Source organism: Pseudoalteromonas sp. NS-SX12, from assembly GCF_057367955.1.
Genome location: NZ_CM170634.1, coordinates 2,900,447 through 3,015,789 on the forward strand (window position 1 = coordinate 2,900,447; position 115,343 = coordinate 3,015,789).

Annotated in this window: 107 protein-coding genes (2 of these 107 running past the window's edge); 38 read left to right on the forward strand and 69 right to left on the reverse strand. The window is 41.9% G+C overall.

Features of this window, described 5'->3' with window-relative positions; translation table 11 throughout:
• From AC2IOM_RS13505 to AC2IOM_RS13520, 4 genes are all read left to right on the forward strand, one after another.
• Positions 1-103, forward strand: partial view of a cation:proton antiporter family protein gene (locus AC2IOM_RS13505; RefSeq protein WP_105170636.1) — the final stretch only. Its footprint begins 1,478 nt before the window's first position; the window shows 103 of its 1,581 coding nt (coding positions 1,479-1,581); the start codon falls outside the window, past its left edge; its stop codon occupies positions 101-103.
• A 101-nt stretch (positions 104-204) separates the two neighbouring features.
• Complete coding sequence (locus tag AC2IOM_RS13510) at positions 205-456, forward strand: hypothetical protein (protein WP_010560495.1); 252 nt, start codon at positions 205-207, stop codon at positions 454-456.
• 38 nt (positions 457-494) lie between these two features.
• Entirely contained in the window at positions 495-710 is a 216-nt protein-coding gene (locus AC2IOM_RS13515) for a DUF3820 family protein (RefSeq protein WP_010560496.1), read from the forward strand.
• Between the two features lie 17 nt (positions 711-727).
• Positions 728-2,182 (forward strand): aminoacyl-histidine dipeptidase, encoded by a 1,455-nt coding sequence (locus AC2IOM_RS13520; RefSeq protein ID WP_486358645.1) that lies wholly within the window; start codon positions 728-730, stop codon positions 2,180-2,182.
• A 31-nt stretch (positions 2,183-2,213) separates the two neighbouring features.
• Here AC2IOM_RS13520 and AC2IOM_RS13525 read toward each other — a convergent pair whose 3' ends face one another.
• From AC2IOM_RS13525 to ilvY, 9 genes are all read right to left on the reverse strand, one after another.
• The gene (locus AC2IOM_RS13525) at positions 2,214-3,230 is read right to left on the reverse strand and encodes a sterol desaturase family protein (protein ID WP_486358646.1); all 1,017 of its coding nucleotides are present in this window, start codon (positions 3,228-3,230) and stop codon (positions 2,214-2,216) included.
• Between the two features lie 52 nt (positions 3,231-3,282).
• Positions 3,283-5,463, reverse strand: a complete 2,181-nt coding sequence (locus tag AC2IOM_RS13530; RefSeq protein WP_486358647.1) for a TonB-dependent receptor family protein — start codon at positions 5,461-5,463, stop codon at positions 3,283-3,285.
• Between the two features lie 9 nt (positions 5,464-5,472).
• Positions 5,473-6,756: an imelysin family protein gene (locus AC2IOM_RS13535; RefSeq protein ID WP_486358648.1), complete on the reverse strand. Its 1,284-nt coding sequence runs from the start codon at positions 6,754-6,756 to the stop codon at positions 5,473-5,475.
• A 93-nt stretch (positions 6,757-6,849) separates the two neighbouring features.
• A complete protein-coding gene (locus tag AC2IOM_RS13540) occupies positions 6,850-8,643 on the reverse strand; it encodes a DUF4856 domain-containing protein (protein ID WP_486358649.1) in 1,794 nt (597 codons plus the stop codon).
• 165 nt (positions 8,644-8,808) lie between these two features.
• Positions 8,809-10,050, reverse strand: coding sequence for an ATP-binding protein (locus AC2IOM_RS13545; protein ID WP_486358650.1), 1,242 nt, complete (start codon positions 10,048-10,050; stop codon positions 8,809-8,811).
• A gap of 22 nt (positions 10,051-10,072) precedes the next feature.
• Positions 10,073-10,759 carry a response regulator gene (locus tag AC2IOM_RS13550; protein ID WP_054978376.1) on the reverse strand — a complete coding sequence of 229 codons (687 nt, stop codon included), beginning with the start codon at positions 10,757-10,759 and terminating at the stop codon, positions 10,073-10,075.
• Positions 10,760-10,768: 9 nt separating this feature from the next.
• Positions 10,769-11,155, reverse strand: coding sequence for a DUF3019 domain-containing protein (locus tag AC2IOM_RS13555; RefSeq protein WP_486358651.1), 387 nt, complete (start codon positions 11,153-11,155; stop codon positions 10,769-10,771).
• On the reverse strand, positions 11,145-11,927 hold the full coding sequence (locus AC2IOM_RS13560) for a MipA/OmpV family protein (RefSeq protein ID WP_486358652.1): 783 nt from the start codon (positions 11,925-11,927) through the stop codon (positions 11,145-11,147). The genes AC2IOM_RS13555 and AC2IOM_RS13560 overlap by 11 nt, the downstream gene beginning before the upstream one ends.
• A gap of 196 nt (positions 11,928-12,123) precedes the next feature.
• Positions 12,124-13,014 (reverse strand): HTH-type transcriptional activator IlvY, encoded by an 891-nt coding sequence (gene ilvY, locus AC2IOM_RS13565; protein ID WP_105170643.1) that lies wholly within the window; start codon positions 13,012-13,014, stop codon positions 12,124-12,126.
• Between the two features lie 127 nt (positions 13,015-13,141).
• Between ilvY and ilvC the strand changes: the two genes are divergently transcribed.
• From ilvC to AC2IOM_RS13585, 4 genes are all read left to right on the forward strand, one after another.
• Positions 13,142-14,617 carry a ketol-acid reductoisomerase gene (ilvC, locus tag AC2IOM_RS13570; protein WP_105170644.1) on the forward strand — a complete coding sequence of 492 codons (1,476 nt, stop codon included), beginning with the start codon at positions 13,142-13,144 and terminating at the stop codon, positions 14,615-14,617.
• A gap of 92 nt (positions 14,618-14,709) precedes the next feature.
• Positions 14,710-15,612, forward strand: a complete 903-nt coding sequence (locus tag AC2IOM_RS13575; RefSeq protein WP_486358653.1) for a Dyp-type peroxidase — start codon at positions 14,710-14,712, stop codon at positions 15,610-15,612.
• Positions 15,613-15,691: 79 nt separating this feature from the next.
• A complete protein-coding gene (locus tag AC2IOM_RS13580) occupies positions 15,692-16,855 on the forward strand; it encodes a tetratricopeptide repeat protein (protein ID WP_486358654.1) in 1,164 nt (387 codons plus the stop codon).
• A complete protein-coding gene (locus AC2IOM_RS13585; protein WP_486358655.1) occupies positions 16,852-17,763 on the forward strand; it encodes a M28 family peptidase in 912 nt (303 codons plus the stop codon). Before AC2IOM_RS13580 ends, AC2IOM_RS13585 begins: the two co-directional genes overlap by 4 nt.
• On the opposite strand, the gene AC2IOM_RS13590 is transcribed toward AC2IOM_RS13585, so the two are convergent.
• Positions 17,717-18,037, reverse strand: a complete 321-nt coding sequence (locus AC2IOM_RS13590; RefSeq protein WP_105170648.1) for a GIY-YIG nuclease family protein — start codon at positions 18,035-18,037, stop codon at positions 17,717-17,719. The genes AC2IOM_RS13585 and AC2IOM_RS13590 overlap by 47 nt on opposite strands.
• 110 nt (positions 18,038-18,147) lie before the next feature.
• Here AC2IOM_RS13590 and AC2IOM_RS13595 point away from each other — a divergent pair, with 110 nt between their 5' ends.
• Complete coding sequence (locus tag AC2IOM_RS13595; protein WP_010560512.1) at positions 18,148-18,495, forward strand: outer membrane protein assembly factor BamE; 348 nt, start codon at positions 18,148-18,150, stop codon at positions 18,493-18,495.
• A gap of 64 nt (positions 18,496-18,559) precedes the next feature.
• On the opposite strand, the gene AC2IOM_RS13600 is transcribed toward AC2IOM_RS13595, so the two are convergent.
• The gene (locus AC2IOM_RS13600; protein ID WP_486358656.1) at positions 18,560-18,889 is read right to left on the reverse strand and encodes an RnfH family protein; all 330 of its coding nucleotides are present in this window, start codon (positions 18,887-18,889) and stop codon (positions 18,560-18,562) included.
• On the reverse strand, positions 18,890-19,321 hold the full coding sequence (locus tag AC2IOM_RS13605) for an SRPBCC family protein (RefSeq protein ID WP_010560514.1): 432 nt from the start codon (positions 19,319-19,321) through the stop codon (positions 18,890-18,892).
• Positions 19,322-19,439: 118 nt separating this feature from the next.
• On the opposite strand from AC2IOM_RS13605, the gene smpB reads away from it, so the two are divergent.
• Positions 19,440-19,922 carry an SsrA-binding protein SmpB gene (gene smpB / locus AC2IOM_RS13610; RefSeq protein WP_010560515.1) on the forward strand — a complete coding sequence of 161 codons (483 nt, stop codon included), beginning with the start codon at positions 19,440-19,442 and terminating at the stop codon, positions 19,920-19,922.
• Positions 19,923-20,186: 264 nt separating this feature from the next.
• A complete protein-coding gene (locus AC2IOM_RS13615) occupies positions 20,187-22,841 on the forward strand; it encodes a TonB-dependent receptor (protein WP_486358657.1) in 2,655 nt (884 codons plus the stop codon).
• A 97-nt stretch (positions 22,842-22,938) separates the two neighbouring features.
• On the opposite strand, the gene AC2IOM_RS13620 is transcribed toward AC2IOM_RS13615, so the two are convergent.
• Positions 22,939-23,472, reverse strand: coding sequence for a thioesterase family protein (locus AC2IOM_RS13620; RefSeq protein WP_105170651.1), 534 nt, complete (start codon positions 23,470-23,472; stop codon positions 22,939-22,941).
• Positions 23,473-23,609: 137 nt separating this feature from the next.
• On the opposite strand from AC2IOM_RS13620, the gene AC2IOM_RS13625 reads away from it, so the two are divergent.
• The gene (locus AC2IOM_RS13625) at positions 23,610-24,044 is read left to right on the forward strand and encodes a hypothetical protein (RefSeq protein WP_486358658.1); all 435 of its coding nucleotides are present in this window, start codon (positions 23,610-23,612) and stop codon (positions 24,042-24,044) included.
• A 42-nt stretch (positions 24,045-24,086) separates the two neighbouring features.
• On the opposite strand, the gene tyrR is transcribed toward AC2IOM_RS13625, so the two are convergent.
• The 4 genes from tyrR to bcsE all read right to left on the reverse strand — a co-directional run bounded on the left by tyrR (position 24,087) and on the right by bcsE (position 29,176).
• A complete protein-coding gene (gene tyrR / locus AC2IOM_RS13630) occupies positions 24,087-25,634 on the reverse strand; it encodes a transcriptional regulator TyrR (RefSeq protein WP_486358659.1) in 1,548 nt (515 codons plus the stop codon).
• 171 nt (positions 25,635-25,805) lie between these two features.
• Complete coding sequence (gene bcsG, locus AC2IOM_RS13635) at positions 25,806-27,416, reverse strand: cellulose biosynthesis protein BcsG (RefSeq protein WP_486358660.1); 1,611 nt, start codon at positions 27,414-27,416, stop codon at positions 25,806-25,808.
• Positions 27,417-27,419: 3 nt separating this feature from the next.
• A complete protein-coding gene (locus AC2IOM_RS13640; protein ID WP_158523435.1) occupies positions 27,420-27,584 on the reverse strand; it encodes a hypothetical protein in 165 nt (54 codons plus the stop codon).
• Entirely contained in the window at positions 27,584-29,176 is a 1,593-nt protein-coding gene (bcsE, locus tag AC2IOM_RS13645) for a cellulose biosynthesis protein BcsE (protein WP_486358661.1), read from the reverse strand. Before bcsE ends, AC2IOM_RS13640 begins: the two co-directional genes overlap by 1 nt.
• Before the next feature lie 321 nt (positions 29,177-29,497).
• Here bcsE and AC2IOM_RS13650 point away from each other — a divergent pair, with 321 nt between their 5' ends.
• From AC2IOM_RS13650 to AC2IOM_RS13675, 6 genes are read left to right on the forward strand one after another with little or no spacing between them, the layout of a single operon-like run.
• A complete protein-coding gene (locus AC2IOM_RS13650; protein ID WP_158683308.1) occupies positions 29,498-29,674 on the forward strand; it encodes a hypothetical protein in 177 nt (58 codons plus the stop codon).
• A gap of 31 nt (positions 29,675-29,705) precedes the next feature.
• A complete protein-coding gene (bcsQ, locus tag AC2IOM_RS13655) occupies positions 29,706-30,410 on the forward strand; it encodes a cellulose biosynthesis protein BcsQ (RefSeq protein ID WP_105170655.1) in 705 nt (234 codons plus the stop codon).
• 5 nt (positions 30,411-30,415) lie between these two features.
• A complete protein-coding gene (gene bcsA, locus AC2IOM_RS13660) occupies positions 30,416-33,043 on the forward strand; it encodes a UDP-forming cellulose synthase catalytic subunit (RefSeq protein WP_486358662.1) in 2,628 nt (875 codons plus the stop codon).
• Positions 33,027-35,339 (forward strand): cellulose biosynthesis cyclic di-GMP-binding regulatory protein BcsB, encoded by a 2,313-nt coding sequence (gene bcsB / locus AC2IOM_RS13665; RefSeq protein ID WP_486358663.1) that lies wholly within the window; start codon positions 33,027-33,029, stop codon positions 35,337-35,339. The genes bcsA and bcsB overlap by 17 nt, the downstream gene beginning before the upstream one ends.
• A gap of 2 nt (positions 35,340-35,341) precedes the next feature.
• A complete protein-coding gene (gene bcsZ, locus AC2IOM_RS13670) occupies positions 35,342-36,460 on the forward strand; it encodes a cellulose synthase complex periplasmic endoglucanase BcsZ (RefSeq protein WP_105170658.1) in 1,119 nt (372 codons plus the stop codon).
• Positions 36,451-40,263: a cellulose synthase subunit BcsC-related outer membrane protein gene (locus tag AC2IOM_RS13675; protein WP_486358664.1), complete on the forward strand. Its 3,813-nt coding sequence runs from the start codon at positions 36,451-36,453 to the stop codon at positions 40,261-40,263. Before bcsZ ends, AC2IOM_RS13675 begins: the two co-directional genes overlap by 10 nt.
• 46 nt (positions 40,264-40,309) lie before the next feature.
• Here the strand turns inward: AC2IOM_RS13675 and AC2IOM_RS13680 are convergent, their stop codons facing one another.
• Positions 40,310-42,082 (reverse strand): ABCB family ABC transporter ATP-binding protein/permease, encoded by a 1,773-nt coding sequence (locus AC2IOM_RS13680; RefSeq protein WP_486358665.1) that lies wholly within the window; start codon positions 42,080-42,082, stop codon positions 40,310-40,312.
• A gap of 40 nt (positions 42,083-42,122) precedes the next feature.
• Here AC2IOM_RS13680 and AC2IOM_RS13685 point away from each other — a divergent pair, with 40 nt between their 5' ends.
• The 11 genes from AC2IOM_RS13685 (at position 42,123) to AC2IOM_RS13735 (ending at position 55,441) form a co-directional block, all read left to right on the forward strand.
• Positions 42,123-42,899, forward strand: coding sequence for an ATP adenylyltransferase family protein (locus AC2IOM_RS13685; RefSeq protein WP_486358666.1), 777 nt, complete (start codon positions 42,123-42,125; stop codon positions 42,897-42,899).
• Between the two features lie 256 nt (positions 42,900-43,155).
• Entirely contained in the window at positions 43,156-44,604 is a 1,449-nt protein-coding gene (locus AC2IOM_RS13690; RefSeq protein ID WP_105170663.1) for a peptide MFS transporter, read from the forward strand.
• 127 nt (positions 44,605-44,731) lie between these two features.
• Complete coding sequence (locus AC2IOM_RS13695) at positions 44,732-47,449, forward strand: metallophosphoesterase (RefSeq protein ID WP_486358667.1); 2,718 nt, start codon at positions 44,732-44,734, stop codon at positions 47,447-47,449.
• 395 nt (positions 47,450-47,844) lie between these two features.
• Entirely contained in the window at positions 47,845-48,891 is a 1,047-nt protein-coding gene (gene hppD, locus AC2IOM_RS13700; RefSeq protein WP_486358668.1) for a 4-hydroxyphenylpyruvate dioxygenase, read from the forward strand.
• Positions 48,892-49,040: 149 nt separating this feature from the next.
• Positions 49,041-50,354, forward strand: a complete 1,314-nt coding sequence (gene fahA / locus AC2IOM_RS13705) for a fumarylacetoacetase (protein WP_486358669.1) — start codon at positions 49,041-49,043, stop codon at positions 50,352-50,354.
• 171 nt (positions 50,355-50,525) lie between these two features.
• Positions 50,526-51,764 (forward strand): peptidoglycan DD-metalloendopeptidase family protein, encoded by a 1,239-nt coding sequence (locus AC2IOM_RS13710; RefSeq protein WP_486358670.1) that lies wholly within the window; start codon positions 50,526-50,528, stop codon positions 51,762-51,764.
• On the forward strand, positions 51,751-52,140 hold the full coding sequence (locus AC2IOM_RS13715; protein WP_010560534.1) for a bactofilin family protein: 390 nt from the start codon (positions 51,751-51,753) through the stop codon (positions 52,138-52,140). The genes AC2IOM_RS13710 and AC2IOM_RS13715 overlap by 14 nt, the downstream gene beginning before the upstream one ends.
• On the forward strand, positions 52,141-52,788 hold the full coding sequence (locus tag AC2IOM_RS13720) for a peptidylprolyl isomerase (RefSeq protein WP_105170668.1): 648 nt from the start codon (positions 52,141-52,143) through the stop codon (positions 52,786-52,788).
• 377 nt (positions 52,789-53,165) lie between these two features.
• A complete protein-coding gene (locus AC2IOM_RS13725; RefSeq protein ID WP_486358671.1) occupies positions 53,166-54,323 on the forward strand; it encodes a multidrug effflux MFS transporter in 1,158 nt (385 codons plus the stop codon).
• A 12-nt stretch (positions 54,324-54,335) separates the two neighbouring features.
• Complete coding sequence (locus tag AC2IOM_RS13730; RefSeq protein WP_486358672.1) at positions 54,336-54,971, forward strand: LysE family translocator; 636 nt, start codon at positions 54,336-54,338, stop codon at positions 54,969-54,971.
• Between the two features lie 11 nt (positions 54,972-54,982).
• On the forward strand, positions 54,983-55,441 hold the full coding sequence (locus AC2IOM_RS13735) for a methylglyoxal synthase (RefSeq protein ID WP_054978344.1): 459 nt from the start codon (positions 54,983-54,985) through the stop codon (positions 55,439-55,441).
• A gap of 1 nt (position 55,442) precedes the next feature.
• Here the strand turns inward: AC2IOM_RS13735 and AC2IOM_RS13740 are convergent, their stop codons facing one another.
• Genes AC2IOM_RS13740 through AC2IOM_RS13750 form a run of 3 tightly spaced genes read right to left on the reverse strand, consistent with a single transcriptional unit; the run spans position 55,443 to position 57,276 of the window.
• Complete coding sequence (locus AC2IOM_RS13740) at positions 55,443-56,267, reverse strand: DNA ligase (protein WP_486358673.1); 825 nt, start codon at positions 56,265-56,267, stop codon at positions 55,443-55,445.
• Between the two features lie 48 nt (positions 56,268-56,315).
• Positions 56,316-56,972, reverse strand: coding sequence for an HAD family hydrolase (locus AC2IOM_RS13745; protein WP_105170672.1), 657 nt, complete (start codon positions 56,970-56,972; stop codon positions 56,316-56,318).
• A 4-nt stretch (positions 56,973-56,976) separates the two neighbouring features.
• Positions 56,977-57,276, reverse strand: coding sequence for a hypothetical protein (locus AC2IOM_RS13750; RefSeq protein WP_105170673.1), 300 nt, complete (start codon positions 57,274-57,276; stop codon positions 56,977-56,979).
• 605 nt (positions 57,277-57,881) lie between these two features.
• Here AC2IOM_RS13750 and AC2IOM_RS13755 point away from each other — a divergent pair.
• Together AC2IOM_RS13755 and AC2IOM_RS13760 are read left to right on the forward strand one after the other, a co-directional pair.
• Complete coding sequence (locus tag AC2IOM_RS13755; protein ID WP_486358674.1) at positions 57,882-58,751, forward strand: hypothetical protein; 870 nt, start codon at positions 57,882-57,884, stop codon at positions 58,749-58,751.
• 188 nt (positions 58,752-58,939) lie between these two features.
• Positions 58,940-59,335 carry a hypothetical protein gene (locus AC2IOM_RS13760; RefSeq protein ID WP_486358675.1) on the forward strand — a complete coding sequence of 132 codons (396 nt, stop codon included), beginning with the start codon at positions 58,940-58,942 and terminating at the stop codon, positions 59,333-59,335.
• Between the two features lie 36 nt (positions 59,336-59,371).
• Here AC2IOM_RS13760 and AC2IOM_RS13765 read toward each other — a convergent pair whose 3' ends face one another.
• From AC2IOM_RS13765 to putP, 3 genes are all read right to left on the reverse strand, one after another.
• On the reverse strand, positions 59,372-61,651 hold the full coding sequence (locus AC2IOM_RS13765; protein WP_010560543.1) for a TonB-dependent receptor: 2,280 nt from the start codon (positions 61,649-61,651) through the stop codon (positions 59,372-59,374).
• Between the two features lie 421 nt (positions 61,652-62,072).
• A complete protein-coding gene (locus AC2IOM_RS13770) occupies positions 62,073-63,677 on the reverse strand; it encodes a mechanosensitive ion channel family protein (RefSeq protein ID WP_486358676.1) in 1,605 nt (534 codons plus the stop codon).
• Between the two features lie 40 nt (positions 63,678-63,717).
• Entirely contained in the window at positions 63,718-65,202 is a 1,485-nt protein-coding gene (gene putP, locus AC2IOM_RS13775) for a sodium/proline symporter PutP (RefSeq protein WP_105170677.1), read from the reverse strand.
• 248 nt (positions 65,203-65,450) lie between these two features.
• Here putP and AC2IOM_RS13780 point away from each other — a divergent pair, with 248 nt between their 5' ends.
• A complete protein-coding gene (locus AC2IOM_RS13780; RefSeq protein WP_010560546.1) occupies positions 65,451-66,674 on the forward strand; it encodes an EAL and HDOD domain-containing protein in 1,224 nt (407 codons plus the stop codon).
• 83 nt (positions 66,675-66,757) lie between these two features.
• Here AC2IOM_RS13780 and AC2IOM_RS13785 read toward each other — a convergent pair whose 3' ends face one another.
• The 10 genes from AC2IOM_RS13785 to ccmA are packed head-to-tail and all read right to left on the reverse strand — an operon-like array spanning position 66,758 to position 74,514.
• On the reverse strand, positions 66,758-67,522 hold the full coding sequence (locus tag AC2IOM_RS13785; protein WP_486358677.1) for an MlaA family lipoprotein: 765 nt from the start codon (positions 67,520-67,522) through the stop codon (positions 66,758-66,760).
• A gap of 19 nt (positions 67,523-67,541) precedes the next feature.
• Complete coding sequence (ccmI, locus tag AC2IOM_RS13790) at positions 67,542-68,801, reverse strand: c-type cytochrome biogenesis protein CcmI (protein WP_486358678.1); 1,260 nt, start codon at positions 68,799-68,801, stop codon at positions 67,542-67,544.
• Positions 68,798-69,256: a cytochrome c-type biogenesis protein gene (locus AC2IOM_RS13795; RefSeq protein WP_054978333.1), complete on the reverse strand. Its 459-nt coding sequence runs from the start codon at positions 69,254-69,256 to the stop codon at positions 68,798-68,800. Before AC2IOM_RS13795 ends, ccmI begins: the two co-directional genes overlap by 4 nt.
• Entirely contained in the window at positions 69,256-69,825 is a 570-nt protein-coding gene (locus tag AC2IOM_RS13800; protein WP_486358679.1) for a redoxin family protein, read from the reverse strand. Before AC2IOM_RS13800 ends, AC2IOM_RS13795 begins: the two co-directional genes overlap by 1 nt.
• On the reverse strand, positions 69,822-71,783 hold the full coding sequence (locus AC2IOM_RS13805) for a heme lyase CcmF/NrfE family subunit (protein ID WP_486358680.1): 1,962 nt from the start codon (positions 71,781-71,783) through the stop codon (positions 69,822-69,824). Before AC2IOM_RS13805 ends, AC2IOM_RS13800 begins: the two co-directional genes overlap by 4 nt.
• 2 nt (positions 71,784-71,785) lie before the next feature.
• Positions 71,786-72,268: a cytochrome c maturation protein CcmE gene (gene ccmE / locus AC2IOM_RS13810; RefSeq protein ID WP_100913031.1), complete on the reverse strand. Its 483-nt coding sequence runs from the start codon at positions 72,266-72,268 to the stop codon at positions 71,786-71,788.
• Positions 72,265-72,465, reverse strand: a complete 201-nt coding sequence (ccmD, locus tag AC2IOM_RS13815; RefSeq protein ID WP_010560553.1) for a heme exporter protein CcmD — start codon at positions 72,463-72,465, stop codon at positions 72,265-72,267. The genes ccmE and ccmD overlap by 4 nt, the downstream gene beginning before the upstream one ends.
• On the reverse strand, positions 72,455-73,204 hold the full coding sequence (locus tag AC2IOM_RS13820; protein ID WP_010560554.1) for a heme ABC transporter permease: 750 nt from the start codon (positions 73,202-73,204) through the stop codon (positions 72,455-72,457). The genes ccmD and AC2IOM_RS13820 overlap by 11 nt, the downstream gene beginning before the upstream one ends.
• Before the next feature lie 2 nt (positions 73,205-73,206).
• Positions 73,207-73,893 carry a heme exporter protein CcmB gene (gene ccmB, locus AC2IOM_RS13825; RefSeq protein WP_010560555.1) on the reverse strand — a complete coding sequence of 229 codons (687 nt, stop codon included), beginning with the start codon at positions 73,891-73,893 and terminating at the stop codon, positions 73,207-73,209.
• Positions 73,894-74,514 (reverse strand): cytochrome c biogenesis heme-transporting ATPase CcmA, encoded by a 621-nt coding sequence (ccmA, locus tag AC2IOM_RS13830; protein ID WP_010560556.1) that lies wholly within the window; start codon positions 74,512-74,514, stop codon positions 73,894-73,896.
• Between the two features lie 106 nt (positions 74,515-74,620).
• Here ccmA and AC2IOM_RS13835 point away from each other — a divergent pair, with 106 nt between their 5' ends.
• Positions 74,621-76,810 (forward strand): hypothetical protein, encoded by a 2,190-nt coding sequence (locus tag AC2IOM_RS13835; RefSeq protein ID WP_486358681.1) that lies wholly within the window; start codon positions 74,621-74,623, stop codon positions 76,808-76,810.
• 1 nt (position 76,811) lies between these two features.
• The gene (locus AC2IOM_RS13840; protein ID WP_100913029.1) at positions 76,812-77,111 is read left to right on the forward strand and encodes an EscU/YscU/HrcU family type III secretion system export apparatus switch protein; all 300 of its coding nucleotides are present in this window, start codon (positions 76,812-76,814) and stop codon (positions 77,109-77,111) included.
• A 328-nt stretch (positions 77,112-77,439) separates the two neighbouring features.
• On the opposite strand, the gene AC2IOM_RS13845 is transcribed toward AC2IOM_RS13840, so the two are convergent.
• From AC2IOM_RS13845 to AC2IOM_RS13995, 31 genes are all read right to left on the reverse strand, one after another.
• The gene (locus AC2IOM_RS13845) at positions 77,440-77,841 is read right to left on the reverse strand and encodes a DUF2802 domain-containing protein (RefSeq protein WP_010560559.1); all 402 of its coding nucleotides are present in this window, start codon (positions 77,839-77,841) and stop codon (positions 77,440-77,442) included.
• The gene (locus tag AC2IOM_RS13850; RefSeq protein WP_010560560.1) at positions 77,841-78,335 is read right to left on the reverse strand and encodes a chemotaxis protein CheW; all 495 of its coding nucleotides are present in this window, start codon (positions 78,333-78,335) and stop codon (positions 77,841-77,843) included. Before AC2IOM_RS13850 ends, AC2IOM_RS13845 begins: the two co-directional genes overlap by 1 nt.
• Before the next feature lie 59 nt (positions 78,336-78,394).
• The gene (locus AC2IOM_RS13855; protein ID WP_486358682.1) at positions 78,395-79,126 is read right to left on the reverse strand and encodes a chemotaxis protein CheW; all 732 of its coding nucleotides are present in this window, start codon (positions 79,124-79,126) and stop codon (positions 78,395-78,397) included.
• The gene (locus AC2IOM_RS13860; RefSeq protein ID WP_010560562.1) at positions 79,119-79,895 is read right to left on the reverse strand and encodes a ParA family protein; all 777 of its coding nucleotides are present in this window, start codon (positions 79,893-79,895) and stop codon (positions 79,119-79,121) included. Before AC2IOM_RS13860 ends, AC2IOM_RS13855 begins: the two co-directional genes overlap by 8 nt.
• 8 nt (positions 79,896-79,903) lie before the next feature.
• Entirely contained in the window at positions 79,904-80,872 is a 969-nt protein-coding gene (locus AC2IOM_RS13865) for a flagellar motor protein MotB (RefSeq protein WP_486358683.1), read from the reverse strand.
• A 6-nt stretch (positions 80,873-80,878) separates the two neighbouring features.
• Positions 80,879-81,646, reverse strand: a complete 768-nt coding sequence (locus tag AC2IOM_RS13870) for a flagellar motor protein (RefSeq protein WP_394226731.1) — start codon at positions 81,644-81,646, stop codon at positions 80,879-80,881.
• The gene (locus AC2IOM_RS13875) at positions 81,639-82,793 is read right to left on the reverse strand and encodes a protein-glutamate methylesterase/protein-glutamine glutaminase (RefSeq protein ID WP_486358684.1); all 1,155 of its coding nucleotides are present in this window, start codon (positions 82,791-82,793) and stop codon (positions 81,639-81,641) included. The genes AC2IOM_RS13870 and AC2IOM_RS13875 overlap by 8 nt, the downstream gene beginning before the upstream one ends.
• An 11-nt stretch (positions 82,794-82,804) precedes the next feature.
• Positions 82,805-85,018: a chemotaxis protein CheA gene (locus AC2IOM_RS13880; protein ID WP_486358685.1), complete on the reverse strand. Its 2,214-nt coding sequence runs from the start codon at positions 85,016-85,018 to the stop codon at positions 82,805-82,807.
• A gap of 14 nt (positions 85,019-85,032) precedes the next feature.
• The gene (locus AC2IOM_RS13885) at positions 85,033-85,806 is read right to left on the reverse strand and encodes a protein phosphatase CheZ (protein WP_486358686.1); all 774 of its coding nucleotides are present in this window, start codon (positions 85,804-85,806) and stop codon (positions 85,033-85,035) included.
• A gap of 16 nt (positions 85,807-85,822) precedes the next feature.
• Positions 85,823-86,206: a chemotaxis response regulator CheY gene (gene cheY, locus AC2IOM_RS13890; RefSeq protein ID WP_010560568.1), complete on the reverse strand. Its 384-nt coding sequence runs from the start codon at positions 86,204-86,206 to the stop codon at positions 85,823-85,825.
• A 50-nt stretch (positions 86,207-86,256) separates the two neighbouring features.
• Entirely contained in the window at positions 86,257-86,973 is a 717-nt protein-coding gene (locus tag AC2IOM_RS13895; protein ID WP_010560569.1) for an RNA polymerase sigma factor FliA, read from the reverse strand.
• A gap of 8 nt (positions 86,974-86,981) precedes the next feature.
• Positions 86,982-87,839: a MinD/ParA family ATP-binding protein gene (locus AC2IOM_RS13900; RefSeq protein ID WP_010560570.1), complete on the reverse strand. Its 858-nt coding sequence runs from the start codon at positions 87,837-87,839 to the stop codon at positions 86,982-86,984.
• Positions 87,832-89,214: a flagellar biosynthesis GTPase FlhF gene (gene flhF, locus AC2IOM_RS13905; protein ID WP_486358687.1), complete on the reverse strand. Its 1,383-nt coding sequence runs from the start codon at positions 89,212-89,214 to the stop codon at positions 87,832-87,834. Before flhF ends, AC2IOM_RS13900 begins: the two co-directional genes overlap by 8 nt.
• A 21-nt stretch (positions 89,215-89,235) precedes the next feature.
• Complete coding sequence (gene flhA / locus AC2IOM_RS13910; protein WP_486358688.1) at positions 89,236-91,344, reverse strand: flagellar biosynthesis protein FlhA; 2,109 nt, start codon at positions 91,342-91,344, stop codon at positions 89,236-89,238.
• A gap of 81 nt (positions 91,345-91,425) precedes the next feature.
• Positions 91,426-92,556 carry a flagellar biosynthesis protein FlhB gene (gene flhB, locus AC2IOM_RS13915; protein ID WP_486358689.1) on the reverse strand — a complete coding sequence of 377 codons (1,131 nt, stop codon included), beginning with the start codon at positions 92,554-92,556 and terminating at the stop codon, positions 91,426-91,428.
• A gap of 9 nt (positions 92,557-92,565) precedes the next feature.
• Entirely contained in the window at positions 92,566-93,345 is a 780-nt protein-coding gene (fliR, locus tag AC2IOM_RS13920) for a flagellar biosynthetic protein FliR (protein WP_105170690.1), read from the reverse strand.
• 11 nt (positions 93,346-93,356) lie between these two features.
• On the reverse strand, positions 93,357-93,626 hold the full coding sequence (gene fliQ, locus AC2IOM_RS13925; RefSeq protein ID WP_486358690.1) for a flagellar biosynthesis protein FliQ: 270 nt from the start codon (positions 93,624-93,626) through the stop codon (positions 93,357-93,359).
• A gap of 37 nt (positions 93,627-93,663) precedes the next feature.
• A complete protein-coding gene (gene fliP / locus AC2IOM_RS13930; RefSeq protein WP_100914502.1) occupies positions 93,664-94,362 on the reverse strand; it encodes a flagellar type III secretion system pore protein FliP in 699 nt (232 codons plus the stop codon).
• Between the two features lie 60 nt (positions 94,363-94,422).
• Entirely contained in the window at positions 94,423-94,809 is a 387-nt protein-coding gene (fliO, locus tag AC2IOM_RS13935) for a flagellar biosynthetic protein FliO (RefSeq protein WP_486358691.1), read from the reverse strand.
• Complete coding sequence (fliN, locus tag AC2IOM_RS13940; protein ID WP_010560578.1) at positions 94,806-95,204, reverse strand: flagellar motor switch protein FliN; 399 nt, start codon at positions 95,202-95,204, stop codon at positions 94,806-94,808. The genes fliO and fliN overlap by 4 nt, the downstream gene beginning before the upstream one ends.
• 20 nt (positions 95,205-95,224) lie before the next feature.
• Entirely contained in the window at positions 95,225-96,316 is a 1,092-nt protein-coding gene (gene fliM, locus AC2IOM_RS13945; RefSeq protein WP_010560579.1) for a flagellar motor switch protein FliM, read from the reverse strand.
• Positions 96,317-96,328: 12 nt separating this feature from the next.
• Positions 96,329-96,868 (reverse strand): flagellar basal body-associated protein FliL, encoded by a 540-nt coding sequence (fliL, locus tag AC2IOM_RS13950; protein WP_486358692.1) that lies wholly within the window; start codon positions 96,866-96,868, stop codon positions 96,329-96,331.
• 73 nt (positions 96,869-96,941) lie between these two features.
• Positions 96,942-98,876, reverse strand: coding sequence for a flagellar hook-length control protein FliK (locus tag AC2IOM_RS13955; protein ID WP_486358693.1), 1,935 nt, complete (start codon positions 98,874-98,876; stop codon positions 96,942-96,944).
• 63 nt (positions 98,877-98,939) lie between these two features.
• Positions 98,940-99,389: a flagellar export protein FliJ gene (gene fliJ, locus AC2IOM_RS13960; protein ID WP_100913017.1), complete on the reverse strand. Its 450-nt coding sequence runs from the start codon at positions 99,387-99,389 to the stop codon at positions 98,940-98,942.
• A complete protein-coding gene (gene fliI / locus AC2IOM_RS13965; RefSeq protein WP_486358694.1) occupies positions 99,389-100,714 on the reverse strand; it encodes a flagellar protein export ATPase FliI in 1,326 nt (441 codons plus the stop codon). The genes fliJ and fliI overlap by 1 nt, the downstream gene beginning before the upstream one ends.
• Positions 100,715-100,716: 2 nt before the next feature.
• Entirely contained in the window at positions 100,717-101,547 is an 831-nt protein-coding gene (gene fliH / locus AC2IOM_RS13970) for a flagellar assembly protein FliH (RefSeq protein WP_486358695.1), read from the reverse strand.
• Between the two features lie 3 nt (positions 101,548-101,550).
• Positions 101,551-102,603 carry a flagellar motor switch protein FliG gene (gene fliG / locus AC2IOM_RS13975; protein WP_010560585.1) on the reverse strand — a complete coding sequence of 351 codons (1,053 nt, stop codon included), beginning with the start codon at positions 102,601-102,603 and terminating at the stop codon, positions 101,551-101,553.
• Complete coding sequence (gene fliF, locus AC2IOM_RS13980; protein ID WP_486358696.1) at positions 102,596-104,308, reverse strand: flagellar basal-body MS-ring/collar protein FliF; 1,713 nt, start codon at positions 104,306-104,308, stop codon at positions 102,596-102,598. Before fliF ends, fliG begins: the two co-directional genes overlap by 8 nt.
• A gap of 19 nt (positions 104,309-104,327) precedes the next feature.
• On the reverse strand, positions 104,328-104,660 hold the full coding sequence (gene fliE / locus AC2IOM_RS13985; RefSeq protein WP_010560587.1) for a flagellar hook-basal body complex protein FliE: 333 nt from the start codon (positions 104,658-104,660) through the stop codon (positions 104,328-104,330).
• Between the two features lie 188 nt (positions 104,661-104,848).
• Positions 104,849-106,246, reverse strand: coding sequence for a sigma-54-dependent transcriptional regulator (locus AC2IOM_RS13990; RefSeq protein ID WP_054978304.1), 1,398 nt, complete (start codon positions 106,244-106,246; stop codon positions 104,849-104,851).
• A gap of 8 nt (positions 106,247-106,254) precedes the next feature.
• Complete coding sequence (locus tag AC2IOM_RS13995) at positions 106,255-107,349, reverse strand: sensor histidine kinase (RefSeq protein ID WP_486358697.1); 1,095 nt, start codon at positions 107,347-107,349, stop codon at positions 106,255-106,257.
• 127 nt (positions 107,350-107,476) lie between these two features.
• Here AC2IOM_RS13995 and AC2IOM_RS14000 point away from each other — a divergent pair, with 127 nt between their 5' ends.
• The 4 genes from AC2IOM_RS14000 to AC2IOM_RS14015 all read left to right on the forward strand — a co-directional run bounded on the left by AC2IOM_RS14000 (position 107,477) and on the right by AC2IOM_RS14015 (position 109,765).
• Positions 107,477-108,064, forward strand: a complete 588-nt coding sequence (locus AC2IOM_RS14000) for a DNA-3-methyladenine glycosylase I (RefSeq protein ID WP_010560590.1) — start codon at positions 107,477-107,479, stop codon at positions 108,062-108,064.
• A gap of 120 nt (positions 108,065-108,184) precedes the next feature.
• Complete coding sequence (locus AC2IOM_RS14005; RefSeq protein ID WP_486358698.1) at positions 108,185-108,724, forward strand: cytochrome b; 540 nt, start codon at positions 108,185-108,187, stop codon at positions 108,722-108,724.
• Positions 108,725-108,777: 53 nt separating this feature from the next.
• The gene (locus tag AC2IOM_RS14010) at positions 108,778-109,338 is read left to right on the forward strand and encodes a YceI family protein (protein WP_010560592.1); all 561 of its coding nucleotides are present in this window, start codon (positions 108,778-108,780) and stop codon (positions 109,336-109,338) included.
• A gap of 133 nt (positions 109,339-109,471) precedes the next feature.
• The gene (locus tag AC2IOM_RS14015; RefSeq protein ID WP_010560593.1) at positions 109,472-109,765 is read left to right on the forward strand and encodes a PAAR domain-containing protein; all 294 of its coding nucleotides are present in this window, start codon (positions 109,472-109,474) and stop codon (positions 109,763-109,765) included.
• Positions 109,766-109,791: 26 nt separating this feature from the next.
• Here the strand turns inward: AC2IOM_RS14015 and AC2IOM_RS14020 are convergent, their stop codons facing one another.
• From AC2IOM_RS14020 to AC2IOM_RS14035, 4 genes are all read right to left on the reverse strand, one after another.
• Positions 109,792-111,027, reverse strand: coding sequence for an anthrax toxin-like adenylyl cyclase domain-containing protein (locus AC2IOM_RS14020; RefSeq protein ID WP_486358699.1), 1,236 nt, complete (start codon positions 111,025-111,027; stop codon positions 109,792-109,794).
• A gap of 9 nt (positions 111,028-111,036) precedes the next feature.
• On the reverse strand, positions 111,037-113,163 hold the full coding sequence (locus AC2IOM_RS14025; protein ID WP_486358700.1) for a PDC sensor domain-containing protein: 2,127 nt from the start codon (positions 113,161-113,163) through the stop codon (positions 111,037-111,039).
• 165 nt (positions 113,164-113,328) lie between these two features.
• A complete protein-coding gene (locus AC2IOM_RS14030) occupies positions 113,329-114,573 on the reverse strand; it encodes a hypothetical protein (RefSeq protein WP_100913010.1) in 1,245 nt (414 codons plus the stop codon).
• A gap of 208 nt (positions 114,574-114,781) precedes the next feature.
• Positions 114,782-115,343, reverse strand: partial view of a hypothetical protein gene (locus tag AC2IOM_RS14035; protein WP_486358701.1) — the 3' portion only. Its footprint extends 1,052 nt past the window's final position; 562 of the gene's 1,614 nt are visible here — the last part of the coding sequence; its start codon lies off the right edge, out of view; it ends in the stop codon at positions 114,782-114,784.

The window sequence follows — 115,343 nt, forward strand, 5'->3', positions numbered from 1 at the left end:
GCTAGAAGATATGGGTGTTCATTCAACCTTTAACTTTTACTTAGAAGCTGGTAGCGGTTTTGCTGAACACGTAAAAGAAAAGGTGTTTTCTAAAGCGAGCTAGCATAAACCACTTAGCACGATTACGTTCATTTACATTTTTGTAACACTTTTATCGTTATTCAGAGTAATATTTACCTATCCATTACTCTGAATGACGTGACTATGCAGCAACATCCTAAAAAAACCGCATTATCACCCGAAATGCGTGATTTTATCAGCAATGAACTTAAACACCTTGATTCAGACTTAGCCAAGCGCACATTTTACTTTTTACTGCTTGATAAATACGCGGTGCCAAAAACCCATGCCCTGCGCCATAACCCGCAACATCATTTACCTGTAAATCAACTCGATAATTTATTGCGAGAAAAAGGGTTCACTCCCTCAAAACCAGTCAAAATTAATTGCCATTAAGGTATACTAGCTGAGACTTTCACAATCTCACTTTATTTATGCTCGCAGATAAACACGCTTTATTGGAAGCAATCAATCAGCCTATGCCGTTTGGCAAATATGCTGGCTGCCCACTGCTAAAATTACCTGAGCCTTACCTTGTTTGGTTTAAACAAAAAGGTTTCCCTGAGGGTAAGCTTGGGCAGCAACTTGCGTTAATTTATGAAGTGAAACGTAATGGCCTCGAAAAAGTGTTAATGCCATTACTTAATTAATATTCAAGGAACACACTGTGACTCAACTTTCTCAGTTATCACCACAGCCACTGTGGCAAATTTTCGAAAAAATATGCAGCATTCCACACCCGAGTAAACACGAGCAAAAAATTTCTGCGTGGATCCAACAATTCGCTACCGAGCTTGGTCTTGATGTTAAAGAAGACAAAGTAGGCAATCTAATTATTAAAAAACCTGCAACAATCGGTATGGAAAATCGCAAAGGTGTGATTTTACAAGCGCATATGGACATGGTGCCGCAAAAAAATAATGATAAAGAGCACGACTTTATCAACGACCCAATTGAAGCTTATGTAGATGGTGAATGGGTAACAGCAAATGGCACAACATTAGGTGCAGATAACGGCATTGGCCTTTCGGCAAGCCTTGCTGTTTTAGCCAGCAAAGATATCCAACATGGTCCACTTGAAGTATTAGTTACCATAGACGAAGAAGCCGGTATGACAGGTGCTTTCGGCCTTGAAGCAGGTTGGTTAGAAGGCGATATTTTACTAAACACTGACTCAGAAGATGAAGGCGAAGTTTACATGGGCTGCGCAGGCGGTATTGATGTAAACATAGAGCTGCCAATCGAATGGGAAGCGACCAATGCAGCTAAATCAGCTGTTAACGTATCACTTAACGGTTTAAAAGGCGGTCATTCGGGTGTTGATATTCACTTAGGTCGCGCAAACGCAAATAAACTATTAGTGCGCACATTAAGTTTATTAGATATCGACTTTGCCATTGCCAACTTGCAAGGCGGCTCACTGAGAAACGCAATTCCACGTGAAGCAGAAGTAACGCTAGTAATTGATGGCCAAGATAAAGACACACTAGTTAATGCTCTTAAAGATATCAATTCACTGTTTTTAGCGGAACTAAGTAAAGTTGAGCCAAATATTTTACTGTCGCTTACCGATGCACCATTACCTGAAAAACAACTTGCTAAAGTATCGCAGTCAGCGGTAATCAATAGCATAAATGGTTGTGTGAACGGCGTTATTCGCATGAGTGACACCATCGACGGCATCGTTGAAACATCGACCAATTTAGGTGTTGTTTTAACAAACGAAAACGCTGTAAGCGTAAAATGTCTAGTTCGCTCATTAATCGATTCTGCCCGCACTAATACGCAAAATATGATTGCATCAACATTTTCCCTAGCAGGTGCGAGCGTTACTTTCACAGGCGCGTACCCTGGCTGGGAGCCAAAAGACGATTCTGAGATTAAAGATATTTTACGTGAAACCTATCAAGGTATGTTTGGCACATTACCTAAAATTATGGTGATCCATGCTGGACTTGAATGTGGCTTGTTTAAGGATGCTTACCCACATTGGGATATGGTGTCGTTTGGACCGACGATTCGCTTTCCGCATTCGCCAGATGAAAAAGTGAAAATCGATACAGTTGAGCCGTTTTTCAACCTACTCGTTGAAGTACTCGGTAATATTCCGAATAAAAACTAAATTTCGTCTACGCGTTATAAAAAACCGAGCCTTAGATGCTCGGTTTTTTGTCATTGGTGACCTTGTCTTTATTCGGCACTATTTTATTTATGCCTTTTTTAGCACTTAGCTTTAATGATTTTGCAGACTCTAAAAACGGTTTACTATAAATCGCAAATAACGAATCATGGCCGCAATCATACTGACCTACACCAATGGAAATCTTGCCAACGTCTGATGCTTTAATGAGGGTACCTGTCATACGGTCCCAAATAGCCAGTGCGGAACCCAAGTTCGTATCAAAGTGTTTAGGGTTATCACTGTGGTGGATTTGATGTTGTGCAGGGCTAATAAAAACGCCTTCCAGCTTATCGCCCCACGACAACCAAATATGTGAGTGGCGTAAATTTGCGCCAAAAACGTTAAACAAAAACACAAACACATTGGCACCTAACACATCAAACATACTAATTGCATCGGCAAATAAATAGTAGCCTATACCCACTGCGGTGCCTTGTACGATTGCCATACGGCACGCGTATAAATAACTTTCCACAGGGTGAGAACGATAAATGGTAAATGGCGTGAGTACTTTTGCGCTGTGATGTACTTTATGAAATTCCCATAAAAACGGTATTTTATGCAGAGCGTAGTGCAGTAAGAAACGCGTTAAGTCATCAATAATAAAGAGTAGAAAAGTGAAAATAGTGATTACTTGCCACTTGGCCAATGCCAACGGCTCTGTGCGACCGAACAGCCATTCTAAAGCGTCACTTAGCGCAATTGCTATCGGCGCCATTGTTAATACAATAGGGCCGAACATTAAGGCTTTGATCAGTTTATTAACTACCCACAAGGCATAATCTTGCTTGGCACTTTTTGCTAACCAAACTGATTTTGGGAATAAGAATTTAAAAAAGCCTAACGTTGTACGCTGTTTTGTTGCAGCAAAATACACCGGCAGCGCTAACGCCACCGCACTTAACAAATAAAGGTAAAAAATACGTTTATTCGCATCGCTAAAATAACGCGGTAGTTCGCTTAAACTTGTTGAAAATATCTCTAACACAGCAGTTCCTACAAAAAAGGGGCCGATAGCCCCTTATTCGCAATGCCAAAGCTTAAAACTGGTATTTGTAACCAATTACAAACTGTCTTGGCTTATTTGGTCTTGCACCATACGGGCGGCGACTAATAATGTACGCTTCATCAGTTAGGTTATCAACCTTACCGTAAATGCGGCCATATTGACCAAGATCATACGATGCGGATACATCTACGATAACGCTCGACTCGGTTTTAAAGCCCGATAACGTAACATTATCACCTGCGGCTTCATCCATTTCGCTTACGTATTTAACGATTAAATTGGTTTCCCAATTATTCGCCGCTAAACCAATTTCAAAGTTCAATTGATGTTCAGGTAAATACTGTACTGAGTCGCCATCCGAAATATCACCCCACTGTTCAAAATCTGATTCAAAGCTTTCTAAAAACTCAGATTTAGTATAGGTATAAGTGAAGCTATATGGCATATCAAATTGTGTACTGATTGGATAGCTTTGACGTAACTGTGCTTCCAAGCCATACACATTCACTTCGCCACCGTTAAACTCTCGGTCAAGGTCGCCTTGTGTACCACAGCTTGATTGTGAGCAGCTTTCTTTTAAGTTGCTGTAGTCGTTAAAAAAGCTAACTAGTTCGATGTTAGTTGCGCCATCATTAAAACGACCACCAAACTCATAATTAATGCTTTTCTCAACTTTAACATCAGATGCCTGTTGCGGACTGCTTGGCACAAAACCTTGATGCACACCAAATAATACGCCTGCGTTTTCTGTCACTTGATAAAAACCGCTCACGCCAGGTAGCCAAATTTGAGTCGATTTACGTTGCCAATCGTCTCTGTCCGCAAGATCGGTGTAGTACATATCCATATCTTCGCCACGAACACCCGCCGACACCGTTAAGTTGCCAAGTTTTACCGTGTCTTCAATATAAACTGAAAGCGCTTCAGTATTTTCGATATTGGTTGTGGTGAATACTTTATCAGCAGCCGTTTTCTCAGCATAACCATCAAGCATCTGATAGTTTTCACTAAAGTGTTTACGTTCAATTTCATCTTCATGATAACGCACACCGAATGCTAACTTATGATCTAAACCACCAAGTGAAAATTCGTAGTCGGCATCAATTTGAATACCCTGTGAATAGTATTCGCGGTCATTGGTACCCATCACTAAGAACATCGATGTTTCACCATCTAGCACTGAGTTTTGCTCTCCGGTTATAACGGCATATTCTCGCTCGTGTAATTCTGGGTTTGTCATAATTGCAGACAAACTTGCATTTGAACTTGTTAAGCCGCCTAATTTTCGCCAAGCACGCTCGTAGTCATTACGGTAAATACGCGTTGTTGCAGAGAAAACATCGTTAGAGAGATTATGGGTAAACATAATTTGTGTATGCTCAGTGTCCATATTCGCAGGTTGAGAAGCCGCGTAGCGACGATACGGATTTGCATTAAAGTCCGCATCCGTTAACCCTAGATAAGTTTCATCTGAGTTTTCATCTGCATAGGAAAGCTTAAGTTCAAAACTTTGGTCAAACGCCTGTCCGTCTAACAAATATTTGGTTTTAACGAGTAAATCATTCTTTTTAAAGCCTGAATCACCACCGTTATCGATTTCTTTAAAACCATCCGCTTGTAAACGAACACCTTCAACTAGTACACCCAAATTTTTGGCTACTTCGGTACCAAAATATCCGTGCGCTTTTTGATAGCCATCGGTGCCCGTTGCTAAATCCAAACCACCGGTCATTTCAAATGGCACTTGGCGCGTTACCATATTAAGCGTACCTGCAACCGTTTGCGGGCCGTGCTTAATTGCCGCAGGGCCTTTAAACACTTCTACTGCGGTCATGCGCGTAGTGACTGGAAAATAGTATGCCGCCGGCGCTGAGTATGGCGCCGGGCCAATTAACACACCGTCTTCTAAAATAGTTACTTTTTTACTACGCTCAGGTGTAACACCGCGAAAGCCAATGTTTGGACGCAGGCCATAACCGTCTTCTTCACGAATATTTACGCCCGGTACTTTGGCTAAAATACGGTGAATATCATCGTATTCATATTTTTCGAGTTCAACTTCTGAAACAAGGGTTGCTGAACCGGATTCTGTACGCAGTTTGTCACCGTGACTAATAATGGTGATGTGCTCGATATCGTTTGCTTTGTTATCTTTTGCAACAACTGACGTTACACAGCTTGCAATTGCTAATGCTAAAAGTGTTTTTTTCATAATAAAGCTCTAATCATTATCGCCGGCTGAAGATTTAGGTAATTCAAGCGCAAGTTTGTTAATAAAGTCATGTTTTAACTGATCGGTCACATCTTTTACTTTTGCGTGTGACGTTTCTACTTTGTCTTTTTCATCAATCAGTGCTTGTTGCAGCGAACCATTAATCGCATCTAACGCGGCATTTGATTGCTCAAGGCCAGTTAACATCGCGTCTTTAACGTCAGTGCCCTCTTCTTCTACAAGAAAATCATCAAAACCCGTAGTGTTATCTTGCACTACACCATTGCCAGTAAAGAGCTTTTCAAACGCAGCAAGGTTTGCTTTGATATTAGCAAGCGATTGCGCCGCTATCGGTGATTCAACATCTTGAGGGCATGCTTCTAAACCACACGAATTACTTTCATAACCTAGCGGTAATGCTAATTTTTGATCTTTTAGTTCTTCAGTGAGATAGAAAAGTGCATCGGAAATCACATTAACCGCTGCATGCACGCTATCAAAACTGCTGCCAACTTCACCGGCATTTTTTAACGTCATTGCGTAGCCATTGTCACCATTCCATTTATCAAGTAACACTTGGCTGTTATCAACTAAATCGCTGGCAACTTCAACAGCGAACTCACAGCGCGCGATTCGACGTTCGCTATCGCTGCGGTTATTCCATGTTGCAAGTGCATCATTAGCGACTGAACAGCTATGATTTAGCTGCTCGGTGAACAGCAAATGTTCAAGGCTTACTAGACCACGACGCGTTGCGGTACGCTGTTTAATATCGTACGGGCGCGATGCATTTTGATTAATTACACCGTCTTCAAAATACACGGTATCTTGGTCTACGCCACATAAGCTTTTAGCAGGCCAAGAATAAATTAGGTTACGCAGTTCGCCTTCATTTTCTAACAGCGGCCCCATTTGCATTAGCTCTGCATGTTGCCAAAGTGCCGTTGTATCGCGCCAGCTAGTTTGCGCCGAGGCTAATGCAGCTAAACGTTGCTGTTCCGTTGCATCACCTGCCATGGCTGCTTTTTCAACTGCACAATAGCTTTCAATGTTTTGTTTGTTTGCACTCGCTTGTTGATTAAACGAGGTAAATGTTGGCGTGATTACATTATCTACTAAGTTTGCCACTAACGCTTTTTCATCAAACGTTGTGCCGCCACCATTCCCTGGCTCGCTTGTACCGCCACCAAAATTTGGTCCCTGTGTACTTGAGGTATCTTCCGAACACGCTGCCAACGTCAATACTAATGATGTTGCCAATGCTATCGGTTTAAGTTTTGCGGATATCAACATAAAAATTATCCTAAAATCTCGAATTATAAATACAGCAAAAGGTTAGTAACCGAAATTACTAACCTTTTATATCAATTTAAAATGTATTTTAAATTACCAGTTCTCTGAGTTCGCATCAGCAAAGTCATACGCGTTATCTAAGATGTCGCGAGCAGCAATTAACTTAGCTTTGTAATTTATGAACTCATCTGCACCTGCTAACACTGGCATATCACCAAATAGCTCATGCACTTCAACAAACTTAGCTTCACCTACCGTATCTTTTTTCGGGTTTAGTTCATGGTTTGCAAATGGTGAGAACGGGCTAAATTGGAAGTTCAGTGCGAAACCTTTCATTTCACCCCAATGCTTAGCGTAATCTGCGAATTCAGCTGATGTGTATTCGCCGTCTTCAATATTCTCAATATCAGCAATTACATCATTAATATAATGCACTACTGTTGCTGCGATTGCTTTTTCCCATGCTAATGCAGCTTGGAATACATGGTTGTCAAACTGTGCTTTGTCATCTGCAGAGAACTCAGCTACATTTTTGCCAACGTTGTCTGAAATCATTTTACGACCAGCAATAAAGTGCGTCATTGCCTGTGCTGTGAAATCTGTCGCTTCTTCTGCGCCAAGGTCACGTTTAGCAGCGTTAGACGAATTACCCCAAACAAACTCTGACGTTAGGTCAATTACGCCATCGATATTAATATCATTTTTACCTTGGAAGTTTTCGCGACCGCCTTTTTTAGCAATTTCGCTGTCTGAGTATTCTAGGTAGTTGCGCGCAGCACCAAAGTAACCAAAGCCTTCATCAAATTGATGTTCAAGTGCTGTGTAAGTTTTAGTACCTTTGTCAGCTACTTTGTTATCAGAAGCTAAGCCTTCACCTAGGTAATCATCAGTACCTTGTGAGAACATTAATGCGCCAAGTGTATGCTTTTGAACTAGCTGAACTAAGTCTAAGCCTTCTGGTGTGATGAAAGCTTTTGAAATTGCAACACCGTTTGCGTCTACTAGCGCTTCACCGGCATTTACTTTTTCAATTTGTGCAATAAATAAGTCGAAATAGTGGAATACTAAGCCTTCAGGTGTGCTCACTTGCTCACCAAAGTTGTTCCAACCTTTAAAGTTACCCGCAACATGCCATTCTTTATACATTTTTGTTGGATCGTTACCAGCGATTTTACCGTTTTCACCACCTAAGTTTTTATCAGAAGATGAAATATCTGAGAAAAACTTTTGTTTATACGCAGACAGGTCATCGCCTAAGTGCGAGATTGGTGAATCTGCAATCGCCGCGTAGTCACTCCAAAGAGCGTTTAGATTAGCGCGTACATCTGCTGCCATAATGTTATTGGTTTCAATGTATTCAACTGTCATTAAGCCCATGTAGTGCTTAAGTTCTGCTGAAAGTGCGTGACGCGCTGTTTGACCAGAGTACGATACTGACGAGCCAGAAAAGCCGTCTAGTTTAGTGTTAAACTCGTAAACGTTAACACCGTTTTCTGCTTCGATATCACTTACTGTTAACGTAATCGTTTTAGTAAACGTAAGGCCACCCGCGTCTGTTACTGTTACGTCAACCGCAACTTCTGCTGCTTCTTCAAAATTAAACGCTAAGCTATCTTTTACTTTAAGTTCGCCATCAACGATTTCAAAACGCGCGTCTGATACTGTGAACGTATGACCTGATGTTGCATCATCTGTTGCAGTTAACGCACCAATCGCAACACCAAGTGTATCTTCGGTAATTGAAGATGCTGAGATTTGGATATCAGTTGGAGCTTGGTTTACAGGAGTTACAGGATCTTTTTTGCTATCGCTACCACCACAGCCAGTTAAGCCAAGAGACACAGCAATTACAGCTGATGCTAACGCAGATTTACGAAAATTAATCATTATGTGACCTATAAAGTATAATTTTTATTAATGAAGATTTATAAACTAACGCTATTATAAACTTCAAAACCAATGAGAATCAATCTCATTTAGTTTATTTTAATGTTTTGTTTACAGAAAATCATCATAGCAGTTTTGTATTGCTTCAATTTAACAGAGATCAAATTAAGGTTTTTTAGGTAACGCAATTACAAAACATGCGCCTTTTAACGGGCCACTTTCAAGATAACATTCACCTTCGTGCCAGTTTATGATTTTTTGCACGATTGCCAATCCCAAGCCAAACCCTTTGATTTTTTTATTGCGGCTTTTATCTAAACGGGTAAATGGTTTAAATACGTTTTCCCACTCGGATTGTTCAATGCCAGGGCCATCGTCAGCCACTTTAATAAAAATAGTGCTTGAGGTTTGCGTCAACGTAACGATTACTTGCTGCTCTGCATATTTCAGCGCATTACCAATAAAGTTCTGAATTGCGCGGCCAATGAAATGTGGGTCGGCGTTTAACTCTATGGCTGTGTCTGCTTCAATTTTGATAGCAGCCGCGTGGTTAAAACCAAGCTTTTGCACAAAATGTTGTGTTTGCGCGACCACATCGTAAAACTCAATATTAAGTTGCGGTTTTTCTCGTTCTAATTTTGCAAACTCCAACATTTCACTCACTAGCGACTCAAGTTCTTGAATGTCGGACTGCATACCGTCAAAGTATGGCTTACTTTTATCGTCGCTTTGTGTTTGTTCCAGCATCGCAATCGCAAATTTAAGCCGTGCTAATGGCGTTCTAAACTCGTGAGATACAGACGAGGTCAGCTCGCGCTGACTATCCAATAAGTGTTTTATACGCGCTTTCATCGCCATTAACGTTTGTTTTATTGGCAATAAGGCAGACTTGTCGTCACCACTGATTTGCAAATCTTCTGGTGCGCTTATATTGTGACATGCCTTTTCTAACTGATTAAAATCACGCCATAGCCAATAACTCCAGGCCGCAACGGGTAAACCAATAACCAGCAACATAATAAAAAATGGCCATACCGAATCGTAACTATTGGCATCAAAACGATACGGACCAATTTTCAGTAATTCTTTATCATTTACCTGCAAATACCAGATTACTTGCTGCGGACCATCAAATACAGGTACTGCTAGTCCTTGCTTTAAATTAGCGCTTTGTTCTGGCAAAAATGCAACAAGATCAGACGAAATCACTTCGTTTTGATAAATGTCTTTGAGTTCAGTAAAACCATTAGCTGTTTTTGCTAATTGGGAAAGCGATTCTGTGACTTGCGGTGCAAGCGGTAGCGCATCTATGCCATTGGGTTCAGGCCATAGTTTCTCAAGCGCACCGCTAAGAACAAAAATAGAGATGATAATATAGGCGTATAAGCTAACAAATAACTTGCCCATTTAAATTCCTTGCAGCGTGTGATTATCCCCAAGCATCTGATACGAACAAGTAGCCTTGTCCCCATACGGTTTTAATGCGATAAGGTTTGTCACTATTATCGCCAAGTTTTTTACGTAGTCGAGACACACGTACATCTACCGTTCTGTCTAGGCCATCGTATTCACGGCCGATCATTTTCTCGTGCACAAAGTCACGGCTAAGCACTTCGCCTGCGCTGTTTGACAATAACCACAATAATTCAAATTCGTGCGAGGTTAAGCTCACTTCTTCACCAAGCAACTTAACAATACGGCTGTTTTTATCAATGGTAAGCGTACCAAAACGCAGTTCTTCACTGCTTTTTTCTACTGCTCCACGACGCAGTAGCGCAGAGATACGTGCTAATAAAACTCTTGGTTCAGCTGGTTTAATAACATAGTCGTCGGCACCCAGCTCAAGACCAATCACCTGATCAAAATCTTCGCCTTTTGCGGTCAACATTAAAATGGGCAACTGGTAGCGATCGCGTACTTCACGACACACGCTAAAACCGTCTTTACCTGGCAGCATTACATCCAAAATCATTAAATCAGGCATATTAGCTTCAAGTGCCGCCATTACTTCAGAACCATCACTTAACACATCAACCGTCATACCGTTGTGTTCTAAATAATCTTTGGTCAGTTGTTGTAAGGCAAGATCGTCTTCCACTAATAAAATATGCGCCATCTTTATCTCCTAGAAAAAGCTCCAAGGGGTGCGTAATCGCCTACGCTGCGACTTGGTATTGCTGCTTTGAACTTTGATTTTCGCACTGGCAATTTGTTTGCCAGTTTTCCGATTGACCAAGGAGTATACTGTGCCAAACTGAACGTCAGCTTTATAACTAAAACGCCCTTCAGTGGCATTTTGCCAACATTTTAAGGGTGTTTGATCGCGTAAAATGCAAACATCCTCTGCTTTTTTTATCTGCCATTCAAAGTTAACCTCAACCTGACACACATCATCACTGTTTTGCACCATGCACACCGCAGGAGCTAACTGAAAATGCGCTTTTTGCTGTGCAGCAACGCCCGCACTGTTAAATGCGCACAATATAAAAAACAGACAGTATCTAAAAAACATGGGTCACCCCAGTAAATACTGTCACGCTTTGATTACTCGAAAATAAAGGACTATCACTAAGCGAACCATAATAGTGGTATTTTACTTTTGCTAACAAACCAAAATGTTGATTAATTTGCCTATGCCAACTTAGTTCTACGTGAGGCAACCAGGCAGCATTTTGCTGAAACGTAATGCCAACCTGATCGTCGGCTTGAATACCATAATAATAATCTGCGAGTTTGTGAGATAAATAATCAAGCCCCAAACGCACACTCAATAATCCAGATTGTGTTTGCCAGCCTTTACTTAAGCTTAATGCAACGCGCTGACCTTTGTGTACATTAGAAATATCGTGCAAAACACTGGCTGAAAAGCGCCAAGTATCGGCAATATACTGATAATTCACACCACCATCTAATGCCCACTTAGGGCTATTTATTTCTGAAATAGAGATCCGTTCAGAATTTGCAGGTTCCGTGAATGCGTTTCGAGCAATAAATACATTGGCGGGGTGCCATGTCACAAAAAAGCGATTTTCTGGATTGAACTCGGAGATAAGATTAAATACATGCCGGTTGTGTTCAGATAAGGTAAAACCAAGTTGACCGTTATCAAAGTAAACACGTTCACCATAGTATGCAATATCGGGGATCACAATTAACGGTAAATTATCACCATCAGTGAGTGGATTTGTAATTGTGCCAAAACCTAATGCTACACCAAGTCGTAATTGACTTAGTTCGATTGCATTTTCGCTTTGCTGAGCACAACTTCCCCAACTAAAAAACAATATAATTATGCAAACTATATGCTTCAATATTCAAAATTCTCCGAGAAATTACGCGCACTTTACCAATCCGAACAAATCCTGCAACAAAAATTACAATTACTTACAAGCTTCGTCGTAAAACACACAAATATTCACCCATTTTCATTAGAGATAAAAGCGTTTTGTTTAAAAATAACTCACTAACCTTTAGAGCGTGTTACTTAAGCAGCTGCCAAATTGCATTCATAATAGGTTGCTGTAAGTGCGCCTTTTTAGTCACCAAGCCAACATCAAATGCAGGTACCGGATCCGGCATCGACAAAATCTGAACTTTATCTTTTATTGGACTATTATCGACAACAACTTTCGGAATAAGTGCCACACCAAAGCCTAAACTCACCATAGAAACGGCTGCCTCATTACCTGCTACTTTGGAGTAAATTAACGGATTAATACCATTTTTCTGCCACCAGTCGGCTAAGCGCTTACGACTTAACCCTTGGTCCGGCACAATAAAAGGTAATTTTTGCCAAGGTATATCAACTCGCTCACTAATTGCATCATTGATTACGGTGCCTAAAGGTCCATCATCATTTGGCGCTATAAATACTAATGGAGATGAGCCAAGTGAGAAAAACGCAAGGCTATCGTGCAGCTTATCGGGTCTTGCGGCAATAGCCATATCCTCAAAGCCTTTCATTACCCGCTCAATGGCTAGTGCTGGGTCACCTGTATTTAATTTTACTTCAATGTGTGGATGCGCCAGTCTCACTTTTTTGAGCAAGTCATACAAAAAACTATACGTTGCGGTAACAGAGCTGAATAACTTCACTTCACCCGATAGCGCCTCCCCTGCTTCATTGAGTGATGCGCGAAACATCTGCCATTCGCTAATCGTGGCTCTGGCATAACGGACAAATGCTTCACCTTGCTTAGTTAACGACACACTGCGCTTATTGCGATTAAAAAGAATAGCTCCAACTTCGTCTTCTAGTTGTTTTATATTGCGGCTGAGCGTTGGCGCGCTGACATTCGCCAGTTCACTCGCTTTTGCAAAGTGCAATTGCTCTGCCAGCACCAAAAATAATTGCAGACGTTTGATATCCATTGAAAAACTTATATTTCATTTTTTGTAATACAATAGTTCAAATATATCATTTTACGCAATTAAAAATTTCTTTTATGGTTAAATCAATGCTGCAAAAGGCAGCGATTTTTTTATTTAGGAATGAGACATGGCAACGAATTATTTTAACAGTTTACCGTTACGCGAGCAGCTTGCGCAGCTTGCTCAATGTGAGTTTATGGACCCATCTGAATTTGTCGATGGCGTTGATGCGTTAGTCGGTAAAAAATTGGTTGTAGTTGGCTGTGGCGCACAAGGACTTAACCAAGGCTTAAACTTACGCGATTCCGGTCTTGATGTATCTTACGCATTACGCGAATCAGCGATTGCTGAAAAACGCCAATCTTACCTTAACGCCACCGATAATGGTTTTGTTGTAGGCACATACGAAGAACTTATCCCAGATGCTGACTTAGTACTTAACTTAACGCCTGACAAACAACATACCAGCGTAGTAGAAGCAGTAATGCCACTAATGAAGCATGGTGCAACACTTGCTTATTCGCATGGCTTCAATATTGTTGAGGAAGGCATGCAAGTACGTGATGACATTACCGTAATTATGGTTGCACCTAAGTGTCCAGGTACTGAAGTACGCGAAGAATATAAGCGTGGCTTTGGTGTACCAACGCTTATCGCAGTGCACCCTGAAAATGATCCAGAAGGTAAAGGCTTAGCGCAAGCTAAAGCTTATGCTGCAGGTACCGGTGGTCATCGTGCAGGTGTGTTACTTTCGTCATTTGTTGCGGAAGTAAAATCAGATCTTATGGGCGAGCAAACTATTTTATGTGGCATGCTACAAACAGGTTCACTACTGTGTTTCGATAAAATGGTTGAGCAAGGTATTGATGCGGCATACGCTTCTAAGTTACTGCAATATGGCTGGGAAGTGATCACTGAAGCACTCAAGTACGGTGGTGTAACTAACATGTTAGACCGCCTATCAAACCCTGCAAAAATCAAAGCGTTTGACTTATCTGAAGAACTAAAAGTAATTATGCGTCCGCTTTATAACAAGCATATGGACGACATTATGAGTGGTGAATTTTCATCAGGTATGATGGCAGACTGGGCGGAAGATGACGCTAAATTACTAGGCTGGCGCAAGGAAACCGGCGAAACGGCCTTTGAAAAGCAAGCAAATACCAGTGATGAGATCACTGAGCAAGAGTTCTTTGATAAAGGCATTCTAATGGTTGCTATGGTGAAAGCAGGTGTTGAACTTGCGTTTGAAACCATGACAGCTGCAGGCATTAAAGACGAATCAGCATACTATGAGTCACTGCATGAAACACCGTTAATTGCCAATACAATTGCGCGTAAGAAACTCTATGAAATGAATGCAACCATTTCAGACACGGCAGAATACGGTTGTTACTTATATAACCATGCCTGCTTACCATTATTAAAAGACTTTATGACCACAGTTAACACAGACGTAATCGGTAAAGGACTATCTCCAACCGATAACCGCGTAGAGAATGCACGTCTGATTGAAGTAAACAAAGCGCTTCGCACACACCCAGTAGAGGTGATTGGTGAAACACTGCGTGGTTATATGTCAGCAATGAAACCAATTATTTAAGGTAAACCCTGAGTAAACTGCCCGCTTAAGCGGGCTTTTTTTTGCCTTATTTCTGGGTTAATGTAGCGCAAACAAATAAAGGGGCCAATCAAATGGAACATGCACAACCTGGTATCTTCGATGACAATAATAGGCATAGCTACTTTTTAGAATATGTCATTACTAACCGAGATGCAGACACCATTAACGCACTAAAAAATGCATTAAGAAATATTAGCGATAATCTCAATTGTAGTTCAGTTATCGCATTTGGCAGACGCCTTTGGCAACATTTAGACAACCAAGCTGAAGCGCTTGAATTTACTGATTTTGCAACGCTTTCAGGGCCGTTTGGTCACACTGCGCCCGCCACCCAACACGATTTATTAATTTGGTTGCACGGTGATGATTTGGATGGTGTGTTTGACGCGATGCAATTATGCCAATCACAGTTAAACGGCGTCGCTATCTTAGCGCTTGAGTGCCCAGGGTTTCGATACAAAGACAATCGTGATCTCACCGGCTTTGTCGATGGCAGTGCAAATCCAAAAGATTTAGCAGCAAAAGCAGACGCAGCACTACTGCCAACGTCACATTCTCATCAGCAAGGCAGCTTTGTTTTAACGCAAAAATGGGTGCATGACCTTAGTGAATTTGAAAAACTGCCCGTTACCGTCCAAGAAAAAATAGTGGGTCGCACAAAACCAGATTCCATCGAACTTGAAGGCGATGATATGCCAAAAGATTCGCATGTATCGCGTACCGACGTGAAAGTAGATAATGTGGCCATGAAACTCTATCGCCGCAGTGTGCCATTTGGAAACGCAAACGAAAAAGGCCTCTACTTTTTAGGCTTTGCCTGTGAACAACAACGCTTTCAAATTCAACTCGAACGCATGTTTGGCCTAACCCAAGATGGTATTTATGACAAACTGATCGATTACTCAAAAGCAGTTAACAGCGCATATTGGTTTGCGCCGTCACAAACACAATTAACACAGATTGTGACGACATAAGCTGTAACAATTTAAACAAGCAAATTGCGCATATTTTATCTATCTTTAACAGTAAGTATGGTGTTCAAAGAGGTTCAATATGCGCATCTTGATTTGCTTAATTTCAGTGTTAATTTTGGCGGCATGTAACAGCACACCAAAAGCCATTTCACCGCCAAATCAACTTATCAACGACACGCAATTTACGCGTATTCCTGTTGAAACCAAAAAAGACGTCTTCAGTTTATCTGACAATACCAAAGCCCTTATCGAACAAGCCGTATCACGCGATATTGATAAACGTGTTGTGACCCGCTCACTGGTTGAATACATTTTCAGCCCACAAAATCAAAGCCTGAACTACCTTTCGGGTGCAACCCTTACCGCAGAAGATACATTCAACAACAATAATGCCAACTGCCTCTCGCTGTCGATTATGGCCTACAGCATGTCTAAACACCTTGGCTTGGCGTCGCGTTTTCAGCAAGTGTATATTCCTGAATACTGGGCGAGTGAAAATGGCTACAGCTTGCTCACTGGGCACGTTAATTTACGTGTTTTGCGCCCAAGTGCCAGTGATGTTGCGCTTACCTCAACCATTTACGATACCACAGGTGATCTCATAATCGATTTCAACCCTAGTAGTTTGCGTCACAAATTTCGTTCTAAAATTATTAGCGAAGACGTAATCTTAGCGATGTTTTACAACAACAAAGGGGCTGCAGCGATGATTAATGGCGAACACCACCTCGCCTATTCCTATTTTAGTGCAGCAATCGAAAGTGCTCCCAACTACGGCTCTACCTACGGCAATTTAGGCGTGCTTTATCGCATTAATAATCAGTTTGATAAGGCAGAACTCGCCTACAACCACGCGCTTTCTCTCGATAATGATAACAATACTGCCAAGGGTAATTTAGCTCGCTTATATGAACTAACAGGACGTAGCCTTGAGGCCCAAAATATTCGGATTGCACTTGAACGCAAACGCAGCAAAAACCCCTATTATGCGATTGCTAAAGGCAACGAAGCGCTTTATCAAAATGACTACCGAACCGCCATCAGCTTTTTTAAAAGAGCAATTAAACTCGACCGCGAAATTCACGAAAGTCACTTTGGCTTAGCTAAGGCATACTTTATGATTGGCGATATCGACAAAGCGCTAAGCGAGTTACAACAAGCCGAAAAACATGCCTATTTTGACAGCGAAAAACGCCGTTATCGAGGCAAAATAATGTCATTAAGTGCGCAGTTATTGAGATGATACACGCACTTTTCTTCGCTTTATCACTGAGTGTAACAACGCAAGATACACTTAAGGCCCACAGTCATTTACAAATACTCAGCCATGACCAACTTGCGGGGCGAAAAACAGGCACGCTGCACGCCAGCATTGCAGCAGACTATATTGCAAAACAATTTCAAAATGCGGGGCTCTCCCCCGTATTTACCAATTACAAAGTGCCGTTTCGCTACAGCAGTGGCTTTTTTGGTGAAAAAGAAGCACACAATGTGCTTGCAGCCAGCGAACAAATTGCCAACAGGCCAACGGTAGTAATCTCTGCGCACTTTGACCATTTAGGTACTAAAGGAAGACACATTTATAATGGCGCCGACGACAATGCTAGCGGTGTTGCTGCGTTAATTACATTGGCGTCACTTATCGCCAAACAACCCAATAGAAAACTTAACTACCTTTTTCTCGCAACTGATGCAGAAGAGTCAGGCTTATTTGGCGCTCGCGAATTTATCAAGGCTTCACCCATCCCTCTGTCAAATGTACTAATCAATATTAACTTAGATATGCTTGGAGTGAGCAAGCGTAACAAACTACTTGGCCTTTATAATGCGCCATCTAAGGCGTTTATTGAATCACTTCGCACAAACATTTGGCATAAAGACAGCGAGGTAAAATTCACAAGAGGTAATGGCTTTTATAATCGAACAATTAAAAATCAACGCAGACGCATACTTGATGCTGGCGACCACCGCGAATTTCATCGCAAGCGCATTGCTATTTTGTATTTTGGCGTAGGTGAGCATAGCAATTATCATAGCCAACACGACACCTATGAAAATATTGATCATGCCTTTTTTGATGGCAGCTTACATAATATTGCTAAGGTCATTTCTCAATTGGATGCAAACTATCAGTTGCTAAGCAGGCGTTAACCCAGCTGATCTTTTGCTTTTTTGATAATTTTTTGACTTGATACTCTAACTTACTGGCGTCACTTTTGCTGCCCACTTGCCGCTCAAGTAGTAATTTTAACGGCCCCTTACCAATTAACGCTTTTGCTCCTTTGCCTGAGCTATGCTGGCAAAAGCGTCGTGCAACATCCGTTGTAATGCCGGTATACCAATGACCATAGCGGGTTTCAACTATGTAAATAAACCAAGTTGACTGTACATGACTTTGTTTGGTGGGACTTTCTAACTGCGACATAAAACAAACACTTGGGAACTTCATTGTAAAATTTAGGTCAAATTTACACTTTTATAACCTGATAGCAAGAGGTATCATGGTGCGATTAGTAGTAAGGATTAAAGTATTCAATGAAATGGTTTAAGTATATTTCGCTGTGCGCAGTGATCGTTTTTACCTCAGGTTGCTCATCTTGGCTATATAGAATGCCAATTCCACAAGGAAACTTTTTAGAGCAAAGCGATATTGATAAGCTACGTGTTGAAATGACACGTGAACAAGTACTCTATGTATTGGGTCAACCAATCGCAAAAGATGCATTTGATGAGAGCAATTGGTATTACTTATATCAATTTAACCCAGGCAGAGACAGCGAAGTGCGCAAAGAGCTTGTGGTTGAATTTGAAGGCGACAAACTAAAAGCGTTACGCGGTGATTATGAAACGCCAGAAACATTTAATACACCGCTAGAGCAATAAGTTAACACTTTATCTGACTTCAGATTAACGTAAAAAGTCATGCAATTGCATGACTTTTTTGTTTTTATGATTGGCGACGTCCTGAACGCCCGCCAGTAATCTTATTTGCCCTGCCCTCATCTTTCGCTTTTTCTGCACGGCGTCTGCGCGCTTCTTTCGGATCGGCAATTAATGGACGATAAATTTCGATTCGGTCACCATCTTTTACGGTTTGATGCAACTTACAGGTACGATTCCAAATACCTACCGCAAGCTTTGTTAAATCAATTTCAGGGCATTTTTCTAAAATGCCGCATTGCCCAATAACTTGTTCAACGCTTAAGTCGTCCTCAGTATTAAAGGTCACCGTTGTTGCGCTGTCAGGCAGTGCGTAAACTATTTCTATCGATTTCATTTATTTGTAAACCTGCTTCGCGCGCTGAGTAAATGCTTTTACCATATTATTTGCCACTTCATTAAATACTTTGCCAAATGCAAGTTCGACTAGCTTGTTGGTAAATTCAAAATTGAGTTCTAAGCTCACTTTACAAGCATGATCATCAAGCGCTGTAAACTTCCAACCACCCGCCAAGGTTTTAAACGGGCCATCAATCAGGCGCATATCAATCGCTTGACCCGCTTTTAATGTATTTTCTGTTGAAAACCATTTACGCATGCCAGCTTTCGAGATTTCTACTGATGCAGACATACACAACTCATTTTGGTTATGTACTTTTGCACCAGAGCAATTTGGCAAAAATTCAGGATATTTAGAAACATCATTAACTAAATCATACATTTGCTGCGCACTAAACATCACGAGCGCAGATCGACTAATTTGCGGCATATTCTCTCCAGATTTAACAACGCGAATTCTATCAAGGTTTGACGCAGAAACAAAAAATAACCCGTGTAATGGCAAAAAATAGTGTAAAACCATAGCGGATAAGTATAATGGCGGCATTATGGCAAAACACAAAAAACCAAAAGCACAAAGCAATACCATCGCGCTAAATAAAAAAGCGCGACACGAGTATTTGCTGCAAGATAAATTTGAAGCTGGTATGGAATTACAAGGCTGGGAAGTGAAAAGTATTCGCGCCGGCAAAGTAAATATTACCGAAACCTTTATTCAAGTTAAAAACGGCGAAGCTTACTTACATGCAAGCCAAATTACGCCTTTAATTCAAGCGTCTACACACGTTGTGTGCGATCCAATGCGACCGCGAAAACTGCTGCTCAATAAACGTGAAATAGATCGTTTAGTGGGTGCAGTAGAACGCGACGGTTTTTCTTTAATCGCCACTGCTATGTATTGGAAAAAATGCTGGGTTAAACTTGAATTCTGCCTTGCTAAAGGTAAGAAACTGCACGATAAACGTGCCGATAGTAAAGATAAAGATTGGGCTCGTGAAAAAGAACGTATGATGAAACATTCAGCACGTTAAACGCCCAGTAAATTATTAAAAACCACGCCTTTGCGTGGTTTTTTTATGCCAAATTTAAATCAACCTATATCGCCTCACACCTCACATACCTCTAGATAAGATTTCTCATCAAGCTATATCTTTTCACAAACAAAGTTACACTTTAGTTTTAGGGACAAAAGTAACCTTATTGTTAATTTGTGATTAACATGTTATTAATTTAAAAGGTTAATTCACGCTATGAATTTATCGTTTAATTTATAATAATCAAACAAGGAATGGTCCATGAAACGCGCTACAAAGTTTAAGCTTAACTCCTTAACCTCCGTTATTTCTGCGTCACTACTGTTTTCAACCTATACAGTTAATGCTGAACAAGAAAAGCAAGTCGAACGCATCGAGATCACCGGCTCTCATATAAAACGCACCGATCTTGAAGGCCCTTCACCTGTAACAAGTTTATCAGCTGATGATATTGCCAAAACAGGCGTTACCGACTTAATTGGCTTATTCGCGAAACTGCCAATTTCTGGCCAAGGTACATTTTCAACGCAAGCCAACAGCAGTGACGATACCGCAAATGGCGGCTCGAGTGTGTCATTACGTGGTTTAGGTGCTGACTCTACATTAATTTTAGTTAATGGCCGCCGCGTGTCGGTAAGCCCATTTGCAAAAGGCATTGATACTGCATTTGTTGATATTAACAATATCCCAATCGCCGCAATCAAACGTGTCGATATCCTAAAAGATGGCGCATCTGCTACTTATGGTTCTGATGCGATTGCTGGTGTAATTAACGTTATTTTACGTGATGACATCGACGGTGTAGAAATTAGCGCAAAATATGGCGACACCGCAGATGGCGGTGGTGAAGAAACAAACGTATCTGTGGTTTTTGGTAACACCACAGATAACAGCTCTCACACCTTTATTCTAGATTATTTTAACCGCGAAGAAGTGCTTTACGCAGACCGTAATTATAGTGCAACAGCCAATCAACGAGCACGCACGGGTGATGTGTACGCAGATGATTTTCGCTCTTCATCAGGTATTCCTGGCACTATCGCGCTAAAGTCTGATTCAACTAATCGTATGCCAGACACCTTTGGCAATGATGTGTGCGCGCCTGAGGATATAGTTACAAATTACTGTAGTTATGACTATGCGCCTTATATGACCATGTTCCCGCAAAATGAGCGCTTTAGCTTTAATTATTCAGGTCGTTACGATGTGAATGATACTTTCCGTGTTTTCACTGAGCTTAACGGTCAAAACTCAAAAACCATGATCCGCGGTGCTGGTAGCCCGAGCTTTAATGAATTGAATATGGATGCTGACAACATCAACCATCCATTTGCCAATATGCCTGATCATGAGTTTCATGGCCAAGATTTAACGATGCGTCGCCGCATGGTTGATATTGGCAACCGCGAAAAACGTGTTGATGCAGATTATTACCGTGCAATTCTAGGATTTGAAGGTGAGTGGGGCGATTGGGGCTATGAAGCTGCGTATTCTTACATTAAAAGCCAGTCGGTTGAACGCGGTGTAGACGGTTTCCCTAATAAAGTACGATTACAAGAAGCGATTGACTCTGGCGCATACAACCCATTTGAGCCGTCATCAAATGGCCAAGAGGTGTTAGATTATATTGAAACCACGACCACACGTATCGGTAAATCAACCAATAGAACATTCGACTTTAAAGTAAATGGCCCATTGGCAGAATTACCAGCAGGGGAACTGATGCTGGCTGTGGGTGCTGAATATCGTGAAGAGTCAATTAGCGATAACCCAGACGATCAATATCTACGTGGTCAAATTTTTGGTACTGAAGCGACACAGGCTAATGGCACACGCGACAATAGCTCGTTGTTTGCAGAAGTTGCCGTGCCGGTTATTGACGACTTAGAAGTACAACTGGCGGTACGTTACGAAGACTACAGTGACTTTGGTGATACCACTAATCCAAAGCTGTCGTTTTCTTGGCGCGCAATAGATAACCTTCTTTTACGCGGCTCTTGGGGTACGGCATTTAGAGCACCATCGCTACACCAACTTGGCCTTGGTCGAACGGATGAGTCCCCTACCTTGGTTGATAAGTATCGCTGTGACTTAGTTGGCCTTGGCTGTGACCCATTCGAGTACACTGCTATTTTTGAAGGTAACCCAGACTTAGGTCCTGAAGAGTCTGAAAGTTTTAACCTTGGTGTGGTGTACAATATTACCGATGATTTAAGCGTATCAGTTGATTACTACAGCTATGATATTGAAGATATTATCGACTCTGATACTCAGTTCATATTTACTACACAAGGCGGAAATCCAGACGTTGTAGAACGTATACCAACCGGCATTGCTAACGACCCGGGTGAAGTTGTTGTTATTTACGATACATTCCAAAATATTGGTGACTTAACCACATCAGGCCTTGATGTCGATGTGAAATACAATTTACCGACAGAAATTGGCGACTTTAAGTTCTCTTACGTGATGAATTATATGTTGGAGTATGAAGATAAGCGCCCTGATGGAAATGGTGGTCAGCGTATCGATACGGAAGCCGGTGACTTTGAACAACCTGAACTACGCTTCACTTTGAGTGCTGATTACGCAATAAATGATTTTACAACATCACTTGCGCTTAACTTTGTTGATTCATTTAAGCAAGATGATTCAGTCCGCGTGCAAGCAGCAAAAGATGCACAAGGTAACGAAATTGAAAATCAAACGGTTACGTTGTCTGATGTCGATGAATTTATTACGGTTGATGCAACCTTTAACTACCATGGTATCGAAAATACAACGCTCACATTAGGTATTACCAACCTGTTTAATGAAGAGCCGCCATTTACTTATAACGAGTTTATGGGTTTTGCGACCAATGTGCACAGTGGCCAAGGCCGCTTTATGTACTTACAAGCAAATTACAAGTTCTAAACACTAAAGCAAAAAAGCCCCGCAAGGGGCTTTTTATTGTTTGGCTTAGTTAATACATTAAATTAGAATGCAATCATCATCAAACTTGTGTTTGATACTAAACATGGTCACGTTGTTTTTTACACTCAAGCATTTCTTTCCAGTGCACAATTTCTTCATGTAGCTTTGGCGTTTCGCCATCAAAACCTGCTGCATCAAGCATTTCTTCAACGCTTACAATACCACCTTTTTTCTTAAATACACCTCGGACATAAGCAACGGCATGTAAGCCACGCTCTGATTTAAACGTTTGCTTAATATAAAAATACTTATGATCCCAGCCAACTAATTGTGTTGCCACAGTGAAAGTTTGCAGAGGTTTAATATCTTTAATGTAGGTAATTGCTGTGGCATTAACAATTGGAAACCAACGGCGCTTCATTACCACTGAAAATAACCCCAAACGCTCAGTCATCCAAGTACGCGCCAAATCCATAAAGGCAAGATAACGCGAATTAGTGAGGTGAAGGTTAATATCACAGTCGCTTGGTAGTGCTCGAAAATCAATTTCAACTTCATCTAACAAAGGTTGATAAAGTTTATTACGCTTTATCCGATAAAAGAGTAATAGTAATCTAAAATATAAATTCATTTGTCTTGAGTGGTCTTACCAGAAAAGTTTATTCTCTCAGGTTTAATAATAATCTCAAGTACAAAAAACAATACTTTAAGGGTTTTATGAAGTCGTATATCTCATTTATTATACTTATGTGCGTTAGCTTTCAGCTTATGGCGAGTTTTGAGTTACCTGGTAGCGGCACAGTTGTTTTCCCATCAGGTTTAAAGCAAGAATTTAGTTTTGGCTTTAAATGGGACAAACAAAATAAATTATTTACCATAGGTGATGAACAATATCCTATGGATCAAATGCCGGACTCTTATTCAATTGCACTTACGCTGGCAGGAGACGATCAGGCGGTTTTTGTACAGGAGTTTGCCAATGGTTATATATCTGAGTTTGAATGGCGATTAGGGCCGCATGTTATTAAGCTTGAAAAAAAGCGTTTAGAGTACCCTGTGCGTGGCGACTATATTCTGTGGATTGATCAATACAACTATTTTTTAAAAAATGGCAATCCCAGCGTCAAAATCGTATTTAATAAAGACGGTATTAACTACATTATTCCAAGTGGTATTACCAAAGACAACGGAAGACGACGTTAAGGCTAGTCACTTAAAGTAAACTAGCCCACCTACTTTAAACCATTACACCTTAATAGTTTTACGATTAATGCCATACTCACGTAGTTTGTTTGCAATTGCAGTGTGGCTTAAGCCTAAACGCTTCGCAAGTTGACGCGAACTTGGGTAAGCTGGATACAACTTTCTTAAAAGCGTCGATTCAAAGCGCTTCACCGCTTGGTCTAGCGTACCTTCAAAATCAGATTCAAGATATCCCAAATCATTGGTAAAACTAGGTAGCTGTAAATGCTCGATGCTTAAATTCTCATCATCAAGCAGTGAAATAGCTCGATATAGAGAGTTCTCTAATTGACGCACATTACCCGGCCACGGATATTGCTGTAAAAACGCGGTAATGGTGTCATCTAATACCGGCGACTTGCGCCCTAATTGATGCGAATAACGGCTAATAAAGTGCTCGGTTAACGGCACAATATCGGCTTTGCGATCTCTTAACGGCGCAAGCTCTAGGCTAAGTACATTAATGCGATAATAAAGATCTTCCCTAAAGCGCCCCTCTTGTACCATGCCTGGAATATCTTTTTGTGTTGCCGCTAAAATTCGTACATTAACTTTAACTTCATTTTCACTGCCAACACGTCTGAAAGTGCCGTCTTGTAAAAATCTCAGTAGTTTAGTTTGCAGTTGCGCCGACATTTCCCCGACTTCATCAAGAAATACTGTACCGCCGTCGGCTTGTTCTAATACACCGCGGCTTTCAGCATTCGGCAATGCACAGCCAAACAATTCAGACTCAGCCACATCATCAGGCAAGGATGCACACGATAACGTAACAAACGGCTTATTTGCGCGATTTGACGCATAATGACACGCTTTCGCCAACAACTCTTTACCTGTACCTGTTTCACCTGTGATTAAAATAGGTGCCTCTAACTGCGCCATTTTGCGTGCTTCACGCACTACTTTGCGCATTGCGCTGCTATGAGTATGAATCGTCGCAAAGCTCTCGTTGCCTTGTCGTCTAAAGGCACTCACCTGCTCCCCTAAACGGCTTTGCGATTTGATGTTAACTACCGCACCGACAAAAATCGTTTCATTTTCTGCGTCAGGCACTGAAATTGGCAAGATATCGGCAATAAAATCTTCACCATTCACTTCAACACGCGTTGTTTGCGCAAGCACTTCAGCGCTTTCTAACCAACGTGTAAAGTTAAACCCTTTGAGTTGGGTATTAATATGCTGACCAATAACCTCTGTACTTGATGTATTTAAATCGCGACAAGCTGAATCGTTACATTGGCGCACAATACCTTTTACATCAATAGAAATAACCCCATCGGGTAATGCACTTAATAAAGTGGTAAGTTCATTATGCTCTCGCTCAGAAGGTAAAAATGCGGTTGTTCTTACATCTTCTACACCTTGAATTAAACGAATTTCAGGCATAATTTTCTGAAACTGTTCAAACTCAATTGGCGGAAAAGAGACATACATCCGACAGTTAACTGAATCAACTTCAATACCTTTTAAGTCAACTTGGTAACTTACTAAAATATTGAGTATTTCCTGCGCGATACCAATTCGGTCCGCACAATGGATCTCTAAGCGCATAATTTCCCCATTACCAGCTTAAGCACAATATTTTGATAATACTGAAAAAACCAAAGATTGGAAGAAAATTTGTAAACATAAATGAACAAAAAAGCTATAACCCATAACTATTCATTCAAATCAAAAAAGGGAGCAAACGCTCCCTATTTAATTTACTCGAGTTCAGATTATTTAGTATCCTGGGTAAACCATCCATTCACCATCATCGAGTTGAATATATGGCTTACCATTAAACATCTGCATTCGTGTACCCGAGTTCTCACCCACCATAGGTGTTTTCGGTAAATCAGCGGCTAACATGCCAAGATCTAAGGTGCCGCTAAAGATGTTTTGTCGCGTTGCGCGGGCGATTAGCTCTGAAATAGCCAGATAACTAGACGGCTCAGAAATCACTTTTTGTGCACTATTTGGTTTGGCATTTGGCCCGATAAACTTAACGCCCACCGGAATATCGAGAATTGCTGGGCTAGGAATATCACGCATACCTGCAATTTGCATTTTATCGCCCGCCAGTGATGCACCGTGCTCTGGTACCATAACCACCATATAGTTACGACCGCTTTGTTCTAAACGCGTAAAGAATTGGTTAAATTGCTTAAATAAGATTTCTGTACGCGTGCCGTAGCTTTTTAAACTGCTGCCAAACTTACTGCGTCCTTCAATCACATTACCATCGTGCAAACTAATGGTGTTGTAGTAAAGTGCCGCACGTGGCTTGTTTGAGGTTAGCCTTGATTTAAGCCACTTATTTAATACCTGACCATCATCGAAAATAGGTGTACCATCAAACGAGCGCTGTGCAATTTTAACACCTTGTAACGACTGCAGTTTTGCATCAACACGCCCTTGGCTTTCCACCATACCAAGGAAATTATCAAAATTACCATTGTGGTTCATAGCAAAGTCGTTATCAAAACCCAGCGACTTTAAGTTCTCAAACAAGTAACACTGCTTATTTGCATCTGAATATAAGCCCTGGTGAGATGTTTGCCCACAGCTTGCTTTTAATAAACGAATGCCTGCAGGTCCACTGTACGACGTAGCCGAGCTGAAGTTATCAAACAGTAAATCAAACTGATTAAACAAAGGGTGCTTACTAAGGTTCACTCGCTCTAAATCGTCCCAGCCAAGTGAACACACGTTGAGTAGCACAATATCAAAGTCGCCACCTTGGTTAGATGTTGGGAATTCAGTTTTTAAGCGCGCTTGTTGTTGATAAAACGCCGACATTGCTTGTTCGGGGTTTAAAGAGGTGCTTTGTACATTTTGTTGCGTTGCTTGCCCACTATTTTGTACGTAAGTTGGCGCGGGTTGCATACTCTCTTGGCTGGCAAAAAATTGTAATGCACCAATATATAAAATACCCACGATACTCACCGTGGTAAAACGAACCCAATTTACCAAATAAATATAAACAATAACCAAGACCAACGCCATGGCGACGAACTGCCACGACAAAAAGCGCGACAACAACTCGATAAGGTATGGCAAACTAAAATCACTAAGCAGATCACCACTTTCAAGTAAGCGACTAAGCGGTGGCAAGTAAGAGTCATAATGCAATAAAAATAATGCGACAAATGCCCCGATAATTTGTTTGGCCTTAATCAACAAAGAATGCTTGAACGGTAATAAAAGAAACGCAATAAACGCAATATTTTCCAGTACATGCAAATCGATAACATCTGAAAAAAATAAGCCTAGCTTAACTAAAAAATATAAATTCCAAAGCCCTAGTGCGTCATAACGCAACGGATCTTTATCTGGGTGTGCAATGCTCATTGATTATTCTTTTTCCTGCGGCTTATATGGATGAATCGCTTTATGTTTAAACGTCCACGCTTTGTACAGCTTAGTAACAAAATGCTTAAGCTCTTTTGAAAACTGTGCGATTGCAATACCTATCACAATGCCAAAAATAAACGCCAAAATAATATAAGTTAAGTACATTAATTATTTTCCAGAAGCTTAAGAGGATGTGCTTTACAAGGCTTACGACTTGGAAAGCGGTTTATATCGTGTACAACAGCAGTACGTCCTGATGTACTCATTGCAAGTGGCACTTGCTCTACCGCAGATTCAAGTAACTGTACGGAGAAATCTTCCAATTCTTTGTTGTCGTCGGCGTGTTTAAGCTCGCGGCAAACTTGTTCTATGTATAAGTCTTGCGAATAAATGCTATGAGCGACAAAGAACTCACTGATTGCTAATCTGAATAATCGCTCAATGGCGTTATCCACATCATTTTCTCGGCAAGCATGCAAATAAAGCAAAACTTGCGACTGATTCGCAGTAAAAATATCACCGTTACGTTTTACAGAAAAAAGACGTAATGCATCAATTGGCTCGACACCTTTAATCAAATCCAAGATCACCAAAACGCCACTAATTCCCGTCGATAAGCTGGCTTCACGTTGCAGTTTCACGGCATCAACAAAGCTATTTGGTGTTAAATACCCTTTTGCTTCCACCCCTTTAGCATGAGCCAGTACTGCTTTGTAATCTTTTGGCAGCGTACGCACAAACTTAACGCCTTGCAAAGCTTGCACCTGCGACATCAAACGTGAAATATCTGTGGTTGTGTGCAAGATTAAATTAACGCCTAAGGTTAAAAATACACACTCATCGTGGTGACGTAACACGCCATCTTTGTTTTTAATTACAATTTTTAGCCAAGGCCCGCAAACATCTCGTAATTCATAGCAAAGTGCAGCAAGTTCCGTCTTTTTAACATTATGGGACGCACACAAAACCACTGTTGCAGCTTTATTTTCGCTAGCATGTTCGGCTACGCTTTGGTTATCGTCGCATATTAAATAATGTGGCGGTAATTTTGTCTCGCTAGGCAGCAACTCTTTGCTAATAAAAACCTGTTCTAAATTTTGATAAACAGGTTCAACATTCGCTTCATTTTGAACGTTTAGCTCGGCCAATACCGGTTGTTCAAAAAACAACTGATAACTTATCTGGCTTACCACCCCTTTTTCACTGCGCCAAAAATCAAAGTACAAGTTGTGGTTCATTAAATGGCTATTAAGATGGGCAACACCGTCAATTAGTTTGCTGTGAGCTAAAAAAGTGGGCGCTTTTTGTTGCGCTGTTTTCCCTGTAAACAAAAAAATCAGGCTAATATTGTAGCGTTCAGCTATAGATTGCGTTTTATGCAATAGTTTTTTAACTAATTTAGCTTCAAAGTGGTTAGCTAAATCTTCGGAAAAGTGAATAATTAAATGCGCACCGCGAAAGCCAGAATAATAACTTAGCTCTTCAATTGTTTGTGAAATAAACTGAGTGCTGTTTTCGATAAAAAAAGATGTGTCTAAGGCAAAAAGTTGCGCTTTTTTTAGTTGCGGCCATTTATCAGATTTAGCAGAAAATCGCTCCGGGTCTTGCGATATTACAAAGCTTTTACTTTGTTCATTTATTGAGCTCAAGGCAAGCTCAATACCTGCTTCTTCGCTGTTGGCGAAAAGCGCGTATGTCGCTGCTTTAAAAATAAGCCCATGATCGCTCTGAATACCCAAAAAGTTCAATTTATGCACATTTAACCCACTTTTGCTCTATAAGCGCATTATTAATACATAACGCTACGCTCTAAAAAAGTAATACTTTCTATTTAGATGAAAATATGATTTTATATACAATCATTTAGCCAAGTCCAGCGCCATTGTTGAGAAAAGTGCTAAATTTTAGTTTGCTCAAGCCGATAACAATAAGTTCAAATTGTTTCAAGCTCGCAAAATTAAAGGCCTACAAGGAAAAAACACGTTATTTTGTCTCAAATGCTGCGTAATAGAGTGTAATAGTTTAGCCCAATCTAACCGACTAATAATATAGAAGCTTTAACTTAAGAGGTTAATATTGTGACTAATAATCAAAACGCTGAAACCATAGAAAATGCGTACCATGCGCACGATATTTCTAAGTTGGAAACAAAAAGCAAAATTGCTGTCGCCGATTATGTTGAGATTACAGAAAAGCAAAAAGAAATGAAAATCATTGCTAAGTATGATCTTTTTAGCGAAATCGAAGAAATTTAATAATTATACGTTTTAACAAAGCCCATTTTGTATGAATCGAGTATTTTTTAAAGGCATGAAAGGTGGTACGGGAAGTACATCCATTATTGCCAATATAGCAACACTGTTATCTCAAAGCCATCACGACGTGTTGTGTATTGACCTTGATTCTAAAAATGAACTGTGTCTGCACCTTGGCCACGAGTGGCAAAACCAAACTGGCTGGACAAATAAAATAGCGGATGCCGAATCTAGTTGGGCTGATATTGCGTTTATCAATGAAGATAACGTTAAATATGTGCCTTATGGCTCTGAACTTGCCAATAATTTTTCATATAATACGCTGTTAAATCAGTCAAAACGTTTGGATATCGACCACAACAGTTGGTTGCTGTTTGACGTACCAAGCCATATGTCACTCGATGACTTAGCCCTTGATGACAGCGATATCGTTATCAATGTAGTGACCTGCGATCCTGCGTGTTATAGCCAAATTAAAAAAGGTAACACACATAACCAAGCGTATTACTTAATTAATCGCTTTAATGCCAGTAACCCGCTTGAACTCGATGTATATCAAATTTGGCGTGCAAATTTAAAGCAATTAGCGCCGTTTTTTATTCATTTTGATAGCGCGGTACCTGAGGCACTTGCAGCAAAAAATGTGCTTATTAACACTTCACCACTCAGTGTAGTAAAAGAAGACTTTCACGCACTCGCAAGCTGGTTAAATAACAAACGTAAGAGCCTGTCGTAACACATATGAATACGTCTAGCCTCGTTAGCCCAAAGCACAATATTGGTAGAGTAAAGTCACGCTATCGCTTCTTTTTTGAAGAAAATAGTTACAGTGTATTTATGTCGCTGTTACTTACTATGGCTTACTTTGTTTTGCATGCCTTTATTAAATTAGAACGTATCGATTTTGATAATGCTTTTTATCGCTACTTTCCACAATTAAAACCGAACCGTTTTCGCCTTGGCGACCCAATCCGCTTTGTTATTCAGTTAACCTTTCTCACGCTAGTAAAGTTTAAACGTGATGGTAAACAAGCCGTTGAAAAAGAATCAAAGTATTCCATTTTTAAAATTTTGCCGCTATTTATCGACTGGGCAATGCGATTCGATAAATGGTTTACCCTACGCGTGCGGCAATCACTTAACAAAGAAATAAATGAAAATACCCAAACCGGATTTCAAAAATTAACCTCCGCCGATTTTTGGGAAAAACCTCATATCACTAGAATACTGCTTGCTGCGGTACTTTTTTTATTGGCGATATTTATTACGGTTCCTTTTTCCCTTGAAGCACAAGCGATTTTTATGAGTTTGATCTTATTTATCGCCTACTCATTGCGAGGTATAAAAGGGCCATTGCCGACTATTGTAATGATAACGTTGTCAATTACGACCTCTACTCGTTACATTTGGTGGCGTGTAAATGAAACGCTGAATTGGGGTGACCCTATAGCCTTGTTTTTAGGATTTGGCTTACTTGCCGCAGAAGCGTATGCCTGGTTTATTCTAATTTTGGGCTTTTTCCAAACCATGCGCCCGTTAAAACGTAAACCAGTTAAGCTTCCTAAGGACACCAGTAGTTGGCCTACCGTTGACGTTTACATTCCAACTTATAATGAGCCTTTAAGCGTTGTAAAACCAACGACTATCTCAGCGCTGGCGCTAGACTGGCCAGAAGACAAGCTAAATGTGTATATTCTTGACGATGGCAAACGAGACGAGTTTAAAGAATTCGCCGCTGAGATTGGTGTTGGCTATATTGTTCGTCCAAACAACTTTCACGCTAAAGCAGGTAACCTCAACCATGCAATGCGTTACACTGATGGTGAGTTAATTGCCATTTTCGACTGTGACCACGTACCTGTTCGTTCGTTCTTACAGATGACCATAGGTCAATTTGTCGAAGACCCTAAAATGTGTCTGGTGCAAACACCACACCATTTTTTCTCTGCCGACCCGTTTGAAAAAAACCTCGGTAATTTTGCCCAAACACCTAACGAAAACATGCTGTTTTACGGTCTAATTCAAGACGGAAACGACTTATGGGATGCGACCTTTTTCTGTGGTTCTTGTGCCGTAATTCGTCGCAGTGCAATTGAAGAAATTGGCGGCTTCGCGTTTGAAACAGTTACAGAAGATGCTCACACAGCACTTAAAATGCAACGTAAAGGCTATCGCACCGCATACATTAATATTCCACAAGCAGCCGGACTTGCTACTGACAGTTTGTCGACCCACGTGGGTCAGCGTATTCGCTGGGCACGGGGTATGGCGCAAATATTTAGGGTGGATAACCCCTTGCTTGGGCGCGGGCTCTCGTTAAGCCAACGTTTTTGTTATTTGAACGCGGCAATGCACTTTTTCTCTGGTATTCCACGAATCGTGTTTTTAACGGCTCCCTTGGCACTCATTTATTTTGACGCCTATATTATTTATGCGCCGTTTTTAGCAATTTTACTGTACGTGGTGCCTACCCTAATGCAGGTTAAAATTACCAACTCCCGAATCCAAGGTAAATGGCGCTATTCATTTTGGGGTGAAGTATATGAAGCTGTGCTTGCTTGGTACATTTTAAAGCCTACAACCGTGGCACTTTTTGCGCCTAACAAAGGTAAGTTTAACGTAACCGAAAAAGGTGGTTTAACCGATAAAGATTTCTATGATTGGGAAATCTCAAAACCATACCTTTTTCTCGCAACCATTAACTTGATTGGCTTAGTTGTTGGTGTTTTTCGCATATTTTTTGGCGACCCCGTTCAAATCGGCGTATTGTTAATCAGTATGGCATGGGCGCTGTACAACTTTATGATTTTAGGTGCGGCGATTGCGGTTGCGGCAGAAGCAAAACAAGTAAGGCGCTCTCACCGTATTACGGCGAACTTCCCCGCTGCGCTGCGCGATGCGAATGGCAGAACATACAAAGTACGCGTAACCGATTTTAGTGATGTTGGTGTAGGCGTACAGTTACCAGCTGATGATTTAATCAATGTGGAAACTGATGTTGACCTGATAATGTCACGTGGACGCCGACAGTTTTCATTTCCGTGTAAAGTGATTAACGCACGTAAAAATCGAGTTGGATTGATTTTAAGTAATCTGACACTAGAGCAAGAGAAAAACTATATTGAATCAACCTTTAGTCGCGCTGATGCGTGGCTCGGTTGGCAAGAGAATTTTACGCATGACCTTCCCTCTGAAAGTTTTAAGCATGTAAAACAAACCAGTATTCGTGGTTTTAAAAGCTTAATTCTTCATGCACCAGCGAAAGCAAAGAAATACATAACAAAGATTGGTAATATTTTAATTTTGGTTGGCTCATTTATGCCGCAAAAGCCAAAACTGGGAAATTTAAATTATGAAAGTGCTAACTAAAGTAGCAGGAAGCATATTGGCGCTCAGTTCGCTGTGTAGTATCAATGGCTACGCAACAACAAGCGACAACAATGCAACAGGCAACTTTGCCCGCAACGCAATCAAAATTGCTGAAAATAAAGACATATACAAACAAGGTTACCCTGAGGCAGGCCCTCAAAGTACCTTGTCTTATACATTTGAGCAATTAAACCGACCTGATATGCGTTTGCGCGGAGTGCAAGCAAGTCGTACGGTTGATTTTACTAACCGTGTTGATCACATTATTACCGATTTAAGTCTCGACTTTGCATTTACCAGTTCACCTGCATTGATCAAAGAGCTTTCCCATTTAAAGGTGTATTTAAATGAAGAAGTGATGGCGACAATTCCGGTCACTGACGCGAGCCCTGATAAAGTTAACGAAGGCATGCAGCGCCATAGCATTAAGCTTGAGCCTAAATTTGTTGAAGACTTCAACACCCTCAGATTTGAGTTAATTGGCCACTATACGCGTGAATGTGAAGACCCATTTCATTCCAGTATTTGGGCCGATATTAGTCGTACCAGTCGCATTACCTATACCGAGCAGCAATTACCATTTGAGAGCTTACTCGCTCAGTTCCCAGAACCGTTTTTTGATGAACGTGATTACGCTCAATTAACACTGCCGTTTGTATTTAACGAAACGCCAGATAACACAACCTTGCACGCTGCAAGTATTTTAAGCTCATGGTTTGGCGCAAAGGCAAACTGGCGTGGTGCAAAATTCCCAGTTAACTACAATGCACTACCAAGTTCACACAGTGTTGTTTTTGCAACCAATGATAATCGCCCTGATTTCTTAGCGGATTACCCAGGCGTTGATGGTCCAGTTGTTGAAGTAATTGCAAACCCAGAGCATCGTTACCAAAAACTCTTGTTGATCTTAGGCCGTAATAGTGATGACTTAAAAGTTGCAGCGGAAGGCCTAGCATTAGGCTTGCCAATGATGACTGGTCGCAGTGCAAAGATTAACAAAGTTGAATACATTGAGCCGCGTAAAGCTTACGACGCACCGCGTTGGATCCGCTCAGATCGCCCGGTTCGTTTTGGCGAATTGGTCGAGTATAAAAATCAACTGCAAGCTGTTGGCTACAGTGCACCACCAGTAAAACTAGATGTACGTGTTGCGCCTGATTTATTCACTTGGTACACCGACGGCTTACCAATCGAATTAAAATACCGCTATACACCACCTACAGATAAAGGTGTATCACGTCTTAATATGTCGATTAACCAAGAGTATGTGCAAGGTTACAAACTCGACCCGAATGAGTACTCAACGTTAGTCGATGAAGATATTCGTATTCCACTGCTATCGACCGATGATACCGATAAAGAACGTTACTTTACCGTACCCGGTTTTAAAGTAGATATTAAAAATGACGTAGCCTTTGAGTTCTTATTCTCAACTGAAAAAGAAGGGTTTTGTCAGACTACCGCACCTGAAGGCACCATAGGCGCAATTGATGAGAACTCAACAATTGATGTCTCTGATTATCACCATTATATTGCGATGCCTAATTTGCATGCTTACGCACAAGGTGGTTTTCCATTTACCAAGTTTGCAGATTTAAGCGAAACCTTAATTGTTTTACCTGAATCACCTAACCGTGATGAGGTCGAAACCTTGCTTACTGCAACAGGTCACTTAGGGCAAACAACGGGTTACCCATCTCTAAAAGCAACGATCCTCACCGATAACGGTGCAGACATTGATTTTGACGATAAAGATATCTTGCTCATTGGCTCGCAAACAGGTGCAGATAGTTTTGCTCAAAACGAGCATATGTCGGTGCTGATTAATCACTCTCTACGTGAAATAAAACAAGCAATTTATGAAACTCAGCCGTACAAGTACGCGAAGAGTAATGAAGATGCCTCAACGCACGTTTCACTTGAGAGTTATGGTTCACTTGCAGCCATTGCAGGATTCCAATCGCCGTTTAACGACGAGCGCAGTGTAGTATCAATTATGGCCGCAACCAGTAATGATTTGGGGCTTATCAACAGCACCTTAATTGATGGCGCTAAATTAATTCAAGTGCAAGGCACTGCAACAATTATAAACCCATATAAAGTGCATCAATCGCATTTAGGTGAGCGCTACTATATTGGTTCGTTACCGCTGCACACACTTATTTGGTTCCACTTGTCGGATCATCCGCTGTTATTAGCATTTATGACGATTATTACATTACTTATTTTATCTGTTATCTTATGGCGTGTTCTCAATACTTTAGCGCGCAAACGTGTTGGTAATAAGGAAGACTAAATATGAAAAAGTTACTCATTGTATTATTGCTTCTAATGCCAACATTGCTAAAAGCAGAAAGCTGTATGGTGTGGCCTGAATGGCAGACCTTTAAAAACAATTTTATCTCAAAAGAAGGTCGCGTAATTGATCTTGGTTCTGAGAAAAACATTACCACCAGTGAAGGTCAGTCTTACGGTTTATTCTTCGCATTGGTGGCGAACGATAAAGAAACCTTTGATAAGTTACTTAATTGGACCGAGCGCCACCTTGCTGAAGGTGATTTAAGCGCACGTTTACCTGCATGGCTTTGGGGCCGTAAAACGCCATCAAGCTATGGAATTTTAGATTCTAATCCTGCGTCTGATTCTGATTTATGGATAGCCTACGCGCTTGCAGAGGCGAGCCGTTTATGGAATGAGCGACGTTATGCGGTACTTGCTGCGGTAATGGCAAAGCGCATTTTAAAAGAAGAAACCGAGTTTTTACCAGGACTAGGATTAACCCTATTACCTGCCCCTTATGGCTTTGAAGTAGGCGAACAAACATGGCGTTTAAACCCAAGTTATTTGCCACCGTTTATTTTCCAACGATTTGTTGAGCTCTATCCAAGCCAACCATGGCAAGAAGTACTAAATTCATCATTGGTAGTGCTTTCAGAAAGTGCGCCAAAAGGCTTTAGCCCTGACTGGGTGTTATACAATCCCAAAAAAGGCTTCCACTTCACTAAAAAGCACAATGATGAGGGTAACTTCAATGCTATTCGCAGTTATTTATGGGTAGGTTTGTTAGCTGATGATGTTAGTTACAAAGAGCAGCTGTTGTTTAAGTTTGACCCAATGGCGCGAAAAGTAAGTGCCAATCGCGCAGTACCACTCAACACCTATGCTAAAACAGGACGTACTGCAAAAACTGGCCCTCTTGGCTTTCAAGCAGCGATTCTACCTTTTATGAAATCATTTGGTGATCGCGTAACGGCAAGTATGATTAATCAAAAGATCAACGCCAACATAGACTATGAGCTGCGAAATAATTATTACAGCAGTGTACTCACATTGTTTGGCACCGCCGCAACCAATGCACGTTTTGAGTTTTTAAATGATGGTTCGTTAGTGCCGGCATGGAGCACCGAATGCAACTAAGAGCGTCTGCATTATTAGTAAGCTGTTTACTTGGGTCACAACTGCACGCCAGTGAAGGCCTTGATGCTCAGCCTATTAGTTGGCTTTTAGAACAAGTTGAACTCGGCGAGGCACAACAAAAACCACAACTGGTGATTGATAGTCTCGCCCGATTAGAGCAAGTTGAACCTGGCAGCCTCGATATTCGCGCTGCCTGGATCCGCTACTACTTCGAGCAAGGTGAAACGGAAAAAGCCGTTGAAGAGCTCAAAGCATTTAAAAAAGATGAACCGTTTTATCCGTATATTCAACGCTTAGATAGCATTGCGTATATTCACTCACCTGAAGGTAAAGAAAAACTGCAAGCTGTGCGCTTATTAGCACGCGCAGGTCAATCAAAAGAAGCTGCAAAGCAATTCAAAACGTTATTTCGCGGCGAAATACCAACGGCGAGACTAAAGTTTGAATATGCCAACATACTTTCTGCCGATCCTGATAGTTGGCAACAAGCAAAAAAGTTATTTACTAAGCTGACGCAACGCTACCCTAATACTGCACAGTTTGAAGTAGCCTATGCGCGCCATATCTTAAAACGGAAACCCACTGACAAAAAATCGCTGGCAATATTGCGTAAATACGCAACCCATTCGCAAATGCGCATTGAGGTTGAGCGCGTATGGTTAAATGCGTTAGAAGATATGCCAATTAGCACCTTTACTCGCTCACAATACAGTTACTTTTTTAGCCTCTATCCACAAAGTGATTTAGGTAAATTACAGTACGAAGTATTTAGTGAAAAATTGGTTGCACAACTAAAGCTAGAAGCCGATCCTAACTACCAAGCCTGGCAGCGCGCAAAACGCCATATGGCAAAAGAAAACTACGCACTTGCAGAAAAGCTGTTACGCAAAGCAGCCGCTGGCAGACCAAAAGACGCTGATATAGTGGGCGACCTTGGCCGTAGTTTAATGGCACAAGGCAAACATGCCGATGCCCAACAATATTTTAGCAAGGCCGCCAAACTCGCAGACAGTAGCGATAAATCAATTTGGTTAGGGTTATTAAATACTGCCAAGTTTTGGGGGCTGATCAGCGAAGCAAGATCTGCAATTGATGCCTTAGAGCTGACAAAAGCCGAACAACTGCTAGCCAGTGCGTTAAAACTCAAAGAAGACACTAATACCGTACTGATTTATTCATCACAGGTAGCACAGGCCAAAGGTGACACAGCGCAGGCGACAAAATACCTGCAAACCGTATTACGCAGTGACCCTAATAATAGCTATGCCCTGTCTTTATTGCTTAATATTGTAGAACAGCAACAAAGTATTAATGCACTAGAGCGATTTGAATCAAGTTTAACTAAAAAACAACGCGAAACGGTCAGTGCGGAAATAAACGCTGCAAAAACGGCGATTTACCGTGAACAAGCTGAAGAACTGTCTGCGCGAGGCGAACCGAAAGAAGCGATTGCACTGCTTGAAAAAGCAATTAAAACCTCACCTACAAATGGCTGGCTTTATTATGACTTGGCCTTTGAATGGCGCAAGTTAGGCGATATTGACACCAGTAAGAAAGTCTATAATCAAGCGCTTTGGCGTTTTCCAATGAATCCAGAAATTCGTTATACCCACGCACTTTATATGCGTTCGCTAGGCGATTTTCGCGCTGGATTACAAAGCTTATCTTATATTCGGGTGAAAGATTACACGCCGCAAATAAAAGAATTAAAAGAAACGTTAGCGCTAGGTGAGCAATTTGAACAAGCCGATGTGTTAATTGAGACCGAACAAAAAGCCTCTGCCCTTGCCCTGTTACAAGACATCGAAAATCAAAATGATTTAAGCAACCTGCAAACGGCACAAATTGCAGCGCAATGGTACAAATTAGGCATGCATAACCGTGCCACCAGCCAGCTCAAAAGCGCGCTAAATAGCGCACCTAAACTCGATTTCTACTGGTATCAGCTATACAGTGAATGGTTGCTTAGCGCAGACGACGCCGATGATCTCGATTCATGGTTTGCCAATTTGCATATGGCGCCGGCGCAAACTCAAAGTGAAAAGCGCGAAATTGAAAACTTAAAAGTGCGCTACCAAGTAAAAAAACAGCCTGAACGCGAAGAGATTATCTTAACATCTTACCTTAGCAACAACCCATCAAGCATTCCTGCAAATGCACGCTTGCTTGAATTTGCGTTAAATAAAGGTGATTTTGAGCAAGTTGATTTTTTATATGAAAATGCGCACAAATACGGTGAATTAGAATTCGAAACTGAGTATCAAGTTGCCGAAAAAGCCTTATTTAGTAATAAATATGCGTTGGGTGAAAAATTAGTTAGACACTTAGTGTATCGCGTTCCCGCAGATGAAAACTATAATCAGCGCCGATTAATGGCCCTGCTACTCGATTTTAAAGATCAAGACAATGCGCTCAGATACCAAAAAGATCTACTCGCACTATCACCGAGCGACGGCGAATTGCTCAATCTGGCAGGCCAAGTAGCAGACAAATTTGGCCAAAGCGAACTTGCGATTGAATACTATCGTCAAGTACTTACAAAACAACGTGTTGATGTTGCCGACAAAAAAGTGCTGCATGACTTAGCACAAGACCAAGAAACCGATACTTGGTATATGCGCTCAGCTCGCTCGGGCATTGCAAAAATTAAAAACCGTACCGATGGGCATATTGCGCTTGCTGGCGACTTTAGCGGTCAAACCAGTACGCAAAATGATCATGAACTGGGCTTAGGTGCAGCGTTATTTGAAGGCTACTTTCCATTTTTAGAGGGTCAGTTATTTTTTAAAGCGGATGCCGTTAGTATCTCTGCCCAACAAACTAACTTTTCAGAACGATTTGCCGCAAGCCGCTACGGCACTGGCGCACTTTGCTATGATACTTGCTCATTATTTAGCATCACCCCTCGCGACCAAGGTATTGCCTTAGGTGTCGGCTGGCAAAACGAAAACTGGCGGGTGGATATTGGTACCACACCACAAGGCTTCTTAATTTCAAATATCGTAGGTGGCGTGCTTTATCAAAATAGTCTCGGTGACTTCAGCTACGACATTGAAATTGAGCGAAGAGCACTCACTAACAGCGTATTGTCATATGCAGGCCTTGAAGACGTTAATCAAAATGAGATTTGGGGTGGCGTTACCAGCAATGGTATTACCCTTGGCTTGTATCACGATCTCGGCCTCGATTGGGGTTTTTGGGCGACGCTGGATTATCAGTATTATCAAGGCAAAAATGTACTTGACAACGACCGTAAACGTGCGATGACAGGTGCCTACTATCGCTTTATCCAGCAGCCAGACTTTGAACTGTCTGTCGGCACTAACTTGTTGTATTGGGGCTATAAGCATAACCTTTCAGAAGAAACGTACGGCCATGGCGGTTACTACAGCCCACAAAAATACCTTGGTCTGTCAGTGCCTGTTACAGTTGATGGTCGTTTTGAGCAGGACTTAGTTTATCGCCTCAAAGTGAACGGTGGTTATTCGCGTACAACCACAGATGCCATTGAACTTTTCCCAAATAACCCTGAACTACAAGCCGTTGCAGAGCTCAAAGCAGTTGAAACGGGCATTGATCCAATATTTGCTGCAGATAAAAGCAGTGGATTTTCATGGGGTATTGAGGGCTTAGTTGAATACCGCGTGCAACCTCAATGGTTAATTGGTGCGAGCTTTAATATCGACCGCGCTGATTTTTACGAACCAAATTATGGTCAAATTTACGTGAAGTATTTGTTTAACCCTGTTTACGGTGAGCTGCCATTAGTACCAAGGCTAATCGTGCCTTACGCTAACTATTAATCACATAATTGAAAAAGGGAGCTAAACTCCCTTTTTTATTTGGCAATTACTGACTTTGACTGCGCCAAAGTGCGGCATAACGCCCTTCTTTTTCAAGTAGCTGTTGGTGTGTACCTTCTTCCACCAGCTGCCCTTGCTCTAAATAAAAAATGTGATCCGCATCGGTCACGGTTGAGAGGCGATGAGCAATCATAATCGCCGTATGATGGCGTGCCACTTTTTTGATGGTTCGCATTATGGCTTCTTCGTTATGGCTATCAAGTGCTGAAGTTGCTTCATCAAATACCATAATAGGAGAATCTTTCAATAGTGCCCTTGCAATCGCAACGCGCTGTTTTTCACCTCCGGAGAGCTTTAAACCGCGCTCGCCAACATGGGTTTCAAAACCATCGTTAAGCGATTCAACGAAGGTTTTAAGATTCGCTGCTTCACTTGCTGCAATCACTTGCTCTTTCGTTGCCGATAAGTTGCCGTAATGAATATTGTCATAAATACTGGCGTTAAATAACACGGTATCTTGCGGCACCACGGCAATGACTTCGCGCAATGAATCTAATTTAACCTGAGCGACATTCTGCCCGTCAATTTGAATGTTGCCATTGGTTACATCATAAAACCGGCAGAGCAACTTGGTTAGAGTACTTTTTCCAGAGCCACTTGGACCAACAATTGCAACCTTGCTCCCCGCCTTAATATTAAGAGACAGGTTATTTAAAATTGTGCGCTCTTTTGCATAACCAAAGCTAACATTTTCAAATGTAATGACTCCTTGGTTTACCGCAAGTGACTCACTTTTGCTATTGCGCGACACAGAGGAGTCAACCTTGAGTAAATCAAACATGTTTTCAATATTGGTGAGCGAGCCTTTAATTTCGCGATAGACAAAACCCAAAAAGTTAAGCGGCATAAATATTTGCATCATAAAGGCATTCACTAATACAAAATCCCCCAGGGTCATCGCGTTTGCTTCCACATAAAGCGCAGCAAATAACAGCATTGAGGTCATTGCTGTGGCAATTACAAGGGCCTGACCACCATTTAAGGCAAACAGTGATAATCGGTTTTTACGGCGTGCTTTTTCCCAAGCCGCAAGTTCAACATCGTACTCTTTAATTTCGTGTTCTTCGTTATTAAAGTATTTTACGGTTTCAAAATTTAACAGGCTATCAACTGCGCGGGTGTTTGAGCGATTATCAGCCATGTTGGCTTCGCGAATAAACTTTAATCGCCAATTAGTCACATACACAGTGAACGTAATATAAACCACCACTGAGGCGACAATCACTAGCCCGTATTTAGCGCCATACTTGGTAGTTAAAATACCAACTACCAACATCAGCTCGATTAACGTTGGGCCAATATTGAAAACAAAGAAGCGCATCACAAAACTAATACCCGACACCCCGCGTTCAATATCTCGGGCAAGGCCACCGGTTTTGCGATCTAAATGAAATTTAAGGTCGAGGTGTTGTAAATGGCTAAATACTTTCATACTAATACGGCGCATGGCGCGCTCAGTAACACGGCCAAACAGCATGTCACGTAATTCAGACAACACCACATTGGCAAGGCGCAGTACACCATAGGCGGCAATTAAACCAACTGTGCCTAATAACACCACATTATTTTGTTGATCTAACGTGTCTACCGTGTATTTCAGTACAAAAGGTAAATAAACACTGGCAAGCTTAGCAAATACTAAGCAACAAAACGCAATAATAATGCGCGTGCGAAATTCTAATAAATAAGGTACAACTTGTTTAAAGACGCGTATATTAAAGCTGTCATTTTCGTTTGGCACAGAAAAACCGCGGCGCATAACTCACTCGTGCTCATTAAGATCAAATATAGGATGTATTATGTATTGGCAAGCAGTTGAACAGCAAATAGAAATTGCATTAAAAACAAAAACGCTCCAGCCACTCACAACACAAAGCCAATCCTTTTTGGATAATAATATTCACTTCACGGTGCACTTGCGCGTCGCTAAAAAAATCGATAAACCCCATCAAAGCACGCAAAAGACTAACCCGTTTTTACCTCATGAAAAGGCGATGTTTGTAAAAGACTGCCCTCCGTCGCACAAGCTACTATTAAATAAGTTTCCGGTATTAAAACCCCATGCCCTGTTGTGCAGTAAAGAATTTGTATCGCAGCAAAGCCCATTAACTGAGTCTGATTTTTCAGCTTGGCTTGAACATTTAAATTCGCCTTATGATGTTGGCTTTTATAATGCAGGCCCTACAGCCGGTGCTAGCCAAGGGCATCGTCATATGCAGTTAATTCGCTTAGCACACAGTGACACCGTTACAGCTATTGCAAAACAACTAGACGACATCAGTTTTGTGCGATTTGGCCCTCTAAATTTAGCACTGTGTATCAAGTATTATCAGCAAGCGCTTCAACAATTTGCTTTAAATAACAGTGATAGTGAGACCGGTGCCTACAACCTAATTATACATAAAGACTTATTCTGGTTAGTGCCACGAAAAACCGCGCATATCGAATCAATATTCGCTAACGGGCTCAATTTTTGCGGCCATTTTCTGGTAAAAGATGAAGCGCATCTACACTGGTTAACGGAGCACGGTTTTATCGCGTTTTTAAGAGGCCTGTGCCAAGACCTGCATAAATAAACGGCAAAAGTGCATACAAACAGGTCAAATCTGTTAGATAAGGGCTTTTGTTTAAAAAACTCTCTAGGTATACTGGCCGGATGCAGTTTGTATTAATAACCTTATTTTACTCCTCGTTCAGTATGTTTATTAACACAAATCTGCTTTCTGGGTAACTGTTACCCAAACACAACTATTGGCCGCCCGTTCAAACCGAAAGGTAGTAACAACAATAATAATATTGGCCACAACAATAATTTGAATTAGGAAGCATACGATGAATTCAGTCCCTAAAGCAGGTGAAATGTTAGGCCATCCGAAAGGCCTATTCCTGCTATTCACTACAGAACTTTGGGAGCGCTTTAGCTACTACGCAATGCGCGCAATCTTAGTACTTTATTTAGTAGACCAAGTATATTCTGAAGGCGGTAACGGTATGGGTTGGACCCAAGCCGATGCACTTTCAATGTATGGTACATTTACCGGTCTTGTTTACCTTACGCCATTAATCGGTGGTTGGTTAGCGGATCAGTACTTAGGCCAACGTAAAGCAATTTATATCGGCGGCTTCTTAATGGCTGCGGGTCAATTTATCTTAGGTACGCCGCACGCATGGGTACCTGGCATGGAAACGGAAGCGTTCTATGTAGGCTTAGGTCTATTAATTGCTGGTAACGGTTTATTCAAGCCAAATATTTCAACCATGGTTGGTGATTTATATGAAGAAGGTGATAACCGTCGTGATGGCGCATTTACTATCTTCTATATGGGTATCAACGTAGGTGCTGCACTTTCTGGTATCGTAGTAGGTTCAGTTGTTGCACATTATGATGGTAACTACCAAGCAGGCTTCATTTGTGCCGGCATTGGTATGATCTTCTCACTTATTATTCAATTCTTATTTGCGCAAAAACTACTTGGTAACATAGGTACAATCCCTGCAGCTAAGTTAGAAAAGCAACAACAAACAGAAGTACGTAAAGAGCCATTAACTGCTGTTGAGCGCGACCGTATTAAAGTAATCATGGTGTTAGGCCTTTTCACTGTTGTTTTCTGGGCAGGCTTCGAGCAAGCTGGCGGCCTAATGAATATCTTCACTAACGAATACACAGACCGTAACATTGGTAGCTTCGAAGTACCGACTACGTGGTTCCAATCTTTAAATGCGATTTTCATCGTTGTATTTGCTCCGGTAATTGCGTCTATCTGGATCCGTCTTGGTAACAAAGAACCTAACTCACCGGTTAAATTTGCACTTGGCCTTATCTTATTAGGTATTGGTTTTGTATTTATGATGGGTGCGGTTATGGAAATGGACGGTGACCCAACAAATAAATCAAGCATGTGGTGGTTAGTTGGCGCATACTTCTTCCATACCATGGGTGAATTATGTTTATCACCAATTGGTTTATCAATGGTAACTAAACTAGCTCCGCTACGTATCGCATCATTAATGATGGGTGCTTGGTTCCTATTTATTGCAATTGCTAACAAAGTTGGTGGTATCGTTGGTTCATTTATTGGCCACGGCGACACGACTAAAGAAGAGCAACTTGCAAATGCAATGTCTATCTTTGGCGGTATCTTTATTACTGCGATTGCTTCAGGTGTTTTACTGTACTTTATGGCAGATAAACTTGTTGATTGGATGCACGGTGCAGAAGATCACCACCACACTGAAGAAGAAGTGTTAGAAGAAGAGCTTGAAGTAACAGCGACTCGTTAATAACGCACTTATTACAAAAAAAGGCCTATAGTTTCTATAGGCCTTTTTTTATGTCATTAAGTGTAATTGAAGCTTAGCTGCCAGATATGGTATTTTTCACCCTCAATTTAATTCTTTTGGGTGATATGTGAAAACTTACAAGCTTTTAAGTTCATTACTAATATGTTTAGCGCTAAGTGCATGTGGTGGTGGCGAAACTGAAAAAGTATATGTGCCAGATCTAGAACAAGGTGGCGTCATCACACCATCGATGAGTTTAAACGCCAGCTTTGATAATGGCCGAATGGCGCTGCGTATAGCCGCAGGCATTTCAGACAGTGATTTCACCCTAAAAGTTACCACTTCACAAAGCGCGCCTTCAACGCAAACGCAACAGGTAATTTCAAACACCTATTCGCTCTCTCCTGAAGACAAAACACTAGTCAACCCAATTGAAATGGAAGTGTTTGTTGATTTAACTGAATATCAACAAGGAAAAGTGTATTTAGCCCGTTTAGAAAATACAACTTGGTATCCAATTACCAGTAGTGTCGGTGCTGCAAGCGTTAAAGCGAACCTTAGTCAACTTGGTCAATATGCGGTGCTTTTTGAGCCAAAACGCGAATTAGAAATTAGCAAAGTGATTGGCCCAGAGTGTGATGCCAATGCGAATGAGCAAGCGCTGCGCTTTATTCATGTGGCCGATTTACACTCTCGCTTTGGCTATAAAGAACAACTCTTTAGTCGCATAAAAGGCCACTACCAAAATGCCAAATCAACACAGCCATATACTTTATTCACTAATGGCGGCGACGACTATGAAAAAGGCACAGTAGCAGAACAAATTTCACAAGGGCTTGCCACGGTCGATGCGATAAAAGCGATGGAATTTGATGTACGTGTTGTTGGCAACCACGATTATGCGTGGGGACCAGCACAGCTGTTAGATTATGCCAATGACGACCATGCCATAGTACTCGCCAGTAATACGCGCTATGTCGGCAATGACGAAAATGGCTTCGCCGCTGTTGATTTTGCTGCGGTGCAAGTAGGTTGTTTAAAGGTAGGCTTTTTTGGCATGACTTCAGTGCCATGGAACGAACTCGATGAACCCTTACAAACCGCTCCTATTCCAGATTTTATTCCCGACTTTAAAATGAACTGGGACTGGACTTCCGTTGCACAAGGTATTGTTAATACGTATCGTGAAGATGTAGATTTTATGGTTATGCTTAGCCACATGGGCATAGGTGGCGACACCCGTATTGCCGAAAACATCACTGGCGTTAATTTAGTATTAGGTGGTCATACCCACGGCGGCGAAAGTATTCAGGCGCTCGATAACGGTGCGCTGGTTATTCAACCAAACTTTTTTGCGCAAGGTCTAACAGACTTAACTCTGACAATAAATACCGATTCAAACACCATTACTAACTATGACTACAAAACATATTTAACGAGTAATATCGATGTCGTTGATCAACAAATGGTCGGCACTATTGAGCAAATTATGGGACGCTACGCGCCTGATACCAATACCGCTATTGCCTTTTCTGAAAATTACCCAAATGAAGCGCAAACAGCCGAAATTTTAGCAAATGCAACATTCTTTACCCACAGTATCGATGCCGCCTTATTTGATCCAATTCAAGTACAAAACCGTTGGACTCCGGGCAAACTAACCCAAGAGAAGTTTCACGAGACCTACTATGTTGAAAGACAGCCATCTGACACTCCTGGGTTTAACGCGCTTTATGAAGTCTCCGTTACGGGCAGTGAACTAAACCAAATGCGTTTAGCGCAGCCAGAATGGGTATTTAAACTGGCAAGTGATAAATCTATCAGCAATGACAAAACCTATCGCGTAGCACTGCAAAAAGGCCCTGCCTATAACGGCAACCTGTTCTTCTCGGGGATTACCTTACCTACTCCTACGGAATTGTCAGAATCTTGGTGGGCGCTTGATCAGTATGCCCGCCAGCGAACCAGCCAATGTGTGCATATTGATACCAACCAACCGTTAAATAGCTGCCTTGAAGATAACTATGTCACAATTTGGAATTTCAATGATTTAGATGCGCCATTTAAAGCTGATTTTGGCCCGAGTGAACTGAGCTACTTTGATCCTCTCAATAAAGATTGGGGGCCGGAACGCAGCCCATTTGTAAGCACTAGCGATGCCAATATTGCAGATCTACCCGATGGCAGCTCTGGCGTACTGGCCTTTGGTCGTCATAGCCCATCGCAAGGCTTGGCATTAAAGCACAATGTGCCCGCTAACGGCGATTTTTACCAAAGCAATAAAGTAGCCGATTACACTTTAGTAATGGATATTATGTGGCCGCAAAGCAGTAGCAATGAATTCCGTGGGCTACTGCAAACAGACCAACTTAACAACGACGATGCGGATCTATTTGTTGACCGCGACACCAATGGCGTAGGTATCACAACCCGTGATAGTGGCTTCTTTGGTAACCTACAACCCAACACTTGGTATCGCGTTGCGATTGTGTTTTATAGCGCGCCTGAAAATGGGGTTTTAAAAGTATTTATTAACGGCGAGTTAGTCGGTGAAAAAGACGAAGGTGAAATTGGCGAACGCTGGGCGCTCAGTAATACCTTGTTACTTCTTACAGACGACACTTATGAAACTGAACCGGGCTATTTAAACGCACTACTTTTTGCTGGGCGTAGCTTCGATGCAGATGAAATAGACAACCTTGGCGGCCCAAGTAAAACGATGCGGTTTAATCAAAGTACTCGGGCACTCAATCAAAAAGTGGAACGTCACAGTGAAAGTGTTGCCACGATGGCGATTAACCCCTGGTTAAAACAACGTGAAAAGTTCTTTAACAGTAAAAAATAGCAATGATTCTAAAAGGGGCCAACGCCCCTTTTTTTGTGCGTACGCGTCGCTTTCTCAAAATTGTAAATAAAACTGCACAAAAATGAGTAAAAATCACACGCCATTAACAGTGCTACATTTTAGCCTGTTTTTATCTACTCACCATTCACACCGCAGAAATCAAAATTTTACTCGTGCAAAATAGGCTGTTTTTTATGCACCAATAAATCGCATTAAAAGAAACAGCTAAACATTGCCTTTTTTGTATTTAAAAGTTTACAAAAAGCCACCCCTAGCAAAATCACCTTACCTCTTTTCCTTTTACAACTTTTGCATAATTATCTAGCCAATTCGTGTTTAAAGAGTTGGCCACTCGAAACGTAATAAGCCATCTCTCACTCTTTAGGGGACAAAAAATGACTCAAGTAAATAACCCACTCGGTTTATTAGGTATCGAATTTACTGAATATGCGACACCAGATGCAGATTATATGGACAAGATCTTTGCAGACTTTGGTTTTTCAAAACTGAAAAAGTTTAAAGGTAAAGACATCACCTACTACAACCAACATGATATTCATTTTTTACTAAACAATGAGCGTGATGGTTTTTCAGCTGAATTTGCTAAATCACACGGCCCTGCAATTTGTTCAATGGGCTGGCGTGTAGCTGATGCGCAAAAAGCATTTGATGTTGCTGTTGAGCGCGGTGCAAAGCCTGCGACAGATGCGGCTAATAAAGATTTACCATACCCAGCAATTTACGGTATTGGTGACAGCCTAATTTACTTCATCGACGTATTTGGTGATAAAGGCTCTATCTATGCAAATGACTTTGAAGACCTAGCTGAGCAAAACATTGTTGCAGACAAAGGTTTCCTTCGCATCGACCACCTTACTAACAATGTTTACAAAGGCACTATGGAAACATGGGCGAATTTCTACAAAGACGTATTTGGTTTTGAAGAAGTACGTTACTTCGACATTAAAGGTCAGAAAACGGCACTATTGTCTTACGCACTTAAGTCACCATGTGGCACATTCTCGATTCCAATCAATGAAGGTAAAGACGATAACAACAACCAAATTGATGAATATCTAGATGAATACAATGGCCCAGGTGTTCAACACTTAGCGTTTTTAACCAACGACTTAGTGGGCTCTCTAGATAAGCTAGACCAAACAAATATTGCAACTTTAGATATCGTAGATCATTACTACGACACTATTTTTGACCGTGTTCCTTGGGTTAAAGAAGACAAAGATAAAATCAGAGAGCACCAAATTCTGGTAGATAGCCAAAGCGAAGACTGTTACTTACTGCAAATCTTCACTAAAAACCTATTTGGCCCAATCTTTATCGAAATGATCCAACGTGTTGACGATGGTGGCTTTGGTGAAGGTAACTTCCAAGCATTGTTCGAATCAATCGAGCGTGACCAAGAGCGCCGTGGTGTTATCTAAGTTAAGATAAGCTAACAACATAAAAAGCAGCTTTCGTCTTTTTTGGCCAAGCTGCTTTTGCTATTTCAAGGCTAACATGTTTTCAAACTTGAATTTATTAATTCAATCGCCATATTTAGCCTAAGCCAATAAAAGCAAAAGGAAAGACCATGTCTTTTATCAATGAAACGCACGATATTAATTTAAAAAGCTGGGTAAGCAGCGCAAACGTTGCTGGCAATGACTTCCCAATTCAAAACCTACCATTTGCTTCTTTCCGTCGTAAAGGATCGTCAGAAGAATTTCGCGGTGGTGTCGCAATCGGTGACCAAGTATTAGATTTAGCCGTAGTTGCAAATGCGGACATTTTCTCAGGCATTGCTCAAGAAGCTGTAGAAGCAGCTAACGCCCCTGCACTCAACGAATTTATGGGCATGGGTAAGGCACATTGGTCTGCTCTACGTTTAGCGCTTTCAAAAGCTCTACGTGAAGGCTCAGAGCAACAAAGTACTCTTGAATCTGCACTGGTAGCGCAAGATGATGTTGAATACGCACTTCCATGTCATATTGGCGACTACACCGATTTCTACACATCAATTTACCACGCAACAGCCGTAGGTAGCTTATTCCGCCCTGATAACCCGCTTTTGCCTAACTACAAATGGGTACCAATCGGTTATCACGGCCGCGCATCATCAATTGGCGTATCAGGTCAAAGCTTCCCTCGTCCAAAAGGCCAAACAAAAGCGCCTGATGCAGACGTACCGTCATTTGGTCCTGCAAAGCGTATGGACTATGAGCTTGAGCTAGGTATCTACCTTGGTAAAGGCAACGAGTTAGGCGATGCAATTAGCATTCAAGATGCAGAAGATCATGTATTTGGTTTCTGTTTATTTAATGACTGGTCTGCGCGTGACTTACAAGCGTGGGAATATCAGCCGCTAGGACCATTCCTGGCGAAAAACTTCGCATCGACTGTATCGCCTTGGATTGTGACTACTGAAGCATTAGCGCCTTATCGTACACAGTGGCACCGTGATGAAAACGATCCACAGCCGCTTGATTACCTTGAGTCTTCACACAACCGTGAAGCAGGCGCATTCGATATTCAGATGGATGTGTTACTTGAATCTGAAAAAATGCGTGCTGACGGCGCTGCACCAAGCAAGCTTTCTGAGTCGAGCTTCAAACACAGTTACTGGACAGTAGCGCAAATGGTGACACACCACACAGTAAATGGCTGTAACTTTATTCCAGGTGACATGCTAGGTTCAGGTACTCAGTCAGGCCCTGAACATGAAGAAGCAGGTTCAATGCTTGAACTATCTCGTGGTGGTAAAGAAAGCATTAAACTTAACAATGGCGAAGAGCGTAAGTTCTTGGAAGATGGCGATAAAGTGATTATGCGTGGTTGGTGTGAAGCCGACGGCTTTAACCGCATTGGCTTTGGTCGCGTTGAAGGCACAGTATTACCTGCCAAGTAACCTCCTGCCCTTTTTAGGTGGCAAGCAAATTGCCACCTAATACTCCCTCTTAAGTCGTATTTCAAAAATTTTTCTGGATTTTTTGCAGTATGTTGGTATCTTGTACCGGTTAACTTGCCTGCTAATTAATAATAATCAAAGGCAGTATATTTAACTACGTCGGTTTTCATAATGTTAAAAGCACTTTTTCCAGATAAACAGTTACTGATCCGCCAAAACGGTGACGTAAAATACCTTACTTTACCAAGTTGGCTGCAAGTAATGCTATTTTTCGTGGGTCTTGCTGTGTGCATTATTGCTGGTGCGGGTAGCTATCAATACGTTGAACTAAATGGCGTGATCACCGAACAACAGCAAGTCATTGAGCAAAAACAATCTGAACTCGATGCGCTACACCTATCCTATCGTGAAAAACACAGCGAACTTTCAAGTCGCATTTCTCAAATTGATGAAAAATCCCAACTAATGACCAATATGCTTGAGTCATTACCTGAAGCACAGCAAGAAGAATTTCAGGCGCAACAAGACGCCACGCAAAAAGAAAATGCTCCTGTTCAACCAGTTCAACCAGTTCAAACAGAGCAACAAGCGAAAACATCTGACACCGAAACAAAGCCAGAAGACGCTGACGTAATTAAAAAAGCGCAAGATAAAAAACAAGATAGCAAACCTGAGCCTAAGGCTGAAAGTGAAGGTGAATCTGACACGCAAGATGACAGCACTAGCGAAGAAACCATTGAAAATGACATCGCGCGTGAAAACCAATTGCTTGATACTCAGTTTACTACCCTTGCTCAAGTTGTCGATGGCCGTACTGAGAGCCTATTAAAAGCATTGGAAAAAGCTGGAGTTGACCACACAACCTTAATTAACAAAGAGCTAGATGAAACAGCTCAAGGTGGTCCATTTAATGCGGTTGATGCGTCTGTACTAAGTAAAGATCAGCAAGCGCTATTAGATAAAATCGTAGTACTTAATCAGCTAAGCAGTAATCTTGAATTACTACCGACCAGTTTGCCGGCTAAAGCATTTTATGTTTCAAGTAGCTATGGCCTACGTACCGACCCTGTTACCAAGCGCAGAGCAATGCACCGCGGCGTTGATTTAGCTGGCTGGCACAAAACTGAAATTTTTGCCCCAGCACATGGCACAGTAAAACGTGCAGGTCGCAATGGCGGCTATGGTAAATTTATCGAAATTGAACATAAGAATGGATTCGTAACACGCTACGGGCATTTAGCTAAAATTAACGTAAAACGTGGACAAGAAGTACAAAAGGACCAAGTTATCGGGTTAATGGGTAACTCAGGACGCAGTACAGGCACCCATTTACATTATGAAATTTTACACAATGAAAAACATATTAACCCGTTAAAATTAACTAAGGCATTTGAGAATGTTCTCCAATAAGAAAAAAAATTCGTTTCCTTCTATTATCTCATCAGACGTTGAAATCTCCGGGACAATTAACAACTCAGGTACAATTCAGTTAGAAGGCTGCATCATTGGCGAAGTGAATGTACAAAGCCTAACTATCGGCAATGACGGTCGTGTAGAAGGCGATATTAACGCGCAAGAAGTAATCGTAAAAGGCACTGTTAAAGGTACTATTAAGGCTAAAAAAGTAGTACTAGAGCAGTCGGCAAATGTAGTTGGCGATATTTTTCACGACACGATTAGCATTCAAGAAGGCGCTTCAATTCAAGGCTCTATGACACAAGCAGCAAAGCCTGTAGTAACAAATACTGAAGAAAAAGAACCGAAAAAAGAAAAGAAGACAGCCTAAATGACTTTATTACGTAATACCCTACTCGCGCTTACATCAGCCGCTATTTTATCTGCATGTTGGTTTCAAGATCCTGCTGTAAAGCAAGTTGAGCAATTTATTAGCGAACAAAAAGTCGATAAGCAAGACGAGAAATGGCGCACTAAACTAACGCTGCCGCCAAAACTTGAATTTGCACCAGACACAACCTACTACTGGGTACTTAAAACAAGTTTAGGCGAAATGAAATTTGAACTGTTTCATAAAACAGCGCCGATGCATGCCTCAAGTACAATTTATTTAACCAAGCTTGGCTTTTACGATTCACTGACATTCCACCGTGTTATTACAGATTTTATGGCGCAAGGTGGCGACCCACTTGGCAATGGACAAGGTTTCCCAGGGTATCGTTACGGCGGTGAATTTGAACCTTTAGTATCGCATGATCAAAAAGGCCTATTGAGTATGGCCAATGCCGGTCCAAATACCGACGGTAGCCAGTTTTTTATTACTTTTCGCGCAACCCCACACCTAGATGGCAAACATACCGTATTTGGCAAGCTAGTTAGCGATGAAGCAGTGTTAGATCTGTTTAACGAAAACGCGACACGCTTTGGCAAGCCAAAACAACAACTGATTATCCAATCAGCGCATATTATTACTGAATAACAAATCGTTTAGGGTCTGTTGATCTTTGCTGTTCTATTTTTGTTCTGTTTGAGCGTGCTTTTATCGCGGCGCTCGATGTGTGGCCTAGTAATCTAAGCGAATATCGAGCAATAATGAGAAAAGTGCGCTCAAAAGAACCGTTCGGCAGCGCTTGATTGGCTTTTCTACTGTGTTATCGGCTGGCTCACATAGAATAACTATGCCACGCAGCCTCTGCCTTGTATAAAACCCAATCAAACTGCTGCAAAAACGAACTTGAAAGGTCAACAGACCCTAGTAACCAAGCGCTAACCACAAGCCTTGAGCTAACGCTTAAGGCTTGGATCTTCTAAGCATAACGTATACAATTCACCGCCCCTGATAATTGTAGTGAGATTATGCTAAAACTCGCCCTCGTTCTACTTGTCATCTTTTGCCCAATGGCAATCGACCTTTACCTACCAGCCATGCCTCAGATGGCTGACAAACTCGATACGTCAATTACCAATATTCAATCAAGCATTACCGTTTACATGTTATGTGTGGGCTTTGGACAGCTCTTACTTGGCCCGTTAAGCGACCGTTTTGGCCGCCAAAAAATAGCGATATTTGGCGTTTTTGCTTACTTTATTGGCTCAGTACTCGCGGCGTTTTCCGATACCGTCACCGTGCTAATTATCGCCCGTATCATTCAAGGCATTGGTGCCGCAGCAACATTTGTTAGCACATTTGCGTTAGTACGCGACAATTACAATGCCAACAAAAGTGCCCAAGTAATTTCTTACTTAAATGGTATTGTGTGCTTTATTCCTGCACTCGCCCCTATTTTAGGCGCTTGGCTAACCTTGCAATTTGGCTGGCAAAGTAACTTTTACTTTTTAGCCGGATTTGCCACAATCGGATTTATCGTGTTGTTGATTGCGATTCCTAAACGCCCAGCTATTGCAGCTCAGCAACAAACTGAAGAAAAACTGTCTTATTGGCAGATAATTTCACACCCAACGTTTTTGTTTAATGCCACCATTTGCATGCTGGCAATGGGCGCTATTTTGGCATTTGTCGCACAGGCGCCTAACTACTTAATTAATCAACAAGGACTAACAGAGCAAGAGTTTACGCTCTGGTTTAGCATCAATGCCACAGTGAGTATTATCGCCAGCTTCACAGCGCCGCAATTGATCAAGCGCTCTACATCACTCGCCTTATTATGTGGTTTATTGTTGATGGTTAGCGCTGCGTGTTTGGTTTTACTATTTCAATTTACGCTTGCCAATGTAAGTAGTTTTATGGCTGCTATTTTTGTCGGTTCCATGGGCTATTCATTCGCTATGGGCGCGGCTGCAGGTAACGCGCTAGGGCCTTTTAAAAAGCAAGCAGGCAAAGCCTCAGCCTTACTTGGCATGATGCAAATGAGCGGCGCTGGATTAATCGTTAGCTTAACCCAATACCTACCGCTTGCGATTCCATTTATTATTGCGCTGCACTTGCTCAGTGTGCTGCCTTTTTTATTAACGCTAAAACGCTATCAAAGCGCGGCAAAACCAACGTACAACTAGAGACATCAATTAATGATTAACTTTGAATCGCTGCTGTCATTTATCACCTTAAGCTTTTTACTAGCGGTGTCTCCGGGGCCTTCTAATGCATTTTTAATGGCGCAAACATTTGCTAAAGGCAAAGCCGCTGGCATGCAAACAGCATTTGGCTTTGCCACTGCGGGTGTAATACACACAATATTAGCGGTTGCTGGTCTCAGTGTTATTTTAAAAACGTCTCAAGTGGCGTATCAAACCGTTCTGATTATAGGTGCGCTTTACCTTGTCTATTTGGGTGTCACCAGCATTATTGATAGCTTACGAAAACCAGAGGTTATTCATTGTGAGCTTACAAATAAAAAAGAAAAAAACATCTTCGTACAAGCTATGCTTACCGAGATTTTTAACCCAAAAGTTGCGCTCTTCTTTTTAGCCTTTATTCCACAATTCGCCGACAGTTCGCTAAGCACACCGGTATGGTTACAGTTGCTTATTTTTGGCTTGCTGTATCCAATTTTGGCTTTCCCTATTGATGTGTTGTACGTAAAAAGCGGGAACAAGATTGCAGGTTACTTTAAACATCACCCAAGCGCGCAGCAATGGATTGATCGCATTGCCGGTAGTATTTTTGTTGTATTGGGGTTACGCTTGGTGTTCGAAGTATTTTAAAGTGTGAAAACATGGAACAAATTACCACTGCGATCCCTGCCAAAAAAAGCATTGCGCTTGTTGCCCACGATGGTAAAAAATCAGCGCTAACTCTGTGGTGTCAAAAACACCAAGATGTACTCAGTCAGCACAATTTATACGGTACAGGTACTACTGGCCACTTAATTGAAAAAACCACTGGGCTGGCGGTTGAAAAGCTTTTAAGCGGTCCTATGGGCGGCGACCAACAACTTGGTGCTAAAATCGCCGAGCATGAAGTCAACCTACTGATTTTCTTTTGGGATCCGCTTGCTTCACAGCCTCACGACCCTGACGTAAAAGCATTATTGCGACTTGCTGCGGTGTGGAATATTCCCGTTGCCTGTAATGAAGCAACAGCTGATATGCTGATTGCCAGCGAGCTTATGTCACAACAAATACATCGCACAATCCCTGACTACCATAATTATTTGGCCGATCGCCTCGATTAAATCACTCAGAGTGCCGAACACGTAAAAACCGTGCAAAACGAGGCTTGCCGTACTTCGTCAAGCCATTGTAACGATATGTCACCATTGACCCAATCTCGGGCGGTGTGTGTCTCATAACATCTGACAAGCCACTGCCCAGTTTGATTTGTTGGCCATTTGGCAGCTCAACAATCAATGCGCCAACTAACCCATGGTATTTTCCTTTACCCGGACTGTAACCCACTACCTTTGCTTCAGCATCTTGATACGGCTTAAGCTTAAGTAAATTATCGCTGCGGCCATCGCTAAACTGAGCACCTTTTGCATGCAGCATAATGCCTTCGGCGCCTTGATTTATTCGGGCTTGATAGTAGGCATCCAACTCCTGATAAGTAGTAAATTGACGCTGTTCAATTGCCGCCAAATAGTCAGAAGGCGTTGCTTCTATCAATATTTTGTAATTCAAGTAGCGCTGGTGAAATACTTGGCTGTGATTCGGCATATCAAATACATAAAACCTGATTTTACGCCACGCTTGATGATTTGCCTTGATATCGAGTACCGTGCTGGCAATAAACTCAAAATCACCATGGCTACTCCACAATTCACCATCAAGCCACTCACTCGGCCAATGTTCAGTAAACCAAGTGGGCGCATGAATAACGTTACCATTTCGCGTCACAAGCTGGTTGTTTTTCCATATGGCACGCACGCCATCAAGCTTTTCGCTCACTAGGTAATTTTTAATGGGCTGTTGTTGATAAGATTTGGCAAGCTGCACTTCGACACAGTAAGCAGCAGATGTAACAAGTGAGAAGATTAAGAATAGAGTAATTTTAAGAGCCATCATTTCCTCCTTGAAAATTCAACGGCTCTTTAAAGTGTACTTTAAAATTTAAAGTTTGCTGGCAATAAGTGCCTGCACATCAAGTAACGATGAACAGCGACTATCAGCGTGTGAAAAGTCAGCGCTTAGGCTGTATTTATTAGGCACTACAACAGTGTATAGTTCAGCCGATTTGGCACTGCTAGAGCCGGTTACGGTATCTTCAACCGCAAGCCCTGAACTTGCTGTTAATGAAAAATGCGCGATTGCCCTTAAATAAGGCTCTGGATGTGGTTTTGGCTGTTCAACATCATCGCGTGTGAAAATCACATCAAAGTACTTTGCAAGATCATGTCCTGTCAAAATAGAATGCGCTTCTTCTTTTGCACTCCCGGTCACTAACGCAACCTTTAGTCCCTGCTCCCGGCACCACGCTAGCAACGCTTTTGCACCTGGTAATAATGCGGGTAAATGCAATTTAGATATCTCAGCGAATACAATGTGTTTCTTCTTTGCTAATGCCGATGCGGATAAACCCAGCTGGTGCTCTTCAACAAGCACTTTTGCCGCTTCAAGCGTTGGTTTACCAGCAAACTGCTGGCAAAACTCAGTCTCACTAAAATGTAAATCAAACATCGCAAGTACCTTGTTCCAACTAACGGCATGCAAATGCTCGGAATCAACCAATGTACCATCTAAGTCAAAATAAATTGCACTTAACGACATTGGCTTAGCCTTGCTCTTGCAGTGACTCTGGCACTGGCGAACTTGCCACGTCGCCACTTTCCACTTCTACCAATTCATAACCACGTGCTAAGCGCTTTACGGTGAGCACAGGCTTTTCTAACGCCTGTTTTTGACGCTCAATATCTTCTGCTAAGCCCGTTAGGCTTGTACCAAACGAACCTTCAGCCGTTTCAGACCAATTAACTGCTTTACCATTAATATTGTATTCAACAACATGTACTTGAAACAATGTACCTTCATCACTTGGGCACTCAATAACGCGATAATTCCAAAATGCAGACATAATATTTTCCTCTAGTTAACGCGCGCTGACTGTAGCATATTTCACCTCAGATATGGATAGCTAATGTGCTGCGAACAGCTATTTATGCTGGCCTCTATTTAACCTTATATGAAGCAAACGAAATGTTTCGCTTGTAAAGCTGAATTAATCTAGGGTCTGTTGATCTTTGCTGTTCTATTTTTGTTCTGTTTGAGCGTACTTTTATCGCGGCGCTCGATGTGTGGCCTAGTAATCTAAGCGAATATCGAGCAAAGCTTACGCGTCCTGCTCTCGCCCCTTACCTACATCCATGTAGGCAACAATGAGAAAAGTGCGCTCAAAAGAACCGTTCGGCAGCGCTTGATTGGCTTTTCTACTGTGTTATCGGCTGGCTCACATAGAATAACTATGCCACGCAGCCTCTGCCTTGTATAAAACCCAATCAAACTGCTGCAAAAACGAACTTGAAAGGTCAACAGACCCTCGTTTGGTCGCCCAAAATAAATAAAACGCGATACTAGTAACGAAATAAACATAAAGTTCGCAGCATCCAACTGCTTAAAGCTTGCATAAATATGCGCAAACTGTTTGTATAGTGAATAAATAAGCAATTTAGTGTAGAAAGTATGTGGTTGCAAAAAGTAGTTATATTGCTGATATTCTTGTTTAGTGTTCAATCTATCGCTAAATCAACAGAACTTATTGATGTACCCGTTTTAATCGCTGAAGACGTCAAACTACACTTACAACGCTTAAGTAAACAGACCGATATTCTGACTATTTCAGATTTTTCAAATTTACCGCAGGGGCGCGATTTAGTTGATGTTATTCTGCTCAACCAAGCATTGCACTTGGGCAAATGCCAGTGTCGTTTAGTATATTTTGATAATTCGGTATATGGCCGCAATATCGAACTGCTCAAAAGCGGAAAATACGCATTAAGCGCCGACACGCTATGGCTTTCTGATATTACAAGTCATGCCACTACATTACGCTCGAGCCAAGCGGTTATTCGCAATGGTGAATACGATGTTGGTTTATATACGTCAGTAAATAACGAGCGTGCATTAAAAGCGCAAAATAAAGAGGACATATCGCGCTTAACCGCAATCTCAAATCGCTTTTGGAGTGCTGACTGGCAGGCAATTAATCAGTTAAACCCAATCAAGCTGGCACATATCGAATCATTTCCAAATATGAAGCGCCTTGTTAAAAGTGAAATTGCCGATTTTACCTTGCTGCATTTCCGCGTAAATGATGATGATTTAAGCTTTGAGCAGTTAACGCCTATTCCAAATGTAAAAGCGGTACTGTGGGATAGCCGCCATTTCGCAATATCAACTCAATTTCCTAATTATCAACATATTGCAGACGCATTAAATAAAGGGCTTGAGCAACTTCACCGCGAAAATAAAATAACGAGCGCTTATTTAGCGGTGGGTATTAATCACCCTCTCACTTCAAACTGGAAAATACTAAATGCATCTGATTCTTAAAGTACTAATTCTAAATACAACCCTAGTTACAGCTTCAATTTATGCGAATGAATACGATACTCAATGCGCCAATAATAAATACTCTCAGCACTTAGTCGATCTCATTATAAGAGACCATGAACAACAACGTACCAAATTAAGATGTGATAAGAGGCTAGTTAACGGCAGCTATTGAGAAAGTGCATGAAATGGCTAAAACCGAGTTTATTTTTCATGGTCGAGCTAATGGTAGATTACGTGATCAAGGTGTTGAACTGCCCCCTTATTACGGTATTGGTAATGCCAATCAAGTAGAGGCATTAGCAGGTGGACAAAAATCACCTAAATTAGCTTGGAAAAGTTTTAAAGAGTCTGCACCTCATGCAGATCATCTATTAGCTCGTAATGCATTTTATCTTAAGCAAACACTTATAGGAGCTGCACACATTTTTTTACCAAATACAAGTCATGGTCACTATTGGGTAGTCTACATAACCGAAGAGGATAATGCGTCGAAAAAAAATATTTTCCACGGTCCAATACCTAACAAAACCTCTCAAGGTGTTTTTTATCAATCGCTAAACGAAAAAAAGCCCATCAATTGATGGGCTTTTTGCTATGAAATCTAAATAAACAGGTGTTTAGAAAAATGACACCTTAAACTCAACACCCATAATACGAGGTTGGTTTACCATAGCGGCATTGTTTGAGAAGTCTACACCACCAATGAATACTTGCTCATCAGTAATATTTCTAACAAATGCAGATACTTCGTATTCATTGTCGCCAGCTTCCCACAGGTAACCTGAGCGAATACCGCCTTCAAGTAATGCTTCGCCTTCAAATTCAACTGACTCATATAGGAAGAAGTCAATTGCACTGCGGTAAGACCAATCAGTGTATGCGAAGAACTCACCGTCGCCAATTTCTTTGCTGTAGCGTAGTGTGAAGTTAGAGATCCACTCTGGTGAATGCGGTAAGCTGTTGCCGTCTAAGCTATAGCCTTTACCTTCAACAAATGGGTCTGTAATTGTACAGTTAAAGCAGCCTTGCAAGAACAGTGAGTTGTCTTGTAATTCAGTTTTGTTGTAGCTGATGTTGAATGTCGCGAATAGCTCATCAGTTAAAATCCACTCTGAATCTAACTCTAAACCGTAACCAACTGTTTTATCAGCGTTAAGTAAACGGTTAAAGTTTGCAGAACCACCTACTGCTGTTACTTGCTGGTCATCCATCTGGAAGTAATACGTTGTCGCGTTTACACGGCCACGGCCATCTAATACATCTGATTTAACACCAAACTCAATTGAGTTGATAGTTTCAGAGTCAGCTACAGTTACTTCGTCACCAAATAAGATACGACCTTGAACACTTGGTGCACGGAAGCTGTTTGCTGCACGTGCGAATAGGTTTACATCATCAGTAAGCTTGTAAGCTGCACTTAAGTCCCATGATACGTGTGAATCTTCTGGGTTAGCAGATTTTTCTAGGTCGATATTGTTGAAATCGCCCGGAGTTACAAGACGTACCGCTCTAAAATCACGCTTGTCATCTGAATAGCGAAGACCACCGCTCACTTTTAACTTGTCTGAAACGTGGTAATCAGCAGAAGCAAATACAGCCCAAGCCGTTGTATCTTGCTCTTGGAATACATAACCCCAGTTGAAGTCGCCACCTAAACCATCAAAACCAAAGGTTTCAATTGTTTGTTCTTCGTTGTAGTAGTACGCACCCACTTGGTAATTAAAATCACCAGCAAAGTTACTTGCTAAACGAATTTCTTGTGAAATCTGGTCGTGTGATGGGATTGCGTCAGCACTTTCTGATGCAAGGAAAATGAAGCCAGGGCCCATTTCAGGTGTTGGACAACCGAATACAAAGTCGTTACCACAACCATAACCACCATCAACGTCTGCACGTGAGTAAATCTCAGCGCTTTCCCAACCAGTGATTGACGTTAGCGTGTGATCTTCAAAATCATACTCTAATTTAAGGCTTGAACCTTGTGACTCAACTTGCTGTGTAGCAAATTGTACTGAGTCTTGGTAAATCACTTCAGGATCAAAACCTGCAACAGGCTTGTTTGTGCCTTTTTCAATTGCATTTGCATGGAAAACAATTGGTTTACCATCTAAATCACGCGTGTGGTAATTTAGTAACGCAGTGAAATCACCTGCTTCATATAAAAATTGAATACGTGCCGCTTGCTCATCGTAACCACCGGTTACATCATTGATGAAGTTATTTGGCGCACGGTTATCAATATAATCATCACGCGTTTGCTTAAGCACTGAAACACGAGCTGAAAGGTTATCGGTTAAACCACCGCCTACAGCACCCTCAAAATCTACTGAATTAAATGTGCTGTAAGATAATGCACCGTAACCTTCAAATTCTTGCGACGGCTTAACTGAGTCAAACTTTACAAGACCTGCAGGCGTGTTACGGCCGAATAATGTACCTTGAGGACCACGAAGTACTTCTACACGCTCAACATCAAATACCGGAAAACCTTTTAAAATAGGGCTTTCTTGTACAACGTCGTCTACCACTAACGATACTGGCTGTGATGCATTCAGATCGAAATCGGTGTTACCTAAACCGCGCACGTAAAAACGTGGGAAAGTACGACCAAAAGAAGATTCAACTGATAAGCTTGGGATTTTCGCGTTCATAAAACGGATATCCATACCAGCAGAACTGTATGCGTCTAGGTTATCGCCTTGTAGCGCAGAAACCGCAACAGGCACTTCTTGCGCGTTCTCAACACGTTTACGAGCAGTTACTTGAATCACTTCTAATTGTGCAGATTCAGCGCCTGCTTCTTCACCCTGTGCAACCGCAGCACCTGATAAAACTAATGATGAGAATAACGAGCCTTGAATTAATTTAGCTAGCTTTGACTTTTGTAGATATTTCATGGTGGTTTAAAACCTTGTGCACTCAAAATAAAACGTTTGATTAGCTGAACTCAGTTGTCTTGAGACAGTCATAATCATGCTTGTATCCTTTTAAAGTGAATGGCGAAGTTCAACTTTACACGTGTTTAACGCGGACCCATCAATACGAGTACTTAATACTGCGGGTTGAACATCGCCGCAACAGCCAGCCTTTCGGTTAACATGTTGTTTACACCCGTATCCATTTGCGGCAAAAATAATACAAATTGCCACCGTTTAAAAAGGACATATATCCTTGAAAAGTTTCAACAGATCGAATATGAAATATAGTTTAAATGCACTTTTTTGCATCTTTTAGCAGCATTTTTTGCAAAATACTCTAAAAAAGTACATTTAAAGAAAGGACAAATGGCCGCACAGCAGTTACAAGAAATTTACATCTCTATACTGAGAGTAACTCCGGTGATGCCAAAGTAAGTTGATGTTGATGCAACAATGCCATAATTTGAAAGTGAATTTCATCACTAACTTGCAAGTAGGTTTCGAAGTTTGTGGTAGCAATATACGACAGCACGTACAATTCAACGGCAAACGGGCTAAACCCTTTAAAATAAACACGACACGGATTTTCATCTATCAACTCGTGGTTATCTAACAAGGCCTTTAGCGCCACATTAAACTGCTCCAACTGGCTGTTTGACTCTGGCATCGCAAGCAATAATTTAGGGCGAAACGCCATTTTTTCACGTTCCGAAAAGTTTTCAATTTCCATATCAATAAACTTAGCGTTGGCAATGTACACCACTGTACGTTCGATAGTACGCACGCGAGTGGCGCGTAAGCCAATTTCTTCAACTGTGCCAATAAACTGGCCAATACGGCATAAGTTCCCCACTTTAACGGGCGTTGATGAATAGAGAGTGATCGCCCCTATTAAGTTCTCGACCGATTTTTGCGCCGCAAGTGCAACAGCCAAACCGCCAATTCCTAAACCAGCCATAATAGTAGTGGCACTGAAGCCTAAATTCTCAAGCCAAATTAAGGCAGCTGCAATCACCAATAATGACTTAACGACATTGCCTGCAGGCCTTAGTAAGTAGGTTGCATGATCTTTTCCCTCGGCAATCAGTTTTTCTGAATACTTTTGTTTGAACAAATCGGCAATGCGCCATAAAAACCACAACCACGCAAAAATAGACAATGTCGACGCTTCAGCAACGGCTTTTACCGCAAAAGTTACATTCGAGGTATCTGCGTAATTGCGCGCTAGAATCGTGGCAGTCAAAAAGCTTAATGGGCCATAAAGAAACTGTATATAATTAGCGACTTTAAGATTGGCAAAACGGGTAACACGGATTAAAAGCCAAAAGCCCACTGAGGCAAGCACAACATAAAGCAGCAAGGTTACCGAAAAATAAAGCCATTGCCATAACATCACCCCCATAAAGCGATAACTTGGCAAATTCATCGATAGCCATTCACCTAACTCACTGTAGCCGTAGTACTTATCGAGCAACGGGGTTTTTGCCACCGTTGCATTTGAGATTTTCCAAATTCGATTATCGTTAAACGGAACTCGTTGCAGCAACACAGCAACTTTGCCTTCGGGTGTATCTATGGTGCCAACTAAATCGCGATAGTCAGGTACATTTTCAGGCAAGGTGCCCAATGGATCGTTCGACAAGCCATCAATATCAACCCACAGCGCACGGTCTAAACTGACATGGAGTTGGCGGGCGATTTCAGCTTTATGTGTCTCTTCTACCTTAAATGGTAGATTGCGAAAATCGAGGTAATTTGCAGCCTGCTCATAATCTGATTGACGTGCGGCGGTTAAAAAACCTTGCATGCTGCCGCGTGGTGTTTCGCGACCGAGCATATCCCAGCCGATAAAGGTATTAAGTGACTTGTCTTGTGAATGAGTTTGCTCAACGTTTTCTTGTTCAAGCAAATCTTTAACGGTTACTTCGTTTTTCGGCTGCGCTAACGCAACGCCGAAAAACAGGAATAAACCCAAAAGCAAACTGTGCCAGATTGTGTGTTTCATGTGCTACATTCCCTATTCACATTTGAGTTTATTTTAGCGATTAACTGTGGCTTTTTGCCTTATTAAATAAAGCTACTTGCTCGTCACTTGGTTCGTCAGTAAGACGACTGACAATCACAATCGCCAAAGTAGCAATAATAAAGCCAGGTACGATCTCGTACATTAAGCTACTTAAGCTATCACCATTTACACTAATTGGTAAATAAATCCACAGTAATACTGTCACCGCACCCGAAATAATACCCGCAAGCGCGCCCTGCTTAGTCATACGTGACCAATACAAACTAAGTATAACAACCGGTCCAAACGCCGCACCAAAGCCAGCCCAAGCATTACTTACTAAACTTAAAATTGAACTGTCACGGTCATAAGCGAGGAAAATAGCAAGTAACGCGACTGCAAGCACTGAAATACGGCCTACCGTTACTAACGTCTTTTGTGACGCTTGTTGATTAAAGAACGCTTTGTAAATGTCTTCTGTAAGCGAACTAGACGTTACCAACAGCTGTGATGAAATCGTACTCATAATCGCAGCTAGAATTGCCGCTAATAAAAAGCCTGCAATTAATGGATGGAACAATACTTGCGATAATAAAATAAAGATGGTCTCAGCATCTTTTAATTCAGTACCCGTTTGATTGACATACACAACACCAACAAACCCTGTCGCTAATGCACCGATAAGTGACACAATCATCCAACTCATGCCAATACGACGCGCCGTCGGTAAATCTTTAACTGAGCGAATGGCCATAAAGCGCACAATAATATGTGGTTGTCCAAAATAACCTAAACCCCATGCCATCGCAGAAATAACACCCAGTACAGAAACACCCGACGCAAAACTGAGTAAACTTGGGTTAATTTGTTCTACCGTTGCCACCGCATTAGATAATCCGCCAACTTCACTTAATACCACAAACGGCACTAACACTAAGGCTAAAAACATAATGCAACCTTGTACAAAGTCAGTCAGGCTAACCGCCAAAAACCCACCAAACAAAGTGTACACAACAACAACGCCAGCAGTTACATACAGACCTAACTCGTAGCTTAAGCCAAAACTTGATTCAAACAGCTTGCCGCCTGCAACCACACCAGATGAGGTGTAAAGTGTGAAAAATACAATAATTACAATTGATGAGATAACGCGTAGCACGCGCTTATCATCGTTAAATCGGTTTTCGAAAAAATCAGGAAGCGTAATTGAGTCATTTGCCAATTCGGTATAACTACGCAAACGCGGTGCAACAATCAGATAGTTAAGATACGCACCAATAATCAAACCAATGCCAATCCATGCACTACTGAGTCCCGACAAGTACATTGCACCTGGCAGACCCATTAGCATCCAGCCACTCATATCGGATGCGCCCGCCGATAATGCCGTTACACTTGGGCTTAAATTTCTACCGCCGAGCATGTAGCCTGATACGTCACTCGTTGACTTTTTATAGGCATAAAAACCAATGCCTAACATCACGATAAAATATAAGGCTAACGAAAAAATTGTGCCGAATTCCAAGTTATCTCTCCTAGGTACTAAACTTAGTACTTTATTCGCATTTTCACATCAAATACGAGCTGTCATAATATTTCACTATATCAAAACATTACTTTGATTTGTTTATTTCTTGCGATTAATGCAACTGATAGTGCGTCAAATTTGTTCACCTAGGAAAAAATAACCAAAAACAGGTGAAATGCACACTCAATTATCCTATATTCAAGTCATAAAAAATTCTAAAGACAACATACAGGACCTCTGCTTTTATGTATTTTTATGCAGCGAGACAGCCTATTCTAAACCGAGAAAAGAAGCTAATTGGCTACGAACTACTTTTCAGAGACAGTTTAGAAAATGTATTTCCTAATATAAACGAAGACGAAGCAACATCACGTTTAATTGAAGGTAGCCAATTAAGCCTTGGTTTAGAGGATATGACAGGCGATAAGCCTGCGTTTATCAATTTCACTCTTGAGACGCTACTTAAAGGGTATGCAAAAACCCTTGAGACAAAAGAAGTGGTTGTTGAAATACTTGAAACCGTACAACCGGGTAAACGCCTATTAGCCGCCGTAAAAGAACTCAAAGAAATGGGCTATACGATAGCGTTAGACGACTACAAACATGCCCCTGTATGGCGTCACTTTTACCCTTTCGTCGATATTATCAAAATTGACTGGCTTGACACCTCGCTTGAGCAAATACAAGAAATCATTGCTCAAACCAAAGACTTCCCAAGCATCAAATTTCTCGCAGAAAAAGTAGAAACTCCTGAGCAATTTGAAAAAGCAATGGAACTTGGATTTGATTACTTCCAAGGATTCTTCTTTGCTAAACCAGAAGTGGTACAAAGCCGTGCACTAGCGCCAAACGAAATGACATTGGCTGAGCTTCTTTACCAAACATCAAGCCCAGATATGGACTTAAAGAAAGTAACCGAAGTATTTGAGCGTGATGTTAACTTATCGTACAAGTTATTACGTTATTCAAATTCAGCGGCATTTAAGCGTCGCGCAGAAATCAGCACCATTAAGCAAGCGTTGGTTGTACTGGGTGTAGAAGAGCTAAAACGTTTCTTATCAGTGCTGTTCACAGCACAAGTTGCTTCAGATAAGCCACCTGAACTAATGCGACTTTGCTTAACGCGCGCGAAGTTCGCTGAGCAATTATCTGAACAATCAGGTCAGTTCCAAGAATCATCTAAAGCGTTTTTAACTGGCATGTTGTCGCTTATCGACGGTATTTTAGATCAGTCTATGGACGCCATTTTAGAAAAACTACCGCTCTCTGAAGAGATTAAACTTGCCATTCTAAAGCGTGAAGGCCGTTTAGCAGACTACCTTGGTTTGGTTGAAGCATATGAACAAGCAAAATGGCAAGAAGCCAATGAGATTCAAACCAAACTGAACTTAAATGCAGATGATATTCCAACTGCATACCACGATGCATTGCAGTGGGCTAATTTACAAATGGAAGCAATGAGTAACTAAGCTCAAAGACAATCTATTTTGCACATAAAAAAACCGACAATTAAGTCGGTTTTTTTATGTCTTAAGCGAAATAGTTTAGCACTTTACAAATTCTCGAAGAAATCGTCATTAGCAGTTTCCTCTTCGGTCTTTTCGACTTTTGGTAAAGGTGGATTACCATCATGCAGTTCGTAAAGCTGACGCTGAAGATAAATATCTTTCATAAACAAATATGGATCGAGTGATTCGTTCAGCAAAGCCTCCTGAGGAATAAGCGATGCACGCGCCTCTAAAACTTTAATCACCCACTTACCAATTGTAGCGGGTGTACCAAGCGAGATACTTGGCAATACAAACGCATCCATCACATCACCAGAGATATTTCTCGCCGTACTTGGCCCGTAAGCAGGAAACATTAAATAAGGTCCATCGCCTGCTCCCCATACACCGAGTGTTTGACCAAAGTCTTCCGGCTCTTCAACCAAACCAATCTCTGAGGCAACATCAAAAATACCAAAAATACCCACAGTCGAGTTCACTAAAAAGCGTGCAACGCTAACGCCCGAATTTGAAACTTTACCCTGCAGCAACGAGTTTGTTGCATCAATCGGCGCATCGAGATTATTCGTTGCATTAACTAAACCATTACGCACAGGCTGAGGCGTTACCTTGCTGTAACCTACCGCAGCTGGGCGCAATACGTACGCATCCAACACATCCATATTAAAGTCATAAATCGGACGGTTCATCGATTGCAACGGATCTCGAGGATCGTCTTTTTCTGGTGGCACCTGTGCGCAACCCGTTAGCAGTAGTACAATAACTGCCGCTAACAGGCTAAACACAGACTGGATTTTTTGATTAAGCACTCAGTATCCCTATTAAAACTTAAAGTAATGTATCAATTGTTAATTCAACTTGATTGACTTGCTCGATATCAAAACCTTTGGTCTGTCCTTCAAGTTCGCCAGCTTGCGTATCAACTTTATCGTCATTACTCACACGCGCTACCACTTTAACGCGCTTAAACTCAGCAAAGCTCATGCCCGCAACCATCGCATCACTTTCTGATAACGTTACTTGCAGCGGTAATTGCCATTGTGATTTTTTCACAACAGCTAACGGCATTGGAGGACCGCTTTCGGCTTTTGCAAATACAAATAACACACCATTACGCGGTAATTTGTCTTTCAGTTCATCTGATAACGTAATATTTACCGCGACTGAGCGCCCTTGTCCAAGTGAATTTTGTTTAGAAGTGTTAGATTGCTCAGCAACTTTCGTTTTTAACTCTTCAACGCGTGCTGACAACATTGCGTAGCTCGGGTTAGTTGTCGACATGCGTCCCAGAATAAGCTCAAACGCAGCCAGTGACTGTTGCCAATCACCACGCTCATAAGCAATTAATGCTAGCATTGAGAGTGCGTCAGTATTGCTTGGTTCTAACTTTAATACTTGAGAAACCGCCTTCGCTGCTTGATTCATCGAACTTTCTGAACCTTCAAGCATCAGCACTTGTGCCTTACTAACTAGCGCATTTACGCTTTTTGGGTTCATCGCAAGCGCTTTATCAAACGACATATTTGCTGCTTCAAAATCATTTAGCATAAGCATAATACGGCCAAGTAACAACCAAGCCATCTCGTCATCGCCCTGCTCGGCTAATTTAGTGCGCAGACCTAACGCCAGCTGTTGCATCTCATTATTAGATAAAGGTTCGCCCTGCTGCAATACCGCACGCTTGCCGAGCTCTGGTAAGTTATCTTTCGCTTGCTGCCACTGAGTAAGTAAGTTAAAGCTGCCTGTCATTAAATAAAACACCGCGCAGAATGTTAGCGTAAACATACTTGCCGTGAGCGCAATAACCGAACGGTTACCGCGCTGGCTTAATTGTTGCTCAGGCGCAAGCTCTTGTAATAAAGCTTGCTTTTGCTCAATTACTGCAGTGTTATAGGCATCGTCACTCAGTTTACCGGTATCAACTTCTTGTTTTAATTCATCAAGACGCGACTCATAATCTGAAATACGAAGTGCGTTTGCATTAGGGCTCGTTTTTACCGCTTTTTCTTTACGAATAAATGGAAAAACGACGAACAATAAACCAAATACAATTAACGCAGCAGCATAGATATAAAATGACGTGATCATGCTACTTCCTTATACTTAGCAATCAGTTTCGACAGTTTTTGTTCATCTGCATCTGTCCACGTTGAACGACTTTGCGCTTGTTTCTTCTGCTTAAAAAGAATTAGCACAAAACCAAGCAACACAAAGCCAAGTGGTAACACCCAAAGAAGCAGTGTTAACGGTGTCACTGGCGGCTTGTAGTGAACAAAATAGCCATAGCGATCAATCATATAGTCAACTACTTGATCTTTAGTATTACCCTCTTGTACTAACTGAAGCACTTTATCACGTAAGTCTTTGGCAACCACTGCATCTGAGTCTGCAATATTTTGGTTTTGACATTTTGGGCAACGTAATTCAGCCGTTAATTGGCGAAATAATTGCTCTTCTTCTGCGCTATTAAATTGATATTGGTTCTCGGCGGCAAATAGCTGCGCAGCAAATACCGTTAATAAAACCATTAAAAAATTCTTCATTACTGGAGCTCTAATAACTTAGGTGCAAACTTGGCACGCCATACTCGTTCATTAATATCACCGGTGTGATGTAAAATTATCTTACCGTTTTTATCTACTAGGAAGTGCTCTGGCGCACCCGAAACACCTAAATCTAACGCCAGTGTGCGATTAAGATCGAGAATGTTAAATTGATACGGGTCACCTGTGCGCGCCAACATACCCTTTACTTCACTTTGCAATGCAGGTAAATCAAACACATCACCGAAGTCTGGGTCATAGTTTTGCTCGTAATACAAACCGATAATTTTTATGCCTTGTCCGCGCAATTTAGTCAGATAAGGTAATTCAATTAAACACGTTGGGCACCAAGTCCCCCACACATTTAATAAGTACACTTCGCCAAGTAAATCTATATCGCTCCAGCGCTTTTTCTCATCCATTAGATCCGGCAAACTGAACGCTGGCATAGTGTGCCCTATACGCCCAGTTTCAATTTCCTTTGGATTACCAAATAAACCTTTCAGTAAAAAAACACACAGCACAGCAAAAATAATAAACGGCACTAACATTAAAGTTTTGTTTTTCATGCAATCGCCCCTTTAATGGTTGCCTTAGATGCCGCCGTTTTACGACGATAGCGCTTATCAAGCATCATAAATACGCCAGCAAGCGACATTAAAATACCGCCAAGCCACATCCAGCGCACAAACGGTTTTTCATAAATACGTAACGCCCATGCACCGTTACTAAGCTGCTCACCTAACGCAAGGTATAAATCACGACTTAACTTGGCATCGATGGCCGCTTCAGTCATTACTTGCATGCCTACATCGTATTGACGTTTTTCGGCGTAAAGCTCGGTTACTTTTTGGTTATCTTTAAAGACAGTTACAACGCCAGCATGACCTTTATAATTAGGGCCGACAATGGCTTTTACACCGTCAAAACGATAGCTGTAATCATTAAGTTGAACTTGTTCACCAGGGTTAACTTTTACTTGTTTCTCTACCGAGTAAGCTGACGTTAGCGTGACACCGAGCACCACAAACGCAAAGCCTAAGTGAGCAGTATGCATCGCCCAAAAACTGTTACCCAATTTTGTCAGTGACATGCCTTCTTTGCTTAACTTTTCAAACAAATCAATCGCCACGGTTAAACAAACCCAAAGGGCAAAGAAAACACCAACCAAGGTGGTAGTCGACACATTTTCATAACTTGAATAAAGCCATGCAAAAGTAACGACAGCTGTCACAACGAGTGCGCCAACCAGCTTTTTCATTACATGAGAAAACTTATTTTGTTTCCAGCGCAGCATAGGCCCTAAGCCTAATAGTAGTGAGAACGGCATTAACAAGTAGAAGAACATTTGATTAAAGAAAGGTACACCAATTGAAATTGTGCCCATTCCAAGCTCTTTGTGCACCATAGGCAATAAAGTGCCAAGCAGTACAATGAGCATTGCTACACACAATAATAAGTTGTTGAGCCACAGCGCTACTTCACGAGAGAAAAACTTATAACGAGAAGTAGATTCGACCGTACCTGCTCTTAATGCATAAAGCAGTAAGCTACCGCCTACAACAATGGCAAGGAACGACAGAATAAACGAACCACGACCCGGATCAGTGGTAAAGGCGTGTACCGATACAATAATACCCGAGCGCACAATAAAGGTGCCAAGCAGTGTTAACGAGAACGCAGCAATCGCAAGTAATACCGTCCACGACTTAAATACGCCGCGTTTTTCAGTTACCGCGAGTGAGTGGATAAGTGCAGTTGCTACAAGCCATGGCATTAGTGATGCATTTTCAACTGGATCCCAGAACCACCAGCCGCCCCAACCAAGCTCGGCATAGGCCCACCAAGAACCAATCGTAATACCAAGTGTCAGGAACAACCACGCGGCCATAGTCCAAGGACGTGACCATTTTGCCCAGGTATTATCTAACTTACCCATTAACAGCGCCGCAATCGCAAATGCGAACGACACCGATAAACCTACATAACCCATATACAGTAATGGTGGATGAATAATCATGCCCGGGTCTTGTAACAATGGATTTAAATCATGCCCTTCAATTGGATAGTAAGGCAGTAAACGTTCGAATGGGCTCGACATTAGCAGCGTATAAAGAATGAAGCCAAGGCCTAAGAAGCCTAAAATCGACAGTACGCGCGCGCGCAATTGCCACGGCAATGATTTAGACGCAAATGCGACAATCGCCGTCCAACCAGTTTGCATTAATACCCAAAGTAATACGGCACCTTCGTGACCACCCCAGGTAGAGGTAACTTTATAATACCAAGGCAACTTAGTACTGCTGTGACTTGCGACATATGCCACGGTAAAGTCATCGATTAAGGTAACGTAAATTAAAATAGCGAAAGAAATCGCCGTAAAAATAAACTGCGCTAAGGCAAACGATGGTGCGCTTTGCATTAGGCGTAAATTACCTTTCACAGCACCATACATAGGATAAACACTGAGTAATATCGCAAACGCTAACGCCAGCGTTAACGATAAATAACCTAATTCAGCAATCATAATTAGTAACCGCCGTTATTTAGGTTATATTTTGGTTTTTCGTGTTTAATGCCCTTAACAGCTTCTGCAACATCAGCCGGCATATACTCTTCATCGTGCTTAGCCAGTACTTCAAACGCTTCAATTACATTAGGCTCAATTAGCACGCCCTGTGCCACAATACCCTGCCCTTCACGGAATAAGTCTGGAAGAATACCGTGGTAACGGATCGTTACTAAAGGACCGGTATCAATCAGTTTAAATTCAACATCTAACGATTCTTCGTTACGTACTACTGAACCCGGCACAACCATACCGCCAATGCGTAGCTTTTGACCGATAAATGGTTTTTCTTTATTTGGCCCTTTACCCTCAATTAGCTCTGATGGGGTATAAAATAAATTGATGTTTTCTTGCAACGCGTAAAGCGTTAAGCCTATTGCCGAGCCAATACCCAAAAGCACCGCAATAATGGTAAACATTCGTTTTTTACGTCTTGGATTCACAGCCCCTGCTCCTTCGCCTTTTTAATACGAGCTTCGCGCGCAATTTGCGATTTTACATCTTCTAAAATTTTGCCGTGAGTGCGCTTACTTGATATAAAAATACCTAATAAAATCACTGCACATGCCCCATATGAGAGCCAGACATAAAAGCCATAGCCACCCATAGCGAAAAATTCTGAAAGCGAGTTAAACTGCATTTTTACCTCCACTCACTAAATTACGCACCCAGGGGCGGTGCTTTTCTCTTTCTAAAATTTCATTTTTTAAACGCATTAGCACGATAACAGCCATTAAGCATGCGAATGCCAAAATATTAATAAGCAATGGATATAGCATGCTGCTATCAATTGCTGAACCATCAAACTTGGTAATGGTTGAACCTTGGTGCAAGGTGTTCCACCACTCAACTGAGTAATGAATAATCGGCACATTAACCACACCAACCATGGCTAAGATACATGATGCACGACCTGCCGCACCTTTATCTTCAAAAGCGTGATAAAGCGCAATCACACCAACATACAAAAACAATAAAATCAGCATAGTGGTTAAGCGCGCATCCCATACCCACCAAGTGCCCCACATAGGTTTACCCCATGCAGCACCTGTGATTAATGCAATTGCTGCGACTGCTGCACCCACTGGTGCAATAGCAATTACGGCCAATTCAGCATTTCGGATCTGCCACACCATGGCAATAAATGCGGTAATTGCCATTGAGGTGTAAGCCCCCATTGACAATATGGCGGAAGGAACATGAATAAAGATAATTCGATAACTGTCTTTTTGTTGATAGTCAGCTGGCGCATACGCAAGACCCCAAGTCCAACCCACAATCAAACCAATTACGGCAACGACGGCAAAGTACGGCATCAAGGTATTGCATACTTGATACGCTTTTTCTGCTTTCGCATATGGATGTAACCACTTCCACATAACTAACTTACACTCACTTTTAAAGATGATGAAACGGCAAATGGCGCTAAAACACTTGCACCAGCAAGCAGCGCCCCTAATATGGCTAGTTGACCCGAGTAGTCAAGCGACATAGAGCCTGCGTCGATCGCAGATGTCGCAAAAATTAGTACCGGAATATACAAAGGCAATACCAACAAGCTAAGCAGTACGCCGCCTTTTTGTAATCCCACAGTTAACGCCGCACCTATCGCCCCGATTAGGCTTAACAACGGCGTACCAATCAGTAGCGTTAACAAGGTCGCTGTTAACGCTTCGCTTTCTAAATTAAGTAATAAGGCGAACATGGGTGTCATTAGCACCAAAGGTAACCCAGTAACCGTCCAATGTGCAGTAACCTTAGCTAACACAGTCAATGATGTTGGAAATGGACTCAACATCATTTGCTCTAACGTACCATCCACGTAATCATCGCGGAACATTTTATCTAAACCTAGCATGGTAGAGAGCAATGCAGCTACCCAAATGATTCCTGGTGCCATACGCGCTAATAGATTAGGCTCAGGACCAACCCCTAACGGAAATAAGGTGATCACAATAATAAAAAACAAAACAGGATTGATAATTTCTGAGCGCTGACGAAATGCCAACGTGAGATCTTTTTTATAGATACTTGAAAATAAGCGCCAGTAAGAATCGTGAGTTTTCATTTAGAAACGGTACTCCAATACTAAGCGCGACAGTTCGGGGAAGTGCTCTGTTAGGTCTTGGTGGCTAGTTAAAATAATCGCGCCACCTTGTGCCAAATGTTTTTTGAATTGCTGCTGCAATAGCACCACACCTTTTTTATCCACCGCAGTGAAAGGTTCATCGAGCATCCAGAGCGTTGCTTTATTAAGCCAAAGGCGTGCCAGTGCAACACGACGTTGTTGCCCAGCCGAGAGTAAACGTACTGGCACATCTTCAAGGCCTACTAATCCAAGTTGCGCTAATACATCATGTAAATCTTGTTGTGTTTCTAAGCCATGGGTTTCAAGCCAGAAGGCAAGATTTTCAACTGCAGTTAATTGACCATTTACCCCAGTTTTGTGACCAATATAAAGCGTATCACTTGCAAATTGCAAATTATCTTTGGCAATGTCTTGACCTTGCCACAAAACCTTGCCTGATTCAGCACGCACAAATCCCGCTAGAATACGTAGTAGCGAGGTTTTACCCGCACCATTTTGCCCTTCTAACTGGACAATTTGCCCTTGATGTAATTCAAAAGAGAGATCTTCAAACAAACATCTATCTTGCCGAATGCAGCAAATTGAATCTACTTTTAACAAGTTTAATCATCTCTCGACCTAAAATTGGGCATTAGTCTAACATAATGGTATTGTAAAACGTAATCTCCTCGACAAGAGAAATTGGCAATAGCTTGATTTAAAACAGATGACCGATATTCAATCTTTGCTAAATGTTGTTAGTAGCGCCACTGTTGATACAGAGCAAAGCGCGTTATCGCAATTAAGCCCCACACAGCAAGACCAAGTAAAACAATTGCAACAGTTAATGCAGCAGTTAAATTTACCCACAAAAACAAGTCAAAAATTGCTCACTGCACTGCTAAACGAAACACTCAATGTTAGCAATGTTGATATTAGTAAAAATAAGCTGTCGTTTAATTTACCTCAACTAACACCAAAGCTTATTGAGCTAATTATTCCTAATCAAACAATACAGTTACAAACAGATAAGGCACAGGTAACATTAAGCACCTCGCTAACTGACTTGTTAGTCTCTCTGCCAAAGCATGAAATTAAGTTACCAAACAACGTGGTTTTTCAGCTTCTTAAACTCGCCACAAACGATATCAGTGCACAGCCTACGCTCAAATTACCAGCTCACATTGTCAATCAACCCAATTTACTTGCGGTTGAATCGCAAAAAGCCGCTATCACCAGTGATTTACCAAAAAACTTAGTCAGTTTAGTGAAGCACAATCAACCCGCAATAATTGAAATAGCGACTAAACAAGAGAAGTTTAGCTTTAGTGTAAAACTCGACAAACACAGCCAACCGGTGCTAACCCAACCTTTGTCGATGAAAAAAGTAATTGATTTGATTAAGCTGCAAAATGCACCGCTACAACTTGATACCGCCAAAGCCCCAGCGATTAAAATTAACCAAAATGCCGTTCAATTGCCGTTAGAAAATCACCTCGTATCAAATCAGATACTCAAGCCGAATTTAAAAAATTTAGGTGATAAGGCGGTGCTAGCGGTGCCAAAGCTTGAAATGGCGATTAAATTAGTTCAATCAGATACTAAACAGCTAAAGGCGCAAGACTTTATTGCTGCACCTAAGCCACAAAGCCATCAGCTACCCGTCATTAATCAACTTACATCGTTAAAAGCAAGTGTTGCTAAACCGCTACTTGAACCCATTATGGCAAGTATTCGCTCGTTATTATCAGGACGAGAAGTCACGATTAAACATGCCGCGCAAGGCAGTATCAACATACAAGTGACTGCAACAAGCCCAAATACAAAAGTAGATGTTACCTTACCTAAGTTGGAGATAAAAAGCGGCACTGAAAAACTTCCTACATCGCCTATTCAAAGCGAAGCGCCAATTCAAAAAGCACCGATTTACGCTCGCCCTCTTGTCACCACTCCCTCGCTTAAGCCAAGCGCGAGTCTACAAGTTCCAGTTGTTGCGCCCAATCAAAGTGCAATTAATATAAAATCGAACCTTAGTGAGCTTACTGCCAAACTAGAGGCTACAGCAAAACAAAATCCACTCAGCATTTTGACCCAGCAAATTAGTAAACTTGCGTCAGAGCCAAAATTGCCTGAACCATTAGCCCGATTAGTAAATCAAGCGTTTACACGAATAATCAGCGAAGGCACAGCGGTGCCACAAACTGTACTGCAATTGAAATCGGTAGTAGCACCACTGCAAAATACCCAAACTGATACATTGCAAACGCCTTTTGGCGCGATGGAACACGCCAAAATTTCTCTTGCAAGCAACGGCGTTTTACAACAAGCAACGCTCAATCATGAGCTGCAAGGCAAACTTGAAAATTTACTGCCCATTTTACTTGGACTGTCGAAAGGGCTAACAAATAAAAAAGACAGTAAATCCCTAAAAGGCCAGTTAGCGCTGCCAGCATTACTACAAAAAAATATGACAGACAGTCTTAGCGCGCTACAAAAAGGGTTGCAAGGAAATGCCAGCAGCACATCACAACAAACGAGTAGTACCGAACAACAACAAGTCAATATGCAGTTTTCAATACCCATGCAACAAAATGAAAAACTAGCCACAGCACCTATTTCAATTGAAGAAGAAAAACGAAAAACGAAAAACGGCGAATTGGTATCTGTATGGCGTATTAATTTAGCGTTTGAAGTAGAAAATTCAATTTTAAATATTGGTGCAGAGCTTATTAAAAAGCAGTTATCTCTGAGTTTTAACTCATCACATACGCGATTGATTGAGAAAGCAAAAACCCGAGCGCCTTTATTACAACAAAAACTGACGCAACACGGTATTGAAGTAACACAAAGCGAATTTCATGTATCAGAACAACAATCACTGTCAACACGCTCCGGCATAGTTAACATTAAGGTGTGATATGACAACGCAAAAATCAGCAATCGGCTTAATATATGATGGCCAAGGCGCACCAGAAGTAAGCAGTAAAGGGTTTGGGGAGTTAGCCGAACACATAATTCAATATGCGAAAGACAATGATATTTTACTTCATCAAGACGAAGCGCTAGCAAACAGCTTAGCAAACCTCGAAGTGGGGCAAGAAATTCCAGAAGAGCTTTATTATGTTATTGCCGAACTCATTGCATTTTCATATGTGCTGCAAGGAAAGTTCCCACCGGGCTGGTTAGCGCTGCACAATAAATTAGATGTAAAGGTGTAAGCTTATACCAATTTACTTATGTAGCTGATCATTCTAGCGGGCTAAATATCATGCTAACTGCGTTATAATTTATCAATGTAGAACAACTACATAGGAAAAATTACACCGTGTTATCATTTCATTTATCCAGCGCTATCCCTGATCTCATACTTAACAGAATTGGTATTTTTTGCACTTTTGTATGCATAAGAAGGTAAACGCTAAAGCTAATTGAGCCGTTGTGAATTTAGTTCTATATCGAAGCCTAGCGTTAATCGATTATATACTGCAGTTTGAGGCGCAATGGAAAGGTAACCTAGAGCAGCCGCCCTAGGTTAGAAAATAGTAATTACTCACCTTCTTTTTGGTGAAGCGTAAATAACAACTCAGCTTCTGCGCGAGGCAATTCACACTCTCGCATCACTTCTTCGATATCAGCCCCAAGCTCAATCATTTTTACTGCGCGTGAGTAAATTTTAGATTCAGGATCAGCCAACTGAATATCTTGTTGTTTTTGTTTTAGCTCTTGCGTTTCAGATTGAAGTTCCATCACATGCTTACCAATTTTAAGTAGGCCCGAGCGGATCTCTTCTATTTCGTTTTTATTAATTGTTTGCTGTTTGGTTAACTGCGATTCACTTTGTGAGTTAACAATTTGCACCTGTTTTAAACGCGAAAGCGCACGAAACGCAACAACACAGGCACAAACCGCAACACAAAGCGCAAGAATAGAGATAATTTGCCAAATCATTAGAAATTACTTAGCTCATCCCACTCTTCATCACTTAGAAGTTTATTTAGATCGACTAAAATAAGTAATTCGCCATCGCGATTAGAAACACCTTGGATAAACTTAGCACTTTCTTCAGTGCCGATATTTGGTGCGCTATCGATTTCAGATGTGCGTAAGTAAACTACTTCTGCAACGCTATCAACCAAAATACCAATCACTTGTTTTTCAGCTTCAATAATCACAATACGCGAGTTGTCGGTCACTTCTGCACTTTGTAAACCAAAGCGAGTACGTGTATCAATTACTGTAACCACGTTACCACGTAGGTTAATAATACCTAGCACATAACCCGGAGCGCCTGGTACAGGAGCAATTTCACTGTAACGCAACACTTCTTGCACTTGCATTACATTAATACCGTACGTTTCTTCACCTAAGTGAAACGTAACCCATTGCAATACTTCATCATTTACGTCGGTTGCATTTGACGAAAGAACTCTTTCTTCACTCATTTTTAAGCTCCTATCCAATGTGGATATGTATTAACTGCTACTAACTAAACGACTTAGCGCTATGCGTCATCGTCTTGGCTATCTAAACCTTGATCTAATAATTCAGTCATTGCTGATACATTAATTAAAGCACACATTTTCTCTTTAATTAATCCCGCTAGCCATGGTCTACGACCACCTTTATCACGCCATTTAATATCTTGATGCGATAAACTGACATTATCAATTAAACGCTCAGCTAACAGCCCCCAGTTAGATTCACCTAACATTATAAGATACTGATAGTTTAGCGCTTCTTCTAACTTTTTGTTATATTTTTCTGGCATTACCCAACGCGCTGAATCAACTACGTTGAGCTTTTGTTCACGATGAAGCATCACCCCTTTAAACCAATCTGGCTTGCCAAATATTTGATTTACTTCACCTAATTGGTAGATTCCACCTAATGCCTTGAGCGGCACAGCAAGCGTTAAGCCTGCAACTTCAAAGTAAAGCGCCTGGAATTCGTCATCATCATATGTGGCATCTTGCGTGCGTGCTGGCGGTAACGCAACTTCAACCGCTTCAACTACCTCTACCTTAACTTCCGGTACAATTACAGGCTCTTTTACAACTGGCTTTGCTATTACCTTTTCAGTTGTAGCCTGCTGATGCTCGGCAGCTTTAACTTCAACGTCACTTAATAAATTTTCAACTGGGTTGGCGACTGAGTCGCGCGCAATATCTTCTTGCAATAAGGCATCTAGATACTGCTTCATTACCTTTTCATTTGCAAAAAGTTGCTTAGTCATTCACTGCCTCTTCAATGTGTTCTAGCAAAGAAGTATAAGCAAATACCCCGCGTGATTTCGGACAATATTTGTGTGGTGCCTGCATGGCTAAACTTGCATCTCGTAATTTAGTATCGACCGGAACAACGCCCGGCCATACTTTTTCGCCATAAGTGGCACGTAATTTTTTATATGCTTCAAGTGACGCTTTAGTGCGCTTATCGTACATAGTGGGCACAATCGTATAGTTATACGATTTATTTTGTGAACTTTGCATTAGCTCCATAGTGCGCATCATACGGTCTAGGCCCTTTAGTGCTAAAAACTCCGTTTGCACAGGAATTAATACGCGGTTGCATGCAGCGAGTGCATTAACCATTAATACACCAAGTACTGGTGGGCAATCCAAAATCGCAACATCGTATTCGTCACTAATTTTATCGAGTGCATTGCGCAAAATAAGGCCCATACCACTTTTTTTACCGAGACTTCTATCTAGTGTGGCAATTGCCATAGTAGCTGGCAAAATATCTAAATTTTCTACCCCTGACGGGCACAGAGATTGCAAAATTTCTTCACGTGCCATGGTTTTACCACGTGAGAAAATATCAAACACACTCACTTCTAGCTCTTCAGAGTCAATACCAAAATAATAAGTCAATGACGCGTGTGGATCGGTATCAATCAGCAACACACGTTTACCACGAGACGCTAATAAGCCTCCCAAGGTGACTGTGGTTGTGGTTTTACCCACACCGCCTTTTTGATTTGCTACCGTCCAAATTTTCAAGCGAATACCTATTGTTCTTGTTCTCGGGTTGTTATGCGAATACCACCATTTGGTAATTCGATTACTTTAAGTGAATCGTCTTTTTCTGCATCCTGCCTTAACTTCTCCACCGCTTGCTCAGTGGTTTGTTTTGCGTTAGCTGTTATCTCAGTTTCACCGGTTTCTGGCAATGCATATTTTGAAATTGCGATCACCACCTTGCGATTTTGTTGACGCCCTTGTTCGTCATTATTATCGCTAAACGGCGAGTACTCACCATACCCTTCAATAGCCATTCTTGCAGGGATTATGCCGAGATACTCAAGCCATACCAGCACTTCGGTCGCACGGGCTACCGATAAATGCCAATTAGAACGAAATACTTCATTATTTATCGGCTGATTATCAGTGTAACCACGCACTCTTAAGTAGTTTCGGTTAGCATTTAAAATTGGCAGTAATGAACGTAAAACAGTTCTTGCACGTTCAGTGGCAACCGCGCTACCGCTGGCAAACAACAAGCTTGAACTCAGCTCTATGGTAAGCCAATTCATGTCTTTTTCTAACTGCGCTTGCCCCGCTTCAATTTCATCAGATATCGCTTTTTTAAGCTCTTCTTCAAGCGCATCGAGCGGCTGGCCTAAATACTTTTGCTGTAAATTACTCAGCTCTCCTCGCCCATCGACAAGTTCTGGCCCTTTTTCTTCATTTACAATACTAATGCCGTGCAGTTGCGAATCAACTTTTGGTTCGTTGCTCGTAAGAATGCCTTCACCAGATACGCCTTTTCCCGTACCTTTGCTAAATTGGTCTGTTGTTTTAAACACATGAGAAATTGTGTCTGACAACACTGAAAATTTTTCTTCTTCGATAATGGCCATCGCGTACATCACAACAAATAATGCAAACATTAATGTCATATAATCGGCGTAAGAAACTAGCCAGCGATGTGTGTTATCGTTTTGTTCGGTTTGCTTAAAAGGCTTAAAGCGTGGCATACACGACTACCTAAACAACGACTTATTATTTTTTTCGATTAAGTACGCCGAAAGCTTTTGTTCAATGGCATTAGGCGTATCACCTTGAAGAATGCAAAACATCCCCTCAGCTAACATCTGATGATAACGGCAATGTTCATCCACTAAATAAGCCAATTTATTGGCAATTGGAATATAAAGAAGATTGGCAAAGCCAACACCGTAAATAGTAGCAACAAACGCAGTGGCAATACCCGCACCTAACATATCGGGTTGTTGAATAAAGTTCATTGCTTGAATAAGACCGAGTACGGCGCCGAGAATACCGAGAGTTGGACTGTACCCCCCCATGGCATGATACACTTGGCTTGACTCGTTAAGTGCATTGCGACGTTGCAAAATTTCGTTTTCCATGGTGTCAAAGAACTGCTGCTCGTCACTGCCGTCAACAAGCAAATTTAGGCCTTTTGATACAAAGTGATCTTTTTCATCAATAGCAAGGTTTTCTAACGACAAATAGCCGTCATGACGTACTTTTGCCGCCCAGTTTTTTACTTGCTCAATGCCTTTTGCAAAATCATGCTTAGGTGGCGTTATCACCCAAGGCAGCATTTTAATGGCTGTGGTAAACTGGTATTTAGTTGCCTGCAACATTACCGCGCCAAGCGTACCGCCAAACACAATTATGAATGCTGACAAATCAAACAAATTCGCCAGCACACCACCTTCAATGGTATACCCTAAGCCAATTGCTACAAACGCTATAATCGCACCAAAAACGGCTAGTTTATCCACAACCTATTTCCGTGTTGATATGTTTAGCAACGTCATCCAATGCGATGCTTTTCTCGCTTAAACCAGCACTTGCAACTGCTTGGGGCATACCGTATACAACGCAAGACGCCTCATCTTGTGCCCAAATTTTAGAGCCCGCCTGTTTAAGCATACGTGCGCCATCTCGGCCATCAGCTCCCATACCAGTAAGTACAATTGCCAACACTGAGTCACCGTAACTTTTTGCTGCACTAGCAAAAGTGATATCAACGCTTGGTTTGTAAGTGACACGAGCGCTATCATCTTCATAGATTTTTAGCTTTTGATTGCCGCTACGACCTTCAACTAGCATTTGCTTACCACCAGGTGCTAAATATGCAACGCCTGGTCTGAGCAAGTCGCCGTTTTCTGCTTCTTTAACTTTGATTCGACAAAGTGAATCCAATCGCTGTGCAAATGCCGGTGTAAATGCACCTGGCATATGTTGAATCAACAAAATTGGATGAGGAAAATTGGCTGGTAACTGCGTAAGCACTTTTTGCAGCGCAACCGGACCACCTGTAGAAGTACCAATTGCCATTAACTTATATTGTTTACCAGATGCTTTTGGTCTTTCGCTTTTAGTTGCCGCACGCGAATCAGCCGGTGTGGAGCGAGCAGCAAAGGTTCTATCAGGCTGACGTAACGTTGAGCTAGTGCTGCGCTCAGGTGTTGCTCTTGCCGTAGACGCTTGATTTAATGTTGCACGCTGTGGTCTAAAACCACCTACTCGGCGACGGCCTATTTCTTTAACTTTTTGTTGAAGTACTTTCGTTGCTTCTTCTTTGTCGCGAGCAATATCTTCAAACTTTTTAGGTAAAAAGTCTAACGCGCCGGCATCAAGTGCATCAAGCGTTGCACTTGCTCCATCATGCGTTAACGAAGAGAACATTAATATTGGTGTCGGCGTTTGCTGCATTATTTGCTTTACAGCGCTAATACCGTCAAGCACAGGCATCTCAATATCCATTGTGATAACCGATGGTCGTAATTCGGCAGTTTTTTCAACCGCCTCTTTACCATTGTTAGCTGTGCCAATCACTTCAATATTGGGATCTTGACTCAAGATTTCACTCACACGACGGCGAAAAAAACTTGAATCATCTACTACTAAAACCCTAATTGTCATTAAGTGCTCTCTTACTTTTTATTGCGACCTTGGCCTGCGTAGTGCTTTAACAAGCTTGGTACATCTAAAATTAGTGCAATGCCACCATCTGACGTAATTGTTGCGCCCGCCATACCCGGCGTACCTTGCAATAAAGCATCTAATGGCTTGATTACCACTTCTTCCTGACCAATCAAGGAATCAACCACAAAGCCCATTTGTTGCGTACCTAATTGCACAATAACAACATGCCCCTGCGAACGCTTTTGTTCGCTGCGAGGATTCCGTAACAACCATTTTTCTAGATAGAACAACGGAATCGCTTTATCACGTACGATAATCGTTAGCTGCCCATCAACTAGATTTGTTTTAGTAAGATCTAAGTGGAAAATTTCACTTACACCGGCGAGTGGTAATGCAAACGTTTGCTGACCAACTACGACCATTAAAGTAGGTAGAATAGCGAGCGTCAGTGGTACTTTAATTTCAAGTACTGTGCCTTTGCCTTTTTCTGATTCAATATTCACTGTACCGTTTAATTGGGTAATTTTGGTTTTAACCACGTCCATACCCACGCCACGACCAGAAATATCAGAAATCTCTTCTTTGGTAGAGAAACCTGGCGCAAAGATTAAGTTATACGCTTCGTTGTTTGACAGTCGAGCTGCCTGGTCGGCATCTATTACACCTTTACCAATCGCTATACTTTTCAGCTTTTCTGCGTCCATACCCGCACCATCATCTTCAATGGTAAGTAAGATATGGTCACCTTCTTGTGATGCTGACAGCGTCACCGTACCGGTGCGTGGTTTGCCTGCAGCTTCACGATCGTCTGGCATTTCAATACCGTGATCCACCGAGTTACGTACAAGGTGAACTAGCGGATCTGCAAGTGCCTCAACAAGGTTTTTATCTAAATCTGTTTCTTCACCAACTAGCTGTAAATTAATTTCTTTTTTCAAGCTGCGAGCTAAGTCACGTACAACGCGAGGGAAACGGCCAAATACTTTTTTGATTGGCTGCATCCGGGTTTTCATTACCGCGCCTTGTAAGTCTGCGGTCACCACATCTAAATTAGAAATGGCTTTACCCATACTTTCATTACTAACGTTAGCACCTAAGCTGACAAGTCGATTTCGAACCAATACCAGTTCGCCGACCATGTTCATGATTTGGTCAAGGCGTTTGGTATCAACACGCACTGTCGTTTCAGCCGGTGGCGCTGCCGGTTTAGCTGGTGCTTTACTTGGCGCTGCAGCTGGTTTGGCTGCACTTGGCGCAGCAGGCTTAGCAGCTGCTGGTTTTGGTGCTGAAGCTTGTTGTTTCGCCGGCGTTGGCTTAGCCGCAGGAGGTGGTGTTGGCGTTGCCGGTTTTGCCGCTACCGCATCAGTATTAAATGATTTTTCAGCAGTGCTTGGCGCACTACCCTTGCCATGAAGTTCATCAAGTAGGGCTTCGAATTCATCTTCGGTAATGTCTTCATCGTCACCCGATGAAGCCGCTGGAGCTGCACTTTCTGGCGCACTTGTCTCAGACGCGCCACCGAATGAACCAGCGCCATGTAATTCGTCGAGTAAGCTTTCAAATTCATCATCAGTGATTTCATCAGAGTCGCTACTTTCACTCGCTTCTGGCGCTGCATTAGAGGCTGGGCCATTACCAGAGCCGTGTAACTCATCTAATAAGCTTTCAAATTCTTCTTCTGTGATATCGTCAACGCTATCGCCAGAAGATTGTGCTTCATCACTTGGCGCATCAGCATCAAATAAAATATCACCAAACGGGTCTTCTTCGACAGCTTCTGGTTCGACAATTTCTTCTGCTGGCGCTTCGGCTACCGGTGCTTCATCTGCGCTTTCAGGCTGACTAAGTCTATGTAGTTCTGCCAGTAGCTGCGGGTCAGCAGGATCGGGCTGAGCGCGATTTTGAATGTGAGCAAACATTTCATTGATGGTATCAAGTGCCTGTAAAATCACATCCATTAATTCAGGAGTAACCCTGCGTTGGCCTTGTCGTAAAACATCGAAAATATTTTCTGCGCCGTGACATGCATCGACTAGCTCTGTCATAGACAAGAAGCCAGCGCCCCCTTTTACGGTATGAAACCCTCTAAATATCGCATTCAGTAAATCAGCATCTTCTGGATTATTTTCCAGTTCAACTAACTGTTCTGAGAGCAACTCTAAGATTTCACCGGCTTCGACTAAAAAGTCTTGTAAAATATCTTCATCGACATCAAAGCTCATGCATTTTTCTCCGATTAGAAGCCCAAACTAGACAGCAGATCGTCTACTTCATCTTGACCTGAAACCACATCTTCACGTGATTCAGCATTTATAATTGGACCTTCAGCTACTTGGTCTAATTCACCATCAGCAACCATTTGTTGTTCTTGTTGTATTGTCGTTTCAGGCGATTCATCATGTTCTACAGGTGTGCCAAACACAGTTAACATATGAATCAGGCTATCCTCGACTTCTCGGACAAGCTCGATTACGCGTCGAATAACTTGACCTGTGAGGTCCTGATAACCCTGGGCCATGAGCACTTCTGTCATTAATGCATTTAATTTATCAGAATTTGTTTTTGCTTCGTCCATAAAGCCGTTTAGCTCATGACATAACACTTTAAACTCACCAACTTTAAGATCTCGCGACATTAATTTGTCCCATTTGGGCTTAATATTGTTGAGACCTGTTTGCAAGTTATCGGCAATAGGCAGCGATGCTTCAACGGCGTCCATCGTTGTATTCGCAGCTTGCTCTGTCATTTCCATAACATAATTGAGACGTTCTTTTGCGTCAGGAATAGACTCAGTTGTTAACGCCGATAAAGTGGTATCAAGTTGAAAATTTTTCAATGAATCATGCAGTTGACGAGTTAGTTTGCCTACCTCATCAAATAATTCATCTTGCTCAATTGCCGTAACTTGCTTTAGCAGCTCTTGCGCTTGTTGTTGCTCATCGTTTTCAAGAAACGCAACTAGCTGCTTAGCTTGTTCTAAGGTAATTTGAGGCGCAGCACTTGCTGACATAAACCTCTCCTTCCCGTTAGCCTAAACGCTCAAAAACTTTATCAAGCTTTGTTTTAAGCGTTGCTGCTGTAAATGGTTTAACGATATAACCGTTTACACCTGCTTGCGCTGCAGCAATGATCTGCTCTTTTTTGGCTTCCGCAGTTACCATTAGTACCGGTATGTGTTTTAGACTGTCATCCGCGCGAATCGCGCGCAGCAAATCTATACCTTGCATACCTGGCATATTCCAATCCGTAACTACAAAGTCAAACTCTTGGTTTTGCAGCATTGGTAGCGCAGTGCTACCGTCGTCTGCTTCTTGCACGTTTGTGAAACCAAGATCTCTTAACAGGTTTTTAATGATTCTTCTCATCGTTGAAAAGTCGTCAACTACAAGAATTTTCATGTTTTTATCCAAAATATCCTCCAGTGAGGTATGCACCTAATTGTTTACTTACTACTTTTATTCTATATCCAGTCATGGACTTTTGCTTTAAGGCGCACCATGGCCTGACTATGTATTTGGCTCACTCTTGATTCACTCACTTCAAGAATTAGCCCAATTTCTTTTAAATTCATTTCATCATTGTAGTAAAGTGACAGCACTAACGCTTCTCTTTCTGGCAAAGTTTGTATTGCCTCTACTAACGCTTTATTAAATTTATCCTGTTGAATATCAACTAATGGATTTTGTTCTTTATTGCCGAGCCCTGCGTCGATGACATCTTCATCAACACCGAGATCTTCAATGCCGATAATTTTACCATTGCTTATATCCCTTAGAATATGATGGTACTCATCTAACGTAATATCAAGTTTTTCAGCTACTTCACTGTCTTTTGGTTCACGTCCGAGTGATGATTCTAGCTGATTGATGACCGCGGCGACTTCACGGGCGTTTTTATGTACTGAGCGAGGTACCCAGTCTCCTTTACGCGTTTCATCAATTATTGCACCGCGAATACGAATACCCGCATAGGTTTCAAAGCTCGCACCTTTACTGCCATCAAAGTTCTTAGCAGCCTCAATGAGTCCTATCATGCCTGCCTGAATGAGGTCTTCGACAATAACGCTCGCCGGTAGACGCGCTAAAATATGGTAGGCAATGCGTTTAACCAACGGCGTATGCTGTTCGACAAGTTGCGATAATTGATTTTGATTAGCATAGGCAGCGGTTCTTTTCATAGGCGTTCCTAATTACTAACCAGTTTCTCAATGAAAAACTCTAGGTGTCCTGACGGCTGATTTGGAATTGGCCAGCTCGCCGCTTTAGTTGCAAGTGCTTTGAACGCAATTGCTGCAGGCGATTTTGGAAATACGTCAACAATGGTTTTTTGTTTACGAATCGCTTTTCGAATATTTTCATCAAATGGAACTGTTGCGACTAGCTCAAGCGATACATCTAAAAAGCGGTCAGTTACTTTTGATAATTTTGCGAAAAGCTCTTGGCCTTCTTTTAAGCTGCGTACCATGTTCGCAACTATTTTAAATTTGTACACACCGTGCTCACGGCTTAACACTTTAATCAGTGCGTAAGCATCGGTTATTGATGTTGGTTCATCACACACAACAACAAGCACATCTTGTGAAGCGCGGGAAAAACTAAGCACCATATCTGAAATACCGGCCGCAGTGTCAACGACTAATACATCATAGTGTGAGTCTAATTCGCCAAAAGCGCGAATAAGGCCAGCGTGTTCAGATGGTGTTAATTCCACCATATTTTGAGAGCCAGATGTCGCAGGTACAATTTTCATACCATACGGCCCTTCAACTAAAATATCTTCGAGGTCACATTCACCTGAAAGCACGTGAGAAAGGTTACGCTCTACACGCAAACCCAGCATTACATCACAGTTTGCTAAACCCAAATCGGCATCGAGTACCAGTACTTTTTGGCCTTGCTGAGCCATGGCGATTGCCATGTTTAGAGAGACATTGGTTTTACCAACTCCCCCTTTACCTCCAGTTACCGCAATTACTTTTACAGCCTTGTTGTTGTTTTTCATTTTCCGCAGGCCACTAGCTTGATCTAATTCTGGGTTAATCATACATTCCTACTGCTTGATGCGCCATGCTTGATGCACGTCTTGCTTGCGCGTTTGTTCGTTTTGCATACAACTGCTGAGCTTTGCTGACCAATTTTTCCGCATTTGCCACACGAATGTCCTCTGGTACACGCTGCCCATTGGTAAGATAGCCTATTGGCAGACGATTTTGAATGGCTACACTGATAATTTCACCTAAACTTAGACATTCATCAAGTTTTGTGAAGATACAACCACTTAACTGTACCTGTTTGAACTGTTTAATCGCCTCTTGCTGTACTTCAAGCTGTGCTGTTGAACTTAACACAAGGTAACTGCGAATATCTACTCGGCTATTGCGCATTAAGGTGTTAAGTTGCTCAGTCAAACGTATATCTCGTTGGCTCATTCCTGCTGTATCAATTAATACTAGACGCTTATTTCTTAAATGATAAAGAATTTCAGTGAGTTCTTCTGCATTTTTAACTTGCTTTACTGGGCAGCCAATAATACGACCATAAGTCGATAATTGCTCATATGCGCCAATACGATAAGTATCTGTTGTGATTAGCGCGATATTGTTGGCGCCAAATTTTTGTGCGCCAAGTGCAGCTAGCTTTGCAACTGTGGTAGTTTTACCTACACCAGTAGGGCCAACTAGCGCATATACGCCACCACGACGCAAAATCTCATTATTTGCAGTGTATAGCTGTTTGCTCAGCATATTAAGTGTTTCTTGCCACGCTTGACGCGGTGCAACGTCATCTGGAATAAAACACGCAAGCTGGTCCGCTACTGCTTCACTGATACCCATACCTTTCAAACGGTCGAGTAAAAGTGCACGAGTTGGGTCACGGCGCGCCATATCTTCATTCATTAAGCCAGAAAGTTGGTGCTCAAGTAACTGTCTGATCGATGCCATTTCATCACGCATCGCTTGCATTTCATCAAGCGACTGAGCTTGGTTGCCATAACTGCTTTGCTGCTTTGGCTTAGCAAAGCTATCAAGGGCATCTTGCTTTGTCGATGTGAGTGAATCATCGTCATCAAACCAATTACGAGGCTGCTTTGGCTCAGGTGCTTTATCAAATTGAGGTGATTTTTTCGCTTGGCGCTCAAGTAATGCCGATAAACTATCTGCTACCGCTGCTTGTTTTTCAGGGGTCGCTGTTTGCGGTTTTGGCTTAACAAAATTATTACTAAAACGAGGTTTTTCTTCGCTTAACTTAGGCGCTGCAGGTGCAGCTTGCACTGACTTTTCATAATCAACAGCTGCCACAATTTCAACACCATCAGCCATGCGCTTATTTGACATGATAACTGCATCAGGACCTAGCTCATGCTTTACTTCATTCAATGCGCTGCGCATATCTTTAGCAAAAAAACGTTTAATTTTCATGTGACACCTCGTCTCTACTTATCACTGTTGACCGACTGAGCAAACAATTTTGATCTGTTTTTCTTCAGGTACTTCCTGATATGACATCACGCGCAAACCCGGTAGGCTGTGTTTCACAAATCGCGATAACACGCTGCGCAACATACCTGATGTCAACAGTATTGAAGGTTCACCTGCCATTTCCTGGTTTTGATGCGCATCGCCGAGAGAATTTTGTAGTCTTTCTGCGAGCCCTGGCTCAATGCCAGCACCTTCGTCACCTGCACTTTGAAGTGACTGATGCAACATCTGTTCCAACTCAGGCGCCAATGTTATGACGGGGATTTCTGGTGCGTTACCAGCAACGTCTTGAACGATTAGTCGACGCAGTGAGATTCTAACTGCAGCCGTTAGTACGTCTGGGTCTTGGCTACGAGGGCCGTACTCAACGAGGGTTTGAACAATCGAACGCATATCGCGAATTGGCACACCTTCATTAAGTAAGTTTTGCAGTACTTTTACAATTGTAGTGAGCGGTAAAATATCGGGTACTAAGCCTTCAATTAAACGCGGATGCGACTTGGCTAGCATATCAAGTAAGTTTTGTACTTCTTCATGGCCCAATAACAAAGCTGCGTTATTGTGTAATAACTGAGAAATATGTGTTGCAACCACAGTTGCAGCATCAACCACGGTATAGCCAAGTGATTGTGCTTCATCTTTTTGTTCTGGTGCGATCCAAACTGCATCTAAGCCAAATGCAGGGTCTTTGGTCGCAACCCCTTTTACTTCACCAAATACTTGACCTGGGTTAATTGCCAATTCGTTATTGTGTTTTAATTCACCGTTACCACTAGAAACCCCCATTAATGTGATGCGGTATTCGTTCGGATCTAGCTCTAAATTGTCTCGAATATGAACCGGCGGTACTAAAAAGCCAAGCTCTTGAGATAACTTTTTACGCACCCCTTTAATGCGGCTCAGTAATTCACCACCTTGTGCTTGGTCGACAAGTGGAATTAAACGGTAACCAACCTCTAGGCCAATTACATCTACTTGCTGTACATCATCCCAACCCAACTCTTTTTGCTCAATTTGCGCTTGCTCTTGGCCTGGTGAACCGCCTTTTGCAACCTGTTTCGATTCTTCTTCTGCTTTTTGTGTTTTAATGCGCTTATTCCAATATGCAACACCCAAAATTAGCATACCTAAACCCAGAAACGCGATTTTCGGCATGCCAGGTACTAAACCCATTACAATTAAAATACCTGCTGCAATATAAAGGGCTTTGTCATTGCCTAATTGAGCGTGAAATTGTTCGCCCATGTTTTGCGATTCATTTTGACGCGTTACCACAATCGCGGTACCGATAGATAAAAGTAGCGAAGGTAATTGAGCAACAAGGCCATCACCTATCGTAAGTAGCGTATATACTTCCATTGCACGACTAAACGGTAAATCATGCTGGATCATGCCAATAAATAAACCACCAATAATATTGATAACAAGAATGATAATACCGGCAATAGCATCCCCTTTTACAAACTTACTGGCACCATCCATTGAACCGTAAAAATCGGCTTCACGAGTCACTTCGGTACGGCGCTCTCGCGCTTGTTCCGCAGTAATAAAGCCTGCATTTAAGTCTGCATCAATCGCCATTTGTTTACCTGGCATTGCATCTAAGGTGAAACGTGCAGATACTTCTGAAATACGGCCAGCACCTTTAGTAATTACCACAAAGTTAATAATGATTAGAATAAGGAAAACCACTAAACCAACGGCATAGTTACCGCCGATAACAACTGAGCCAAACGCTTCAATTACCTTACCTGCTGCATCGCCGCCCTCGTGACCTTCAAGCAACACGACTCGGGTACTGGCTACATTAAGCGCAAGGCGCAAGATAGTGGCTATTAACAAAACTGTTGGGAAAATACCGAAATCGAGTGGCTTCAAGGTATATAAGGTAATAAGTAGAACGACCAGCGACAACGCTATGTTAAAAGAGAACAGTATATCGAGTAAAAACGCAGGCATAGGCAATACAACCATACCGAGCGCAGCAAGCACAAGAATAGGTGTACCTATACCTTTCAGGTAATCCGATTTATTTGCGTTTAATTGATTTAATGTGGCCTTGAAGTCCATACAGCAGCTATTCAATATATTGACACTGGTATAGCTAAAGCAAATACCGTTCCAACAAGAAAAATGGCGATAACGTGCTGTTTAATATTTGAAATTTTCAGGTATTGGCAGCTCTTTAGCGAGTTTTTCTGGGCGTTTACCACGCCCTTTATTAAATTGTTTTAACTGAAAAACATAAGCAAGTACTTGCGCCACCGCAACGAACAACTGCTCAGGAATTTGCTGTCCCACTTCACTGGTGTGGAACAATGATCGCGCCAATGCGGGCGACTCGACAATCGGTACGTCAAAGCGATCTGCTATTTTTCTAATTTGCAGCGCTATTTGGTCACCACCGATAGCAATAACCATAGGAGCGCCGGCTTTCGCCGTATCATATTTAAGCGCAACAGCGTAGTGAGTTGGGTTTGTAACTACCACATCCGCATCTGGTACATCTTGCATCATTCTGCGCTGCGACATTTCTCGCTGGGTACGACGAATACGGGCTTTGATTTGTGGATCACCTTCGCTGTTTTTGAATTCATCTTTAACTTCTTGCAAAGTCATTTTTAGCTGTTCGTTATGGTTCCACTTTTGAAATGGTGCATCAATTGACGCTATAACGATTAGCGTCATCGCCAGCGCAAAAAACATCCACGCCAAGATCCATAATGCGTGTTCAATATTACCGGGCACCGCTTCTAAGCTCAGGGTAAGAATTTCGGGGAAATAGCCTTTGATTAAGTAAACAGCAACCGTTGCAATCAGGCCAAACTTTAATAATGCTTTAACTAGTTCAATAGCAGCTTGTTTACCGAACATGCGGGCAAAGCCCTTGAGAGGCGACATTTTACTCGCTTTAGGCGCAGCCGCTTGCCAACTAAAATTAAAGCCACCTAAAAATGTGTTGCCAATTACACCTGCAACCAGTAAGCACAACACAAACATTGTCATGCCATACCAAAGTTCGCTAGCAACTTCGCCCCACACCGAGAACATTTTGGTCGTGTCATAGACTTCATTACGATTAAGCGAAAGCAAACGCCCCATTACATTATATAAGCCTACAGCGATGTCTTTACCAAACAATAAAAAGCTCACGGCAGCAGCAATCAAAACAAAGGTTGTGCCCGTTTCTTTTGAACGAGCCACCTGACCTTTTTTAGCTGCATCGGCTAATTTTTTGGCAGTGGGCTCTTCGGTGCGTTCTTGATCTGAACCGTCAGCCATATCCGTTCCTTACACCTGGCAACCAACAAGATCGCACATTAATTCAACCATTTTTAGCCATTGAAATTCAAATTGCGCAGTAAAGTTAGTCATTGTTGCCCAAATAATGACAAGGCCGGCAAGCAATGTAAATGGGAAACCTATAGTAAAAATATTAAGTTGCGGCGCAGCACGAGTCATCACACCAAATGAGAAGTTAATAACTAGCATGGCAGTTAACGGCGCTAACGATAACACTAAGGCTGTCGCAAACATCCAACTGCCCCATAACGCCAGTTTTTGAAAGTTTGCAACAGGCCACCAGGTGCCATCAATAGGTAACGCAGTAAAGCTATGTACAAGCATTTGAATCATCATTAGATGACCGTCAAAAACCCAAAATAGTAAGGTTGCAAGAATTAAATAAAACTGACCGACCGCAGGCACACTTTGCCCATTTGCAGGGTCAACAATTGAAGCAAAACCAAGGCCGGTTTGCATTGCTAGTATTTGACCCGCAAGGATAAAGGTATTAAGCATCATTACCGACGCAAACCCCATAGCAACACCAATCAAGATCTGCTGCAGCACCACAATGACCATTTGAAAGCTGAATAGCTCGTTAAATTGACTAGGTGGTAAAATCGGCATTACCAGCAAGGTCACCAGTACCGATAACCCAACTTTTACGCGCGTCGGAACAGTTTTCACACCAATACCTACCATCACCATAAACATTGCCGCAATGCGTGATAACGGTAACAAAAAATCCGAAAGGTATTGTACTAATTGCGAAAATAAAATTTCCATAAAGGCCTATTTTAACCAGCAATTTGCGGAATAATCCCCACCATCTGACGGAAGTAATCAGTCAATTCTTGGGTGATCCAGTGAGCACCAAAAATAAGCGCAAGTAAAGTTACAATAAGACGCGGTAAAAAGCTTAAGGTCTGCTCGTTAATTGAGGTTGCAGCTTGGAAGATTGCAACAATTAGCCCCACAATTAAGCTTGGTACGATAATGGCTGCAACCAACTTAATAACCAGAAAAAGCGCATCGCTGAGTACTTCTACAAAAACTTCGGGTTGCATTTAGCCTCCTATTCGCGGATATGTTATCGCCACAGTACTACGTACCTAACCCATAACTACGCGCGAGCGTGCCCATTACCAACGACCAGCCATCAACCAAAACAAACAGCATAATTTTAAATGGCAATGACACAATCATTGGCGATAGCATCATCATACCCATAGCCATCAACACACTGGCAACCACCAAATCAACAATCAAAAACGGAATAAAGAACATAAAACCAATAATAAACGCGGTTTGTAATTCACTGGTGATAAATGCAGGAATAACCACAATAAATGGCGTATCTTCTGGGGAGTCGAGTTGTTCGTAACCGGCTATTTTGGCGAAGGTTTCTAAATCTGAAATACGTGTTTGCGAAAGCATAAATGCTTTAAGTGGCTCTTTTGCTTGGTCAAGCGCCTGTACCGACGTAAGCTCTTCTTTTAGATATGGCTGAATTGCGCGGTCATCAATTTGCTTGTAAATGGGCGCCATAATAAAAATGCTCATAAACAACGCCATACCCACCAAAAGCTGACTCGACGGCGTTTGCTGTAAACCAATTGCTTGGCGCAAAATCGCCAACACCACAATAATGCGGGTGAAAGATGTCATCATAATCACGGCAGCTGGAATAAAACTCAGCGCCGTCATCATAATTAAAACTTGGAGCGTAACCGAGTATTCCTGCGCACCATCCGCATTAGTTTTAACCGTTAGCGCTTGCAAAGCATCATTCGCCCATGCCATCTCTGGCAATAACACTAACAACACAAATAGCACTACATTGAAACACGTCCGGTTCATATTTTATTTCTTATTTTTAGGATTCATAAAATGCGCCAATTGTTTGGCGAACTCAGGCATTTGCTGTTCAGCCAACGGCGTTTCTAATTGATATAAATAATTTATAGAGCCTGAAGTTACACCGAGTACATGATGCTTGTTATCCATTTCCACCACTAGCAGGCGTTCTTTAGTGCCAATGTTGATGGAACGAATCACTTTAAACTCGTCACTGGGCGTCATTTGTGGGTTAAATCGCTTGATTAACACGGCAAGCAAAACAATGCAGCCAACCACAAGTAGCAGCGACATGATCATTGAAGCCAACTGTTGAAATCCAGCTGGCTCTGCCGCTAACAGATTAAACGGTACTATCAGTAACGTACTGAGTAAACCGATATTTTTTTTCATCGTAACTTTTTGATCCGCTCGATTTGACTGATCACATCTGTTAAGCGAATACCGAATTTATCGTTAACAACAACCACTTCACCGTGAGCAATTAAGGTGCCATTTACGAGTACATCAAGTGGTTCACCCGCTACGCGGTCAAGTTCAACCACTGAGCCCTGGTTTAATTGCAGTAAGTTACGAATACTAATTTTAGAACGACCCACTTCCATCGAAATGGTCACTGGAATATCTAAAATGGTATCGAGCTTACGCTTTTCTTCAGTCGTTAAATCGGCTTTCGAATCTTCAGACAGCTCTTCGAGTTCAGCAACTTCGGCATCACCACCGTCTTCGCCTTCTGCTTCGGCTAGGGCTGCAGCCCATTCGTCCATTGTATCTTGATCATCGCTCATACTAAATTTCTCTCAGTTAATTACCAGTCGAGGTCTACACCATCTGATAAATGTAAATCTTCTTCCAATTGCTCCAACTCAGCATCTGAGTCGAGCTTTTTCCCGCCCTTTGTAAATACATGTAGCTCTGATTTAACAGATTCAGGGCGTTTAATCTTTTCACTAATTTGCAGCGCAACGTTATCGCGAGAACGACCCATTTTGGCGCGGTAAGTCGGCAAGTCTTCAATGAACACCGTAATATGTTCTGGCATTTCTACCGGAATAATATCACCTTCTTTTAAGTCCATAATTTGTTGTAGACTTAAATCCACTTCAAGCATACGCGTACTAAGATCGACTTCTACATCCATAATTTCATCGCGCAGTGCTTTAGACCAACGTAAATCGGTGTCTTCTGTATCTGACTGCACACCGGCATCAAGTAATTCACGAATTGGCTCAAGCATTGAGTAAGGCAGCGCAATATGGAAATCCCCGCCGCCGCCATCCAGTTCAATATGAAACGAACTGATTACCACAACTTCTGTCGGGCTTACAATGTTGGCCATTGCTGGGTTGACTTCTGAATCAAGGTATTCAAAAGACACATCCATCACCGGTGCCCACGCTTCTTTATAATCTTCAAAAATGATTTTAAGTAGCATTTGCACAATACGGCGTTCGGTTGGTGTAAATTCACGTCCTTCAATTTTGGCATGGTAACGTCCATCACCACCAAAAAAGTTATCCACCAAAATAAACACTAAACGCGCTTCCATGGTAATAAGACCGGTGCCTTTTAACGGTCTAAAGCGCACCATATTTAAACTGGTTGGAACAAATAAGGTGTGGATGTATTCGCCAAATTTGATCATCTGCACGCCGTTAATCGACACTTCTGCAGTGCGGCGCATCATGTTAAATAAGGATATACGCATGTGGCGAGCGAATCGTTCGTTAACGATTTCCAGCGTCGGCATACGGCCACGAACAATACGATCTTGAGATGAGAAATCGTATTGCAGCGCGGACGAATCGCTATCACCGCCTTCGTCTATCTCTTCTTCATCAACATCATCGACGCCATGTAAGAGCGCATCGATTTCGTCTTGAGATAATAAATCGCTCACCTAAACTCCTAATTATTGCATTACAAAGCCAGTAAACAATACGCGTTCTACGACTTTACTGTCTTCAATTTCTACCAATGCATTTTGCACTTCTGATAATGCGTTATAGCGCAGTGCTTCTTTTCCAGCTGTGGTGCTTAAGTCATCTGCATTACTTGCTGAAAATACGCGTAATAAGGTATTTTCAATCAGCGGAATATGGCGTTTTGCGGTTTCTTCGTTAACATCGCCACGCACTAACAATTGCACTTTAATCTGTACCAAACGGTCTTTATTTGAACCCGGTACATTAAACACAAATGGTCTTGGCATACCGACATACAACGCGCTGCCAATTTCAGCACTATTACCACTTGGTTTACCTTCGCCACCTTCGGCAGATGTGGTTTCCTCAGCAAGCGTTTCTGCAGGGGCACTGTCATCGCCACCTAAAAAGAAAAATGCGGCGCCGCCACCCGCGAGCAATACCACAACAGCAATAATGATAATCATCATTTTGCCGCCTTTTTTCTCTCCACCTTCTTCAATTTCAAGATCTTTTTCTTCTGCCATTGTGACGTTTCCGTAGCTGCTATTTATTATTTTATATAATAGTGCGTTTATTTCCGTTTAATAGCAATTAGTGTTATGCGTAAAAATCGATTCCATCTTGCTGTTTGCTGACAATTTGTTCACTTACATTACTAACAGGCTCGTGCTCACGCTCTGAGCTCGACGAGTGACCCGACTGCTCCGGCATTTGCTGCTCACCTTGCCCTTGTTCAGATACACTACTTTCACCTAAATTAATGCCCTGTTCGGCAAGCATTTCTTTTAGTCGCCCCATTGATTGTTCAAGTACATCTTTCGCTTGCTGACTTTGCACTACAAAGTTTATTTGTGCTTGCTCCGCATCAGAACGAATGCGAATTTGCATCGAACCTAATTCTGGTGGGTCTAATCTAATTTCGGCTTCTTTCAAGTTTAAATTTAGTAGCATATTTGCTTTATTAAATAATGCTTTAGCCGCATCACTCTTGGCAATATTGACCGGTTGTTGCAATGCTTGCTCTGCACTAATTGTGGTTTTTTTGGTATTTTGGATCACTTGTGCAGTTTGCATCGCTAAGTGCTGCTGGTTGATTTCGCTTACTTCAGCCTGCTGTAGTTGACTCGCTTGAATGTGCGAGACTAATTGCGATAGCACTGGTGTATTCGCATTTGTTTTTAAACTATTAAGCAATTTTGCAAAACTTTGCGGTTGCTCTGTGCTTGCCTCTGTCTCAAGATTTGGCTCATCCACCAGCTGAGTTGTATCAACCTTAACATTACTTTGTTTAGCGCTGCTGGTTTGCTCATTGCTCGCTTGTAATTTTTCTGCAGCTTGGCTACTCAACGACACAACACTTGCAGGCGCTGGTTTTGTTGCCTGTTGATTAATTAGCTCTACGGTAGTTTGCTGTGCGTCGAGTTCAACGCTTTGCTCTTGTGCCACCGCTTTAGCAACCGCAGTCACATTATGTGGGACTTGTGTATCTGGACGTGTAATGGTTTGTTGTTTATTTGCCACAGCTACAGTCTCACCAAGAGGACGTGACGCTAACGTACTTTGCAATTGTGCTTGGTCGTTATCACTTTCCGTTACAAGGTCATCCGGTGTGGCATTTTGTTCAACCGCTTGTTGCGCGGTATTTGACTTAGCTGATTGTGCAGTAAGTACTGATTGCAAAGTGACAGGTTGCTCTTTTGCTTTTGACTCAGCTTTTGCAATTGCCACGTTTAACTTCTCCATAACTAAGCGGAGATCGTGTTTAGAAAGCCCCTGTGGTAGTTCGCTTTCTTTATCGAGCTGTGTAAAAAATTGCTTAAGTGTTTCAAGGCCTTCTTTGTCTAATTTGGCAATTTCATTATCAAGCGACACTAAATTTTGAGCTAGACTGACCTTAGTTTTACCGTCTTTCACCGAATCGCTTTCAGTTGCACTGTCACTATCGACCGGCGCTTTTACACTTTGTGCTTGCTCTGTACTTTCACTGCCTTTCGAAATACTCACATCAAAAGACTTACTTTTAGTTAGTTGCTCAAGCAATGAGGTAGCCCCGTTACTATCGTTGCTCGTTGCTTTTTGTGTTTGTTCTGTTTGCGCTTGTTGAGTATTTGGCTGTTTAGTAACAGGGTGTGTGTCATCAACTGGCATTGATTTTACTGGGGTTGATTCAGAATCCCCTTTGTTAGTATTCGCACTGTCATCGAGCTGTTTAAATTCGGATGAGCGAGTCACTGGCATATCATCTTGCGTATGCGACTCATCGATATTAGCAACTGCAGATTCAGTTTGTTCACCTTCATCAGCGACATTATCTGAATCGTCCATTTGCTTGGGCGTATCATTTTCGTCCGACAATTGACTATCATCACGACTTTTATGCTCTTCATCGGCGGATGCATGTTTGCTCTGCACTTCATTTTGCACAGATTCAAAAACAGCTAAAAAACCGCTTTTATTTTCGCTTTCACTTGTTGTTGCCGTGGAGTCTAACCCAACATTTGTAATGCTTAACTGCGAATTTATCGTTGCCATAACACACTTCTTCTTTAACTAAAGATTGCCGCTTTTAATGCCTTACTAAAAATTAAGCAAAAACTAAGCCAGTGTTTTTCGATTTCGTACAAATATATTGGTAGCAAACTCGTCAAGCTGCTTTTGCTCCGCCTTTGCCAACGCAGCTTGCTGTTTATCTAATTTGCGCTGTTTGAGTTTTTCGATTGCTTCCAATTTTGCTTTTTGCGCTAACCACAGCGACTCACGCTGTTTTAACACCTTGTTTGCCGTATTAATCGCGTTTAGTTGTTGCTTTAACGCATCATCTAACTTGCCGATAAATTGCTGAAACTGATTATAATAGCTACCGCCAACGCCTTGCGCAGCACGACTTTGTAATTGAGCTAAATAGTCTGAGCGAAACGACTCGATACCCGTTAATTGACGCTGTAAATTAGCAAGGTGTTGCTGCGCACCAACAAAATCGAGACGCAGTTTTTCTTCTTTATCAGATTCAAGCTTTATTAATAATGCTAGTTGGTCACGCGCCATTAGCCTTGTCCTAGAATACGAGCCAAGCTAGTTAACCCTTCATCATAAGGAATAACATCTGTCATACCTTGTTGTAAGAAGTGGTTTATACCCGGCATCATTTCGATAGTTTTATCAAGCATAGGGTCGCTGCCTTTTTGATAAGCACCCAGCGTAATAAGGTCTTTATTCTGTTGGTAAAGTGAGTAGATTTGTTTTAACACGCGCGCTTGCTGCAAATGTGCTTCGCTAATAACTTGCGGCATAACACGACTAATCGACTTTTCAATATCAATCGCGGGATAGTGCCCTGAATCGGCCAGTTCGCGGGATAATACTATGTGCCCATCAAGAATCGCACGGGCTGCATCAGCGATTGGGTCTTGCATATCATCCCCTTCGGATAACACGGTAAAAAACGCCGTAATGCTGCCTTGCCCTTCGCCACCATTACCCGCGCGTTCAACCAAGGCGGGAAGTTTGGCAAACACAGAAGGTGGATAACCTTTAGTTGCAGGAGGTTCGCCTACCGCTAGCGCAATTTCGCGCTGCGCCATGGCATAACGCGTTACTGAATCCAGCAGCAACAGTACGTTTAACCCCTGATCACGAAAATATTCAGCAATCGTTACGGCGGTTTCACAGCCTTTTAAACGCATCAGCGGTGATGCATCCGCAGGAGCCGCCACTACCACTGAACGTGCTCGCCCTTCTGCGCCTAAGATTTCTTCAATAAATTCTTTAACTTCGCGACCACGCTCACCAACTAAACCAACCACTATCACATCGGCATTAGTACCTCGAGTCATCATGCCAAGTAATACTGATTTACCCACACCACTGCCCGCAAATAAGCCCATACGCTGGCCTTGACCTACGGTAAGTACAGAATTAATGGCACGAACACCGACGTCCATCGGTTGTTTAATTGGGCGTCTGGCTAATGGGTTAATCGGTTTCGCTGCGAATTTTAATTTAGCTTCTGCTTTTACAGGGCCAAGTCCATCAAGCGGTCGTCCTAATCCATCAACAACGCGACCTAACAACCCCATACCCACAGGTAAACCCACATCTGATTGTTGGGGAATAACACGCGCCCCAGGTAATACACCCGAAATGGCATCGTTTGGCATCAAGTAGAGAGTCTCGCCGCTAAAGCCAACTACCTCAGCATCTACTAAGCCCTGCTGGGTTTCAATTTGACAACTGCTACCAACTGGTGCTTTTAACCCCTCGGCTTCAAGCGTAAGACCAACAACACGCTTTAAACTGCCGGCAACTGCTGGGCGGTGAGTTTTAATTTTTGATTGGTAACTAACAAGACGCTGTGCAAGCCCTTGACTCATAATTAACCGTCGTGTTTTTGACTATCGATACCTGCTTCTTGCAAAAAGCTCTCCAGTATTTCTTTAAGGCGCAATTCTACCGAGTAATCAATTGATGAATTGTCAGAATTGATATGGAGGCCACCCTTAGTGATACTCGGCTCAACAACTAGCTTCCAATTTCTATCGGCGAGTTGCTCGGCTGGTATGGCTTGTTGCACCAATTCAAAATCTTCTGGATTCAATAACACTTCAAGGGCACGGTGTTGACCTTTTAATGCATCAGTTGCCACTTTCATGGCGCTAAAAATAGCTTTTTCATTAATACTAAGTTCGCCATGAACTACCGCTTTCGCCAGCTCAGATGCTAAAATCACGACTTGCTTTTCAACTTCCTCGCTCACTTGCTCAAAAGGCGTAGCTATTTCATCTAACAGCTTGGTAAGTTGCGCGATTTTCTCTTCGACTTCAGGTTTTGCCAGCTCAAGTCCTTCTTCTTTACCTTGCTCTAAACCTTCTTCATAGCCTTTTTGCGCACCTTCTAACTTACCTTGTTCAAAACCTTCCTGATAGCCAGCTTCTTTGCCCTCAGCGTGTCCCTCTTGGTACGCCTCTTGTCGAATTTGTTCAATTTCTTGAATGCTTAGTGGCGTAAACTCTTCTTCTGGCTCGGGTTCTTGTTCGGCTTGTTTTTTCTGATAGAGCTCTTCTAGCGACTTGCCCATTGCCGTTGAGCGGCCTCTTAGATTGCGTCTTTCATCCTTAACATCCGGGATCGGCCAATTCTCAAGCAGCGTTTCTATCGCCTCTGCATTTTCGATTTTATGCCCTGAGCGGTACTTGCCTAATTTCATAAATTAGAGGAACTCCTCACCACCACCGCCGCCAAGCATAATTTCGCCTGAATCAGCTAAGCGTCGTGCTATGCTCAGAATTTCTTTTTGTGCCGCTTCTACTTCACTAATGCGAACTGGCCCCATTGCTTCCAGGTCATCAGCCATCATTTCAGCCGCACGTTTAGACATATTCTTAAGGATCTTATCTTTAAGCCCTTCGTCTGTGCCCTTAATTGCTTTCATTAGTACATCTTGCTGTACTTCACGTAGAATCGCTTGAATGCCGCGGTCATCGACGTCAATTAAGTTATCAAATACAAACATCAAGTCTTGAATTTGCTGTGACATTTCTTCGTCATGTTCACGAATTGAATCCATCAACTGCCCTTCAACATTAGTATCTAGGTAGTTCATAATATCTGCCGCTGCTTTTAAGCCACCCATTTTAGCAGCTTGTGCACCAGCCTGACCTGCGAATTGTTTTTCCATAATTTCATTCAATTCTTGCAGTGCGGCAGGTTGCACTTCTTCAAGATTGGCAATACGCATGGTTAAATCAAGACGCACTTTTTCAGGGAATTGATTAATAATTTCAGCAGATTGCTCTGGTTCTAAATACGCCAAAACAATGGTTTGTATCTGCGGGTGCTCGTTACGAATAATATTCGCTACTTGTTTTGAGTCCATCCATTTCAGTGAATCAAGTCCTTTCGCACCTGAGCCCATGATAATTTGGTCAATTAGGTTCGCCGCTTTTTCTTCACCTAGCGCTGCGGTAAGCGCTTTCTTGATAAAGTCTTCAGATTGGAAACCAATAGTACTAAAGCTTTGAATTTGGTCGATAAACAGCTTGTGTACCGCGGCAATTTTGTCTTGGCTTAAATCATCCAAGCCCGCCATCGCCATACCTACTTTTTGTACTTGCTTTGGTTCTAAGTGCTTTAAAATCTGTGCGGCATCTTCTTCAGATAAACTCAGTAATAAAATCGATGCTTTTTCTACACCATCAAGTTTATCTACGTCAAAGCCGCTACTTGTTGTTTGTTCTGCTACTTGCGTATCTTGATCAGTCATCTTCAGTTAACCACGCTTTAACTACTTGAGAAGAAAGTTCTGGCTCATTTGCCACTAATGCTCTTACTGCTTTCAGTAAGTCTTCATCACCATGTAAGTCTGGTAATTGTAACGTACCATCTGGGCTAAAGCCGACTGCCGATTCGTCAAATTCTTGACTTAGCATATCAATGGTATCATCACCTAAGTCTACACCTGCTGATAGGCTTGCGTCATCATAATCCTCTGTCGTGTCTTCTGGATTAATCAACTTGCGTAACATTGGACGCACTACTGCAAGAATAAGCACGATAATAACCAAGGCACCTAAAGCTAGTCTGATTACTTTGAAGAACCAAGGTTGCTCCCAAATTGGTAGCTCAATCGCTTCACTAAATTCTTCTTGTACAAACGGAATCGTCACAACTTCTAGCGCATCGCCACGCTGCATATCAAAGCCGATGCCACCTTGCAGTAAACGGCGGATGTTCGCTAATTCTTGCTGAGTACGCGGATCACGTGTCGCTTCGCCACCTTCTGCTACACCGTTTGTGTAGTTCACCGCAACCGATACACTGATACGACGGATCACACCGGTTTGCTGACGCTTATGTGAAATGGTGGTGTCGAGCTCATAATTACGGGTTGCTTCTTTACTGTTTCTACTTGGCAATGTGTTTTGTGCTGATTCATCGCCTGTTTGTTCTGGAATTTGCGAGTTAACTGGCGGTTGATTCGTTAGCGCACCTGGAATGCCCACCGCAAGGCCACCAATGTTGGTGTCTTCACGTGTCATTTCACTGCGTACCGCCGGTAAGTCTGGGTTAAAACGCTTCTGCGTTTCTTCAATTGAACTAAAATCCATCACCAGATCGACCTGCGCAGTATAGTTACCTAAACCAACAACAGGGATCATAATTGAATCGATTTTTTCTAAGTATTCTTGTTCACGTTTGCGTTCAATTTCATATTCTTTACGTGAACGCGCGGTAAGTGAGTTTTGTGAGCCCGAGTTAAGTAAGCGGCCATTTTGGTCTGTTACCGTTACTCGGCTAGGCTCTAGCCCTTGTACCGCAGAGGCAACCATATCAACAACCGAATCAACTTCTTCACCGTCAAGTGTGCGACCACGTCTTACCGTTAATACAACTGTTGCACTTGGTTTTTTCTCACGGCGAGCAAACACATTTTCTTTTGGAATCGCTAACAGAACTTTAGCGCGCGCAACTTTACTGAGTTCTTCAATAGTACGTGCAAGCTGCTGTTCACGTGAGTGCTTTAAACGCTCACGCTCTAGACGCTGGCTCACGCCAAAGCCCATATCTTGCATTAAAATTTCGGTGCCTGACGAAGGCGTTTGCTCAAGACCTTCTTTAGCCATCAACAGCTTGATATTTTGATACGCTTCAACCGGTACTGAAACAACATTACCATCGAGCTTGTATTCCACTTTTTGTGCGTCTAAAAATTCAAGCGTTTGGATCAGTTCATCCATTGGCATTTTACCAAGAGGACGCATATCAGGCTCTTTCGCCCAAATCATGATAAATACGGCAATTGCGACACAAATTGTTAGTGCGATAATGAGCGTGACTTGGCGCATTACATCAACACCACTTAAGCTGCCAAGAAACCCTGATTTTTGTTCTTGATTACCACCACCTACATCGCCGACACCTAAGTCGTTAGCGTCTAGTGTTGATAAATCTGTTGATGTATTAGCCACAACCCTACTCCACTATTTCTTATACAGGCATGTTCATAATGTCTTTATAAGCTTCAATAAGCTTATTACGCACTTGAACGGTTGCTTCAAACGCCACCGAAGATTTTTGCGATGCGATCATTACTTCAGCCAGTGACACATTGCGGTCACCCATTTCTAACGCCGTTGCTTTCGCTTTAGAGTCTTGCTGTAAACCGTTAACCGTATCGAGCGCATCTTTTAATAAATTATTAAATTCAACCTGTGAGCTACCTTGAATAGATTCAATAGGCTGTTTCGGTTTAGAAAAGTTACTTGCTTCTACCGCAAGTGACTGCATTTCTTGATAAAGATTGTTTGGTGAAATGTTCATACTAACAAACCGTAAAAATTGACTTAACACGATTAATGCAAGCTTAATGCCAAAAATAAAATATTTAAAATCAACAGCTTATAACGGCATTTTTTTGACTTTGATAAAGTTTAGACAGAAATAAAGCCTCCTGTCAGAGGCTCGATTTAAAAAGTAGGTGTATCTGTTGTGCTCAGTACAATGATTTTTTACGCAGGTAATTCAATTCCCATCTCACGCATTTTTGCAAGTTTATAACGCAGTGTTCGCGGGCTCATACCAAGACGCTCAGCAACGTCTTTACGCTTGCCATCACACGCGCGAAGCATATCTAAGATAATTGAGTTTTCTTTATCTTTAAGCTCTTGTTTATAACCCTGAGCATCATCTACTTGGGTTGATTGCACTGTTGCGACGTCTGGTGCTACTTGCTCAGGTTCTTCACAAGTCAGCTGTATCTTTGGCGACAAGCTTGTTGGTTGCATGCTTGCTACCGAGCCTAAGAAAATATCATCTGCGGTAATCATTTTATGGCTTTGCAAAATCAGTGCGCGCTGAACGACATTTTCAAGCTCGCGAACGTTACCTGGCCAGTTGTAACTAAGTAATTTTTCTTTAGCTTGTACGTCAAACTGCACCGGCATGTCATTATTATGACGCTGAATTAAATGCTCAGCCAACGGGACGATATCCCCTGGACGCTCAGCAAGTGGCAGCCACTCGAGCGGAAAAACATTAAGGCGATAATATAAATCTTCGCGAAAAACGCCTTGCGCCACCGCCTCTTTTAAGTCGCGGTTAGACGTTGCAAGCACACGTACATCTAAATTAATGGTCTTGCGAGAGCCAAGACGTTCCACTTCACGCTCTTGCAGTACACGCAGTAATTTCGCCTGTAGGCTCAAATCCATCTCAGTAATTTCATCGAGTAAAATAGTGCCGCCTTGCGCTTGTTCAAACTTACCAGGACATGCTTGAATAGCGCCGGTAAACGCGCCTTTTTCATAGCCAAATAAAGTGGCTTCTAGCATATTTTCAGGAATCGCCGCACAGTTAATCGCAACAAAGTTCTGCTCTGCACGCGGTGAACTATCATGAATATAACGTGCCATCACTTCTTTACCTGAGCCACTTGGCCCAAGCACCATAACGGATGCATCAGATTTCGCCACTTTCTCTGCAAGTTGCATCAGCGCTTTACTAGCTGGGTCTTCAACAATTGGCCCATCTTTAATGGCTTCTTTTTCTGGTAAATAACGACTTACCATGTTTAATAACACTTCTGGTGCGAATGGTTTCGCCATGTAGTCAATGGCTCCTAAGCGCATCGCTTCAACCGCATCATCAATGGTCGCGTAAGCTGTCATCATTAATACGGGTAAATCAGGGTAGTTAAGCTTAATACTTTTAAGTAAATCGATACCTGACATAGTGCCCATTTGCACGTCACTGACCACCATTGAAATACCGCCTTCTTTAAGCTTAATAATCGCTTGTTCGGCACTGTCGGCTTCAACACAATTAATATCAGCCAATGCTAGGGTATCGACTAACGCTTCTCGTAAACCAGAATCATCTTCTACGACTAATACTTTTGCATCGTTCATAATCACTCCTAACATGCTGTTTTAGAGATAATCGGTAGGTACAAGTTAAACTCAGCCCCACCAAGCTCACTATTGCCTGCTTTTACAAACCCTTGATGGCTGTTAGCAACCGATTGAACCACGGCAAGACCTAACCCGGTACCGTGTGATTTAGTGGTGAAGAACGGCTCAAAAATCTGTTGGATAGCCGCTTCACTTAACCCTGTGCCGTTATCTTTCACCGAAATTTTGACGTGATCTGCGAATTTTTCAGACCGCGTTGCACTTAACTCAATTTTTCCACCTTGGCCACAAGCTTGCACCGCATTGTGCACTAAATTGCTAATTGCACTGCTCAGCGCAACTTTATTAGCGATAATTTCAATATCAGGCTCAGGCAATTTAAGGTCGAGAATGCATTGCTGGCGCATAATCATTGCTTCTGAAGCATGCGTTACATCCGTTAGCAAAGCTTGCATAGACACAGGTGCAAGTACTTGTTGCTCACCACTTTTGGCAAATAACAGCATATCGTTTACTTGGCTTTCCAAGTCTTGCAAACGCGACATCAACTTTTCATGGAAGTTGCTACGCGCCGTTGGGTTTAATTTTTCTGACGACAGGTTAGCGGCATATAGCATTGCCGCTGATAACGGGGTTCTTACTTGGTGCGCTAAGGATGCAACCATTTTACCAAGCGCACTCAAACGCTGCATATGTGCAATACGTGACTGTAATTGGCGTGTTTGCGTAAGATCGGTCATTAAAATTAACTGACCTGGTTCAGGTGTGAGCGGTGAAATATCAAGTTTCACTAATCGACCATCACGAAGCGTTACCTCGTGACCATCACTACCATTGGGCGCAAAAGAACGCTGAATAATGGTAAACCAACGCTCGCCTTCTAACGGCTCTCCGAGTAAATCAATTGCGATTTGATTGGCCTTTGCTACCATGCCGTTACCATCAAGCACAATGACGCCCGCAGGCATGGTATCAACCAAATGACTAAGCCAACTTGCCTGTTTTCTTAATTCACTAAGTTCACCCACGTACTTTTCCTGCATCAAACACGGGTTGTATACCTCTTGAAATTGTTGGGGTATGATTTGAGCTAACGCCATAGTTACACCAAATAATTTACTCTAACTAATCGGTGTAGATACACAAAACGTGCCAATTTTTATTTCCAATAAATACAACAAGTTAAATTCAAAAATAAGACGTCAATTATTTGTCTAGGGGATTTTTATGTGTTTTAGATGCGAGTGGTTAGATACCACTAAAGCTGATTATGTAGCCTATCACGATACCCAATGGGGCGTGCCTTTGTTTGATGATAATGCACTGTTTGAATTCCTCACACTAGAATCAGCGCAAGCTGGACTGAGTTGGTACACAGTATTAAAAAAACGCGATAACTACCGCAACGCGTTCGCCAACTTTGACCCAACTGTGGTTGCCCAATTTGATGAAGCAAAAGCGCTTGCCTTAATGGAAGATAAAGGCATTATTCGCAACCGCTTAAAAATTAATGCCGCAATTAACAATGCACAGTGCTTTTTAGCAATACAAAAAGAGTTTGGTAGCTTTGCTAACTATCAATGGCAATTTGTAAACAATAAACCGATTGTCAATAACATCAACAGTAAAGCTGACTACCAAGCCACCACTGCCGAGTCGCAAGCTTTTGCGAAAGACCTTAAAAAACGTGGCTTTAAGTTTTTAGGACCGACCACTGTGTATGCTCATATGCAGGCATGCGGCATGGTTAATGATCATCACAATCAATGCTTTCGCAAAGACGAAGTGATTGCACTTTACTCATCGCTTTTCTAATACCCTTTCAACTTAAACACCTCTATTAATAGTCAAAAGTGAACAATGAATTCACTTTTGAGCTATTCACATTCAAATGAAGCTCAATTAAAGTGTTTCAATCTATTTAAGGAAATGATTATGCTTCTCGATTCCAACACTAAATTCGGTACTATTAGTAAGCTGCTTCACTGGCTTAGTGCACTTGTTATTTTTGCATTATTCGGCGTTGGATTTTGGATGGTTGATTTGAATTATTACAGTGAATGGTATCGCACAGCGCCCCATTGGCACAAAAGTATTGGCATTATACTGCTGGCATTCACGCTAGTGCGCATTGGTTGGAAAGTGATTACGGTATCACCTAAGCCCATCTCTACCCATTCATCTAAAACTCGCGTTGCAACAAAACTAGGCCATTTAGCCTTGTATGGGATTTTATTGATAATTTTAACCAGTGGTTATTTGATCTCAACCGCTGATGGTCGCGCAATTGCTGTTTTTGACTGGTTCGAAGTAGCAAGTTTAGGCGAATTAATTGCAAATCAAGAAGATATTGCAGGCAGTATTCATCAATATGCCGCTTATAGCTTAATGGCGATTGTCGGTATTCATATATTAGCGGCGTTAAAGCATCACTTTATTGATAAAGATGACACATTACGCCGAATGATTAAGTAACCTCAGATTTGGCTAGTCAAAGCTCAGGTTGTATAAATTTAAAGGAAACAATTATGAAAAAAACACTTTTAGCAACAGCACTTACGATGGCAAGCTTAACAATGCCAGCAATGGCTGCAGATTATGTAATTGACACCAAAGGCGCTCACGCATCAATTAATTTTAAAGTGAAGCACTTAGGCTACAGCTGGTTAACAGGCCGTTTTAATACCTTCTCAGGTGAGTTCAGCTACGATGAGAAACAACCTGAAGCAAGTAAAATTTCAGTTAATATTGATACAACCAGCGTTGACTCAAACCATGCAGAGCGCGACAAGCATTTGCGCGATAGCGACTTTTTAGATGTTAAAAAATTCTCTACAGCGACATTTAACAGCACAAAAGTGAAAGATTTAGGTGATGGTAAACTGGCTATAACCGGTCTTTTAACGCTACAAGGAATTGAGAAAGAAATTACTATCGATGTAGAAAAAATCGGTGAAGGTAAAGATCCTTGGGGCGGTTACCGCGCTGGTTTTGCAGGTACTACAGCGATTCAAATGAAAGACTTCGGCTATAAAATGGATTTTGGTCAAATCGATTTCGACCTTCACATTGAAGGCATCAAAAAGTAATACGCTGATCACAGCGCATAAGGCAGCAATTAATGCTGCCTTTTTTGTAGTCCATTATACCCGCAACGCTTGTTTAGCGCGTAATTCCGAGTACACTAAGACATAACTTCCAACTCGCCGGCAAGGAATTTAAATGCCAGGTTTACCCGCTGCAAGAATTACTGACATGCATGTTTGCCCTATGGTGACAGGCGTAGTGCCCCATGTTGGCGGCCCAATCTCTGGGCCTTCTGTGCCAAACGTGCTTATTGGCGGTTTACCCGCAGCCGTGGTTGGCGATATGGCGGTATGCGTAGGCCCGCCGGATGTGATTGTGAAAGGCAGTACATCCGTTTTAATTAGCGGCCGCCCTGCGGCACGAATGGGTGACACAACAAGCCATGGCGGCAATATCGTATTAGGCATGCCAAACGTATTGATTGGTTAAAAAAACGCGCTTTAAAGCGCGTTTTTTTAAAATCCTAAATCAATATTTTGATATTCTTTTAACGGGAAGCCTTTCATATTTCCGTGTTTTCCTAACCACTCAACAAGGATCTTCATCCACTGGAAGCCCAATTTAAAATTCCAAATAGGGTTAAATAGCGGCACATAATCCATTTGCACTAGCTGCGCCCGTAAAGTACGCACATCTTGTTCGCTTTCCATTATCCAAATTCTGCCATCTGGAAAGTAAATAACCGCTTCGTAATCTACTTCGTCCACCATAGGTCTTCCTGCTTCATCGCTATGGTGAATTACCCAACCACCACTGCCTAGCTTCATACAACCAGCATTTACGCGCACCGCGATTTCTTCAATCAGCAGTGATAAGTTTCCTGTATGTGCGCCTTCTTGGCGGCCATATTCTTGATACGTGCGAATAAACGTGTCACTGCCATCAACATCGCGCTGCCAAAAGCCATCTTTTTTACCATTGGTGGCTGCCTGCACTACTTTGCGCTCTTCCTCTGAGAAAAATTTATTTTTCGGAAATACGCCCCACAGGTCGTAATCTCCAGTTTGAACGCCTTTAAAATTAGAAGGCGCCTTGGCACCAAAGCCAAGCGGGTTAGTTAAACCACATACTTGAATATAGTTTTGATCTGTTGCGACGGTAATACTGTGCTTTCGCGCCTCAGGACAATGTGCAACCAATTCGTTATCTTGCGCATAACACACCGCCCAATCACTATTAGTTGGACTATAAGCGCGCGACGTTTGGGCAATTTGGCTTACTTGAATAAGTACGAAGTTATGCTTTTTACCATCTTTTGACGCAGCAGTAATGGTGTACATATGATCATTAACACGTTGTTCTCGGTAAGCTTTACCGGCTCTTAACATTAATGCAGGCAACGCCGCTTTGCGTTCGGAGCTAATATAAAGTGGAATCGCCATTGCGCCATACTTGTTCATCGCTTCGGTTACTTTTCCGTCTTGCCAGCTCCTTGCTGTGCTATCTGTGCCCTTTTTACCAAGAGACGGATCGGCCAAAACGAACCCAGCCATAGGTCCCCAATCGGACGATTTCGCTTTAACATGATAGCCCTTGGTAGCATAGCCTTCACGAATAAGCTGAGTTGCATAAATGCCAACAGCGCGTGATGCAACCACAGTGTCGGTCTCTTTCGCTACATTGGCGAAAACAGTTGAGTGTTCTTGCGGTATACCTGCAAGTTGTTCTGCATTTTCAATTCCATTTTTCATTTGGTTGCCTTAGTAGTAGGTCATTATTGTTGTTATAAATATCATCACTGTTAACAGTGGCCAGAACCAGATATTCGCGATACGTTTGTAAAATTTAGCATCACCTCGCGACGTTACTGCTTTGTAGTATTGATGCGCAATTAGCATAAATGCCGACGCGAGCAAGTACAGTAAGAAATAGAATATCTCAAAATACACTACTTCATCTATTTGTAAGTGCTCACGAATACTGTAGTGGGCCAGTAAAATAGTAAAAACTACCGCGGTTATATTGTTACGTAAATCTCCATATGGGGTGTAGGCCATACTAACAACACATGCATAAAGTAAACACACCATGACCATTACAGGTAATAAAGTTGTTACAAACGGGCCTAAGAACTCACGTTCTAAATTAACACTGTAATTGAGCTCGGCGTTAACGTCTTGATTAGTAAATGTTTCAAGGCCAAAGTTAGTATTATAGTTTTGAAACGTGTACTTAAAGTAACTTTGCACTAATTTCCACTCTTCCATCACAATATCTGTTGCGACTGCAGGATTGTCCTTTTTGCCTAGTTGCTCATATGATTCTAAGTCTGGCACAAGCACCACATTACTGCCTAAGTCAGATGCATTTAAGCGCAACACAATATTTTTATGATCAAACGGGTACTTTGAGTAATCAAATTGCTGACGCGTAACAATTGAAAAGTGCCAGCCAACCAGTAATGAACCATCGCTCAGCTCTTTACGAAAATCTTCTTCAATTGATGACTCTATCGCTTCGTTAAAGCCAATTTTCGCGCTCAAAAACGCACGCTGCTTACTCGTCAGTTTCTGCCACACTTTACCCGTTAAATGAACATTGTTAGCGTTAACAAATTCTATTGATTCTATGTACACCCCTGTCGCAACATAATTAGGCTCATCAACGCGCATCTGTTGCATTCTGTTGCTATAGCTAGTTTCGAACGCTTCTCGCTGTGCTGTAGAGGTGACAATAACCGTATCAGCCGCCTCTATTGCATTAAAACTGCGCGCAAAATCTAACACCACAATACTGCTCAGCATTAATACAATCGAAATAGAAATATTATTTTGCGTCCAGTTGATTTTTCGTCTGCGCGTTAATAGCAGAATAATGAAAATCAAAGTAGCGGCATAACAGCTAATCGCAATAATATTAGTTTGGCGTCGAAAGTCTTTGTCGATTTCAAACATGTCTGACGACATTCGCGTAATCAGCAACCAGTTTGTATGTGGGATTAATGTACACGCTGCATAGTGTTCGTCATTATCAAGGGTTTCGCCATTAAAGAACAAGTAGTCGAGGTTGGGGTTAAAGCACTGTTCGATTTGCTTAAGGTATTTAAATTCCTCAGTACTTGCGAGCGACGCTTTATTTTCAGATTCGCGCACATGGGCATAAACTGGGTGAGAAATTAGGTTTTGTTCTGTTGAGAATATAACGCCATAACCACCTAAGCCTAATTTCAGCTTTCTCAAAGACGCTGTAAGGTAATCCAGCGACACATCAGATGGAATAACACCTAGCGGGTATTCGCCATTGGCTTTTGCCGATTCAGATGCATAAAACGGCACTGAGTAGGTCGTCATTAATACATTATTTTGCGGCTCATAATAGGGTTCAGTCCAAATCGGTCCTTCTTTTAATGGTCTGTGATACCAACTAAATTCAATGTCGGGTTTATCATAATCTAGTAAGTCAAACTTGCGTTCTACTCCGGTTAGGCGTTCATAATAAGGGCTGAAATATCGCGTATATTTATCGTATTGATACGGGTGAAAAGTCACATTAAGCGAAAAAATATCGGGATTATTTTTAAACTCATATTCAAGTAATTCAGGCGCATAGCGCTTATCGTCAAGCTTTGTAATTTGCTTTTCAAACTCATCAACATGAAACATTGTCTCTGCTAATTTTTCGCCGATTTGCTTGGCGGCATCAAGAGTTTGTTGTTTTACTTGCTGTCTCACATCGGATTTAAAGCGACTGTGTTTTTGATAAATCGCAAACGTTGCAAAAAGTGCACTAAGCACACTAAACAATAAACAAAATACTAAAAGAGGCGTAATAATTCGACTGCCAAAAAAACGCGCTTTTCGAATACGATTAGATTGAGGTAGATCCATTTTTAAAATTTCTTATTGTTATACTAATAACGAGAATAAACATCTCATTTAAGGTAGTCTGACTCTTATAAAAAAGCACTAAACGAGCATTACAATCAACGTCATTGATGCTTCGTTATCACTACACACTTTCCAAGCCACTTCGATAATGTTGGCATAAATTAGTTACATCACCGAGCTAACCGGAAACGCCGCCAAATTACCTTTAACAACGAAAGAGTTACCCATTAACACGTCATAATGGTGACGGTTAACTATGTCTTTTTCTTTATACTGTTGCTGTAATGCCAGCCCCGTAAACACCGAAGTCAACTGCTTAGGGTTAGTCGATTTAATGCGCTGTACTGCATCAATTTTGCCAAACCACCCATTGGTAAATTTAGTGTAAGACTTGCTTTGCATCTTGGCGTATTGCTGCTCTTTCGACAGCATAATCTTATAGCAGCCCAATAGCTGTTGCTGCGATAACGGGTTAATGCTATTTGATTTAAACTGACATCCCCAACTGCACAGTACTTTAAATGCGAAATCACGTGTAACAAAACCGGGGTTATTAAGCATAGTTTCGGTTATTGCTTGTCCTTGGCCATCTTCTGCAGCATTACCCACTAGGGTGCCATGTCGTCCAGGCATAAAAGTGGTGTAGAACTTTGTTTTCGTATGTAGTTCAGGCATGCGAGCTTTAAAGCCACTAGAGCGTTCATCCTCTGCGAAAACAGCTACAAAATGCGCAACATTAGCGCCTAACTTTTTGTAATCTTGAAACGGATTAACACCACCTGGAACCGGATCTAACGCAAAAATATTAACTTTGATTGTGTTAGCTAATGGGTGTTTATTAAGAATATTGGCAAATTCAAAACAACTCACGCCACCGCGGCTCCAACCAATTAGATTAAGCTGTGTAATCGGCGCTTTTGCTCGTGCTGTTTTTATACGCTTCACAAGCGAGCGCATATGAACTTGTAAATCCTGACTTAACGCTTTCACTTCTTGCTGCCACTTGTCATAAGCAGCCGTTGTACTGTGCGTAATAATGCCTAAACCACCAAGCGAGTACTTGCTTGGCCTGCTGTCTTTTAGCAAGCCTTCAGCACGTTTTTGAGTTTCAGCCAGGTCTTGTTCAAATGGAAAACCAAGTACAACGCTTAATGCATGCTGCATATTACTCGCAATACCAGAGCCAAATAGCGGTGCAAGTGCGCCACCATAGTAACTCTTACTGAACTTAGTGAATTCAGTTTCATTACCACTGCCTACACCATCGACGATCATATAGTCTTGGTATTCAATGCCTTGTGCGTGTTTTGCCAAGCTACTAACTAGTTCGCCTTGATGAAAAACATGCTTTTTATTGTAGTCTCTCGCGTTTGACGAAGTGCCACAGAAAAATATGGTAAACGTGCTCACTTAGTTACTCCACTAACGTACTAAATTTTTAAATTGAGAGCCTAGTTATACCAATTCATTTAAATAGCTGGTCATTCAAGCGGGTCAAATATCATGCTAACTGCGTTGGAATTTATCAATGTAGAACAACTACATTAGAAAACTTCAGCCTTGTTATCATTTCATTTATCCAGCGCTTCCTCTGATCACATACTTAACAGAATCGGTATTAACTAGGTGACTTTAATAATGATCGATCAAACGATTTTATCTCAGACATTAAACTTAAGTGGCGTTTTAAAGTCACTTTGCTCACGCCATCAATCGCATTTACCAAGCTTTGCGCTGTTTGTTGAATACTGACAAATTCTTCTTTCAGCTGAGTTGATATTTTGACTAACTTATCTCGTACTTTGCTAATAAGCTGCGCTATTTTCTTAAACACTTCTTTAGCAAATTGCACCAGCTTAACTAATCCGTCAATCAAAAGCCGTAATGTTGAAACCAGTATTGTGAATGCTTTATCAGTGATCCGCTTACCCAGAGAGTCATCTAATTCGGGATCAGCACGGTTGTTTAAAAGTGCAGTTAAGTAGTTTCTTTTACGCACCAAAAACTGCTCAATGTTTTGCATTAATCCATCAAACTTTTCTTTTAGGCTGCTGGCACCATGCTGCTCGAGTGTTGCGCTGCTAGTAACAAAATCATCAAGCATTTTCTTGGTAGATTCTGCACGTTTTTTGGCAAACTTATCACCTTCACCTAAGTTGCTCACTGTAGACTTAAAACTA

Excerpts from the sequence above, each read along its gene's own strand:
- AC2IOM_RS13510 (WP_010560495.1), top strand. The coding sequence starts at position 205 with ATGCAGCAACATCCTAAAAAAACCGCATTATCACCCGAAATGCGTGAT.
- AC2IOM_RS13515 (WP_010560496.1), top strand. The coding sequence starts at position 495 with ATGCTCGCAGATAAACACGCTTTATTGGAAGCAATCAATCAGCCTATG.
- AC2IOM_RS13530 (WP_486358647.1), bottom strand. The coding sequence starts at position 5,463 with ATGAAAAAAACACTTTTAGCATTAGCAATTGCAAGCTGTGTAACGTCA.
- AC2IOM_RS13535 (WP_486358648.1), bottom strand. The coding sequence starts at position 6,756 with ATGTTGATATCCGCAAAACTTAAACCGATAGCATTGGCAACATCATTA.
- AC2IOM_RS13540 (WP_486358649.1), bottom strand. The coding sequence starts at position 8,643 with ATGATTAATTTTCGTAAATCTGCGTTAGCATCAGCTGTAATTGCTGTG.
- AC2IOM_RS13545 (WP_486358650.1), bottom strand. The coding sequence starts at position 10,050 with ATGGGCAAGTTATTTGTTAGCTTATACGCCTATATTATCATCTCTATT.
- AC2IOM_RS13550 (WP_054978376.1), bottom strand. The coding sequence starts at position 10,759 with ATGGCGCATATTTTATTAGTGGAAGACGATCTTGCCTTACAACAACTG.
- AC2IOM_RS13555 (WP_486358651.1), bottom strand. The coding sequence starts at position 11,155 with ATGTTTTTTAGATACTGTCTGTTTTTTATATTGTGCGCATTTAACAGT.
- ilvY (WP_105170643.1), bottom strand. The coding sequence starts at position 13,014 with ATGGATATCAAACGTCTGCAATTATTTTTGGTGCTGGCAGAGCAATTG.
- ilvC (WP_105170644.1), top strand. The coding sequence starts at position 13,142 with ATGGCAACGAATTATTTTAACAGTTTACCGTTACGCGAGCAGCTTGCG.
- AC2IOM_RS13575 (WP_486358653.1), top strand. The coding sequence starts at position 14,710 with ATGGAACATGCACAACCTGGTATCTTCGATGACAATAATAGGCATAGC.
- AC2IOM_RS13580 (WP_486358654.1), top strand. The coding sequence starts at position 15,692 with ATGCGCATCTTGATTTGCTTAATTTCAGTGTTAATTTTGGCGGCATGT.
- AC2IOM_RS13585 (WP_486358655.1), top strand. The coding sequence starts at position 16,852 with ATGATACACGCACTTTTCTTCGCTTTATCACTGAGTGTAACAACGCAA.
- AC2IOM_RS13590 (WP_105170648.1), bottom strand. The coding sequence starts at position 18,037 with ATGTCGCAGTTAGAAAGTCCCACCAAACAAAGTCATGTACAGTCAACT.
- AC2IOM_RS13595 (WP_010560512.1), top strand. The coding sequence starts at position 18,148 with ATGAAATGGTTTAAGTATATTTCGCTGTGCGCAGTGATCGTTTTTACC.
- AC2IOM_RS13600 (WP_486358656.1), bottom strand. The coding sequence starts at position 18,889 with ATGAAATCGATAGAAATAGTTTACGCACTGCCTGACAGCGCAACAACG.
- AC2IOM_RS13605 (WP_010560514.1), bottom strand. The coding sequence starts at position 19,321 with ATGCCGCAAATTAGTCGATCTGCGCTCGTGATGTTTAGTGCGCAGCAA.
- smpB (WP_010560515.1), top strand. The coding sequence starts at position 19,440 with ATGGCAAAACACAAAAAACCAAAAGCACAAAGCAATACCATCGCGCTA.
- AC2IOM_RS13615 (WP_486358657.1), top strand. The coding sequence starts at position 20,187 with ATGAAACGCGCTACAAAGTTTAAGCTTAACTCCTTAACCTCCGTTATT.
- AC2IOM_RS13620 (WP_105170651.1), bottom strand. The coding sequence starts at position 23,472 with ATGAATTTATATTTTAGATTACTATTACTCTTTTATCGGATAAAGCGT.
- AC2IOM_RS13625 (WP_486358658.1), top strand. The coding sequence starts at position 23,610 with ATGGCGAGTTTTGAGTTACCTGGTAGCGGCACAGTTGTTTTCCCATCA.
- tyrR (WP_486358659.1), bottom strand. The coding sequence starts at position 25,634 with ATGCGCTTAGAGATCCATTGTGCGGACCGAATTGGTATCGCGCAGGAA.
- bcsG (WP_486358660.1), bottom strand. The coding sequence starts at position 27,416 with ATGAGCATTGCACACCCAGATAAAGATCCGTTGCGTTATGACGCACTA.
- AC2IOM_RS13640 (WP_158523435.1), bottom strand. The coding sequence starts at position 27,584 with ATGTACTTAACTTATATTATTTTGGCGTTTATTTTTGGCATTGTGATA.
- bcsQ (WP_105170655.1), top strand. The coding sequence starts at position 29,706 with ATGAATCGAGTATTTTTTAAAGGCATGAAAGGTGGTACGGGAAGTACA.
- bcsA (WP_486358662.1), top strand. The coding sequence starts at position 30,416 with ATGAATACGTCTAGCCTCGTTAGCCCAAAGCACAATATTGGTAGAGTA.
- bcsB (WP_486358663.1), top strand. The coding sequence starts at position 33,027 with ATGAAAGTGCTAACTAAAGTAGCAGGAAGCATATTGGCGCTCAGTTCG.
- bcsZ (WP_105170658.1), top strand. The coding sequence starts at position 35,342 with ATGAAAAAGTTACTCATTGTATTATTGCTTCTAATGCCAACATTGCTA.
- AC2IOM_RS13675 (WP_486358664.1), top strand. The coding sequence starts at position 36,451 with ATGCAACTAAGAGCGTCTGCATTATTAGTAAGCTGTTTACTTGGGTCA.
- AC2IOM_RS13680 (WP_486358665.1), bottom strand. The coding sequence starts at position 42,082 with ATGCGCCGCGGTTTTTCTGTGCCAAACGAAAATGACAGCTTTAATATA.
- AC2IOM_RS13685 (WP_486358666.1), top strand. The coding sequence starts at position 42,123 with ATGTATTGGCAAGCAGTTGAACAGCAAATAGAAATTGCATTAAAAACA.
- AC2IOM_RS13690 (WP_105170663.1), top strand. The coding sequence starts at position 43,156 with ATGAATTCAGTCCCTAAAGCAGGTGAAATGTTAGGCCATCCGAAAGGC.
- hppD (WP_486358668.1), top strand. The coding sequence starts at position 47,845 with ATGACTCAAGTAAATAACCCACTCGGTTTATTAGGTATCGAATTTACT.
- fahA (WP_486358669.1), top strand. The coding sequence starts at position 49,041 with ATGTCTTTTATCAATGAAACGCACGATATTAATTTAAAAAGCTGGGTA.
- AC2IOM_RS13710 (WP_486358670.1), top strand. The coding sequence starts at position 50,526 with ATGTTAAAAGCACTTTTTCCAGATAAACAGTTACTGATCCGCCAAAAC.
- AC2IOM_RS13715 (WP_010560534.1), top strand. The coding sequence starts at position 51,751 with ATGTTCTCCAATAAGAAAAAAAATTCGTTTCCTTCTATTATCTCATCA.
- AC2IOM_RS13720 (WP_105170668.1), top strand. The coding sequence starts at position 52,141 with ATGACTTTATTACGTAATACCCTACTCGCGCTTACATCAGCCGCTATT.
- AC2IOM_RS13725 (WP_486358671.1), top strand. The coding sequence starts at position 53,166 with ATGCTAAAACTCGCCCTCGTTCTACTTGTCATCTTTTGCCCAATGGCA.
- AC2IOM_RS13730 (WP_486358672.1), top strand. The coding sequence starts at position 54,336 with ATGATTAACTTTGAATCGCTGCTGTCATTTATCACCTTAAGCTTTTTA.
- AC2IOM_RS13735 (WP_054978344.1), top strand. The coding sequence starts at position 54,983 with ATGGAACAAATTACCACTGCGATCCCTGCCAAAAAAAGCATTGCGCTT.
- AC2IOM_RS13740 (WP_486358673.1), bottom strand. The coding sequence starts at position 56,267 with ATGGCTCTTAAAATTACTCTATTCTTAATCTTCTCACTTGTTACATCT.
- AC2IOM_RS13745 (WP_105170672.1), bottom strand. The coding sequence starts at position 56,972 with ATGTCGTTAAGTGCAATTTATTTTGACTTAGATGGTACATTGGTTGAT.
- AC2IOM_RS13750 (WP_105170673.1), bottom strand. The coding sequence starts at position 57,276 with ATGTCTGCATTTTGGAATTATCGCGTTATTGAGTGCCCAAGTGATGAA.
- AC2IOM_RS13755 (WP_486358674.1), top strand. The coding sequence starts at position 57,882 with ATGTGGTTGCAAAAAGTAGTTATATTGCTGATATTCTTGTTTAGTGTT.
- AC2IOM_RS13760 (WP_486358675.1), top strand. The coding sequence starts at position 58,940 with ATGGCTAAAACCGAGTTTATTTTTCATGGTCGAGCTAATGGTAGATTA.
- AC2IOM_RS13765 (WP_010560543.1), bottom strand. The coding sequence starts at position 61,651 with ATGAAATATCTACAAAAGTCAAAGCTAGCTAAATTAATTCAAGGCTCG.
- AC2IOM_RS13770 (WP_486358676.1), bottom strand. The coding sequence starts at position 63,677 with ATGAAACACACAATCTGGCACAGTTTGCTTTTGGGTTTATTCCTGTTT.
- AC2IOM_RS13780 (WP_010560546.1), top strand. The coding sequence starts at position 65,451 with ATGTATTTTTATGCAGCGAGACAGCCTATTCTAAACCGAGAAAAGAAG.
- ccmI (WP_486358678.1), bottom strand. The coding sequence starts at position 68,801 with ATGATCACGTCATTTTATATCTATGCTGCTGCGTTAATTGTATTTGGT.
- AC2IOM_RS13795 (WP_054978333.1), bottom strand. The coding sequence starts at position 69,256 with ATGAAGAATTTTTTAATGGTTTTATTAACGGTATTTGCTGCGCAGCTA.
- AC2IOM_RS13800 (WP_486358679.1), bottom strand. The coding sequence starts at position 69,825 with ATGAAAAACAAAACTTTAATGTTAGTGCCGTTTATTATTTTTGCTGTG.
- AC2IOM_RS13805 (WP_486358680.1), bottom strand. The coding sequence starts at position 71,783 with ATGATTGCTGAATTAGGTTATTTATCGTTAACGCTGGCGTTAGCGTTT.
- ccmD (WP_010560553.1), bottom strand. The coding sequence starts at position 72,465 with ATGCAGTTTAACTCGCTTTCAGAATTTTTCGCTATGGGTGGCTATGGC.
- AC2IOM_RS13820 (WP_010560554.1), bottom strand. The coding sequence starts at position 73,204 with ATGTGGAAGTGGTTACATCCATATGCGAAAGCAGAAAAAGCGTATCAA.
- ccmB (WP_010560555.1), bottom strand. The coding sequence starts at position 73,893 with ATGAAAACTCACGATTCTTACTGGCGCTTATTTTCAAGTATCTATAAA.
- AC2IOM_RS13835 (WP_486358681.1), top strand. The coding sequence starts at position 74,621 with ATGACCGATATTCAATCTTTGCTAAATGTTGTTAGTAGCGCCACTGTT.
- AC2IOM_RS13840 (WP_100913029.1), top strand. The coding sequence starts at position 76,812 with ATGACAACGCAAAAATCAGCAATCGGCTTAATATATGATGGCCAAGGC.
- AC2IOM_RS13845 (WP_010560559.1), bottom strand. The coding sequence starts at position 77,841 with ATGATTTGGCAAATTATCTCTATTCTTGCGCTTTGTGTTGCGGTTTGT.
- AC2IOM_RS13850 (WP_010560560.1), bottom strand. The coding sequence starts at position 78,335 with ATGAGTGAAGAAAGAGTTCTTTCGTCAAATGCAACCGACGTAAATGAT.
- AC2IOM_RS13855 (WP_486358682.1), bottom strand. The coding sequence starts at position 79,126 with ATGACTAAGCAACTTTTTGCAAATGAAAAGGTAATGAAGCAGTATCTA.
- AC2IOM_RS13865 (WP_486358683.1), bottom strand. The coding sequence starts at position 80,872 with ATGCCACGCTTTAAGCCTTTTAAGCAAACCGAACAAAACGATAACACA.
- AC2IOM_RS13875 (WP_486358684.1), bottom strand. The coding sequence starts at position 82,793 with ATGACAATTAGGGTTTTAGTAGTAGATGATTCAAGTTTTTTTCGCCGT.
- AC2IOM_RS13880 (WP_486358685.1), bottom strand. The coding sequence starts at position 85,018 with ATGAGCTTTGATGTCGATGAAGATATTTTACAAGACTTTTTAGTCGAA.
- AC2IOM_RS13885 (WP_486358686.1), bottom strand. The coding sequence starts at position 85,806 with ATGTCAGCAAGTGCTGCGCCTCAAATTACCTTAGAACAAGCTAAGCAG.
- AC2IOM_RS13895 (WP_010560569.1), bottom strand. The coding sequence starts at position 86,973 with ATGAAAAGAACCGCTGCCTATGCTAATCAAAATCAATTATCGCAACTT.
- AC2IOM_RS13900 (WP_010560570.1), bottom strand. The coding sequence starts at position 87,839 with ATGATTAACCCAGAATTAGATCAAGCTAGTGGCCTGCGGAAAATGAAA.
- flhF (WP_486358687.1), bottom strand. The coding sequence starts at position 89,214 with ATGAAAATTAAACGTTTTTTTGCTAAAGATATGCGCAGCGCATTGAAT.
- flhA (WP_486358688.1), bottom strand. The coding sequence starts at position 91,344 with ATGGACTTCAAGGCCACATTAAATCAATTAAACGCAAATAAATCGGAT.
- flhB (WP_486358689.1), bottom strand. The coding sequence starts at position 92,556 with ATGGCTGACGGTTCAGATCAAGAACGCACCGAAGAGCCCACTGCCAAA.
- fliR (WP_105170690.1), bottom strand. The coding sequence starts at position 93,345 with ATGGAAATTTTATTTTCGCAATTAGTACAATACCTTTCGGATTTTTTG.
- fliQ (WP_486358690.1), bottom strand. The coding sequence starts at position 93,626 with ATGCAACCCGAAGTTTTTGTAGAAGTACTCAGCGATGCGCTTTTTCTG.
- fliP (WP_100914502.1), bottom strand. The coding sequence starts at position 94,362 with ATGGCATGGGCGAATGATGCTTTGCAAGCGCTAACGGTTAAAACTAAT.
- fliO (WP_486358691.1), bottom strand. The coding sequence starts at position 94,809 with ATGAAAAAAAATATCGGTTTACTCAGTACGTTACTGATAGTACCGTTT.
- fliN (WP_010560578.1), bottom strand. The coding sequence starts at position 95,204 with ATGAGCGATGATCAAGATACAATGGACGAATGGGCTGCAGCCCTAGCC.
- fliL (WP_486358692.1), bottom strand. The coding sequence starts at position 96,868 with ATGGCAGAAGAAAAAGATCTTGAAATTGAAGAAGGTGGAGAGAAAAAA.
- AC2IOM_RS13955 (WP_486358693.1), bottom strand. The coding sequence starts at position 98,876 with ATGGCAACGATAAATTCGCAGTTAAGCATTACAAATGTTGGGTTAGAC.
- fliJ (WP_100913017.1), bottom strand. The coding sequence starts at position 99,389 with ATGGCGCGTGACCAACTAGCATTATTAATAAAGCTTGAATCTGATAAA.
- fliI (WP_486358694.1), bottom strand. The coding sequence starts at position 100,714 with ATGAGTCAAGGGCTTGCACAGCGTCTTGTTAGTTACCAATCAAAAATT.
- fliH (WP_486358695.1), bottom strand. The coding sequence starts at position 101,547 with ATGAAATTAGGCAAGTACCGCTCAGGGCATAAAATCGAAAATGCAGAG.
- fliG (WP_010560585.1), bottom strand. The coding sequence starts at position 102,603 with ATGACTGATCAAGATACGCAAGTAGCAGAACAAACAACAAGTAGCGGC.
- fliE (WP_010560587.1), bottom strand. The coding sequence starts at position 104,660 with ATGAACATTTCACCAAACAATCTTTATCAAGAAATGCAGTCACTTGCG.
- AC2IOM_RS13990 (WP_054978304.1), bottom strand. The coding sequence starts at position 106,246 with ATGAACGATGCAAAAGTATTAGTCGTAGAAGATGATTCTGGTTTACGA.
- AC2IOM_RS13995 (WP_486358697.1), bottom strand. The coding sequence starts at position 107,349 with ATGGCGTTAGCTCAAATCATACCCCAACAATTTCAAGAGGTATACAAC.
- AC2IOM_RS14000 (WP_010560590.1), top strand. The coding sequence starts at position 107,477 with ATGTGTTTTAGATGCGAGTGGTTAGATACCACTAAAGCTGATTATGTA.
- AC2IOM_RS14005 (WP_486358698.1), top strand. The coding sequence starts at position 108,185 with ATGCTTCTCGATTCCAACACTAAATTCGGTACTATTAGTAAGCTGCTT.
- AC2IOM_RS14010 (WP_010560592.1), top strand. The coding sequence starts at position 108,778 with ATGAAAAAAACACTTTTAGCAACAGCACTTACGATGGCAAGCTTAACA.
- AC2IOM_RS14015 (WP_010560593.1), top strand. The coding sequence starts at position 109,472 with ATGCCAGGTTTACCCGCTGCAAGAATTACTGACATGCATGTTTGCCCT.
- AC2IOM_RS14020 (WP_486358699.1), bottom strand. The coding sequence starts at position 111,027 with ATGAAAAATGGAATTGAAAATGCAGAACAACTTGCAGGTATACCGCAA.
- AC2IOM_RS14025 (WP_486358700.1), bottom strand. The coding sequence starts at position 113,163 with ATGGATCTACCTCAATCTAATCGTATTCGAAAAGCGCGTTTTTTTGGC.